Origin of the sequence: Streptomyces sp. NBC_01294, assembly GCF_035917235.1 — a bacterium.
Classification (GTDB): Bacteria; Actinomycetota; Actinomycetes; order Streptomycetales; family Streptomycetaceae; genus Streptomyces; species Streptomyces caledonius.
The window spans coordinates 6,586,016-6,699,501 of record NZ_CP108423.1 but is presented as its reverse complement, the minus strand read 5'-3'; the positions used below and the strand labels follow the sequence as shown (position 1 = coordinate 6,699,501).

Genomic DNA, 113,486 nt, shown 5'->3' with positions numbered 1-113,486 from the left:
GATGTCGACGAGGAACGGTCCGGGGTGGGACAGCATCCGGCCCACGGCGGCGACCGCCTCGTCCGGCTTCTCCACCCGCATCCCGCCGGCGCCGAGCGACCGGGCCAGCCCGGCGAAGTCGATCTCGGGGTGCGAGAGGTCGAAGGAGCCCGGGAAGCCGTGCTCCGGGATGTCCCGCTCGCGCCAGTACTGGGCGATGTTGTCGTCCAGCAGCCGGTACTTGCGGTTGTTGCAGACGACGAACTTGGCGTCGATGCCGTGCCGGGCCGCGGTCCACAGCGCCTGGTACGTGTACATGGAGCCGCCGTCGCCCGCGAAGCCGACCACGAGCCGCTCCGGCCGGGCCAGCTTGGCGCCGACCGCGCCCGGGAAGCCCACGCCCAGCGAACCGCCCCGGGTCAGGTGGTAGTCGCCGGGACGCTCCGCCGGCAGGTAGCGCGTGACCAGCGGGGAGGTGGTCAGTGCCTCGTCGAAGACGATCAGGTCCCCGCCGGTGCGCTCGGCCAGGGTCTTGAGGAAGAGGGCCATCGGCGTGCCGTCGTCCGTGGCCGACTGCGCCTCGCGGGTCCGTTCCCGGCGCCGTACGTCGAGCCGGGCGGCCGCCGCGGCCCTGCGCTGCGGGGTCAGCAGCCGGTCCAGTACGCCGGCCAGGGCGCGCAGTGCCTGCTTGGGGTCGGCGGCCAGGCCGAGGTCCACCGGGTGGTTCTTGGCGATCTCGTAGGCGTTGAGGTCGATGTGGACGACCTTCGCACCGGCCCGGAAGGGGCTCTCCAGCTCGGGGAACACCTCCGGGAAGACGTAGGTGCCGACGATCAGGACCCCGTCGGCGTCCCCGATCAGCTCCTTGCTGTGCGGGCCGAACATGTGGCCGGTCTGGCCGCGCCGCAGCGGGTGCGAGGCCGCGATGTTCACCTCGGAGGAGTCGACCTCGTACACGTCGGCGCCCAGCAGCTCGGCGACGGCGGCGAGCTCGTACTGCGCCCCGGAGAGCGCGACCCCGTCCCCGATCAGGACGACCGGCCGCTCGGCGGAGGCGAGCAGCTCGGCCGCCCGCCCCACCGAGGCGGGCGAGGGCGCCACGTCCGTGAGCGGCACCGTGGCCGGCAGGACGGGCTCGGAGTTGAGCTCGTCCAGCACGTCCATCGGCAGCGCCACGAACACGGGCCCCCGGGGCGGGGTGAGCGCGATCTTCACGGCCCGCCGGATGGTGCGGAGCACGGACCGCGGGTCGGTGACCCGGGTCGCGTACTTGGTCACCGGCTTCGCCATCGCCACCAGATCGGACGCCATCTGCGCGTCCATGGCGTCGTAGCGCACCCCGGCGTCACCGGCGACCACGACGAGCGGGGTGTGGCCGCGCAGCGACTGGTAGAGCATGCCGATGCCGTTGCCCAGACCCACCCCGGAGTGCAGCTGGAGCAGGGCCGCGCCGCCGGTCGCCCGGGCGTACCCGTCGGCGATGCCGGCGGCCACGGTCTCCTGGAGGGCGAGGATGTAGTGGAAGTCCTCCGCCGCGTCCACCGCGTCGAGGAATCCCTGTTCCACCGTCCCCGGATTTCCGAACATCACATTCAGGCCGTCGGCCTTGAACTGCTCGATCAGCCTTTCCCGTCCGGGAGTGGCTTCCATGAATTCCCCCTCAACTCTCCGATTTCTCTGCGGCCTCCGGGATTACCAGCCGTATCGGGTGAGACCGTCCTCCAGGACTTCTACGATCTTCTGCCCCGTGAGATAGGAGTCGGGGGTGGAACGTCCGGTGACGAAGGGGAAGTCGACGATCACCGAGACCGGCTTGCCGAAGTTCCCGTGGTACGCGCCGCTCGGGCCCGTCGCGTCGCGCAGGATGTACTCCAGCGGATACGGCGGCGGCCCCATGTTGAAGTCGGTACCGAGGAATCCGGTGCCGTCCTTGTAGTCGTACTCCTTGCAGTGGCCGGTCACGTGCTTGCCCCAGATGATGCTCTTGCGGTCGCTCCAGTCCCGGGCGAAGGCCAGGCAGGCGACCCCGTAGCACTCCGCGGCCACGACCTTGCCGGCCTTCTGGAAGGCCAGGATCAGGGCGTGCACGCGCTCGTTGTTGGCGAGGTCGGCGATCGGGCCGCTGCCGCCGACGATGAGGATCGCGTCGTATCCGGCGATTTCGGCGTCGAGCTTGTCCAGATCGCGGTGGTACTGCTCCAGCTTGGGCAGGTACCCCTCGTCGCTCGTGTACGGCCGCTCGGGGACCCACGCCTCGATGTCGAGCGGCGAGTCCAGCCGGCTCGACTGCTCGAACTCCCGCCCCAGCCGGGCGTTCTCCTCGGTCGTGACCGAGCGTCCCAGCGGAGGGTCGATGTAGTTCGCGTCGAGGCTCGGCGGAAGAGCGTGTGCACGCTTTCCGGTCGGCGTGGCGAATATGACCTCGTAGCCCCGCTCGTCGAACTTCGAAACGGGGCCTATCAGTTCCTCGGCCCAGTAACCGTGTTCGGAGACAATGACCAGAATCTTTCTGCTCACGTATTCCTCCAGGCGCCGCCTGTTGTCGTTGGCGTCCCCCACACTGGCCGTGCCCAAGGCCTTCGTCAAAGCGCTGGTATGCGACTTCGTGAGGTAGCGGCGCAGGTCATGGGGGCACCTCAGGAAGTCGTCCGCAGACGTCATGAAGTAGCTTCAGGACTACCTGACTTCGGCCGAATCGATGAACCATTTCACAGGGCCCGTCCTATGGTCTGGACACGCCGTGCAGCACGGGCGCGCGAGATGTGACGGGTGAACGAGCATGAGCACGAGGAGAGGGACGGGGACGATGTCGATGGACCTGTTGTGCACACACATCGATCAGATACGTCCGGTGAAGCCCACCGCCGTGGGCTGCGAGGAGTGCCTCGCCGCCGGCGACACCTGGGTGCACCTGCGGATGTGCCTCAGCTGCGGGCACGTCGGATGCTGCGACTCCTCGAAGAACCGTCACGCCACCCGGCACTACCGGACCACCGAGCACCCCATCGCGGCCTCCCACGAGCCCGGCGAGGACTGGGCCTGGTGCTACACCGACAAGCTGATGCTGGACCCGGCGTGAACGCGGCCCCGGAGAGCGCCGCCGCCCACGCCGCCCCGTCGGTGAGCGCGGCCGCGGCCGAGCGCGCGGAGAACAGGAAGCCCGTCATCCTGGCCGTCGACGACGACCCGCAGGTGCTGCGCGCCGTCCGCCGCGACCTGCGCAGCGCCTACGGCGACCGCTACCGGGTCCTCGGCGCCTCCTCGGCGGCCGACGCGCTGAAGATCCTGGACTCCCTCGACGAACGCGGCCACGACCCGGCGCTGTTCCTCGTGGACCAGCGGATGCCGGACGTGACCGGCGTGGAGTTCCTGCTGGAGGCGGTCAGCCGCTTCCCGGACGCCCGCCGCGTGCTGCTGACGGCCTACGCGGAGACCGACGCGGCCATCACCGCCATCAACCGGGTCCGGCTGGACTACTACCTGCTCAAGCCGTGGGACCCGCCGCACGAGCGGCTCTTCCCCGTCCTGGACGACCTGCTGTCGGACTGGCTGGCCACCTACCGGCCGGCGTACGACGGGATCATCGTCGCAGGCCACCTGGTCTCCCCCGGCACCCACGCCGTCCGGGACTTCTTCACCCGCAACGGCCAGCCGTTCCGCTTCCTCAACGTCGAGCGGGACCCCGAGGCGCTGACCCTGATCGCCGCCCAGCCCGACGGGGCGCTCCCCCTCGTCCGCTTCCCGGACGGTTCGGTGCTCTCGGCCCCGACCGACACCCAGCTCGCGCAGCGCCTGGGCCTGGCCACCACCGCCTCGCGCCCGCACTACGAGTGCGTCATCGTCGGCGCGGGCCCGGCGGGCCTGGCGGCGGGCGTCTACTCGGCCTCGGAGGGCCTGTCCACCCTGATGCTGGACTCCCGCGCCCCGGGCGGCCAGGCCGGCACCTCCAGCCTGATCGAGAACTACCTCGGCTTCCCCTCGGGCCTCTCGGGCGGCGACCTGACCCGCCGGGCCACCATCCAGGCCTCCCGGTTCGGCGCCGAGATCCTGCACCCGGTGGAGGTGGTCTCGCTGACCCGGGACGACCCGGCGAAGATCCTGACCCTGGCGGACGGCACGGAGATCTCCGCCGAGACGGTCCTGCTCGCCACCGGGGTCTCGTACAACCGCCTCGACGCCCCCGGCGCGGACCGCTTCGAGGGTGCCGGCCTCTACTACGGCGCGGCGACCACGGAGAGCTCGGCCTGCATCTCGCAGCACGTGTTCATCGTCGGCGGGGCCAACTCCGCGGGCCAGGCGGCGGTGCACTTCGCCAAGTACGCCGCCCGCGTGACGATCCTGGTCCGCGCGGCCTCCCTGGACGCGAGCATGTCCCGCTACCTGATCGACGAGATCGACCGCACCCCGAACATCGAGGTGCGGGTGCGCACGACCGTGGTCCGGCTGGACGGCGAGGAGCACCTCGAACGCCTCACGCTCCACGACGCGGACACGGGCGAGGACACCGAGGTCCCGGCCCGCTTCATGTTCACCTTCATCGGCGCCCGGCCGCACACCGACTGGCTCTCGGGCGTCGTCGAGCGGGACGAGTACGGCTTCGTCCTGACCGGCTCGGACCTGATCGCGAACGGCGGCGAACTCCCGGCCGAGTGGAGCCTGGAGCGCGCCCCCTACCCCCTGGAGACGAGCGTCCCCGGCGTCTTCGCGGCGGGCGACGTCCGCGCCCACTCGGTGAAGCGCGTCGCCTCGGGCGTGGGCGAGGGCGCGATGGCCGTCTCGCTGATCCACCGCTACCGCTCGATGGGCTGACAGCGAACGCGGCGTCCGATGGGGTCGTGGACCTTGCGATCAAGACGGTATCGGATGCAACGTTGATTACATGATTACAGCCGAACAGAGCGAACAGCTCCGCGCGTGGTTCGCCGAGCGCCTGCCGGTGGACATCTACGAGTCCCTCCTCTCGGTCACGGCCGACCGCGAGGAGATCACGGTCGTCGGCACCATCCCGGCGACCGAGTCCGTCAAGGACTTCCGCGAACGCACCCGCGAACAGCGCATCGAGGTGGCCCGCGAGGCCGAGTCCCTCTACCGCCGCAAGGTGGCCTGGGGCGTGCGGGTGGGTGAGGAGACGACGCTCTTCACCCACCTCGCCGTCCCCGTGATGACCCGCCTGCGCCAGTCCGAGCGCCAGGTCCTCGACACCCTGGTGGCGGGAGGCGTGGCCCGCAGCCGGGCCGACGCGCTGGCCTGGTGCGTCCGCCTCGTCGGCCGCAACACCGACACCTGGCTGGCGGAGCTGCGCGACTCCCTGGACAAGGTCCACCAGGTCCGCGCGCAGGGTCCCGACGTCTCCGGCACGACCGACTCCATGAAGTCCGATCCCGAATGACGAATGAGCCCCACGGCCGCGCGTGATCGCGTAAGGCTGGCCACGACCGACACCCAGGGAGAGGCACGCACACCATGACCACGACCGTCGAATACATCCGCTACCGGATCGCATTGGACGACCAGCCGGCCTTCGAGGACGCGTACGCCCGGGCCGCCGAGTCCCTGGCCGCTTCGCCCGAGTGCATCGACTACGAACTGGCCCGCTGCGACGAGGAGAAGGACCGCTACATCCTGCGCATCCGCTGGACCTCGATCGAGGACCACCTGGGCGGATTCCGCAAGGGCGAGCACTTCCCGGCCTTCTTCAGCGCGATCCGACCGTACGTGACGGCCATCGAGGAGATGCAGCACTACCTCGTCACGGGCGTCGTGGGCACGGGAAAGGCCGCCGGATCACGATGAGCACCACACCCACCATCTACGAGTGGATGGGCGGAGCCGAGGCGATGAACCGCCTCACCGACGCCTTCTACGCCCACGCCCTGCAGGACGAGATCCTGGCCCCGGTCTTCGCCGGGATGGACTCCGAGCACCCGCAGCACGTCGCGGTCTGGCTGTCGGAGGTCTTCGGCGGGCCCTCGGACTACACCGCCCACCACGGCGGCCACCAGCACATGGCCACCAAACACCTGGGCCGCGCGATCACCGAGAAGCAGCGCCGCCGCTGGGTGGACCTGCTGATGGACACGGCCGACGAGGTCGGCCTCCCGGCGGACCCGGAATTCCGCGGCGTGTTCGCCTACTACATCGAGTGGGGCACCCGCATGGCCCTGATCTACTCGGGCCCCAACCCGCCCCCGGTCGACGCGGCCAAGATCCCGGTCTGGTCCTGGGGCCAAACCCCACCCTGGATCCCGAAAACGACCTGACCCAACCCGGTGGGGGCAGGACCCCGTCCAGCCCCCACCACCCCACTCCGGCTCCGCCGGCCCACTCCGGCTCCGCCGGCCCAATCCAGCCCCGCCGGCGTTTGAGGCGCGGGGTCCGGGGCGGAGCCCCGAGTCCTTCAGCCCCGCCGGCCAATCCAGCCCCGCCGGCGTTTGAGGCGCGGGGTCCGGGGCGGAGCCCCGAGTCCTTCAGCCCCGCCGGCGTTTGAGGCGCGGGGTCCGGGGCGGAGCCCCGTCGGCCCGGCCTCGGCCTCCGGCCCGGGCCCGGCCTCGGCCAGCAGCACCACCAACGGCGGCTCCCCCTCCTGCCCCCGCCAGAAATCCACGGCCTCCTCCAGGATCTCGACCAGGATCTCCCACTCCCCGGGCCGAGCCCCCGCATACCCCCGCCACGAGGTCACGGCCACCAACCGCCCCCCGCCCCCGGCAACCGGCAGCCACGACAGATCCCGCAGCGCATCGGCCAGCGCGTCCCAGTTCCCCCCGACCCACTCCGGCAGCCGCAAGGCACCCCCGCACCGCCGCATCAGCCCGGCCTTGCCCCGTACGCCGTCCAGGTCCAGCCCCAGGACCGTCCAGCCCGCGGCTTCGGCGGCTTCCAGCGCGGGGGCGAGCGGCTGCGGGTCCAGGCTCATCGGAGAATCGCCTTGAAGGTCTCGTAGTGGTCGTCCGTGTAGAAGAACTCCCCACCCGCACCCGTCACGATCCGCCGGGCCCCACGATCCCGCTCCCCCGGCGTCCGAACGGTGAACTCGTGGTAGTAACCACGTTTCTGCTGCGGCAGGACCTTCTCGAAGTTCCCGAAGACGGTGCCGTCCTGCCGGTACGGATACGGCCCGCCCTTGTCGATCAGCGCGAGGACGTCCCGGGCCTGCGGCGGCAGCGCGTCGGCCCGTACGGTGGCCATCCCCTTCGCCCACGGCGGAACGGTCCCGGGGACGGCACTGGAAGCAGCACCCTGATCAGCGCCGGTACTGGCACTCGCGCTGGCACCGGTACTGGTGCTCGCGGCAGCAGGCGCGGGCTTCGGCCCGCCACAGCCCACCGCGCCGACCAGCGCGGCACAGAGGAACACGGCCCCCAGCAAACGCAGCAACGATCGGGGCACGTTCCGAAAGATCATGCACCGATCGTGCTAAATATCCGATTCGCTCGCGAATCGCCCGATGGCTTCAGAGAGCGGCCATCTTGGTGTAGGGACTCAGGATTCGCTTCTGAACCGAACCGAAGTCGACGAGAACGGCGATCCCCTCCTCGATTCCGACGACACGGCCGAGGCCGTGCTCGTCGTGAGTGACCCGGTCGCCGACGTTGAACTGCCGGATGGGCTGTTCCACGGGGGCCTTGAACGGGCTGGACGGCAAATGGCGGCGAGGTACTGCTGACTTTGTCATTGGAACCAGTATGCGCCCCGCAGGCCGCCGCGCGGTCCGCCGTTCGGATCTCAATTCCGGCACCATCCGCCCCGGCGGGGGCCTCCGCGGCCGCCGACGGCGCCCGGCCAGGCCCGATACGCCCCATCGGCCCGCATCGGCCCGCATCAGTCGTCGGGGTCGGCCCGGTCCAGCGCCGGCCGCAGCCCGGGGGCCGACTCGGTGAGCAGGTAGTCGGCGACCGCCGTGTCCGTGACCAGGCTGGTCACCAGCCCCGACCGCAGCACCGCCCCAATCGCGGAGGCCTTGCGCAGCCCGCCCGCGATCGCCACGACCTCGGGGATCCGCCGCAGCCGGTCCGCCTCGACGGTGATGCACCGCTCGCCGAGGTCACGGCCGACCCGCCGGCCCTCGGAGTCGAAGAGGTGGGCGGACATCTCGGCCGCGACGCCCAGCGAGGCGTAGTGGGCCCGCTCCTCGTCGGTCAGCATGTCGTGGACGGTCGAGATGCCCGGCTCCCACGACCCGATGGAGACGGCCGCGACCGTCACCTTGTCGAAGTACTCGAACGCACGCGCGATCCCCGTCTGGCTGCGCAGCGCCGCCGCGGTCGCCGGATCGGGCAGCAGCATCGGCGCATAGATGGGGTGGGCGTCTCCGCCCGAGACCTGGGCGGCCCGGCGCACGGCCTCGACCGAACCCCGCTCCGCGGTCCCCGCGTCGTACACACCGGTCAGCTGCACCACGGTGCACGGGGGCAGCCGGTGCAGGGAGGCGGCCATGTGGATGGTCGACCGCCCCCACGCCAGACCCAGTACGTCGCCCTCGTTGACCAGTTCGCCCAGCAGGTCGGCCGCGACCGCGCCCAGGTTCTCCGGGTCGGGGGCGTCCTCGGTGGCGTCGGCGGGCGACTCCACGACGACGGCGTGCCGGAGCCCGTAGCGGGCCCTGAGGGCGTCGGACCGCTCCGCGTCGAGCTCGGCCGGCACCCGGATCTCGATCCGTACGAGGTCGCGTTCGAGGGCGGTCTCCAGGACCCGGGCCACCTTGAAGCGGCTCACGCCGAACTCCTCGGCGATCTGGATCTTGGACTTGCCTTCGAGGTAGAAGCGGCGCGCCATGGCCGCCGCCTGCACCAGCTCCGCGGGTCCCATCCGCAGGGCTGACCGTCCCGCCGACATTGCAGACACCGCGTTCTCCTCACTGCTGTTCACACTGTCGTGTTCACACTCTCGACTCGCCGTTCATCCTGTCAGATCCGACGGCCGTTAATCAGCCTGGACAGCTCCCGTTCACCGAGCTGTTCATCAACCCTTGGCTCAGTGGTCGCAAGCCCACGGCGCCGCCGCGATGGCCGCACCCGCCTGCTCACGCAGCGTGCGGACGGCGGCGGCCGGCTCGACCGCGCCGTAGACCGCGCTGCCCGCGACGAAGACGTCGGCGCCGGCCTCGGCACAGCGTTCGATGGTCGAGGCCGAGACCCCGCCGTCGACCTGCAGCCACAGCTCCAGACCGTGCTTGGCGATCAGCTCCCGGGTACGGCGGATCTTGGGCAGCATGATGTCGAGAAAGGGCTGACCACCGAACCCCGGCTCAACCGTCATGATCAGCAGCATGTCGAGCTCGGGGAGGAGGTCCTCGTACTGCTCGATGGGCGTCGCGGGCTTGAGCGCCATCGACGCCCGCGCCCCCTTGGCCCGGATCTCCCGCGCGAGACGTACGGGCGCCGCCGCGGCCTCGGCGTGGAAGGTGACCGACCCCGCGCCGGCCTCCACGTACTGCGGGGCCCAGCGGTCCGGGTTCTCGATCATCAGATGGAGGTCCAGCGGGATGTCGGTGGCCCTGCTCAAGGACTCCACGATCGGCATTCCGAGGGTGAGGTTCGGGACGAAGTGGTTGTCCATGACGTCGACATGCAGCCAGTCGGCTCCCTCGACGGCCTTCGCCTCCTCGGCGAGTCGGGCGAAGTCGGCGGACAGGATGCTGGGATAAATCTGAGCGGACATGACCCAAGCCTGCCATGCCTGCAGCCTGTTCCGGCCACGACCCCGCAAGTCGCAGCTCACGTAGCAGTGCTTAAATGATCACGGAGAACATTTAATTTGTTCTACGAGATCGACTTCGGCGCGGTCCTGTCCATGACATCGGCTTCGCGCCGGCGCCCGGAGCGTCACCCCCGGACGGGCCGCACGGCACCCGTCCGAACCTCAGGAGCGGACACCGTTCCCTCCCGCACCGACTCCCCCTGGCGCAATCCGGACTTCCGCACCCTCTTCGGCGCCGCCACCCTCAGCCGGCTCGGCACCAACACCGTCCACGTGGCCGTCCCCCTGCTCGCCCTCACCGCCCTCACCGCCCTCACCGCGAGCCCCGCCCAGGTCGGCACCCTCGCCGCGCTCGCCACGCTCGTCTTCCTGCTGATCGGCCTGCCCGCCGGAGCCTGGGTCGATCGCCTGCGCACCCGCCGCGTCCTCATCACCCGCCGACCTCGCCCGGGCCGCGCTCTTCGCCTCTTTACCGCTCGCGCGGTGGCTCGACGCCCTCACGCTGGGGCAGCTGTACGCCGCGGTCCTACCGGGCGGCGTCGCCACCGTCTTCTCCGACGTCGGCTCCCAGAGCGTCCTGCCGCAGCTCATCGGCCGGGAGGGCTGGTGCGCGCGAACACCGCGACGGCAACCCTCATGGCCGCCGCCACCATCGCCGGCCGCGGAGCCGGCGGCACCCTGGCCCTGGGCTCGGCCACCTCGGGCCTCCTGGCGGAACCAGCCACCCTTCACACCACCCTCTGGACCGGAGCCACCCTCCTGGCCCCCACCTGGGCCGCACCTGGGCCCCGATGGCCTTCTCCCCCCTTCCGGGGCGCGGCGGGGTGAGGGGCGGGACGGCGCGATAGGCGCGAGGTGTCTCGGGGGTGGCGGGATCCGAGCAGTCGGGAGTCAGTGACGTGCATGGGGGTTTCCCGTCAGTCTCATCGTCTCTCCGTGTCGGGCCGGTCCGTCAAGGGCGCTCCTTCGTCGCGTCGCTGCGCGATGGCCTGCGGCCACCCTTGACCGGCCGTCCCGCCCCGGACATACGAAGACTGTCGGGAAGCCCCCAAAGGAACGGGCCGGTCCGAGCTTCCAAGGGCGGGGCGGCCGGAGAAGCCCTGCCCGGTCGGGGGAAGGCACCTCCCTGAGACGGGGCCCATCCCGCACACCGGCCGGGTCGGGGGAAGCGCGTCCAATCGCTACGCGCTCCTCGCCTCTCAGCGTCCGACCACCGTCCGGGGCTGGACATAAGCCGCCCACGGCCCCGGTTCACCTCACGAGATGCGTCCGACGACCGTCTTGGGCCGGCCATGAGCCGCCTCAGATCGCTACGCGCTTCTCCTGGACTGCGACCGGCGGCCCGGCCGGGGCTGATGAGGGCCGGCGAGAGGGGTGGGCGGCTGTTTCCCCGGCTATTCCGTCGTGGATCCGGGTCAGAGCACAAGCGACACCACAAACCCACTCCCAAAGCTGGGTAATCAGGGCAAATGGTCGGCGATTCGAGCGGTCCGCTCTCACTGACCCGACTCCACGACGAAATAGCCGCTGTCAGCCGCCTTTCCACCCCAGACAGCGCCGAGACGCCCTCAATGGGGCGGGACGGTCGGTCAAGGGTAGAGCGCAGCGACATCGCGAAGCGACGCGACGACGAAGGAGGAGCGCCCTTGAGGGGCCGGCCCGAACCGGAGAGACGAAGAGACTGACGGGAAACCCCCCATACACATCCCTGACCACCGCCCCAGCGGCTCCCGCCGCCCCCGAAGCCACCCCGCGCCCCGCCATATCCACCCGGTCGAGCGTCTAGCCGAGTGTCGCGTCCGTGAGGTCCTGTCCGTGGCCGTCGATGAGGTCGGGAGTCTCGAGCCCGCAGCCCTCGGCTCGTCCGTAGTACGTCGGCTCGCCGGCCTCCGCCGCCGCTCCGAGCACCTGGTCGAGCTCCCGCAGGGCCGACGCGAGCCGGGGTGCGTTGTGGGCGTGGATGACCGGCTGCGGCTCGCCCCGAAATCGCAGGGCCCCCAGACGTCGTGGTACACGGACAGTTCGGCCCAGAGGCCCGTCCGGTCGGACGCCAAGAAGGGTTCCACCAGCCGGTACTCCCTTAGCCGTTCACCGTCGGCGTCGTACCAGACGCCCGGTCCCAGCACGGTGATTCCCCCCGATCTCGGCCTGCGGATAACCGGTCGGCCGACAGGCGCGGAGCCGATCGGGCAGCGCCGGATCGTCGAGCGATCGCGTCACGAGGCTCAGGCGACTGTGCATACCGAGGCCGCCCCGGCCGGTCTGGAACCAGTCCCACTCAAGTGAGGACGGCACCAGCAAGGTGTACTTCTCCAGCACCGCACTCATGCGGCCGGCGGTCTTGAGCGCAAAATCCAGACCCGGCTCCGCCACGTCATCCAGATTCCAAACCCACGAACCGCTCTCTTTCGGCGCCCGCATCAGCTCGGCCCACGAACTTCCTTACACCTCAACGGCATTGGCATGGCAATCCCGAGTCCCTTGCACCGTCACCCCGGCGGCATCGGCTGCTCCGGCTCATCGTTGAACAGATAGCCATAAAGGGACCGGAGATACGTATCCAGGGTTTCCCTGTCAGGAAATTCGATATCAGTCAGCTGCTCATACTCGGCCGGCCCGAAAGAATCGTCCGCAATGATCCGATCGAATCCCGAGCGGATCAATTCCACATAAGAGTCACTGAAGCTCAGCAAAGTGGGCCTCAGATAACCGCTCACGTCATAGCCCTCTTCGAGGCTCAGATGCGCTCTGAAGAAATTTCTGAAATTCGCGTCCACTGAATCCTCTTCTTTGATGACGAGGGCCGGACCTACGCTCGCCATCCGGCCCGGACCGAACTCGACCGCCCGCGCCGACTAGGCGGGCGGCGCGCCGCGCAGGTGGCGCAGGAGCTGCTCCAGGGCGGTCCAGCTCTCAGCGGTCCGGCCGTCGCCGAGCGCGTAGTAGAAACCGGGCCGGACGCTCGGGCCCAGCCGCACCGGGCGTTCCTTGAGCGGCGTCCTGCTCGCCCTGTCGCGCCCCGCCTCCTGGACCTCCGTGGGGCCGAGTACGAACGCGTACGGCAGCGGCGGGTTCTCGTAGTGGGGCGGGGCGCTCAGGTCCCGGCGGGCTTCGCGCAGCTGGCACAGCATGGTCTGCAGTCCATACCGGGTCACCAGCTCGCCGGCCAGCCCCGGCAGCGCCTCCAGCGGGAGCTCCTCATCGGAGCCGTAGCCCACGGTGAGGGTGATGTCCTCCTCCACGCCCTCCGGGGTGCGGATGACGCGCAAGGTGGCGACGGCGGGCCGGTCAGCGGTGCCGACGACAACGGTCCACGTGGAGCGGGGGGCACGTTCGTACGCCAGCTCGGTCAGCTGGCGCCTCGACCACGTCAGACCGGCGGGCTCCGACGTGCCCCAGCCGGCCGGCGGGCCGCCGGTCAGCGCCTGCCAGGCGACTTCGAGCGCGCCGCCGAGGAGCAGGTCCGCCGTGGGGCGGTGCAGGGTGCGGAAGGAGACGCTGAGCTGGCGCTCGCCGGTGGGCCCGGCCTCCGCGAAGGCGTCCGCCACCGGCGTCTCGCCGTTCTCGTCCCGGGCCGGGGAAAAGGCGTCGTCCTGCCAGGTCAGTACCGCGCCGGTCAGGCCGTCGTAGTAGCCGCACCGCTCGTCCTGAACCACCCAGCGCGAGGGCATGGACTGCAGCAGCAGGCGGGTGGGCAGGGAGATGCGACAGTGCGGCGGGGTGACGATCTGCAGGGACCGGTCGCTCTCCACGGTGGCCCGCAGCACCTCGGAGAGCCAGCTCGTCATGGGGACGACCGGGCGGTCCTGGAGGACGACGGCGGCCTTGTCGGTGAGCATGTCGACGGCCGGCTGGGCTGCGGCGGGGGCCGGTACGGCGGTGATGCCGGAGACGTTGACGGGGCGGGCCGCGCCGACGGTGCCCGGGGCGTCCGGCGGCCAGACCCGGCCGCCCAGCAGCATGGTCAGCCGGGCCGCGAAGGCTCCGGCGAGCTGCTCGGCCTGCGGTACGCCCGCGGCGGCGCGGGCTTCGACCCACCAGGCGGGGCCGTCGCCCGACAGCTCTGCGCCGGGCCCCAGCAGGCGGGCCGCCTCGCCGGGCACCTGGAGCATCAGCGGCACTTCGATCGATACGAGCGGCCGGCCCTCGGCGTCACACAGTTGAACCACTGCGCCCTCACCGGCGGTCTCGACCCGCAGGTCCGGTCCGCCCGCGAGCAGGCCCGCCAGAACGCTCATCGCGTCGGGCATGCGCTCGGTGAGCGCGATCACGTCCTTGGTCATGCCGTGCTCTTTCTGGTCGTGTCACTCAGCGCTTCGCGGATCTCCGCGCGCCCTCCCGTTGCCCGCGGCCAGCAGATACCCGGAGACGAGCGGCAGGAGGAACAGGTGTCCAGGCCGGCCCGGCAGGCTCGTGACGGGGTTCGGGCGGCTGTGCGTACGGAGGCCGCCCCTGCCGGTCCGGAACGGGCCGGCTTGAGGGCCGTCGGCGAGGTCCTGGACGACGTCACCCCGGCGGCATCGGCTGCTCCGGCACACCGTTGAAGAGGTAGTCATACATTGCCTGCAGGTAGGTACGGAGAGTTTCCTCGTCAGGGAACTCGATATCCGTCATTCGCTCATATTCGACCGACCTGGCCGAGGCGTCCGCCAGGAGCTGCGCGAACCCTGAGCGAACCGCCTCGACGAACGAGTCGTTGAATCCGAGGAGCGTCGGCCTGAGATAGCCACTCGTGTCATACGCTTCCGTGTGGGAAAGATAGCCCCTCACGAAACGCTCGAATCGCTCTTCCATTCACTTCCTGTCCTACGCGCGGCGGCCCGGCGCCGAGCTGCGTGTCGGCCGGGCCGCCCTTGCCGCCCGTACGAAGCGCCCGGCGCCGCGGACGGTGCAACCTGTTCGTCGACTCAGGCCGCGAGCAGGGCCTTGGCGCGGAGGAAGATATCGTCGTCGTCCAACTGCACCGACTCCGCCTCGATGTCGGTCACGATCCGCCGCAGGACCTTCGCCCACTCGCTGACGAATTCCTTCACAGGGACCACCACATCGCCCCGCTCGGCCAGCAGCGTCTCGTAATTTCCGAGTGTGCTGTGCCAGCGCGCCCCGATCCTCAGGGCATCTCCCTCACGGACCATTCTCCATTCGGCCGAAAACGTGTCGGACCCCCAGAAGACCTCGGTCTCCGAGAACTCCAGCCGTTGGATTTCCTCAAGAAGCGGGACCAGGTCATCGAGAAGGGCGGCGAGGTCATAGCCGTACGGCAGCCGCACTGGTACCAGATTCCATACCAGAATCGCGTCCTCAGCCTCGGAGGAGTACATCTCACCGACCGCATCAGCCATGTCGGCGGCTGATTCACAATTCAGAACGGCCGGGCAGCCTGCCTGGATCGAGAAACTCATCGTCGTTCCTATCGGGTCGTCGGGTAAGCGTGTACCTTGCCGTTGGGGTACACCTTGACAAAGAGGGCATTTGGCGTCCGCGTTTTACCGTCGGGCATGTATTCGATGCAGCCATGCCCCTCGGGAAGCTTGAAGAATCCAGTCTTTCCGGGCCCCACATCAGCGGCGCGCTGCGTAGCATACGCGACGTCCGCCGGCGTCCCGAACTTCCCTTGCGGCTTGCCTTCCTTGCTTGCGCGCGCCGGCCCTTCAGTCCAGTCGATTCCATGCTTTGCACCCTTGAGCAGAGGTGCTTCCGGTTTGTATTTCTGACCGTTTACCTCAATACCACGGCCGACCAGGTCGATTTGCTTTTTCTTGCTGAGTCCATCCAGTTCGCTCTGGGTCTTCATGAAGTCGGCCTGCTGGACGTCGGTCACCGGGTGCGGATTTTCGGGAGTGCCCAGGGGGTGGTCGTTGACCGGAGTCCCGTCCCCGCCCGCGCCCTCCCCGGCACCCTCGCCCCCGCCGTCGCCCTCGTCCTTGCCGTGACCAGGTTCGCCGTCGCCCTCGTCCTTGCCGTGACCAGGTTCGCCGTCGCCCTCATCCTTGCCGTGACCAGGCTTGCCGTCGCCCTCATCCTTGCCGTGACCAGGCTTGCCGTCGCCCTCGTCCCCGCCGCGACCAGGCGCACCCTCGCCGTCGCCCCGGGGCGGCAGATCGTGGCCCGGGCCGGTGGGGGTGTGGGGGGTGCCGGAGCCCTGGCCGGGGCCCGAGCCCGGGGTCTCGTGGTGACCACCTGTCGTGTGGCCCGCGCCGTCCTGTCCGCCACCGGCGGAGGGCGGTGTGTGCGAGCCGCCGCCCGCCGGATCGTGGCCGGCGTGCGGTGCCGTGGAGCCACCGTTGTGGGAGGCGCCGGGCGGGTGGCCCGTGCTGTTTTCGACGTGGCTCGGGCCGCCCGCGCCTTCGAGGACGCGTTCCCTGGCCGGGGCGGGCTCGTGGGTGTTGGGCAGGTCGCCCCTGTGCGGCTCCCTGACGGGCTCGGTGTCGGGGACGACGTTGCCGTGCTCGTCGCGGATGGTGCCGTCGTGGCCGATGACGCGCTTGTTGCCCTGCGGGTCGGCGTACTCGTAGCCGGGCGGCGTCCTGTCGCCGGCGCCTGCGGGGGGTGCGGTGGTGTCGGCCGGGTGCGGGGAGGTTCCGCCGGGCATGTTGCGGGCCATGTCGTCCACGCCCGCTTTGCTCGCCTTCAGACCCTCCATCAGGTCGCCGACCTTGATCTTGGTGAGGTTCGCGGCCTTGCCGAGGTAGCTCATCGGGTCGACGAGCACGCCCGCCTTGCCCACCACGGTCGCGATCTCCGAGCCCACGCCCAGCTTTCCGGCCTTGCCGAGCTTGAGGAACGAACCCGCGCCGATGGTCACGATGTTGAACACCACCGTCCCGCCCGCCCGCGCCGGATCCTTGCCCCACTCGTCCCACGCGACCAGCGACTTGCCGAAGTTGCGCAGGGCCGCCTTGTTCTTCTCGCGCTCGGTGTGGTCGGCCGGGCCGAGCGTCTTGTCCATCACCCAGTCCCACGGCGTGAGGAGGTAGCCGCTGACACCCTCGAAGACGTCGCCGATGCCCGACCAGGTCTTCTTGAGGGTGTCCATGTCGAACACGTTGACCATGTTGCCGAGGCCCTTGAGGGTGCCCCAGACGCCGTCGACGAAGAAGCCCTTCAGGCCGCTGCCGACCTTGTCCTTCGTCCACTCCCACGCGGCCCGCAGGCCCGTGTACTCGCGCCCGTCGGCCGTCCCCCAAGGTGTCTCCTTGGCGTCCTTGACGTCGCTCTCCTTGAAGCCGTACATGCCGGCCTTGTGGGAGCCGTCGTCGACGACGAAGTGCGTGCCGCCCACCAGCGTGGTGATCTTGTTGGCCGCGTCGCGCTCGACGCCCTGGAACGCCACCCACGTCACGCCGACCTCACGGACAAGGCGCGCGTTCTCGTCGATCTTGCCCTGGTCCTGCTGCCAGTCCTCGTCGTCCTTGTTCTCCACGACGAACTTCTCAGCGTCGATGCGGAGTTGCTTCATCTTGTCCACCAGCGGGCGGGCGGTCGACGCGAAGCTCGTCAGCGTGCCGCTGACGGACTCCAGCTTCGTCGCGAACGCGTCCGCCTTGTCCCGCACCGGAAGCGTCGAGTCGAGCAACTCCTCCTGCTCGGGGGCGTCATAGACCGGATCCAGCGCCTGGAAGGCGTTGTGCACGTCCCTGCCCGTACCGCGGATGCTGGAGGCGGTCGTCTTGAGCGCGGCCGCGTGTGTCTCCAGGGTGTCCAGGTTGCCGGTGAAGGTCGGTATCTTCCCGACGTCGATCACTTCTTGGGGCCCTTCAGCTCTTCCGCGGTCGGAGCCTTGGAGTACTCCTCCTGCTTGTTCTTCGCCATCTGCAGGTCGCCCTTGACGTATTCCTCAGTGGCCAGGCGTGCACCGGTGATGGACTTTCCCGTCCGGACGGGAAGGAACTTCAGGTCGCTTTCCGTTCGCTGCTGAAACTCAAGCAATGCCTGGGCCACAGGGCCGAACGCGCCCTCCTTGGGCAGCTCGGTCCCGCCCAGCACCATCGTGCCCGCCCACGTCGCGGCGCCGACCACACCGTCGCTGCACGACGTGAACTCTTCCTCGAACTTGCTGCCCGCTTCGGCAGTTTTGTTCAGGACTCCTTGGACGCCGGCCGGCTTGATGTCCCACGTAGACACGTTGTCCCCCGTTCCTCACAACGCTTCTCTCGAGTGCCCCGCCGCCGGCCGACGGCGCCGCCGCCCACCCGCACAGGTGATCCATTTCTATCAACTCGGCATTGACGTATGCAAAGTGAATGAGGGTCATTCCGGCCCAGCGGCCGCCCCTGTCGCGGAGTTGTGACAAAGCGCGGAACAGCCCCTCGCCGTTTCACGACCCCGCCGACGGCGATCACGTCGGCCGGGTCGTCCACCGCGCAGGCTCTGTCGCGGTCGTCGGCGGCGGTTGGGGGTGCGGGACCGTGTTGCCCGCGGCGGGCTGGGAAGGGTTCACGGCGTCAGTCCGCCGCCGCCCACTGGCAGGGCCGCGGCAGACCGCAGATACGGGACACCCCCCGCGACGTGCATCATCGCGGGGGGTGTCGGGCCGTGCGGGGCCGAGCCGTGCGCTGCTACGCCGTGCGGCGCAGCAGGGCCAGGTACATCGCGTCCGTTCCGTGCAGGTGGGGCCACAGTTGGACGTCCGGGCCGTCGCCCAGGGCCGGTACGCCCGCCATGAACGGCCTCGCGTCGATCAGTTCCGCGGACACCGGCGACGCGCCCGCGCCGCGGCCCTTCAGGACGTCGTCCACGACGACCCGGGTCTCCGCCAGGTGCGGCGAGCAGGTCGCGTAGCCCACGACGCCGCCCACCCGCACCGCCGACAGTGCCTCGCGCAGCAGCCCGCGCTGGAGCGGTGCGAAGCCCTCCAGGTCCTCCGGGCGGCGGCGCCAGCGGGCCTCCGGGCGGCGCCGCAGCGCGCCCAGGCCGGTGCAGGGGACGTCCATCAGGACGCGGTCGAAGGAGCCGGGCAGCCACGGCGGCCGGGTGCCGTCCGCCGTGATGACCTGGTACGGGCCCGGGTTGCCCGCCAGCGCGCGCTCCACGAGCCGCGCCCGGTGCGGCTGCTTCTCCGAGGCCAGCAGGAACGCCCCGCGCTGCGCCGCGAGCGCCGCGAGCAGCGCCGCCTTGCCGCCGGGGCCCGCGCAGCCGTCGAGCCAGCGCTCGTCGCTGCCCTCGACCGGAACGGCCGCCAGGGCCATCGCCACCAGCTGGCTGCCCTCGTCCTGCACACCGGCGCGGCCCTCGCGCACCGCCTCCAGCGCGCCCGGCTCGCCGCCCTCGGACATCCGGACCGCGTACGGCGACCAGCGCCCGGGCAGCGCCGACTCCTCGCCGACCGCCTCCAGCAGCTCTTCCTTCGTGGACCGGCCCGGCCGCGCCACGAGCGTCACCTCGGGCCGCTCGTTGTCGGCCTCCAGCAGGTCCTCGATGCCCGCCCGGCCGCCGCCAAGCGCGTCCCACAGGGCGCTGACGACCCACCTGGGGTGCGAGTGGTACACCGCGAGGTGTTCCTCGGCGTCGTCCTCGTAGGGCGGCGCGACCCGCTCCAGCCAGCCGTCCAGGTCGTGCGCGGCGATCTTCCGCAGGACTGCGTTCACGAACTTGGCGCGCCCGTCCCCGAGCACCACGCGGGCCAGCTCCACGCTGGCCGAGACCGCCGCGTGCGTGGGGATGCGGGTGCCCAGCAGCTGGTGCGCGCCGAGCGAGAGCACGTCCAGCACCGGCGGGTCCACCTCGCGCAGCGGCCGGTCGATGCACGCCTTGATCACGGCGTCGTACGTGCCCTGCCTGCGCAGCGTCCCGTAGACCAGTTCCGTGGCCAGGGCCGCGTCGCGCGCCTGGAAGCTCTCGTCCTGGCGGGCCTTCTTGAGCAGCGGCGGCAGGACGAGGTTGGCGTAGGCGTCACGCTCGCCCACCGCCCGCAGCACCTCGAAGGCCAGCATCCGGACGGGGTCCTTCTGGGGCCGGCGGTGCGGCTTGGCCGGCCGGTTGCCTGCGGGCTTGCGACGGGGACGGGGCTGTTCGCTCACGTGAAAGGTGCTCCGGGTTTACGAGGTGCTGCGGTGATGAGGGAGAGGGGTGAGGAGGTGGAGAGGTGGAGGGGCCGGCGCCCCGCAGGGGCGGGCCGTGCGGGGCCGCTGTGCCCGCGCCGCCGCGAGCGGCGCGGGTGGATTCAGCCTACGTCGGCCCCGCCGAGCCGCTCGCCCGGCGCGATCCGCACCCCGCGGGCCCAGTCGGCGGCCCGCATCGGCTTCTTGCCCTGCGGCTGCACCCACAGCAGCTCCACCGCGTGCGAGCCGGTCCCGACGTGGACGTTGTTCTTGGCCGGGGCCAGCACGCCCGGCGCCAGGTCCGTACGGTCGGGCACCAGGCCCAGCGCGATCAGCTTGAGCCGCTCGCCGCGGAAGACGGTCCACGCACCCGGCGCCGGCGTGCAGCCGCGCACCACGCGGTCGGCGCGCATCGCGGGGGCGGCCCAGTCGATCCGGGCGTCCTCGACGGTGATCTTGGGCGCGAGGGAGATCCCGTCGTGGGGCTGGGCGACGGCGCGCAGGGTGCCGTCCTCGATGCCGTCCATGGTGGCGGCCAGCAGTCCGGACCCGGCGAAGGCGAGCCGGGTGAGCAGGTCGCCGCTGGTGTCGGTGGGCCGGATCTCCTCGGTGAGGATGCCGTAGACCGGGCCGGTGTCCAGGCCCTCCTCGATCTGGAAGGTGGAGGCGCCGGTGACCTGGTCCCCCGCCATGATCGACTGCTGGACGGGCGCGGCTCCGCGCCAGGCGGGGAGCAGCGAGAAGTGCAGGTTGACCCAGCCGTGCCGGGGGATGTCGAGGGCGCTCTTGGGGATCAGGGCGCCGTAGGCGACGACCGGGCAGCAGTCCGGGGCGATCTCGCGCAGCCGGGCCTGGAAGTCGGGGTCGCGGGGGCGGACGGGCTTGAGCACCTCGATGCCCGCTTCCTCGGCGCGTTCGGCGACCGGGCTGGCGACGAGCCGCCGGCCGCGGCCGGCCGGTGCGTCGGGCCGGGTGACGACGGCGGCGACCTCGTGCCGCCCGGAGGAGATCAGGGCGTCCAGGGCGGGTACGGCGACCTCGGGGGTGCCTGCGAAGACGAGCTTCACTGGGTCCTACCTCGCTATCTCGGCTGTCAGCAGCGCACCAGTCTATGGGGCGCCGGCGCAGGGGGCTGCCGGTCGCCCCACCTGCGGTGTTGAGGGGGCGTACGCACACCCGCGCGCCTCTCGCATATGCCGACACGCCCCCACAGCGTGACCTGGGCGACGGGTGGCGCGTTGGTCAAGAGAGATTGACCAAAACGGGCCGCGTGTGAACGGTGTCTGCGGCCCGATCCGCCCTTCAGCACCGGTTCGAGAGGCTTCTTCATGGCCGACCACGCCACCCACGACGCCCAAGCCCGGGCCAGCCTGCACCTCCTGGTGCGGGACATCGAGCGGGTTCGCCGGCAGGTGGATGCTCTGCGTACGCTCACCGCCCAGCTCGGCAACGTGTACCGCCCGCGCCGCTCAGGTCCCTCCACGGGCTTCGTCGTCTACGGCCGGGCGCCCGCGCCCACCGTCCGCCTCGCGCAGGAGCTGCGGGACAGCGTCGAGACGCTGGTCACCGCTGCGGTGGACTTCGACCGTTCGCTCGGTTTCTCGTGGGACGCGGTCGGCTCGGCGCTGGGTGTCACCAAGCAGGCCGTGCACCGCCGCTACGGTGCCCGCCGGGCGCAGTCCGCCGAGTCGGCGGAGCCGCTGGCCGAGGGGACGGCGACGCGGACCCTCGGGCCGCTGCCGACCGTCCCGGCCGCCCGCTCGGTGCCGCCGCAGCCGATGCGCGAGGAGGCCCAGGCCGCGGCCGCCGGGCCGCCCGGACGCAGCCTGGGCGAGGCCCCCCGCTCCCCCGCCCTCCCCGGTCCGCGCAACGGCTGACGCGCGTCCCGCCGCCGGGACGCCGACCCCCGACGGCCGGTCCCCGCTCGCCGCACCTGGATCCGCCCCCGGCGGGGCGACCGCACGGTCGCCCCGCCGGGGGCGTCGGCGTTCCGGCGTCGGTGTTCCCGCTTCGGCGTTCGGCGTTCGGCGTCAGCCGATGTCCAACGGATCGATCCGGACCCGCACCGCCTCCGCCGCAGGGACGCCCCGTGCCATGCGGGCCGCCTGCGCCGACTTCAGGGCGGCCGCCAGGGCGGCGCCGCTTCCCGGCGGGACCCGGACCAGGGCCCGCTCCCCCGGGGACGGCTCCCCGCGCCGCCCGGCGAGCGGCACCGGGCCCAGGATCTCGGCGTCGGGCGGCAGCCCGGCACCGGCCAGGAAGGCCTCGACCGCCTCGCCCCGGCCGGCCACCGCCGCCATCCGGGACACCGGTGGGAAGCCGAGCTGGGCCCGCTCCGCGAGCTCCCGTACGGCGTGGCCCACGGGGTCCCAGCGCACGAGGGCCTGCACCGGCCGCAGCGTGGGCTCGGCGACCACGACGACCTGCCCGTCCCCCCGGACCAGCGAGGCGGCCGCGATCCACCGGCGCAGCGCGTCCTCCCCGGCCCGCAGGTCGGGCCGGGTCAGCATGGCCCACCCGTCGAGCAGCAGCGCGGCCGTGTACCCCGCGCCCGCCGCCACCGGCTCGGCGCCCGGGGTGCACACCACCAGCGCCGGCCGGTCCGGCACCTCGTCCAGGACGTGGTCGCGCCCGGAGGTCCGTACGGGCACGGCCGGGAAGGCCCGTCCCAGTTCCTCCGCCGTGCGCCGCGCGCCCACCACCCGGGCCCGCAGCCGCAGCGACCCGCACTCCTCGCAGTGCCAGGACGGCTCTGCCCGCCCGCACCAGCCGCACTGCAGGTCACGCGCGTCGGGCGCCTCCAGCGGCCCCGCGCAGACCGTACAGCGGGCGGGGGTCCGGCAGCGCTCGCACGCCAGCCGGGGCACGTAGCCCCGCCGGGGCACCTGGACCAGGACGGGCCCGGTCTTCAGCCCTTCCCGTACGGTCTCCCACGCCAGGCTCGGCAGTCGTGCGGCCCGGGCCGCCTCGTCGCGGGCCAGCAGTTCGTCGCCGACGGTGCGGATCCGCGGGGCGCACTCCCGTACCGTCTCGCGGCTCGCGACCAGCGGCCGGGCCCAGCCGGACTCGACCAGCTGGGCGGCCTCCACGGTGCAGCTGGTGGACCCGGCGAGGAAGCCGCAGCCGTCGTTGACCGCGCGCAGCTCCAGTACCTCCCGGACGTGCGGGAAGGGGGCGTTGTCGTCACTGTGGCTGGAGTCCCCGTCGTCCCAGATCGCGACCAGTCCGAGGTCCCGTACGGGGGCGAACATCGCGGCCCGGGTGCCGACGACGGCACGCACCGAGCCGCGGTGCACGGCGAGCCACTGGCGGTAGCGCTTCTCGGGCCCGGATTCTGCGGTCAGCAGGGCGTGCCGTCCCTCGCCGAGGAGGGCGGTCAGCGCCGCGTCGACCCGGCCGGCGGTCCGCCCGTCGGGGAGCACGGCGAGGGCCCCGCGGCCGGAGGCCAGGGTGGCGGCCATGGCACGGGCGAGTTCGTCGGCCCAGCCGGGGCCGGGCAGCGCGGTCCACACGGCGCGCGGGGCGGCGCCGGTGGCCAGCGCGCGCAGGAAGCCGGGCCCGGCGCCGTACCGCTCCCAGCCGCCGGGCTCGGGCGCGGCGGGCGGGGGCAGCGGCTCGGGTGAGGGCTTGGCCTCGGCGCGGGCGCTCCGTGCGGGCAGGGCGAGCTGGAGCACGTCGGCGAGACTGCCGGCGTACCGGTCGGCGACGGCCCGGGCGAGCGCGAGCATGCGCGGGCTGAGCACCACTTCGGGCGAGACCACGTGGGCGAGGGCGGCGAGGGCTCCGTTGTAGTCGGACTCGGCGAGGCGCTCCACGATGAAGCCGTCGATGAGACCGCCACCTTCGCGGCGGCCGCCGTGCACCTGGTGGGATCCGGCCCCGAAGCGGACCCGGACGCGGACCCCCGGCTGCGCGGCCTCGGAGAGCTCGGCGGGCACGGCGTAGTCGAAGGTCCGGTCGAGATGGAGGACGCCCTTGTTCACCAGGACCCGGGCGACGGGCAGCTCCTCGGCCAGGGCGGCCCCCCGCCAGGTGCGCGGCTTGGCCTTGGGCGCCTTGGCCTTCGCCTCGGCGACCATCTCCCGCATCAGCGCAAGCTGCTCCGGCGGACCGTCGGGACCCTGGTCCGCGCCCCGCTGCTCTGGCTCGTTCGCGCTGCTCACACCCGCATTCTTACCAAACGCCACCGACAACGGGTCGGCCTGGAACCCGTACGGCCCGGGAACCCACGCGGTCCGAGAACCCGTGCGGCGCGGGGAACACGTACGGCCCGGGGAACACGTACGGCCCCGGACCGCGAGGGTCCGGGGCCGTACGTGTCACGTGTTGCGTCGTCAGGTCCTACAGACCGGCGGCCGCGCGCAGCGCGTCGACGCGGTCGGTGCGCTCCCAGGTGAAGTCCGGCAGCTCGCGGCCGAAGTGGCCGTAGGCGGCGGTCTGGGCGTAGATCGGGCGCAGCAGGTCAAGGTCGCGGATGATCGCGGCCGGGCGCAGGTCGAAGACCTCGCCGATCGCGTCCTCGATCTTCTGGACCTCGACCTTGGCGGTGCCGAAGGTCTCGACGAAGAGACCGACGGGCTCGGCCTTGCCGATGGCGTACGCGACCTGCACCTCGCAGCGCGAGGCGAGACCGGCGGCGACGACATTCTTGGCGACCCAGCGCATCGCGTACGCGGCGGAGCGGTCGACCTTGGACGGGTCCTTGCCGGAGAAGGCGCCGCCACCGTGGCGGGCCATGCCGCCGTAGGTGTCGATGATGATCTTGCGGCCGGTCAGGCCGGCGTCGCCCATCGGGCCGCCGATCTCGAAGCGGCCGGTCGGGTTCACCAGGAGGCGGTAGCCCTCGGTGTCGAGCTTGATGCCGTCCTCGACAAGCTGCGCCAGCACGTGCTCGACGACGAACTCACGGATGTCGGGAGCGAGCAGCGAGTCCAGGTCGATGTCCGAGGCGTGCTGCGAGGAGACCACGACGGTGTCCAGGCGCACGGCCTTGTCACCGTCGTACTCGATGGTGACCTGGGTCTTGCCGTCGGGGCGCAGGTACGGGATGGTCCCGTTCTTGCGGACCTCGGACAGCCGGCGGGAGAGCCGGTGCGCGATGTGGATCGGCAGGGGCATGAGCTCGGGGGTCTCGTCGCAGGCGTACCCGAACATCAGGCCCTGGTCGCCGGCGCCCTGCTTGTCGAGCTCGTCCTCGTCGCCCTCGACCCGCTTCTCGTAGGCGGTGTCGACACCCTGCGCGATGTCCGGGGACTGGGCGCCGATGGACACCGACACGCCACAGGAGGCACCGTCGAAGCCCTTCTTCGAGGAGTCGTAGCCGATCTCGAGGATCTTGTCCCGGACGAGCTGCGCGATCGGCGCGTAGGCCTTCGTCGTCACCTCTCCCGCGATGTGCACGAGACCCGTGGTGATGAGGGTCTCCACGGCCACGCGCGAGGTCGGGTCCTCGGTGAGGAGCGCGTCGAGGATCGTGTCGCTGATCTGGTCAGCGATCTTGTCGGGGTGGCCCTCGGTCACGGACTCCGAGGTAAACAGACGACGGGACACAACGCTCCCTGGGGTTGCAGCGGCTGCTGGCTGATCATTTGGCGGAACCACATCGGGGGCTGCGCCCGATCACGTTCCTCATGCAGTTTATCGGTCGCCACCGTTTCCGGGACCACCCGTCTCGCCTTCTGGGAGCCGTGTGACCTGCGGCACTCACATTCTGACGTACGGAGGTGACCAGGAGAAGGGAATCCGCTCAGGCGCGCCGCGACGGAAGCCGGACCGCCACCTGGTCCCAAATCACGGCCGCCAGGGCTTCCTTCGGACCATAGGGGACCTGGGTTTCCGAGCCGTCGGAGGCCAGGATGACCGCTTCGTTCTCCTCGGATCCAAAGGTCCTGGCTTCCCCGACCTCGTTCACGACGAGAAGGTCACACCTTTTGCGCGCGAGCTTGGCCCGGCCGTTGGCGAGGACGTCGTCGGTCTCGGCCGCGAATCCGACCACGACCTGTCCGTCCCGGGCCCGGTCGGCCGAGATCTCGGCGAGGACGTCCGGATTGCGCACCAGCGCCACGGGCGCGGGCTCCTGCCCGTCCTTCTTCTTGATCTTTCCACCCGCGTACTCGGCGGGCCGGAAGTCGGCCACGGCCGCGGCCATCACCACGGCGTCGGCGTCCGCGGCCGCCTTGAGCACGGCCTCCCGCAGCTGGACGGCCGTCCCCACGCGGACGACGTCCACCCCGGCCGGGTCGGCCAGCGCCGTGTTGGCCGCGACCAGGGTGACCCGGGCGCCGCGGGCCACGGCGGTGCGGGCGAGCGCGTAGCCCTGCTTGCCTGATGAGCGGTTGCCGAGGAAGCGGACCGGGTCCAGCGGCTCGCGCGTGCCGCCGGCGCTGATCACCACGTGCCGCCCGACGAGGTCCGGCTCGGCCGCCCCGCGGACCAGGACCCCCCGGCACACCTCGAAGATCTCCTGGGGGTCGGGCAGCCGCCCCTTGCCGGTGTCCTTGCCGGTGAGCCGGCCGACGGCGGGCTCGATGACGAGGGCGCCGCGCCGGCGCAGTGTGGCCACGTTCTCCTGGGTGGCGGGGTGCTCCCACATCTCGGTGTGCATGGCGGGGGCGAAGACCACCGGGCAGCGGGCGGTCAGCAGGGTGTTCGTGAGCAGGTCGTCGGCGAGCCCGTGGGCGGCCTTGGCCAGCATGTCGGCGGTGGCCGGGGCGACGACGACGAGGTCGGCGCTCTGTCCGATGCGCACGTGCGGCACCTCGTGGACGGACTCCCACACCTCGGTGGAGGCCGGATTGCCGGAGAGGGCGGCCCAGGTGGCCTCGCCGACGAAGTTCAGGGAGGCCGCGGTGGGCACCACCCGCACCTCGTGGCCGGACTCGGTCAGCAGGCGGAGCAGCTCGCACGCCTTGTAGGCGGCGATCCCGCCGCTGACCCCCAGCACGACCTTCGGCTTACCCACCATGCACTTCCCTTCGACCTGTCCGACGTGTCCGACGCGTTCGGCTCTGCCCGTCGTACCTACCCATGACACACCACAGGCCCGGCAGATGTTCTGCCGGGCCTGTGGTGAAAGGAATCTCGGTGCCTACTGGGCCGGGGCCTCGATGGCCTCGGAGGTCAGCAGACCCGCGTTGATCTCGCGCAGCGCGATCGAAAGCGGCTTCTCGTGGACGTGGGTGTCCACCAGCGGGCCGACGTACTCGAGCAGGCCCTCACCGAGCTGCGAGTAGTACGCGTTAATCTGACGCGCGCGCTTGGCCGCGTAGATCACGAGGCTGTACTTCGAGTCCGTGGCCTCGAGCAGCTCGTCGATCGGCGGGTTGATGATGCCCTCGGGCGCAGTGATGGAAGAGGACACGCTCTACCTTCCGAAGATGGGTGAAAGATGGGGCCGTCCTGGTATCGATCGATTCAAAACATCGATCAACGATCAGACAACTGCCACCAAGGCTAGCAGCTCGCGCGCAACGTCCTCGACGGAGGTGTTGACCAGGGTGGTGTCGAACTCGGACTCGGCAGCGAGTTCGATCTTGGCGGTGGCGAGCCGGCGCTCGATGACCTCGGCCGATTCGGTGCCCCGGCCGGTCAGCCGGCGGACCAGCTCGTCCCAGCTCGGGGGAGCCAGGAAGACCAGCTGGGCGTCGGGCATGGACTCGCGGACGAGTCGTGCGCCCTGGAGGTCGATCTCCAGCAGTACCGGCTCGCCGTTGTCCAGGCGTTCCAGCACCGCGCCGCGCGGTGTGCCGTAGCGGTTGCCCGCGAACTCGGCCCACTCCAGCAGCTCGCCGTTGGCGATCAGCTTGTCGAACTCGTCGTCGTTGACGAAGAAGTAGTGGACTCCGTGTCGCTCACCGGGCCGCGGCTTGCGGGTGGTGGCCGACACCGAGAGCCATACCTCGGGGTGAACCTTGCGCATATGCGCGACGACCGTGCTCTTGCCGACCCCGGAGGGGCCGGAGAGCACGGTCAGCCGCGGACGAACCTCTGCTGCCATAGAGCGATTATCCAGGTTCCCAGGACTGCCTGAGAACGCCGGGAGAACTTCAGTCGACGCCTCAGGCGCCGGTGCTGCCGAACTCGCGCTCCAGAGAGGCGATCTGGTTGGAACCGAGACCTCGGACACGCCGGGACTCGGAGATGCCGAGACGCTCCATGATCTGCTTGGCGCGCACCTTGCCCACGCCAGGCAGAGACTCCAGCAGGGCGGAGACCTTCATCTTGCCGATGACGTCGTTCTCCTGGCCCGTCTTGATGACCTCTTGGAGCGAGGCGCCGGAGTGCTTGAGTCGATTCTTCACCTCGGCCCGCTCCCGGCGAGCCGCGGCGGCCTTTTCGAGCGCGGCTGCGCGCTGTTCAGGGGTAAGGGGCGGAAGAGCCACGCCTACGTCACCTCGGATGTCGAACTGTCGGATACGGACCGGTGGGTAACCCGAGGGCACCACACCAGGCGAGCCCCCGAACAGCGACGGAATTCGTTCGCTGCTCGTTCACTCTGCTCGGAGACTAGCGGCCAACACCGCTCCAGTCAGCGAGAACGGACGAAAAGTCCTGGTCAGCCTCCACTGAACCGTACATCACGGACAAAATACCCCCGTTTTGTCCGAGGAAAGACGTTCGAGTTTCGCCAAGGAGTGCGAGACGCCGCGCCGAGAGGTGCGAACGAGACCTCGCAGGTGGCCCGCTACGCCGAGACGGCCTCGCGGATCTCGTCGGCGAACCGGCGCGCAGAGTCGCGCAGGGCCGCCACGTCCGGACCGTGCTTGAGGACGCCCCGCGAGACGTTCGGGACGACATTGCGCACGGCCTTGCCGAACACCGCCGGCAGGTCCGCCGCCGTCGCGCCCTGCGCGCCGATGCCGGGGGCCAGCAGCGGCCCGTTGATGTCCAGGTCGAAGGAGGACAGGTCGCCCAGGGTCGCGCCGACCACCGCGCCGAAGGACCCCATCGGGGAGGCGTCCGCGTTCTCCGCCGCCAGGTGCGCCAGCATGGTCGCGCCGATGGTGCGGCCGTCCTCCCGGACCGCCCGCTGGACCTCCGCGCCCTCCGGGTTCGAGGTCAGGGCGAGCACGAACAGGCCCGCGCCCGACTCCCGGGCCAGCTCCACGGCCGGCTTCAGCGAGCCGTAGCCCAGGTACGGGGAGACCGTCAGCGCGTCCGAGAACAGCGGCGAGGACGGGTCCAGGAAGGCCGAGGCGTACGCCGCCATGGTCGAGCCGATGTCGCCCCGCTTGGCGTCCATGACGACCAGGGTCCCGGCCGCCCGGGCGTCCGCGACGGTCTGCTCCAGGACGGCGACGCCCTTGGAGCCGAACCGCTCGAAGAAGGCGGCCTGCGGCTTGAAGACCGCCACCGACTCGGCGAGCGCCTCGACGACCGTGCGGGAGAAGCGCTCCAGGCCCGCGATGTCGTCCTGGAGGCCCCACTGCGCCAGCAGGGCGGCGTGCGGGTCGATGCCCACGCACAGCGGGCCGCGGGAGTCCATCGCGGCGCGCAGGCGGGTGCCGAACGGGGTCACAGTCACTGGGCGGCCTTTCGGGTCTCGGCGCCCACCGCGTCGGCGAGCGTCGCGTACGGGCTGACGGCCAGGCGCGCGGCCAGGCCCTTGTGGATGGCGCGGGCGTAGAACGGGCCCTCGTAGATGAAGGCGCTGTACCCCTGGATCAGCGTGGCACCGGCCAGGATCCGCTGCCAGGCGTCCTCGGCGTTCTCGATGCCGCCGACCCCGACCAGGACCAGCCGGTCCCCCACACGGGCGTACAGGCGGCGCAGGACCTCGAGCGAGCGCTCCTTGACGGGGGCGCCGGAGAGCCCGCCGGTCTCCTTCACGAGGTCCGGGGAGGACTTCAGGCCCAGCCCCTCCCGCGCGATGGTGGTGTTCGTCGCGATGATGCCGTCCAGGCCCAGCTCCAGCGCCAGGTCCGCGACCGCGTCGACGTCCTCGTCCGCGAGGTCGGGCGCGATCTTGACCAGCAGCGGCACCCGGCGGTCGGTGACCACCCGGTCCGCGGCCTCCCGTACGGCCGTCAGCAGCGGCCGCAGCGACTCGGTGGCCTGGAGGTTGCGCAGGCCCGGGGTGTTCGGGGAGGAGACGTTCACCACGAGGTAGTCGGCGTGGCGGGCGAGCCGCTCGGTGGAGGCGACGTAGTCCCCCACCGCCTCCTCCTCCGGCACGGCCTTCGTCTTGCCGATGTTGACGCCGACGACGGTCCGGAAAACGGCCTCGCGAGCCGCCAGGCGGGCCGCGACGGCCGCCGAGCCCTCGTTGTTGAAGCCCATCCGGTTGATCAGCGCGCGGTCCGGCACGAGCCGGAAGAGCCGCTTCTTCGGGTTGCCGGGCTGCGCCTCGGCCGTCACCGTGCCGATCTCGATGTGGTCGAAGCCGAGCATCGACATACCGTCGATGGCGACGGCGTTCTTGTCGAAGCCGGCGGCGAGCCCGAAGGGGCCGTGCATGCGCAGGCCCAGGGCCTCCGTACGCAGCTCCTTGTGGCGCGGGGCGAGCCAGGCCGCGAGGAAGGTGCGCAGCACGGGCGTGCGGGCCGCGAGGCGGATCCAGCGGAAGGCCATGTAGTGGGCCTGCTCCGGGTCCATCCGCTTGAAGACCAGGTTGAAGAAGATTTTGTACATCGTCGAGAAGATCCCTCTGCGCTCGTGAAGAGGGGGACACCCGTCGTGAAACCGGTGTCCCCCTCCCCGTGTCCGGGCTGTACGGGCTGCTTAGTCGCGGGCCGCGGTCAGGTGCTCCGCGTGCTCCTGGAGGGAGCGCACGCCCACGTCGCCGCGGTTGAGCGCGTCGATGCCCTGGACGGCGGCGGCGAGCGCCTGGACCGTGGTCAGGCACGGGACGCTGCGCGCCACGGCCGCCGTGCGGATCTCGTAGCCGTCGAGGCGGCCGCCGGTGCCGTACGGGGTGTTGACGATCAGGTCGACCTGGCCGTCGTGGATCAGCTGGACGATGGTCTTCTCGCCGTTCGGGCCCTCGCCCTCGCTGAGCTTGCGCACCACGGTGGCGTTGATGCCGTTGCGGCGCAGCACCTCGGCGGTGCCCGAGGTGGCCATCAGCTCGAAGCCGTGGGCGACCAGCTCACGCGCCGGGAAGATCATCGAGCGCTTGTCGCGGTTGGCGACGGAGATGAACGCGCGGCCCTTGGTGGGCAGCGGGCCGTAGGCGCCGGCCTGCGACTTGGCGTAGGCGGTGCCGAAGACGGCGTCGATGCCCATGACCTCGCCGGTGGAGCGCATCTCCGGGCCGAGGACGGTGTCCACGCCGCGGCCGTGGATGTCGCGGAAGCGCGACCACGGCATGACGGCCTCCTTGACGGAGATCGGCGCGTCGATCGGCAGGGTGCCGCCGTCGCCGGTCTTCGGCAGCAGGCCCTCGGCGCGCAGCTCGGCGATGGTGGTGCCGAGCGAGATGCGGGCGGCGGCCTTCGCGAGGGGGACGGCGGTCGCCTTCGAGGTGAAGGGGACGGTCCGGGAGGCGCGCGGGTTGGCCTCCAGGACGTAGAGGATGTCGCCGGCCATCGCGAACTGGATGTTGATCAGGCCGCGGACGCCGACGCCCTTGGCGATGGCCTCGGTGGAGGCGCGCAGGCGCTTGATGTCGTAGCCGCCGAGGGTGATCGGGGGCAGGGCGCAGGCCGAGTCGCCGGAGTGGATGCCGGCTTCCTCGATGTGCTCCATGACGCCGCCGAGGTAGAGCTCGTGGCCGTCGTAGAGGGCGTCGACGTCGATCTCGATCGCGTCGTCGAGGAAGCGGTCGACCAGCACGGGGCGGGTCGGGGAGATCTCGGTGGACTCGGCGATGTACGACTCGAGGCGGGTCTCGTCGTAGACGATCTCCATGCCGCGGCCGCCCAGCACGTAGGACGGGCGGACGAGGACCGGGTAGCCGATCTCGTCGGCGATGGCCTTCGCACCCGTGAAGGTGGTGGCGGTGCCGTGCTTGGGGGCCGGCAGGCCGGCCTCGGCGAGGACCTGGCCGAAGGCGCCGCGGTCCTCGGCGGCGTGGATGGCCTCGGGCGAGGTGCCGACGACGGGCACGCCGTTGTCCTTGAGCGCCTGCGCGAGACCCAGGGGGGTCTGGCCGCCGAGCTGGACGATGACACCGGCGATGGGGCCCGCCAGCGACTCCGCGTGGACGATCTCCAGCACGTCCTCGAGCGTCAGCGGCTCGAAGTACAGGCGGTCGGAGGTGTCGTAGTCGGTGGAGACGGTCTCCGGGTTGCAGTTGACCATCACGGTCTCGTAGCCGGCGTCGCTGAGCGCGAAGGAGGCGTGGACGCAGGAGTAGTCGAACTCGATGCCCTGGCCGATGCGGTTCGGGCCGGAGCCCAGGATGATCACCGCGGGCTTGGTGCGGGGCGCGACCTCGGACTCCTCGTCGTACGAGGAGTAGAAGTACGGGGTCTTCGCCGCGAACTCGGCGGCGCAGGTGTCGACCGTCTTGTAGACCGGGCGGACGCCCAGCGCGTGCCGGACCTCGCGGACGACGTCCTCGCGCAGGCCGCGGATCTCGGCGATCTGGGCGTCGGAGAAGCCGTGGCGCTTGGCCTCGGCGAGCAGCTCGGGGTAGAGCTTGTCGGCGGCGGTCAGCTCGTCCGCGATCTCCTTGATGAGGAAGAGCTGGTCGACGAACCAGGGGTCGATCTTCGTGAACTCGAAGACCTCCTCCTGGGTGGCGCCGGCGCGGATGGCCTGCATGACGGTGTTGATGCGGCCGTCGGTCGGGCGGACCGCGGTGCGCAGCAGCTCGTCCTTGTCACCGGGCTCGCCGACGAAGGTGAACTGCGAGCCCTTCTTCTCCAGGGAGCGCAGGGCCTTCTGGAGGGCCTCGGTGAAGTTGCGGCCGATGGCCATGGCCTCGCCTACCGACTTCATGGTGGTGGTGAGGGTGGCGTCGGCGAGCGGGAACTTCTCGAAGGCGAAGCGCGGGGCCTTGACGACGACATAGTCGAGGGACGGCTCGAAGGAGGCCGGGGTCTTCTCGGTGATGTCGTTGGGGACCTCGTCGAGCGTGTAGCCGATGGCCAGCTTGGCGGCGATCTTGGCGATCGGGAAGCCGGTGGCCTTCGACGCGAGCGCCGAGGAGCGCGAGACGCGCGGGTTCATCTCGATGACGATGACGCGGCCGTCGGTCGGGTCGATCGCGAACTGGATGTTGCAGCCGCCGGTGTCGACGCCGACCTCGCGGATGATCGCGATGCCGATGTCGCGCAGCCGCTGGTACTCGCGGTCGGTGAGCGTCATCGCCGGGGCGACGGTGATCGAGTCACCGGTGTGGACGCCCATGGGGTCGAAGTTCTCGATGGAGCAGACGACGACCACGTTGTCCTTGGTGTCGCGCATCAGCTCCAGCTCGTACTCCTTCCAGCCGAGGATGGACTCCTCCAGGAGCACCTCGGTGGTCGGGGAGAGCATGAGGCCCTGGCCGGCGATGCGGCGCAGCTCGTCCTCGTCGTGGGCGAAGCCGGAGCCGGCGCCGCCCATGGTGAAGGAGGGGCGCACGACGACGGGGTAGCCGCCGAGGGTGTCGACGCCCTTGATGACGTCGTCCATCGTGTGGCAGATGACCGAGCGGGCGGACTCGCCGTAGCCGATCTTGGCCTTGACGGCCTCGACGACGCCCTTGAAGAGGTCGCGGTCCTCGCCCTTGTTGATGGCCTCGACGTTGGCGCCGATGAGCTCGACGCCGTACTTCTCCAGCACACCCTGCTCGTGCATGGAGATCGCGGTGTTCAGCGCGGTCTGGCCGCCGAGGGTCGGGAGCAGCGCGTCGGGGCGCTCCTTCGCGATGATCTTCTCGACGAACTCGGGGGTGATCGGCTCGACGTACGTGGCGTCGGCGATCTCCGGGTCGGTCATGATCGTCGCGGGGTTGGAGTTGACCAGGATGACGCGCAGGCCCTCGGCCTTGAGGATGCGGCAGGCCTGGGTGCCGGAGTAGTCGAACTCGGCGGCCTGTCCGATGACGATCGGGCCGGAGCCGATGACCAGGACGGACTGGATATCGGTGCGCTTAGGCACGCTCGGCCTCCATCAGGGCGGTTTCCATCAAAGACGTGAAGCGGTCGAAGAGGTACGCGGCGTCGTGCGGGCCGGCGGCCGCCTCGGGGTGGTACTGGACGGAGAAGGCCGGCTGGTCGAGCAGCTGGAGGCCTTCGACGACCTGGTCGTTCAGGCAGACGTGGGAGACCTCGGCGCGGCCGTAGGCGGTGTCCGAGACCTTGTCGAGGGGCGCGTCGACGGCGAAGCCGTGGTTGTGCGCGGTGATCTCGACCTTGCCGGTGGTGCGGTCCTGCACCGGCTGGTTGATGCCGCGGTGGCCGTACTTCAGCTTGTAGGTGCCGAAGCCGAGCGCGCGGCCGAGGATCTGGTTGCCGAAGCAGATGCCGAAGAGCGGGGTCTTGCGCTCCAGCACGCCCTGCATGACGGCGACGGGGCCGTCGGCGGTGGCCGGGTCGCCCGGGCCGTTGGAGAAGAACACGCCGTCCGGGTTGACCGCGTACACGTCCTCGACGGTGGCGGTGGCGGGCAGCACGTGCACCTCGATGCCGCGCTCGGCCATCCGGTGCGGGGTCATGCCCTTGATGCCGAGGTCGACGGCGGCGACGGTGAAGCGCTTCTCGCCGATCGCGGGGACGACGTACGCCTCCTTGGTGGCGACCTCGGCGGAGAGGTTCGCGCCCTTCATCTGCGGCTGGGACTGGACCTTGGCCAGCAGTGCCTCGTCGCGGATGCCGACCCAGGCCTCGCCGGAGAAGATGCCGACGCGCATGGCGCCGCGCTCGCGCAGGTGGCGGGTCAGGGCGCGGGTGTCGATGCCGGAGATCCCGACGACGCCCTGCTTGACGAGCTCCTCGTCCAGCGAGCGCCGCGAGCGCCAGTTGGAGGGGACGCGGGCGGGGTCGCGGACGACGTAGCCGGCCACCCAGATGCGGGAGGACTCGGGGTCCTCGTCGTTGACGCCGGTGTTGCCCACGTGCGGGGCGGTCATCACGACGACCTGCCGGTGGTACGACGGGTCGGTGAGGGTCTCCTGGTAGCCGGTCATGCCGGTGGAGAACACGGCCTCGCCGAAGGTCTCCCCCACAGCGCCGTAGGCGCGGCCGCGGAAGATCCGACCGTCCTCCAGGACGAGTACGGCGGGAGCTTTGGCTGCTCCCCTGGTGGAGGTCGTCATCGTTCGGCGCCTTCCGTCGTGATGGATGAGTTCATGAGATTGAGGGCTTCGACCCAGGCGGCGTGTTCGGCCGCGCGGTCGGAGCGGAATCCGGAGTCGATCAGCTTGTCGCCGTGCGCCCATGTGACGACGAGCAGACCGCCCTCGGTGAGTACCTTGCCCGCGATTCCCTTGTCGAGGCGGGCGCCGCGCAGCTGCGCGGCCGGTACGAAGAAGTCGGTGGCCCCCGGTCGGACCACGTCCAGGCCCGCGTCGGTGAGCGTGAGCTCGACCCGGCTGCGGACGCCCAGACCGTGGGCGACGATCCGGTCGAGCCACTGCCCGGCGGTGGTGGAGCCGTGGTACCGGCCGGTCAGGGCCAGCCGGTGCGCGGGGAGACCGTCGGGGGCGGCGGGCAGCTCCGGCAGATCGCTCTGCAGGGCGCCGCGCCATTTCCAGCCCTGCCGCATCAGCCAGTACACGAACGCGATGAAGACGATCAGGCCGATCACCCACGCGATGCGGGCGCCGACACTGGTCACCTCCGCCGACTGTCGTTCGGCGGCCTCGGCGGCCAGTTGGATTACTGCAGGTGTCACGCCAGTTTCCCGTCCACGACCGTTGCCCGGCCCCGCAGGAAGGTATGAGTGACGCGCCCCGGCAGCTCACGGCCCTCGTAAGGCGTGTTGCGGCTGCGGGAGGCGAATTGTGCGGGGTCCACGACACCACGGTACGAGGTATCGACCAAGGTCAGGTTCGCGGGTTCACCTGCCGAGACGGGACGGCCGTGGTTCTCCAGGCTGCCGATGCGCGCGGGAGCGAAGGACATCCGTTCGGCGACGCCCGCCCAGTCGAGCAGTCCGGTCTCCACCATCGTCTGCTGGACGACGGAGAGCGCGGTCTCCAGGCCCACCATGCCCATGGCGGCGGCGGCCCACTCGCAGTCCTTGTCCTCGTGCGGGTGCGGGGCGTGGTCGGTGGCGACGATGTCGATCGTGCCGTCGGCGAGCGCCTCGCGCAGGGCCAGCACGTCGCGCTCGGTGCGCAGCGGCGGGTTGACCTTGTAGACCGCGTTGTAGGAGCGGACGAGCTCGTCGGTGAGGAGGAGGTGGTGCGGGGTGACCTCGGCGGTGACGTCGATGCCGCGGGACTTGGCCCAGCGGACGATCTCGACGGAGCCGGCGGTGGAGAGGTGGCAGATGTGGACGCGGGAGCCGACGTGCTCGGCGAGCAGGACGTCGCGGGCGATGATCGACTCCTCGGCGACGGCCGGCCAGCCGCCGAGGCCCAGCTCGGCGGAGACGACGCCCTCGTTCATCTGGGCGCCCTCGGTGAGGCGGGGCTCCTGGGCGTGCTGGGCGACGACGCCGCCGAAGGCCTTCACGTACTCCAGGGCGCGGCGCATGATCACGGCGTCGTCGACGCACTTGCCGTCGTCGGAGAAGACGGTGACGCGGGCGGCGGACTCGTGCATGGCGCCCAGCTCGGAGAGCTGCTTGCCCTCCAGACCGACGGTGACGGCGCCGATGGGCTGCACGTCGCAGTAGCCGGACTCCTTGCCCAGGCGCCAGACCTGCTCCACGACGCCGGCGGTGTCGGCGACCGGGAAGGTGTTCGCCATGGCGAACACGGCGGTGTAGCCGCCGGAGGCGGCGGCGCGGGTGCCGGTGAGGACGGTCTCGCTGTCCTCGCGGCCGGGCTCGCGCAGGTGGGTGTGCAGGTCGACGAGGCCCGGCAGGAGGACCTGGCCCTCGGCCTCGATGACGGTCGCGCCCTCGGCGGACAGGTTCCGTCCGACCTCGGCGATGGTCTCGCCGTCGATCAGGACGTCCAGCGCCTCGCCGCCGAGTACCTTCGCGCCACGGATCAGGATCTTGCTCATGGTTACTTGGTCTCCTCGGTGCGCGTGGCGGCGGGGGTGGTGGTGACGGCGGGCTCGGAGCCTCCGAGCAGCAGGTACAGGACGGCCATCCGGGTGGAGACGCCGTTGGCGACCTGCTCGACGGCCGTGCAGCGGTCGGAGTCGGCGACCTGGGCGGTGATCTCCATGCCGCGGTTCATCGGGCCCGGGTGCATCACGATGGCGTGCTCGGGCATCTTCGCCATGCGGTCGCCGTCGAGCCCGTAGCGACGGGAGTACTCGCGCTCGGTCGGGAAGAAGGCCGCGTTCATGCGTTCGCGCTGCACACGCAGCATCATCACCGCATCGGACTTCGGCAGCACGTCGTCGAGGCTGTACGAGACCTCGCACGGCCAGGACTCGACGCCGATCGGGACGAGGGTGGGCGGCGCCACGAGGGTGACCTCGGCGCCGAGGGTGTGCAGCAGGTGGACGTTGGAGCGGGCCACGCGGCTGTGCAGGATGTCGCCGACGATGGTGATCCGGCGGCCCGACAGGTCCTTGCCGAGGCCGGCGTCGCGGCCGACCAGGCGGCGGCGCATGGTGAAGGCGTCCAGCAGGGCCTGGGTGGGGTGCTCGTGGGTGCCGTCGCCCGCGTTGACGACGGCGGAGTCGATCCAGCCCGAGGTCGCGAGCCGGTAGGGGGCGCCGGAGGCGTGGTGGCGGATGACGACCGCGTCGGCGCCCATGGCCTCCAGCGTCAGCGCCGTGTCCTTCAGGGATTCGCCCTTGGAAACGGAGGAACCCTTGGCGGAGAAGTTGATGACGTCGGCGGAGAGCCGCTTGGCGGCCGCCTCGAAGGAGATCCGGGTGCGGGTCGAGTCCTCGAAGAAGAGGTTGACGACGGTGAGGCCGCGCAGGGTGGGCAGCTTCTTGATCGGCCGGTCCGCGACGCGGGCCATCTCCTCGGCGGTGTCGAGGATCAGGACGGCGTCGTCGCGCGTGAGATCGGCGGCCGAGATGAGGTGGCGCTTCATCTGGATGGCTCCGTGGGTCGTGAGGGCAGGCGGGCGGCCTGACGGGCGGAGGTGCGAGCGGGCAGGGCAGAGTGCGGCGCGGACCCCGCGGGGGCCCGTCACCCGTACGGGCTACTGCCCGGCTGCCTGGGCGGTCCGCTGGCCGAGCAGCACGGCGTCACGGCCGTCCTCCTCCTGGAGCTGGACCTTGACCGTCTCCCGCAGCGACGTGGGGAGGTTCTTGCCGACGTAGTCGGCGCGGATCGGCAGTTCGCGGTGTCCGCGGTCGACGAGGACCGCGAGCTGGACGGCGCGGGGGCGGCCGAGGTCGCCGAGGGCGTCGAGGGCGGCGCGGATCGTGCGGCCGGAGAAGAGCACGTCGTCGACGAGGACGACGAGGCGGCCGTCGAGGTCGTCGCCGGGGATCTCGGTGCGGCCGATCGCGCGGGCGGGCTTCATCCGCAGGTCGTCGCGGTACATGGTGATGTCGAGCGAACCGACCGGGATCTTGGTGCCGGTGATCTCTTCGAGCTTGGCGGCCAGCCTGCGGGCGAGGTAGACGCCGCGGGTGGGAATGCCGAGGAGCACCACGTCGTCGGCGCCCTTGGCGCGTTCGACGATCTCGTGGGCGATGCGGGTCAGGACCCGTGCGATGTCCTGCGCCTCGAGTACGGGGCGCATGGAATCGGCGTGCTGCTGAGTGTCCATGAAAAGGACCTCCTTCTCCGCCTCACGGGACGGACCTTAAAGGACGTCTGATGTACCTCTGCCAAGGTACCAGGGCGCAGCCGGTGTCTCGGCACCGGGCCGGTGCGCGGGGGCTCCCGAGGGGCTGCTGGGACCCCTCTCGAGGGGGCGATGGAGACCATTCGGCTTGACTCATCCAAGTAACGCTGCGTAACCTCACAGTGAGTTACCAGCCGCGCGGCGGAGCCGCATGAAGGTATGTAGTCGCAGTGTTCATGTAGTCACAGCGTCACAGCGTCCGGGAGCGTTATGTCCAGCGAATACGCCAAACAGCTCGGGGCCAAGCTCCGCGCCATCCGCACCCAGCAGGGCCTTTCCCTCCACGGTGTCGAGGAGAAGTCCCAGGGCCGTTGGAAGGCCGTGGTGGTCGGTTCCTACGAGCGCGGGGACCGCGCCGTGACCGTCCAGCGCCTTGCCGAGCTGGCGGACTTCTACGGGGTGCCGGTGCAGGAACTGCTGCCGGGCACGACTCCCGGCGGGGCTGCCGAGCCGCCGCCGAAGCTGCGTCTCGACCTGGAGCGCCTGGCGGGCGTCCCGGCCGAGAAGGCCGGCCCGCTGCAGCGATACGCGGCGACGATCCAGAGCCAGCGCGGCGACTACAACGGCAAGGTGCTGTCGATCCGCCAGGACGACCTGCGCACCCTGGCCGTCATCTACGACCAGTCCCCCTCGGTCCTGACCGAGCAGCTGATCAGCTGGGGCGTGCTGGACGCGGATGCCCGTCGCGCCGTGGCGCACGAGGACATCTGAGTCTCACGCTCCAGACCAGCAGAAACGTTTACCGGTGGGCGCCGGGCCCTTGCGGGGGTCCGGCGCCCACCGGTTTTTTCGTCTCCGCGGCTCCTGCGGGATCCGCGGGAGCCGCACGACAGTCCCCGCACGGCTCACCACCCGCCCCATACGGAAGGGCCCGCAACGCGTACGCTGCGGGCCCTTCCGTATGGCGGTGCCGGTGGTGAGCCGTGCGGTCAGCTCTCGCTGCGCCGCAGGCTCGGCTTCAGGTCCTTGAAGCGGGCCAGCAGCCCGTTCACGAACGAGGGCGACTCGTCCGTCGAGAACTCCTTGGCCAGCTGGACGGCCTCGTCGATGGCCACGGCGTCCGGGGTGTCGTCCACCCAGATCAGCTCGTAGGCGCCGAGCCGCACGATGTTCCGGTCGGCGACCGGCATGCGGTCGAGCTCCCAGTCCACGGCGTAGGTGACGATCAGGTCGTCGATGCGGTTCACCTTGTCGGCGTACCCCTCGACGAGATCCATCGTGAAGGCGCTGACCGGCGGCTGCCGGTCGTCCGACCGCGCGTGGCGGATCCAGTCCGCGAGGACCTCGCGAACGGGCACGTCACGCTGGTCGGCCTCGAAAAGGATCTGAAAAGCGCGCTTGCGCGCATTGCTCCGAGCAGCCACGGGTTAGTTGCTCTTCCGGCCGAGGTAGTCGCTGGTGCGGGTGTCGACCTTGACCGTCTCGCCGGTGGTGACGAAGAGCGGGACCTGGATCTCGTAGCCGGTCTCCAGGGTGGCGGGCTTGGTGCCACCGGTGGAGCGGTCGCCCTGGACGCCCGGGTCGGTGTGCTCGATCTTGAGCTCGACCGCGGCCGGGAGCTCGACGTAGAGCACCTCGCCCTCGTGCTGGGCGACGGAGGCGGTGAAGCCCTCGATCAGGAAGTTGGCGGCGTCGCCGACAGCCTTCTTGTCCACCATCAGCTGGTCGAAGGTGGACATGTCCATGAAGACGAAGTATTCGCCGTCCATGTAGGAGAACTGCATGTCACGGCGGTCGATGGTGGCCGTCTCGACCTTCGTGCCGGCGTTGAACGTCTTGTCGACGACCTTGCCGGACATCACGCTCTTCAGCTTGGTGCGCACGAAGGCCGGGCCCTTGCCGGGCTTGACGTGCTGGAACTCGACGACGGACCAGAGCTGGCCCCCGTCGAGCTTCAGCACCATGCCGTTCTTGAGGTCGTTCGTGGAAGCCACGGTTGCGGAATCTCCTGCACTGGAAGACCACGGGTGCGCGCACAGTCCGACGGAGCGGACTAGAGCGCGAGCAGCTCCTTGGTCGTAATGGTGAGTAGCTCGGGACCGCCGTCCGCCTCGGGGCGCACGACGAGCGTGTCATCGATCCGGACACCTCCCCGGCCCGGGAGGTGAACCCCCGGTTCGACGGTGACCGGCACGCAAGCGTCCAGTTTACCCATTGCCGTAGGTGCAAGCTGCGGGTCCTCGTCGATTTCGAGGCCGACGCCGTGTCCCATCGACGGAGCGAGGGCTTCCGCGTGGCCCGCGGAGTCCAGGACGGAACGTGCCGCGTGGTCCACGTCCCGGTACGCGGCGCCGGGCACCAGCGCCTCGCGCCCGGCCCGCTGGGCCGTGAAGACCAGGTCGTACAGCTCGATCTGCCAGTCGGCGGGGCTGGTGCCGATCACGAAGGTGCGGCCGATCTCGCACCGGTAGCCGCGGTAGTTGGCGCCCATGCAGACCGAGAGGAAGTCGCCCTCCTCCACCCTGCGGTCGGAGGGCCGGTGCCGGGAGCGTCCGGAGTGCGGGCCCGTGCCCACGGAGGTCGGGAAGGCGGGGCCGTCCGCCCCGTGGTCGACCAGCCGCCGCTCCAGCTCCAGGGCGAGGTGCCGTTCGGTGCGGCCGACGAGGATCGACTCCAGCAGCTCGCCCAGGGCCTGGTCGGCGATCTCGGCGGCGATCCGCAGGCAGGCGATCTCCTCCTCGTCCTTGACGAGGCGCTGCTGCTCCACGGCGGTCCCCAGGTCGGCGAGGTGCAGCTTGGGCGCCACGGAGCGCAGGGCCCGGTGCCGGCCGACGGTGAGGTGGTGTTCCTCGACGGCGAGCGAGTCGGCCCGTACAGAGGCGGCCATGTCGGCGGCCGCGACGGCCGGGTCCCCGCCGGGACCCCCGAGGACGGAGACCCTCAGGCGCTCGTCGAGGCGCCCCTCGTCGGCCTCGCCGGTGGGCACGCCGGCGCAGAAGAGCAGGTCCTCGCTGGGCCCGACGAGCAGCACGGCGCCGAGCGGGGACGCCCCGGTGAGGTAGCGGACGTTCGCCGGACGCGTGATCAGTGCGGCGGAGTTCCCCGCAGCAGCGCATCGGTCGCGAAGCAGGCCCCGGCGGGCGGCGTACACGTCTGACATGTTTTCGAGCGTACGAGCGCCGGACGGATCCGGCCCGGCGAGCGCGTCCGGTCGGGCGGCCCGCGCCGCGCGCGTCGCCGGGCACGGGTGCGCGGCGCACCGTACGGGGTCGGGGGCGGCGCCCCGCCGCGGCGCCGCTGCCGCACGGCCACGCGGGCCCGGCTACCAGCTCTGCGGTGTCGCCATCGCGCGCGCCAGGACCTCGTCGAGGGCGCGGGCGGTGCCCTCGACGTCGAGGTGGGAGTTGTCGATGATCGGCAGGCCGGAGCCGTACCAGCCGGCCATCCGGCCGTGGATCCGCGCGACCTCCTCGTCGGAGAGGCGGCGGTTGCCGGAGCGGGCCGCGTTCCGCTCCAGGACGATCTCCAGACCGGGCAGGAGCACCACCGGCAGCAGCGTGGGGCCGACGTGCCGCTTCCAGCCGCCCAGGCCCACCACGGGCCGGTCGGGGAAGACGGCGTCGTCCAGGATGCAGGAGATCCCGTTCGCGAGGTAGTTGCGGGCGGCGAAACCGCAGGTGCGGCGGGCGAGCCGGTACTGGGCCTCGGAGTGCTCGTTCCAGCCCGCCTGCGGGTCCGCGAAGCCGGAGCAGACCCACTCGCGGACGTCGTCCAGGCTGATGTGGGCGGTAGCCACCGGCCGGCTGCTCGCCCAGTGCCGGGCGACGGTGGTCTTCCCGGCGCCGGCCGGGCCGATCAGCAGCACGGCGAGGACGGCCCCACCGGTCCCCGCCACCGCGGGCGGCAGCGGGATGTGCCCGGTGGCCTCCGGTACCGGCGGCGCCACCTGCGGAGGCGGGGGCTGGTGCGGGGGCTGGTGCTGCGGCTGGTGCTGCGGCTGGTGGGGGGACTGCGGCGGGGGCGAACCCGGCCAGCCCTGCGCCGGGGGTATCGGCGGCTGCGGCGGCGCCGCCGGGTGCGGTCCCGGCTGTCCCCAGCCCGCGCCCCCCACTCCTTGCTGCATCCGCTGCCACTCCGTCTCGTTCCGGCCACTGATGCGAGAACGTTATATGACCGCAGGGGTCGGACCGTCCACCAGCACTGCCAGGCAGAGTGTCAGCCGGCGATCTCGTCCGCCAGTGCGCGCAGCGCCAGCCGGTACGAACCGATACCGAAGCCCGCCACCGTCCCGGTCGCCACCGCGGCGATGACGGAGGTGTGCCGGAACTCCTCGCGGGCGTACGGGTTCGAGATGTGCACCTCGATCAGCGGCGCCGTGCGCTGCGCGGCCGCGTCCCGCATTCCGTACGAGTAGTGCGTGAAGGCCCCCGGGTTGATGACCACGGGGATCTTCCCGTCCGCCGCCTCGTGCAGCCACCGGATCAGCTCGCCCTCGTCGTTGGTCTCGCGGACCTCGACGTCGAAGCCGAGCTCCTCGCCCAGCGCGCGGCAGCTCTCCACGAGTCCCGCGTACGAGGTGGCACCGTACACGTCGGGCTCGCGCGAGCCGAGCCGGCCCAGGTTCGGGCCGTTCAGCACGAGTACGGGGCGGCTCACGCCGACACCTCGCCGTAGGCGGCGATCAGGTGGGCCGGGTCGGGACCCTCCAGGACGGTCGGCTTGCCCAGCCCGTCGAGGACGATGAACCGCAGCAGGTTGCCACGGGACTTCTTGTCGACCTGCATGGTCTGCAGCAGCTTGGGCCACTGGTCGCCGCGGTAGGTCAGCGGCAGCCCGACCGAGGCGAGCACCGCCTTGTGCCGGTCGGCCGTCGCGTCGTCCAGCCGGCCCGCGAGGCGGCCGAGTTCGGCCGCGAAGACCATGCCGACCGACACGGCCGCGCCGTGCCGCCACTTGTAGCGCTCGTTCTTCTCGATGGCGTGCGCGAGGGTGTGGCCGTAGTTCAGGATCTCGCGGAGTCCGGACTCCTTGAGGTCGCTGGAGACGACGTCGGCCTTGACCTGGATGGAGCGCACGATCAGCTCGGCGGTGTGCGGGCCGGCGGGCGTACGGGCCGCCTGCGGGTCCGCCTCGATCAGGTCGAGGATCACCGGGTCGGCGATGAATCCGGCCTTGATGATCTCGGCGAGGCCGCTGACGTAGTCGTTGACCGGCAGCGAGTCCAGCGCCGCCAGGTCGCAGAGCACACCGGCCGGCGGGTGGAAGGCGCCGACGAGGTTCTTGCCCTCGGCGGTGTTGATGCCGGTCTTGCCGCCGACGGCCGCGTCCACCATCGCGAGGACGGTGGTCGGTACGGCGACCCAGCGCACCCCGCGCAGCCAGCTCGCCGCCACGAACCCCGCGAGGTCGGTGGTGGCTCCGCCGCCGACGCCGACGATGACGTCGGTGCGGGTGAAGCCGGACTGGCCGAGGGCCTTCCAGCAGTAGGCGGCGACCTCGATGGTCTTGGCCTCTTCGGCGTTCGGCACCTGGATGGCGATCGCCTCGTAGCCCTGCTCGGCCAGGTCGTCGCGCAGCGCCTCACCGGTCGAGGCCAGCGCCTCGGGGTGGATCACGGCGACCCGCTGGGCCTTCGTACCGATCAGGGAGCCGAGCTCGCCGAGCAGCTGCTGCCCGACCAGCACGTCGTACGCGTCGTGTCCGGCGCTCGCGCCGACCTGGATCCGCGTCACCTGGTCTGTCATACGTCCTTCAACTCCAGAGCGTCGAGGACCGCCTGGGCGACCTCTTCGGGGGTGCGGTCGTCGGTGGCCACCACGACGCGCGCGACTTCGGTGTACAGGGGGCGCCGGGCGTCCATCAGCTCGCGCCACTGGCGGCGCGGGTTGACGGCGAGCAGCGGGCGCGCGGCGCCGAGGCCCACGCGCCGTACGGCTTCCTCGACGTCCATCGACAGGTAGGCGACGGGCAGGCCGGTCAGCAGCCCGCGGGTGCCCTCGTCGAGGACGGCGCCGCCGCCGAGGGCAAGGACTCCGGTGTGCTCGGCGACGGCGGCGGCGACCGCCTGCCGCTCCAGGGCGCGGAAGTACGGCTCGCCCTCGTCGACGAAGAGGTCGGAGATCTCCCGGCCCTCGGCCGCGACGATGTCGGCGTCCGTGTCCCGGTAGGGGACGCCGAGCCGCTCGGCGAGCAGCGCCCCCACCGTGGACTTGCCGGACCCCATGGGGCCGACGAGGACGACGACCGGTCCGTTCGGTCCGCCCGTCACCGGATCTGCAGGTTGTCGAGGTAGGCCTGGACGTTGCGGCGGGTCTCGGGGACCGAGTCGCCGCCGAACTTCTCGACGACGGCGTCGGCCAGCACGAGGGCCACCATGGCCTCGGCGACGATGCCGGCGGCCGGCACGGCGCACACGTCGGAGCGCTGGTGGTGGGCCACCGTCGCCTCACCGGTCGCCACGTCGACGGTCGCGAGGGCGCGCGGGACGGTCGCGATGGGCTTCATCGCGGCCCGTACGCGCAGCAGTTCGCCGGTGGTCAGGCCGCCCTCGGTGCCGCCGGAGCGGCCGGAGGTGCGCCGGAGGCCCTCGGGGGTGGAGACGATCTCGTCGTGCGCCTTGGAGCCGGGCACGCGGGCGAGCTCGAAGCCGTCGCCGACCTCGACTCCCTTGATGGCCTGGATGCCCATGAGGGCGGCGGCGAGGCGGGCGTCGAGCCGGCGGTCCCAGTGGACGTGCGAGCCGAGGCCGACCGGGACGCCGTACGCCAGCACCTCGACGACGCCGCCGAGGGTGTCGCCGTCCTTGTGGGCCTGGTCGATCTCCGCGACCATCGCCTTGCTCGCGTCGGCGTCGAGGCAGCGCACCGGGTCGGCGTCGAGCTTCTCCACGTCGGCCGGGGTCGGGTAGACGCCGTACGGGGCCTTGGCCGCGGCCAGTTCCACCACGTGCGAGACGATCTCGATGCCCGCGACCTCCTTGATGAAGGAGCGGGCGATCGCGCCGAGCGCGACGCGGGCGGCGGTCTCCCGGGCGCTGGCGCGCTCCAGGATCGGCCGGGCCTCGTCGAAGCCGTACTTCTGCATGCCCGCGAGGTCGGCGTGGCCGGGTCGCGGACGGGTCAACGGCGCGTTGCGGCCGGTGTCCTTGAGCAGCGAGGGGTCGACCGGGTCGGCCGACATGACGGTCTCCCACTTGGGCCACTCGCTGTTGCCGACCATGACGGCCACGGGGGAACCCAGCGACAGGCCGTGCCGGACGCCGCCCAGGAAGGTGATCTCGTCCTGCTCGAACTTCATCCGGGCACCGCGGCCATAGCCGAGCCGGCGCCGGGCCAGGTGGTCGGCCACCAGCTCGGTCGTGACCGGGACGCCGGCGGGAAGGCCCTCCAGCGTCGCCACCAGTGCCGGTCCGTGCGACTCCCCGGCGGTCAGCCAACGCAACCTGCTCAACGATGCTCCTCATGCTCGCGCCTGGTACAGCGAAGGCGCGATCGGGTGCGCGGCCCGGACCCGCCTCACCCAGATCCTCCCATGTCCGGACCGGTATACCGCCCTCCGGTCCAACTGTCGGACGGCCGGGCACCGATCACCGCCGTGACGTGTGGGCGAGCGGGCCCGCCCGGGGAAGGCGTCACGCGGCGCGGCCGCGCCGGACGGAGCCCTGTCGCTCGCCTTGCCGGTACCGGTCGCTCAGCCGGACTTCGAGGCCAGTGAGAGCTCTCCTGCGGCCCTCATGGCCGCCAGGGGACCCGGGGTGTGTCCGGTCATCCGTTCGACCTGCAGGACGGCCTGGTGGACGAGCAGGTCGAGGCCGCCGACGAGCTGCCCGCCCCGCTGCGACCAGGCGGCCGCCAGGGCGGTCGGCCACGGGTCGTAGAGGACGTCGAAGAGGGTGCCCGGGGCGTCGGGTACGGCAGCGGCCAGTGCGTCGGTGGCTCCGGCCGGGGTGGTGGCGATCACCAGCGGCGCGGCCAGTGCCTCGGCCGCCTCGGACCAGTCGGCCGTGCGGACGCTGACGCCGAGCCGCTCGCCCCACTGCCGCATCTCGTCGGCGCGGGCGCGCGAGCGGACGTACGCCGTGACCTCGCCGGTGCAGATCCGCGAGAGCGCGGCGAGCGCCGAGGAGGCGGTGGCCCCGGCGCCGAGGATGGCGGCCGAGGGCACCTTCTCGACGCCGCGCTCGTGGAGCGCGGCGACGATGCCCGGGATGTCGGTGTTGTCCCCGAGGCGGCGGCCGTCCTGCGTGAGCACGACCGTGTTGACCGCCTCGACGGAGGCGGCCGTGTCGCTGATCTCGTCGAGCAGCGGGATGATCGCCCGCTTGAGCGGCATGGTCAGCGACAGCCCGGCCCACTCGGGGCCGAGGCCGGCGACGAACCCCGGGAGCGCGGCCTCGTCGATCTCGAAGCGGTCGTACGACCAGTCGTCGAGGCCGAGCTCCTGGTAGGCGGCACGGTGCAGCACCGGTGAGAGGGAGTGCTCGATGGGCGAACCCAGCACCGCGGCCCGTATCCGTGACATGTCCTGCTACCCGCCGTTCTTCTGCTTCTGCCGCTCCTGGAACTCCGCGGCCAGCTTCTGGTGCTCTTCGTAGGTCTGGGTGAAGGTCGTCTTGTTGCCGTCGACCGACACGAAGAACATCCAACCGCCGTCGTCCGGGTCGAGCGTAGCGGTCAGGGCGTCGGCTCCGGGGTTGCCGATCGGGCCGGGCGGCAGTCCCTTGACGAAGTGCGTGTTGTAGGGGTGGTTGAACGCCCGCGCTTCCTTGATGGAGAAGTTGATCTCGCTCTGACCCTTGATGTAGTTGTACGTCGAGTCGAACTCGAGCATCTGGTTGGTGACGTCGTTGGTCTTCTTCAGGCGGTTGTAGACGACCTCGGACATCTTCCGGAAGTCGTCGTGGTCCTTGCCCTCGGCGTTGACGAGGCTGGCGACCGTGATCACCTGGAGCGGGTTCTCCAGGCCCAGCTCCTTGGCCTTGCCCTCGACGCCCAGCTCCGCGTACTTGTCGCTGGCGTTCTTGACCATCTGCTTGAGCAGGGACTCGGGCGTGCTGTCCTTGCCGAGGTCGTAGCGCGTCGGGTACAGGAAGCCCTCGAGCGGGTCGATGAGCTTCTGGTTGTTGCCGGCCCAGGCCGGCAGCCCGAGGTTCTTGGCCTCGCGCAGGGCGATGTCCTTGGTGGTCCCGTCCGGCTTGCCGAGCTTCTTGTCGATCGCCTCGTACACCTTGACGTTGCGCATGCCCTCGGTGACGGTGATGACGTTCAGCTTGGTGGGGTCGATCATCAGCGCGACGGCGGCCGCGGCCGACATCTTCTTGTTCATCGGGTAGAGACCCGGCTGGATCAGCTTGCCCTTGGGGTTGGCGGTCGCGGCGTCGACGAAGGCCTGGGCGCTGGCGACGACGCCGGCCTCCTTGAGGATCCGGCCCATCTGTCCCAGGCCCGCGTCCTTGGGGATCTCCACGTCGACCAGCTCGTCCGTGCCCTCGCCCGCGAAGTCCTCGGCAGCGCCGAACCTCGCCTTGAGGTAGCTGTATCCGTAGTAGCCGCCACCGCCGACCACGCCGATGATGACCACGGCGGCGATCAGGCAGGCCATGCCGCTGCGCTTCTTGGGCTTGCCGCCCTTCGCGCCGCGGCCACCGCGGCGACCGTCGTCACCGTCGTCGTCGCCGTCGTCGGCGAAGAAGCCGCTCTCGGCCTCCTCCTCGGCCTCCTCGGCCTCTTCGACCGGTTCCGGCTCCAGGTGGCGCCGGCCCGGAGGCTGCGGCGGAGGGTAGGCCTCGGGCGTGGTGTAGAGGTCCGGGGCCTCACCGGGGTAGCCGGCGACGGCCTGCTGCGCGTACGGGTCGGCGCCCATGTAGGGGTCGGCCTGCACGGCGGCCACGTACTGGCCCTGGCCGGTGTCCCAGCCCTGGTTGTCGTACACCGGCTGCTGGGGCTGGGCCTGGGGCTGCGCCTGGGGCTGCGCCTGCTGCGGGGCATAGGCCTGCTGCTGGGGGGCGTACGCCTGCTGCTGCGGGGCGTAGGCCTCCTGCTGCGCGGCGTACTGCTGGTCGGGGTACTGCTGCTGCTGGTACTGCTGCTGATACTGCTGCTGCTCGTACTGCTGCTGCTCGTACTCCGGGTACTGCTGGTACTGCTGTGGGTACTGCTGCTGGTGCTGAGGCTCCTGCGGATACTCCTGCTGCGGGGCACCGCCGTAGGGCGCCTGGCCCTGCTGGGTCTGGTGCCCGGTCCACCCCTGGTCCCCGTACAGGGGGTCCTCGGGGTGCCACGGTTCGGGGCCACGGCCCCGGCCATACTCAGTCATCGGTCCCCTAGAGCCGCGAGACGGAGGCCACGGACTCCGTCGTCCGTGGCACCCGGTTCCGCCTCATTGACGGTGGGCGACGGCTGTTCGAATGCCGTCTCATCGCGCGGAACGTTACCGTATCGCGATCAGACAACCACTTCGACGCACTCGCCGGGCGGATTACCTGATACCCGTTCGGTCTCAAGAGCGTTCTGAAGGATGACCACAGCGGCCGCCTGGTCGATGACCGACCGGCCCTTCTTCGCGTTCCTGCCGGAGGCCCGCAGACCCTGGGCGGCGGTGACCGTGGTCATCCGCTCGTCCACCAGACGGACCGTCACCGGCTTGATGCCCTTCGCGAGTTCGTTCGCGAAGGCGCGCACCTTGACCGCGGCCGGCCCCTCCCGCCCGCTGAGCGAGCGGGGGAGGCCGACCACGACTTCGAGGGGCTCGTACTCCTCGACGAGCTGCCGCAGCCGCCGGTGGGCGAAGGGGATGTCCCGGCCCGGAACGGTTTCCACCGGTGTGGCGAGCACCCCGTCGGGGTCGCACGAGGCGACCCCGATCCGGGCGTCCCCGACGTCGATGGCGAGCCGGCGGCCACGGCGCAGAGTCATCGTCAGGCCGTCTCGACGACGAGGCGCTCGACGGCGCTGATGGCCTCCGGGATGGCGGCCGGGTTCTGGCCACCGCCCTGGGCGACGTCAGGCTTGCCGCCACCGCCGCCGCCGAGGGTCTTGGCAGCCGTACGGACCAGGTCACCGGCCTTGAGGCCGCGCTCGCGGGCCGCCTCGTTGGTCGCGATGACGGTCAGCGGGCGGTCGTTCGCCACGGTGAACAGGGCGACGACCGTCGGCCGGTCGCCGGGGATCCGGACGCGGACGTCGAGGACCAGCTTGCGCAGGTCGTCGGCGCCGATGCCGTCCGCCACCTGGCCGATGACCAGGGCGACGCCGTGGATGTCCTGGGCGTTGGCGGCGAGGCCGGCGGCGGCCTGCAGGACCTTCTCCGCGCGGAACTTCTCGATCTCCTTCTCGGCGTCCTTCAGCTTGCCGAGCATGGAGGCGATCTTCTCCGGCAGCTCCTCCGGACGGCCCTTGACCAGCTCCTGGAGCTGGGCGACGACCGTGTGCTCCTTGGCGAGGAAGTTGTACGCGTCCACGCCCACCAGGGCCTCGACGCGGCGCACGCCGGAGCCGATGGAGGACTCGCCGAGCAGCTTCACCAGGCCCAGCTGGGAGGTGTTGCCGACGTGCGTGCCGCCGCACAGCTCCTTGGAGAAGTCGCCGATGGTGACGACGCGCACGCGCTCGCCGTACTTCTCGCCGAACTCGGCGATGGCGCCCTGCTTCTTGGCCTCGTCGATGCTCATGATCTCGGCGGTGACGTCGAGTTCGCGCGAGAGCACGTCGTTGATCTTCTGCTCGACGTCGGTGAGGACCGAGCCGGGGACGGCGTTCGGCGAACCGAAGTCGAAGCGGAAGCGGCCGGGGCTGTTCTCCGAACCGGCCTGGGCGGCGGTCGGGCCGAGGGCGTCGCGCAGCGCCTGGTGGGTCAGGTGGGTGGCCGAGTGGGCGCGGGCGATGGCCCGGCGGCGCTTGATGTCGATGGCGGCGTACGCGGAGGCGCCCACCGTCACCTCGCCGACCTGGACGGAGCCCTTGTGCACGGAGACACCGGGGACGGGCTGCTGGACGTCGCGGACCTCGATGACGGCGCCCGTGTCGAGCTTGATGCGGCCCTGGTCGGCGAGCTGGCCGCCGCCCTCGGCGTAGAAGGGGGTGCGGTCGAGGACGACCTCGACCTCGTCGCCCTCGGAGGCGGCGGGCGCGGAGACGCCGTTGACCAGCAGGCCGACGATGGTGGACTCGCCCTGGGTGGTGGCGTAGCCGGTGAACTCGGTGGCGCCGGAGCCGTCGGCGATCTCCCGGTAGGCGGACATGTCCGCGTGGCCGGTCTTCTTGGCCTTGGCGTCGGCCTTGGCGCGGTCGCGCTGCTCCTGCATCAGGCGGCGGAAGCCGCGCTCGTCCACGGCGAGGCCCTGCTCTGCGGCCATCTCCAGGGTGAGGTCGATCGGGAAGCCCCAGGTGTCGTGGAGCAGGAACGCCTTGTCGCCGGAGAGGACCGTGCCGCCGGCGGCCTTGGTCTCGCTCACGGCGGTGTCGAGGATGTTGGTGCCGCCCTTGACGGCCTTGAGGAAGGCGGCCTCCTCGGCGAGCGCGACGGTCTCGATGCGCTTGCGGTCGGTGAGGAGCTCCGGGTACTGCTGCCCCATCGTGTTGATCACGACGTCGACCAGGTCCTGGACGACCGGGCCGGTGGCGCCCATGAGGCGCATGTTGCGGATGGCGCGGCGCATGATGCGGCGCAGCACGTAGCCGCGGCCCTCGTTGCCGGGGGTGACGCCGTCGCCGATGAGCATGACGGAGGTGCGGATGTGGTCGGCGACCACGCGCATCGAGACGTCGGTGCCCTGGGCGGCGCCGTACTGCACGCCCGTCAGCTCGGTGGCCTTGTCCATGACCACGCGCAGGGTGTCGGTCTCGTACATGTTCTGCACGCCCTGCAGGATCATCGCGAGGCGTTCGAGGCCGAGGCCGGTGTCGATGTTCTTCGACGGCAGGTCGCCGAGGATCGGGAAGTCTTCCTTCCCGTCGCCGGCGCCGCGCTCGTACTGCATGAAGACCAGGTTCCAGATCTCCACGTAGCGCTCGTCGTTGACGGCCGGGCCGCCCTCGACGCCGAACTCCGGGCCGCGGTCGTAGTTGATCTCGGAGCACGGGCCGCAGGGGCCGGGGACGCCCATGGACCAGAAGTTGTCCTTCTTGCCCAGGCGCTGGATGCGCTCGGCGGGGACGCCGATCTTCTCGCGCCAGATCTGCTCGGCCTCGTCGTCGTCGAGGTAGACGGTGATCCAGAGCTTCTCCGGCTCCAGGCCGTAGCCGCCGTCCGCCACGGAGCTGGTGAGCAGCTCCCAGGCGTACTTGATGGCGCCTTCCTTGAAGTAGTCGCCGAAGGAGAAGTTGCCGCACATCTGGAAGAACGTGCCGTGGCGGGTGGTCTTGCCGACCTCTTCGATGTCCGGCGTACGGACGCACTTCTGCACGCTGGTGGCCCGGGGGGCCGGGGGCTTGGTCTCGCCGAGGAAGTACGGCTTGAAGGGCACCATGCCCGCGTTGACCAGCAGCAGAGTCGGGTCGTCCGCGATGAGCGACGCCGAAGGGACAACGGCGTGACCGCGCTCCTCGAAGAAGCTCAGCCAGCGGCGGCGAATCTCAGCCGACTCCATCAGTGGTCCTCATTCCGGTCGTACGAAAACTTGGGTCGTTGGGTGGTCTTGTCGTTCTCGATGGCCCGCAGCCGCCGCGGCCCGGGAAGGGCGGTGACGTTGTCGGGCCGGTCGGGGTTCTGGTGGAGCCCCAGTGCATCGTTCAGCTCGTCCTCGCGCTGCGTCATTCCCGCTTTGACGTCGAGGGCGAAGTCCTTGAGGCGGTGCCCCGCCTCCACGGCCTTGTCGGCCGCCTGGGCTGCGAGACTTTCCGGGGTCAGCTTCTTGAGCTGCCGGTTGACCTTGGTGGTGGCCCACACGCCGGCGGCTGCGCCTGCGGTGAACCAGAAGGCTCGGCGGAACATCGGCGGTCTCAGCCCTTCTGCTTCCGGCGCCGGGCCGCCGGCACCGTACGGCCGACGATCACGCTACGTCGGGATGTGTTCGGCGGCATGCCGTTCGGCGCCGCGGCCTCCCCCTTGCCCAGCGCCTTGCGGACGCCGTAGCCGAAGGCCGCGACCTTCACCAGCGGCCCTCCGAAGGCGGTGGCCACGGTGGAGGACAGGGCGGAGGCGTTGGAGGTGACCTCCTGGACGTCGCTCGCGATCGCGTCGACCCGGTCGAGCTGGGTGCGCGCGGAGCGGACGGTGGTGGAGGCGTCGGCCAGCAGCGGGACGGCCTGATCGGTCACGTCGGCCACCAGCTTGGTGGCCGCCTTGAGCACCTGGGCCAGCCTCACCAGCGCCACGGCGAGGAAGGAGATCAGAATGGCCCAGAAGACGGCCACGATGATCCCGGCCACCTCTACACCGGACACGTCACACCGCTCTCTGTCCGAGCCTGGAACACCGGCTCACTGATTCCTGTAAATGGCCCTCCGACCCTATCGCGCCGGAGATCCCGGGCCGTACCGGATTCCCGGTGCGACAGGCAGCGCCTTGAACGCGGTGCATCCGGAGCAGTACTCTCCGTGTCCCATGCGACACAGACCCCTTCGAGACGCCTGGGGCAATCTTCCCTCGGAGCTGGGCCGGTTCATCGGGCGGGGTGCCGAACTCGCCCGGCTGGGCGGGCTCCTGGAGTCCTCGCGGCTGGTGACGGTGACCGGCGTGGGCGGAGTGGGCAAGTCCCGGCTGGTCCTCGCGGCCGCCCGGGCCGCCGCCGAAGGGGCACAGGGTGCGCAGGAACGCCATTGCGACGGGGTGTGGCTGGCCGAGCTGGCCGCCGTACGGGATCCGGCGCTGCTGGAGCTGACCCTCTCCGAGGCGCTCGGGCTGACCGACCACACGACCCGGCCGCACCGGACCGTCCTGGCCGAGCACCTGGCCGGGCGGCGGCTGCTGCTGGTCCTGGACGGCTTCGAGCAGCTGGTCGGCGAGACCGCCGAGCTGGTGCGGGAGCTGCTGCGCCGCTCCCCCGGCCTGCGGGTGCTCGCGGCGGGCCGGCGCCCGCTGGCCGTGGAGGGCGAGCTGACCCTCCCGCTGGCCCCGCCCGGCCCGGAGGACGCGCTGGCCCTGCTGGCGGCGCGGGCGTCCGCGGCCGACCCGGACTTCGCCGTGACGGCGGCGAACCGGGCCGCGCTGGTCGAGGTGTGCGCCCGCCTCGACGGGATCCCGCTCGCCCTGGAGCTGGCGGCGGCGCGGCTGCGGACGCTGTCCCCCGCGCAGGTGCTGGCCCGGCTGGAGGACCGCTTCGCGCTGCTGACGGGCGGCGCGCGCGGGGGCCTGCCCCGGCACCGGGCGCTGCGTACGGCCATCGGGTGGAGCCACGAGCTGTGCACGCCCGCGGAGCGGCTGCTGTGGGCGCGGCTGACGGTGTTCGCGGGGCAGTTCGACCTCGACGCCGTCGAATACGTGTGCGCGGGTCCGGATCTGCCGGTGGAGGACGTGCTGGACCTGGTCGGGGAGCTCCTCGACCAGTCCCTGCTGGTCCGGGAGGAGACGGCCGCCGGCGTGCGCTTCCGGATGCTGGAGACCGTACGGGTCTACGGCGCGGGCTGGCTGGAGTCGCTGGGCGACGCCGAGCGGCTGCGGCGGCGCCACCGGGACTGGTACGTGGGGCTGGCGACCTGGTGCGAGCTGGACTGGTTCAGCCCGCGCCAGCAGGAGGTGGCCGCGCTGGTCGAGACGGAGCTGGCGAACCTCCGGCACGCCCTGGAGTGCTGCCTGGACGAGCCGGACGAGGTGCACCTGGCCCAGTACCTGGCGGGCACCCTGTGGTTCTACTGGGCGGGCTGCGGGCGCCTGACCGAGGGGCGGCACTGGCTGGACCGGAGTCTGGAGCACACGGGCCGCGCGGTGACGGAGTACGAGAGCTCGCGGCTGAAGGCCCTGTGGGTGCTCGGGTACGTGGCGACCCTGCAGGGCGACGCGGCGGCCTCGATGAGCGCCCTGTACGAGTGCCGGGACGCGGCGGCGCGGAGCGGGAACCCGGTGGCGGCGGCCTACGCGGCGCACCGGCTGGGCTGTCTGTCCCTGGTCTCGGACGACATGGCGCGGGGCCGGGAGCTGCTGGGCGCGGCGCTGGAGCAGTACCGGGCGGCCGGGGAGCTGAACAGCAACGTGCTGATGTGCCAGGTGGAACTGGGGATGGCACTGGCCTTCCAGGGCGACCTGCCGGGCGCGCTGGCGCTGTGCCGGGAGGTCCGGGAGATCTGTGAGGAGCGCGGGGAGCGCTGGACGAAGGCGTACGCCCTGTACGTCCTCGCGTACGCCGCCCTGGACGCGGGGGGCGCGGAGGAGGCCCGGCTCCTGCTGACCGAGTGCGTGGTGATCAACCACGCCTTCCACGATCTGGTCGGGCTGGTGCTCGCCCTGGAGCTGCTCGCGCTGGTCACGGTCACGGAGGGCGATCCGGCGGAGGCCGCGCTGCTGCAGGGCGCGGCGGAGCCGATGTGGGGCGGGGTGGGGCTGCGGCTGTTCGGCTCGGGGTACTTCAACGCCCCGCGGCTGATGTGCCGGGAGCGGGCGGGCAAGCTGCTGGGGGCCGAGCGCTACGCGGCGTACGCGGCCGAGGGGCGGCAGCTGAGCCGCGAGGCCCTGGTCGGGCGCGCCCTGCGCAGCCCCGAGGAGCGGGGCGGGGGCGCGGTTCCGGCGCCCCGGCCGGCGGGGCGGGGCGGTCCGCGCGGGTCCCGGGTGTCGCGCCGCGCGGCGGCGGACCAGCCGTAGCCCCGCGGCCCGGCGCCGCGGGCGGCCTCCGTAGCCCCTCGGCCACGCAGCCCCTCGGCCCGGAAACGCGAAACCCGCCGCCCCCCGGAGGGGACGGCGGGCTTCGACCAGCCTGTGAGGGCTACGCCTGCATCAGCGGGCGTAGTACTCGACGACGAGCTGCTCGTCGCAGATGACCGGGATTTCCTTGCGGTTCGGGTCGCGGTCCAGGCGGAAGGCCAGGGCCTTCAGGTTGACCTGCAGGTAGCGCGGGGTCTCGCCCTCGCCTGCGTAGCCACCCTCGCGGGCAACCTGGAACGGAACCTTCTCGCGGCTGCGCTCGCGCACGGTGATGACGTCGTCCGGGCGGACACGGAACGACGGCTTGTCGACCTTGTCGCCGTTGACCTCGATGTGGCCGTGAACGACCATCTGGCGGGCCTGGTAGATGGTGCGGGCGATGCCCGAACGCAGAACCAGGGCGTCGAGACGACGCTCGAGCTCGACGACAAGCGCCTCGCCCGTCTTGCCTTCGGCCTTCTTGGCGCGGTCGTACGCGCGGGCCATCTGACGCTCAGAGATGTCGTACTGAGCGCGCAGACGCTGCTTCTCCAGCAGACGAACCTTGTAGTCCGAGTTCTGCTTGCGGCCACGGCCGTGCTCGCCCGGCGGGTAGGGGCGGGCCTCGAAGTACTTGACGGCCTTCGGGGTCAGCGCAATGCCGAGGGCACGCGACTTCTTGACCTTGGGTCGCTTCTGGTTCACGTGGAACCTACCTCCATGTAAGTTAGGTGAGGCTTACCTTAGCGAGGAGGACGTAATGTCTCGACCACATGGGATCCCCCTGCCCAGTGCGCGTCGAAGTTCAGATTCCAACGAAACGGAATCTGCTTTCGACGACGATAAGCAAGGTCAGCCGCGTCCCAGGGAAGGCGTTCGGCAGCTCACCGGAGCCGAACGCGTACGAACCCTCGTAGAGTCCAACGCCTCAGTATCCCTCACTCTGATCGGTGCTCGTGACAGTCACGATTCCGAAGAGTTCGGGACAGGGATGCCGGCCGCACGGACCGTCACCCCGGACGGGGACGTGATTCTCCTTGTTTCCGGGGAATCCACGGCTGCCAGGGCAGCCGCTCACGCCCAAGACGACGACCTCACCGCCGTGATCGAGATCACGGATGTGGCGCCGGTGTCCGTCCCACATCGTATCCGAGGCCGCGCCTGGCTGGCTGGGTGGCTGACGCCGGTGCGCGGGGACGACCGCGCGGCCTGCGCGGCGCTGCTCGCGGAGCGGCACCCGGTGGGTGAGCTGCTGGGCATGAGCGAGTCCCTCGACGCCCCGTACACCGGCCGCCCGGCCTGGATGATGCTCCGCCTGGAGGTCGGCGAGATCTCGGTCGACGACCTGTGGGGCGCCGAGCACGTGGACCCGGACGACCTGGCCGCCGCGGAGCCGGACCCGATCGTCGCGCACGAGACCGAGCTGCTCCAGCACCTGCACTCCGCCCACCGCGACCGGATCGGCGAGCTGTGCGGCCTGCTCGGCGCACGCGAGGCACAGGGCATGACCGCCGTGCCGCTCTCCCTGGACCGCCTGGGCCTGCGCGTGCGCTTCGCCGGCGGCGCCGCCGGCTCCTTCGACGCCCGCTTCGACTTCCCGGAGCCGGTGGCGGACATCTGCGGCCTGCGCCGGGCGATGCACACCCTGTTCTCGGCGGCCTCTCACTGAGGGCAGGCGGCCGGCATCTCCTGCAGGGCGAGCTTCTCGGGCGGCGTCACGGACAACCGGTACCTGGCCTTGATGCCGGTGTTGCGGCGCGCGTACTCGCACCGGTACGCACGCCGCGGCGGCTGCCACTTGTCGGCGGTCCTGCTGCCCTTGTCCTGATTGGTCTGCTTGTCCACGGCGAGCAGGACGTCGAGGTCGTTGGCGTACTCCAGCCTGCGCTGTGCGGGCACCACCGCCTGTGGGGCGGTGTCGTGGTGACACCCGCCGAGCGGGAGCACTGCCGCCACGGCGATGAGCGGAGCACGGCATCCCCTGGCCGGAGCCTGGCCATTTCAGCCCCGCCGGCGTTTGAGGCGCGGGGGGGGCGGGGCGGGGCAGAGCCCCCGCAACGGCGCCGCAGGTCAGGACGGCCCGGCACCCCGCAGCCGTTCGCGGACCTTTTCCACCACGTCCGCGTAGCGCGCCTCCGCTCCGTACCGCGTCGGCTCGTAGTACCGCTTCCCGTGGATCTCGTCCGGCGCGTACTGCTGCGCCGCGATCCCGCCCGGCACGTCGTGCGGGTACACGTACCCCTGCGCGTGCCCCAGCTTCGCCGCGCCCTTGTAGTGCCCGTCCCGCAGGTGCGGCGGGACCGAGCCCGCCAGTCCGGCCCGTACGTCGGCCAGCGCCGCGCCGATCGCGGTCGTGGCGGTGTTCGACTTCGGGGCCAGCGCCAGGGCGATCGTCGCGTGCGAGAGGGTCAGCGCGGCCTCCGGGAAGCCGATCATCGCCACCGCCTGGGCCGCGGCCACCGCGATGGGCAGCGCCGTCGGGTCCGCCAGGCCGATGTCCTCGCTCGCCGAGATCATCAGACGGCGCGCGATGAACCGGGGGTCCTCCCCCGCCTCGATCATCCGCGCCAGGTAGTGCAGCGCGGCGTCCACGTCCGAGCCGCGGATCGACTTGATCAGGGCGCTCGCCACGTCGTAGTGCTGGTCGCCGTCCCGGTCGTACTTCACCGCCGCCCGGTCGACCGCCTCCTCGACCGTCTGGAGGCTGATCTCGTCCTCGCCCTTGGCGATGGCCGATCCGGCCCCCGCCTCCAGCGCGGTCAGCGCCCGGCGGGCGTCGCCGCCGGCGATCCGCAGCAGGTGCGCCTCCGCGTCCGCCGGGAGGGACACGGCCCCGCCCAGTCCCCGCTCCTCGGTGAGCGCGCGCCGCATCAGCGCGCTCAGGTCCTCGTCCGTCAGCGGTTCGAGCGTCAGCAGCAGCGAGCGCGAGAGCAGCGGGGAGATGATCGAGAAGTACGGGTTCTCGGTGGTGGCCGCGATGAGCGTCACCCAGCGGTTCTCCACGGCCGGGAGCAGCGAGTCCTGCTGCGCCTTGCTGAAGCGGTGGATCTCGTCGAGGAAGAGGACGGTCTCCTTGCCGTAGCCACCGGCCGCGCGCCGCGCGCCCTCGATGACGGCCCGGACCTCCTTGACGCCCGCCGTGATGGCGGAGAGCTCCACGAAACGCTTCTGCGTGGCCTGGCTGACCACGTACGCCAGGGTGGTCTTTCCGATGCCCGGCGGGCCCCACAGGATCACCGACGAGGCACCGGCCGGGCCTCCCGCCCCTTCCCCGACCAGCCGCCGCAGCGGTGATCCGGGCTTCAGCAAGTGCTGCTGGCCGACGACCTCGTCCAGGGTGCGCGGGCGCATCCGGACGGCGAGCGGAGAGGTCGAGGGATCCTTCTCCTGGCGGTCTTCGGCAGCGGCGGTGAACAGGTCTGGTTCCACACCGGAAGCCTATGCGAGGCCACCGACACTGCCGCCGCGCCCGGTCAGGAGGTCCAGAAGTCCCACCAGCGCGTGAGGATCAGCATGCCGATGATCCCGACGTGCAGCACCGGCAGGACCCAGGTGAACTCGTCGAGGAAGGCCTTCAGCCAGCCCGGAGCCGGCAGCAGGCCCTCGCGGACGTTGTGCGCGGTGACGTACCAGAACATGAAGATCGTGGCGACCCAGGCCAGGCAGCACCACAGGCACAGCGAGTTGATGTTGTACAGCGACTGGTACATGAGCCAGGCGCAGAACACCACGCCGAACAGGGTGCCCGCGTTCAGCGTCAGCCAGTACCAGCGGCGGAACGAGGCCCCGGCCAGCAGGCTCATGCCGACGCAGATCACGATCCCGTAGGCGACGAGTCCGAGCATCGGGTTCGGGAAGCCGAAGGCCGACGCCTGGTCGCTCGTCATGATGTTGCCGCAGGACACGATCGGGTTGAGGCTGCAGGCCGGCTTGAAGTCCGGGTCCTCCAGCAGCTTGAACTTGTCGAGGGTGATCACCCAGGCGGCGAGCAGACCGGCGGCCCCCGTGATCACCAGCAGGAGAGCCAGGGCCCGGCTTCCCCCGACGGTCCTGCCCCGGGCGGTGTCCGCGTCAGCGCTTCGTGTCGTCATACCGCCCGCTCCACATCTGCAAGGTGATCAAGCACGGGCCATTGTGCCGCATGAGCCTGTGAACGGACGGGGCCGGGGAGAAGTCCCCGGCCCCGTCCTGTGTGCTCCGTACCGCTGCCGTCAGGCGAGGCGGGCCCGGACCGTGGCGACCAGGTCGGCGACGGGCACGGCCGTCTGCTCGCCGGACTCCATGTCCTTCAGCTGGACGACGCCCTCGGCGAGGTCGCGCTCGCCCGCGACCACGGCGAAGCGCGCGCCGGACCGGTTCGCGTCCTTCATCGAGCCCTTGAGGCCCTTGCCGCCGTACGAGAAGTCAGCCGCGATCCCCGCCTTGCGGAGCTCGGTGACCTTCCCGAACAGCACGCGCCGGGCCTCGTCGCCCAGGGCCACCGCGAACACCGACGTGGCCGCCGGAAGCTCCAGTTCGACGCCCTCGGCCTCCAGCGCCAGCACCGTACGGTCCACGCCGAGCGCCCAGCCCACCGACGGCAGCGCCGGTCCGCCGATCATCTCGGACAGGCCGTCGTAGCGGCCGCCGCCGCCCACCGCCGACTGCGAGCCCAGACCGTCGTGGACGAACTCGAAAGTGGTGCGGGTGTAGTAGTCGAGCCCGCGCACCAGCTTCTCGTCGTCCTCGAAGGCGACCCCGGCCGCCGTGATCAGCGCCCGCACCTCCTCGTGGTACGCCTTGCACGCGTCGCACAGGTAGTCGCGCAGCAGCGGCGCGCCGACCAGCTGCTTCTGCACCTCGGACCGCTTGTCGTCGAGGACCCGGAGCGGGTTGATCTCGGCACGGCGCACGGTCTCCGCGTCGAGGTCCAGCCCGCCCAGGAAGGACTGCAGCGCCTCCCGGTACACCGGGCGGCACTCCTTGTCGCCCAGCGAGTTCAGCAGGATCCGGAAGTTGCGCAGGCCCAGCGAGCGGTACGCCTGGTCGGCAAGGATGATCAGCTCGGCGTCCAGCGCCGGGTCCTCGGCGCCGATCGCCTCGGCACCGACCTGCGAGAAGTGGCGGTAGCGGCCCGCCTGCGGCTTCTCGTAGCGGTAGTACGAGCCCGAGTACCAGAGCTTGACCGGCAGGTTGCCCTTCTTGTGCAGGCTCGCCTCCAGCGCCGCGCGCAGCACGGAGGCCGTCCCCTCGGGGCGCAGGGCCAGCTGGTCGCCGCCCTTGGTCTCGAAGGCGTACATCTCCTTGGAGACGATGTCGGTGGACTCGCCCACGCCTCGGGCGAAGAGGCCCACGTCCTCAAAGCCGGGCGTCTCGATGTAGCCGTAGCCGGAATTCCGGAGCGGGGCCGCGATGGCCTCGCGTACCGCCAGGTACTTCACGGAGACCGGCGGGATCAGGTCGTACGTGCCCTTGGGGGCCTGAAAAGTAGCCACGAAACTCTCGTCACATTCCTCGTCGTGGAGCGGCCGTCGGGTCCGCTGCGTGCCCATGGCGGCCTGCGGCCACTTCCCGCAAGTACGGGTTGGTCGCGCGCTCACGGCCGATGGTGGTCTGGGGACCGTGGCCGGACAGCACCACGGTCGAGTCGTCGAGCGGCAGGCACACGCGGGCCAGCGACTCGAGCATCTCGGCGTGGGAGCCGCCGGGCAGGTCGGTGCGTCCGATGGAGCCGGCGAAGAGCAGATCGCCCGAGAAGAAGACCGGCGGGATGTCGGCCAGCTCGGGCATCCTGAAGGTCACCGACCCCTTGGTATGCCCCGGCGCATGCGCCACGGAGAAGTCCATTCCGGCCAACTTCAGGCCGGCGCCGTCGGTCAGCTCGCGGACGTCGTCGGGCTCCCCCACGGTCAGCTCGCCCATGAGGGGCATCCCGATGGAGCGGCCGAGGGCCTTCTCCGGGTCGCTCATCATGTAGCGGTCCTCGGGGTGGATCCAGGCCGGTACGTCGTGTGCTCCGCACACCGGGACCACCGAGGCCACATGATCGATGTGGCCATGGGTCAGCACGACCGCGACGGGCTTGAGCCGATGCTTCTTCAGCGTCTCCTCGACACCCTGGGCGGCCTGGTGGCCCGGGTCGATGATGACGCACTCCTCGCCGGCGGCGGGGGCGACCACGTAACAGTTGGTGCCCCAAGCCCCAGCGGGGAACCCGGCAATCAGCACGTTCGTCCTCAATCGTCGTCCGGCGGGAGGCTGCAGGTCGGAATCTGCTGCTCAGAGCCTACCGGCGCCGCTCATTACACAGCGAACCCATATACGGTACGGCCTATCCCAGCCCGGACAGCAGTATCAGACACGTACAAGGAGACGACCCGGTGGTCACGAGCGATCAGCGACGACGACAGCTCGCCAGGGAGAAGTACGAGCGCCAGCAGGCGCGCCGGGCCGAGGCCCGGAAGAAGGCGCGCCAGCGTGCGGCGGTGATCGGCGCGGCGGTGGCCGTGGTGGTCGCGACGCTGGTCGGCCTGATCGTGGGTGGTGTCTTCGACAAGGACAAGAAGGACCAGGCGGCGGACCCGGCGGCGACCCCGTCGGCCTCGGCCTCGGCGCCCGAGCCCAAGCAGTCCCCCTCGCCGGAGATGAAGATCGACCAGAAGGCGAAGTACACCTTCGCGCTGAAGACCAGCGCGGGTGACGTCAACTTCACGATGGACGCGGCGAAGACCCCGCAGACCGTGAACTCCTTCAAGTCGCTCGCCGACAAGGGGTACTTCGACAACACGAAGTGCCACCGTCTGACGGCCGGCGGGATCTTCGTGCTCCAGTGCGGCGACCCCGAGGGCACCGGCAGGGGCGGCCCGGGCTACAACATCCCGGACGAGAACCTGGACGCGCTCGGCAAGCCGAACGACCAGGGCCAGGTGATCTACCCGGCGGGCACGGTCGCGATGGCCAACACGGGTCAGCCCGGCTCGGGCGGCAGCCAGTTCTTCCTGGTCTACAAGGACAGCCCGCTGGCGCCGTCGTACACCCCGTTCGGCAAGATCGACGCGGCCGGCCTGAAGGTCCTGGAGGAGATCGCCAAGGCCGGTACGGTCGACGGCGGCCAGGACGGCGCGCCGAAGACCGAGGTCAAGATCGAGAAGGGCACCGTCACCCAGAACTGACGGGATGCGGCAGCCCCGGGCCTTGCCGGCCCGCCGCCCGTACGTCGATATTCCGTCGTGCGGGATGCGGACAGCCGGCCCGGCGGTCGCCTATGTTGGCGTTGTGCAGGGCGGGCGCTGCCCGCCCCAGGAAACTGTGGACGATGCCCAGGGGGTGAACCCCTCGCAGGCATCAGGTGGAGGAGGCGCTGTGAGCAGCGACCCGTGGGGCCGAGTCGACGAGACGGGCACCGTGTACGTGCGTACTTCCGAGGGCGAGCAGGTCGTCGGTTCGTGGCAGGCGGGCACCCCTGAGGAGGCCCTGGCCTATTTCGAGCGCAAGTACGAGGGCCTGGTGGTCGAGATCGGCCTCCTCGAAAAGCGGGTGCGGACCACTGATCTGTCCGCCAAGGACGCCCAGACGGCGATCGACCACCTGCGCACGCAGGTCGACGAGCACCATGCCGTGGGTGACCTGGACGCCCTGCGCGTGCGGCTGGACAAGCTGGTCACGACCGTGGAGTCGCGGCGCGAGGAGCGCAAGGCCCAGAAGGCCAAGCAGACGGACGAGGCCCGTGCGGCCAAGGACGCGCTGGTCGTCGAGGCCGAGCAGCTCGCGCAGAGCGACCAGTGGCGCAGTGCCGGCGAGCGGCTGCGCGCCCTGGTGGACATCTGGAAGGGTCTGCCGCGCCTGGACCGCAAGTCGGACGACGAGCTGTGGCACCGGTTCTCGCACGCCCGTTCCGCCTTCTCCAAGCGCCGCAAGGCGCACTTCGCCTCGCTGGACGCCCAGCGCGAGGATGCCCGCAAGGTCAAGGAGAGGCTGGTCGCGGAGGCCGAGTCGCTGTCGAAGTCGACCGACTGGGGTCCGACGGCCGCCCGCTACCGCGAGCTGATGGCGGACTGGAAGGCGGCGGGCCGGGCGCAGCGCGAGTCCGAGGACGACCTGTGGAACCGTTTCCGGGGTGCGCAGGACGTGTTCTTCGCGGCCCGCAGCGAGGTCTTCGCCGAGCGTGACGCCGAACAGACGGAGAACCTGAAGCTCAAGGAAGAGCTGGCCGACGAGGCCGAGAAGCTCGTCCCGATCACCGACCTGAAGGCGGCCCGTGCCGCGTTCCGCTCCCTCAACGAGCGCTGGGAGGCCATCGGCCACGTGCCGCGCGACGCCCGGCCGAAGGTCGAGGGCCGCATGCACACGGTCGAGCGGGCGATCCAGGAGGCCGAGGAGGGCGAGTGGCGCCGGACGAACCCGGAGGCGCGGGCGCGTGCGGCCGGTCTGACGGGTCAGCTCCAGGCGGCGGTCGACAAGCTGCGTGAGCAGATCGACGCGGCGCGCGCCGCGGGCAACAACGCGAAGGCCGACAAGCTGGCCCGGGAGCTGGAGGGCCGCCAGGCCCTGCTGGACCAGGCGCTGAAGGGCCTGGAGGAGTTCGGCGGCTGAGGCCGGGCCGAACACCGGCGTGCGGGCGGGCCCCACCGGGATACCGGTGGGGCCCGCCCCTTTGCGTGTCACGGAAGGGCCCGGCTGCCGTCCTGGAGCAGGTCCAGGGCGTGCTCCAGGACCTCGCAGGCCTGGATGTGGTTGCCGGACTCCTGGAGCAGCGCGGCCAGCCGCCGGCACACCTGGACGGCCTCGGGCCCGTAGAACCGGTGGACCTGCTGGAACGCCTGCTCCAGCACCTCCACGGCCTCGTGGGGCCGTCCGGTCTCCTCCAGCATGTCGGCGAGTTCCAGCTGGGCGGCGAGCAGGTCGCCCTCCCCGTCGGGCGCCCGTTCCTGGAGCGCAAGGCGCAGCACGGGCAGCGCGTCGCGGGTGCGGCCCACGGCGCGCAGCGTGCGGGCGAGGCCGAGCCCGGCCACGACCATGGCGGCGCGGACGTCGGCGGCGAGGACGGGACCGGCCGGGGCGCCGCGCAGGGCGCGCGCCCGGTTGCGTACGAGCCGCAGGCGGCCCATGGCCATCTCGTGGGCGTGCTGCGGCAGCGGACGGTTCTTGGCGCGCAGCCGGGCCTCCATGGTGCGGCAGAGCGTCTCCAGGTCGATCAGCTCGGGTCCGTCGGGGATCCCGTCGCGCAGGATCGTGAGCAGTTCCCCGGTGAAGGCGGTGTGCCGCTCGCCGTCGGGGGCCAGCGCCACCCGGTCGCGCGGGGAGGCGGTGAGGACGTACGCGCCCTCGACGGCGGCCTGTGCGGCGAGCGCGTCCTGGTCGCCCGCGAGGGTGGAGGCGGCCCGGCCGCTGAAGCAGCAGTCGAGGACGACCACCTTGCGGCGGGCGGCGGAGTCGCGCAGGGCGGACCGCAGGTGCTGGTAGGCGACGGCGGTGTAGCCGACGTGCTCGCGGGAGCCCTGGAGGGCGAGGTAGAGGTCGGCGGTGGCCGCGTCCCGCATCCCGTGCCCGGCGTAGTAGACCAGGAGCGTGTCGGTGGCCTCCTCCCCCGCGCGGTTGACCGGGTCGAGGAGTTCGGCGGGGTGCTGCGGGTCGAGTACGAGGGTGCAGTGCTGCTCGGGCAGTCCCCAGACGGTGGCGTCGCACAGTTCGGCGGCGAGGTCCTTCACGTTGGCCTCGACGGCCGGGAGCGCTGCGAGGTGCCGGTAGCCGGCGCTGCCGATGAGGACCGCCCGCGAGGCCGCCGGGTCAGGCAGTCCCGTCATCGGCCCCGTCTCCGTCCCCGCGTGCGCCCCCGTCCCCGCTTCCGTCTCCGTCCCGGCGTGCTTCCCCGTCCCCGCCGGCGTCCCCGCCTGCGTTCTCCAGCACCGCGACGATGCGCTGCAGGGCCTCGGGGTCCCCGGCCTCGCCCCCGGTGAGCGTGACCTCGTACGGGCCCCGGCGCACGGTGAGGGCGGGAGCCCGGCCGTGGCGCGACGCCTGCCACTGGAGCACCGAGAAGACCAGCGATCCGGTGGCCAGGCCGGATCCGACGGTCAGCTGGAGCAGGTCGAAGCCGGGGGATCCCATGGCGGTGCCGCCGGCCGCCGCGATCGCCGCACTGCTCCGGATCCGCCCGCGTGCCTCGCGGCGCAGTGTCTCGTCCTCGCGCAGCCAGAGCAGCAGTGACCGCAGTTCGGTCTCCGGCCCCTGCCCCGCGCTGTACGGATCCACCCGTAAGTCGTACTCACGCATCCGGCGTGTCCCTCCCCTGTCCGTGGTGTGCGCTGACCCGCGCGAACAGTTCCAGCGCCTTCTTGGCCTCCCCCATCCGGGCCAGGCACACAGCCTGCCAGTACTGGCAGGCGAGCGTGGTCGGATGGGCCGGGCCCAGCGTCTCCTCGCAGAACGGGGTGACGCCGGCGAGCAGTCGTGCGGCTTCCTGGAGCTCGCCCCGCAGCACCAGGCCGACCGCCTCGCGCTGGCGGGACAGGGCGGTGCTCACGGTCATCCGGCTGTGCACCAGCTTGCGGGTGACCTCGCTCAGCGTGACCGGACCGGGGTGGTGTCCCTGGGGCAGTGCCCGGGGCTCCTCGTCCGGGGCCGGCGGGGGGCTCCCCCAGGGCCGTGCGTCCGGCAGCGGCCGCACGGGGGCGTCCGTGACGTCGACCTCGTACCAGTCGTACTCGGGCGCCTCCGGCGGTGGCGCGGGCTCGGGCGCCCCGTGCAGCAGGTGCCGGGTGATGAGCTGTCCGACGATTTCCTTGCCGCCGGCCGCCCAGCGCCGCAGCAGCGCCGCGGCCGTGCCCGCGTCCTTCGGCCGGTCGCGGAAGTCCCGGGCGCACAGCGCGTCCACCGTGGCGATCAGCCCGTCCGGGAGGTGGGGCACACCCCGGCTGCCGAGCGACGGGATTCCCCTGGCGGCCCGCAGGACGAGATCGCCGAACTCCTCGGGATCGCTTTCGAACGGGGGCCGGCCGGTGAGCATGAAGTGCATGCAGGCCCCGACCCCGTAGAGGTCGGTGGCCTCCACCGGAGTCAGTCCTTCGATCCGTTCCGGCGCCATGTACTGCGGAGTGCCGATGAGCCGGTCGTCGCCCCTGGTACTGCGCGGCTGCTCGGTCACCACGGCCAGCCCGAAGTCGTACAGGATCACGTGGCCCGTACGGCTCACCCGGATGTTGCCCGGCTTCACGTCGCGGTGCAGCACCCCGCTCTTGTGCGCGGAGTCCAGCGCGTCGAGGGTCTCGGCGGCGATCCAGCAGGCTGCGGGGACGGACAGCGCGCCGCCGGCGCCGAGGACCGAGAGGTCGGCCCCGTCGAGCATCTCCATCACCAGGTACGGCGTGCCGCTGAGGGTGTCGAACCCGGAGTCGTGGATGCCCACCACGCCCCGGTGGCGGATCCGGGCCAGCGCGATGGCCTCGGCCACGAACCTGCGCTGCATCTCGTGCGGAAGGCTCGCGCCGACGGCCGACAGCACCTTCACCGCCACCCGGCGCCGCAGCCGGGTGTCCTCCGCCTCGAACACCACGCCCATGCCGCCCCGCCCGAGGACGTCGATCGGGCGGTAGCGGCGGGCGAGCCCCGCGGGGAAGACGTCGTTGCCGGCCACGTGATCCCCCCGGGTGGCGTCGCAGAACGGCTGTCAGGCCGTGGTCACGGCCTCCTTGCAGACGTCACACGGTAGACGTCGTAGACGCCCTCCACACCCCGAACGGCCTTCAGGACGTGGCCCAGGTGCTTGGGGTCGCCCATCTCGAAGGTGAACCGGGAGGTGGCCACCCGGTCGCGGGAGGTCTGGACGGCCGCCGAGAGGATGTTGACGTGCTGGTCCGACAGGACGCGGGTGACGTCCGACAGCAGCCGGGACCGGTCCAGCGCCTCGACCTGGATGGCGACGAGGAAGACCGAGGACTGGGTGGGCGCCCACTCGACCTCCAGCATCCGCTCGGGCTGCTGGGAGAGCGAGTCGACGTTGACGCAGTCCGCGCGGTGAACCGATACGCCACTGCCCCGCGTGACGAACCCGATGATCGGGTCGCCCGGCACCGGGGTGCAGCAGCGGGCCAGCTTGACCCACACGTCGTCGACGCCCTTGACGACGACACCCGGGTCGGCGTTGCTGCGCCGCTTGCTGCGGGCGCGCGCGGGCGGGATCGACTCCTCGATGTCCTCGTTGGCCGCCTCCTCGCCGCCGAGGGCCGACACCAGCTTCTGTACGACGCCCTGCGCGGCCACGTGGCCCTCGCCGATCGCCGCGTACAGGGAGGAGATGTCGGGGTAGCGCATCTCGTGCGCGAGGGTGACGAGCGAGTCGCCGGTCAGGATGCGCTGGATCGGCAGGTTCTGCTTGCGCATGGCCCGCGCGAGGGCGTCCTTGCCGTGCTCGATGGCCTCGTCGCGGCGCTCCTTGGAGAACCAGGCGCGGATCTTGTTGCGGGCGCGCGGGGACTTGACGAAGCCCAGCCAGTCGCGGGACGGGCCCGCGCCCTCGGCCTTGGAGGTGAAGACCTCGACCAGGTCGCCGTTGTCGAGCGTGGACTCCAGCGGGACCAGACGGCCGTTGACCCTGGCCCCTATCGTCCGGTGGCCGACCTCGGTGTGGACCGCGTACGCGAAGTCCACGGGGGTGGCACCGGCGGGCAGCGCGATGACGTCGCCCTTGGGGGTGAAGACGAAGACCTCGTTGCGGGAGAGGTCGAAGCGCAGCGAGTCGAGGAACTCGCCCGGGTCCTCGGTCTCCTTCTGCCAGTCCAGCAGCTGGCGCAGCCAGGCCATGTCGTTGACCGTGTCCTGGCCGGCGCTGCCCTTGGCGGCCTGCGGGACGTCGGTGCGGACCTTGGAGGTGCCGGCGACGGTCTGCTGCTTGTACTTCCAGTGCGCGGCGATGCCGTACTCGGCGCGGCGGTGCATGTCGAAGGTGCGGATCTGCAGCTCGACGGGCTTGCCGCTGGGTCCGATGACCGTCGTGTGGAGCGACTGGTACATGTTGAACTTGGGCATCGCGATGTAGTCCTTGAACCGGCCCGGGACCGGGTTCCAGCGCGCGTGCACCGTGCCGAGGGCCGCGTAGCAGTCCCGGACGGTGTCGACGAGGACGCGGATGCCCACCAGGTCGTAGATCTCCGCGAAGTCGCGGCCTCGGACGATCATCTTCTGGTAGACGCTGTAGTAGTGCTTCGGGCGGCCCGTCACCGTGGCCTTGATCCGGGCGGCTCTGAGGTCGACCATCACCTCGTCGGTGACGACGGCGAGGTACTCGTCGCGCTTGGGCGCCCGCTCGGCGACCAGGCGCACGATCTCGTCGTACATCTTCGGGTAGAGGATCGCGAAGGAGAGGTCCTCGAGTTCCCACTTGATCGTGTTCATGCCCAGCCGGTGCGCCAGCGGGGCATAGATCTCGATCGTCTCGCGGGCCTTCTTCTCCTGCTTCTCCCGCTTGAGGTAGCGCATGGTGCGCATGTTGTGCAGCCGGTCGGCGAGCTTGATGACGAGGACGCGCGGGTCCTTGGCCATCGCGACGACCATCTTGCGGACGGTCTCGGCCTGGGCGGCCTCGCCGAACTTCACCCGGTCCAGCTTGGTGACGCCGTCGACCAGCAGGGCCACGGCGTCGCCGAAGTCGCGGCGCAGGTCTTCGAGGCCGTACTCGGTGTCCTCGACCGTGTCGTGCAGCAGGCCGGCCATCAGGGTGGCCGGGTCCATGCCGAGCTCGGCGAGGATGGTGGTGACCGCGAGCGGGTGCGTGATGTACGGGTCGCCGCTCTTGCGCTTCTGGCCGCGGTGCCAGCGCTCGGCGACCTGGTAGGCCTGTTCCAGCTGGCGCAGCGTCGCCGTCTCGATCTTCGGGTCGTTGCTGCGGACTATACGGAGCAGGGGTTCCAGAACCGGGTTGTACGGGTTCGAGCGCTGGACGCCCAGCCGGGCGAGCCGGGCACGCACCCGGTTGGAGGACCCGGCCGACTTCGCCGGCGCGGGCTTGACCGGCGGGGCCGGCGGGGGCGTCGCGGCGGCCGCCTTGGCCTGCTCGGCCTGCGGGTCGGGCTGCGCGGCGGAGATTGGCTGGACCTCGTCTGGCAAGAGCGCTCCTCAGCGGATCCGGTACCCGTGTCCGGTCCGGACAACCCATCGTAGCGAGGGTTCGGCCACCCCGTTCCCCGAGCCTCCGCCTCGAGCCGGGTTCCAGCCCCGCCGGCGTTTGAGGCGCGGGGGTCCGGGGCGGAGCCCCGTTCTTTCCAGCCCCGCCGGCGCTTGAGGCGCGGGGGTCCGGGGGCTGGTCCCCGGCAGCGGCGCCCGACACGGAAGCGGCGGGCACCCGGGACTTCCCGGATACCCGCCGCTTCGGCACAGCAGGGGTCAGACCACGATCAGCGCGTCCAGCGGAGCCCCGTCCAGAGCCGGGCCCAGCTTCGCCCGGCCGGGGAGGAACGACAGTTCCATCAGGACCGCCACACCGGCGACCTCCGCCCCCGCCCGCCGGATCAGCGAGAGCGAGGCCTCGGCGGTACCACCGGTGGCCAGCACGTCGTCGATGACCATGACCCGGTCACCGGCCGACAGATCCTCCGCGTGGACCTCGATCTCCGCCGTGCCGTACTCCAGCTCGTACGACTGCGCGAGCGTCGCGCCCGGCAGCTTCCCGGCCTTGCGCACCGGCACGAAGCCGATCCCGGCCTGGACGGCCACCGGAGCCGCGAGGATGAATCCCCGCGCCTCCAGCCCGACGATCTTCGTCGCGCCGTACCGCCCGGCCAGCTCCACCAGCGTGTCCGTCAGGGCGGCGAACGCCCTGGGGTCCGCCAGCAGCGGGGTGATGTCCTTGAACATCACGCCCGGCTTCGGGTAGTCCGGCACGTCCTTGATCCGGCTGAGCAGCAGGGCCCGTACGTCCTCGGACAGCGGCGCGGTCAACGCCGCCGCCCCGACCGGCCCTGCCCCGCGACCTGGGGCTCGTCCTCGCCCTCGTAGCCCTCGTCCGGGGACTCGCCCCGGGCGGCCGCGGCCGCCCGCTTCGCGAGCACCCGCTTCTTGAGGGCCTTCATCGCCGGCTCGCGCTCCTTGAGGTCCACGACCAGCGGGGTCGCGATGAAGATCGAGGAGTACGCACCGGCCGCGAGGCCGACGAACAGCGACAGCGAGATGTCGTTCAGCATGCCGGCGCCCAGGAAGCCGCCGCCGATGAACAGCAGGGCCGCGACCGGCAGCAGCGCCACGACCGTGGTGTTGATCGAACGGACCAGGGTGCCGTTGATGCTGCGGTTGGCGACCTCGCTGTACGTCCAGCGGGTCTGCTTCGTGATGTCCTTCGAGCCCTCCTTGAGACCGTCGAAGACGACGACGGTGTCGTAGAGGGAGTAACCGAGGATCGTCAGCAGACCGATGACCGTGCCCGGCGTGACCTCGAAGCCGACGAGTGCGTACACACCCACGGTGATCGTGAGGTCGTGGATCAGGGCGATCAGCGCCGCGACCGCCATGCGCCACTCGAAGGCGATGGCGAGGTAGATCACCACGAGGACCATGAAGATGCCGAGGCCGGTCCAGGCCTTGTTCGCGATCTGGGAGCCCCAGCTGGGACCGACCAGGTCGGCGTTGATGTCGGCCTCGGTGACCTTGAGGTCGGTGGCGAGGACCTTCTTGACGTCGGTCGCGGCGGCGGTGTCCAGACCGGAGATCTGGATGCGCAGGCCGCCGGTGCCGAGCTGCTGGACGATCGCGTCGTGGCCGGAGGCCTCTTCCGCGAACTCCCGCGCCTTGGCCTCGGCGACGGCCGTCTTCGGGGTGGTGAAGACCGCACCGCCCTTGAACTCGATGCCCATGTTGAGGCCTTGGACGGCCAGGGCGACGATCGCCGTGATGGTGATCAGGATGGAAACGCCGTACCAGAGGAAGCGCTTTCCGACGAAGTCGTATCCGACCTCACCGCGGTACAGCTTGGCGCCGAGATCTCCCAGCTTCGACATCTCTCACGCCTCCTTTACGTCGACGGGGGCGGGGACGGCACCGGTACGGCGGCCCCGGCGCAGCGGGGGCTTGACACCCAGCCGCTTCGGGTCCAGCCCGGACCACGGGTGACCGCCGGCGAAGAACTTCGTACGCGCCAGCAGCGTCATGATCGGCTTGGTGAAGAGGAACACCACGACCACGTCGAGCAGGGTCGTCAGACCCAGTGTGAACGCGAAGCCCTGCACCTTGCCGACCGTGACGATGAACAGCACCGCGGCGGCCAGGAACGACACGAAGTCGGAGACCAGGATCGTGCGGCGGGCGCGCGGCCAGGCACGCTCGACGGCCGGACGCAGGGTGCGGCCCTCGCGGATCTCGTCCCGGATGCGTTCGAAGTACACGATGAACGAGTCCGCCGTGATGCCGATCGCGACGATCGCACCGCAGACGGCAGGCAGGTTCAGCGCGAAGCCGATGCCCTTCCCGAGCAGCGACATGATCGTGTAGGTCAGGATCGCGGAGACCAGGAGGCTCAGGATGGCGACGAACGCCAGGCCGCGGTAGTACACCAGCAGGTAGATCACCACGAGCAGCAGACCGATGGCACCGGCGATCAGGCCGGCCCGCAGCTGCTCACCGCCGAGCGCGGCGGTGACGGTGGTGACGCTGTCCTCGCTGAAGGAGAGCGGCAGGGCGCCGTAGGAGAGGATGTTGCCCAGGTCCTGCGCGGACTGCTGGGTGAAGCCGCCGGAGATCTGGGCGCTGCCGCCCGTGATCGCTCCGCTGACCGACGGGTCGGAGATGACGTCGCCGTCGAGCACGATGGCGAACTGGTTCTGCGGGGACTGCTTGGCCGCGAGCTCGCCGGTGACCTTGGCGAAGGCGTCGGAGCCGCGGTCGTTGAAGTCCATCGTGACGATCCAGGCGCCCGCCTGGGTGTCGATGATGCCCTTGGCGGTCTTGACGTCCTTGCCCTCGACCGCGGCCGGGCCGAGCAGCCACTTGCCCCACGCGTCGCCGCGCTGGCCACAGGCCAGGGTCGGCTCCTGGGGCTTGGTGTTCTTGACGGCGGCGCGCTGCTTCTCGTCCGTGCAGTCGAGCGCGGCGAACTTGGCCTGCAGGTCCGCGGCGGCCGGGTCGGCCGCGGGGGCCTCGGGGGTGGCGGACGGCGACGGAGCCTTGGTGTCGTCTGCCTTCTTCGACTCGCTCGCCGAGGGCGAGGGAGTGGGGGCGTTCGGGGCCTTGAGGGCCTCGCTGAGCGCACGGCCCTGGGAAGTGGCGCTGGACGACGGGGTGGCGGACGGACTGGCCTTGTTGCCGTCCTCGGCCTTGGGGGCACCGGAGCCGCTCGCGGAGGGGCTCGGGCTCGGGCTGCCCTCGGGGGCGACGGGGGTGCCGTCCGCGAACGCGATGACCGGGCGGAAGTAGAGCTGGGCGGTGGTGCCGACCTGCTCGCGCGCCTGCTGCTCGTTCGTCCCCTTGGGGATGTTCACGATGATGTGGTCGCGGCCCTGGGTCTGGACCTCGGCCTCCGACACGCCGAGACCGTTGACGCGGCGGTCGATGATGCCGACCGCCGTGTTCATGTTGGTCTCGTTGACGGCGCTCTCTTTGCCGGGCTCGCTCTTCGCCTTGAGCGTGATGCTCGTACCGCCGGCGAGGTCGATGCCCAGCCGGGGAGTCGTCTGCTTGGAGAGGAACATCCCCGCGGTGAGCGCCACCATCGCGATCAGGATGATTGCCAGGGCACGCCCCGGCCTCCCCTGAGCCCCCGTGGGCCGCCGGCCCTTCTTCGGTGCTGCCACCTTGTCGTTTCTCCCTGTCCAACCGCCCCGCGCCGGGTCAGCGCGCGGACGGCCAAGAAATGTGTGGTGGGGACCCCTGCCCCCCGCAGAAGTGTCACTGACGGGGATCGCGAAGGCAGCCGGTCCGGCGCCTGCACGATCCCCGGTCGCGCGCTACTTCGCGCCGGCCTCGCCGTCGGTCTTGCCGTCCTTGGGCTCGTCGTCGCCCTTGGGCTCGTCCTTCTTGCCCAGGTCGAGCTTGGGAGCCTCGTCCTCGTCCTTGGTGAGGTCCGCCTTCGGAGCCTCGGTGAGGGAGGAGGCGTCGTCCGGGACGACCGGCGTGTCGGTCGTCACGTCGTCGCTGATGCCGTGGACGATGCGGTTGTACTCCGCGTCCTCGAGAACGGCGCCGATGGCGTTCTTCGCGAAGATCGCGTGGACGCCGGGAGACACCTCGAGGGTGACCGTGTCGTCACCGATCTCCTTCACCGTGGCGTACATGCCGCCGATGGTGCGGACCCCGGTGCCGGGCGTCATCTGGTCGCGCATCTGCGCTGCAGCCTGCTGCTTCTTCTTCGCGGAGCGGGTCATCAGGAACATCGCCCCGATGAGCACGATGAACGGGAGGAGTGTCACGAGATTCACGGGACGGAGATCCTTCGCACGACCGCACGCGGACGGCGGCCTTTTCTACGGGGGTGGGCATGCCGACCTGAAGGGTCGGCATCGGCGGAGTCTAGGCGAGTCCGCACCGATGGAACAACGCCCAGCATGGCACCGCGGTTCCTGAGGGGGCGAACCTCCGCGCCGTCAGGCCCCGAACAGGCCCTGTTGTCCGCTTGATCCACTTCCGGTGTGCTGCGGCGGGACGAGTCCCAGGTGAGCCCATGCGGCGGGCGTCGCGACCCGTCCCCGGGGGGTGCGCGCGAGCAGGCCCTCGCGCACCAGGAACGGCTCCGCGACCTCCTCCACGGTCTCCCGCTCCTCGCCGACCGCCACGGCGAGGGTGGACAGCCCGACGGGCCCGCCGCCGAAGAGCTTCAGCAGGGCCTCCAGGACGGCCCGGTCCAGCCGGTCCAGGCCGCGCGCGTCCACCTCGTACACCTGGAGGGCGGTACCGGCCACCTCGCGGTTGATCACACCGTCCGCCCGGACCTGGGCGTAGTCGCGCACGCGGCGCAGCAGGCGGTTGGCGATGCGCGGGGTGCCGCGGGAGCGGCCGGCGATCTCGGCGGCGCCGGCGGTGTCGATCTCCACGTCGAGGAGGCGGGCGGAGCGGTGGATCACGCGCTCCAGCTCCTCGGGGGCGTAGAACTCCATGTGCCCGGTGAAGCCGAAGCGGTCGCGGAGGGGAGGAGGCAGCAGACCGGCGCGGGTGGTCGCCCCGACCAGGGTGAAGGGCGGCAGCTCCAGCGGGATCGCGGTGGCGCCGGGGCCCTTGCCGACGATCACGTCGACCCGGAAGTCCTCCATGGCCATGTACAGCATCTCCTCGGCGGGCCGGGACATGCGGTGGATCTCGTCGAGGAAGAGGACCTCGCCCTCCTGGAGGGAGGAGAGGATGGCGGCGAGGTCGCCGGCGTGCTGGATGGCGGGGCCGGAGGTGATGCGGATGGGCGCGCCCATCTCGGCCGCGATGATCATGGAGAGGGTGGTCTTGCCGAGGCCGGGCGCGCCGGAGAGCAGGACGTGGTCGGCGGTGGCGCCGCGCTGGCGGGCCGCCTTGAGGACGAGGTCCAGCTGCTGGCGGACCTTCTCCTGGCCGACGAACTCCCCGAGGTCCTTGGGGCGCAGGGCCGCCTCGACGGCGGTGTCCTCGCCGTCGGCCGCGGCGGCGACGATGCGGGCCTCGTCCTCGGCGGTGGTGTCGTCGTCGTCCCAGTTCACGGTGTCAGTCTGCCTTCTCGGTTCGTACGGTGGTCTACCGGGTGCGGACCGTTCCCCGCGGGGCTTTCCCCCACCCCGCCCTTTCGCCGTTTCCCGGGCTCTGCCCGGACCCGCGCCTCAAACGCCGGCGAGGCTGCATTTCCAGCCCCGCCGGACCAAATCCAGCCCCGCCGGCGATTGAGGCGCGGGGGCCGGGGTCAGCGGGCCCGGTTCAGGGACTGGAGGGCGGCGCGCAGGAGCTGCGGAACCGGGGCCGAACCGCCGGCGGCAATCGCGGCCTCGGCCTGCGGCGTCACCGCCGAGACGGCCTCCTCGGCCTCCCGGGACGCATAGCCGAGCCCGATCAGCGCCGCGGCGAGCTGCTCGGTCCACGGCGCGGGCCCCGCCGCCGCGCGCTGCGCCCCCACCAGGCCACTGGAACCCAGCGGGGCCCCCAGCTTGTCCTTGAGCTCCAGGAGGAGCTTCTGCGCGCCCTTCTTGCCGATGCCCGGCACGGCCATCAGCGCCTTCTCGTCCCCGGTGGACACCGCCAGCCGCAGCGCGTCAGGGCTGTGCACCCCGAGCATCGCCTGCGCCAGCCGCGGCCCGACCCCGCTCGCGGTCTGCAGGAGCTCGAAGACCTGGCGCTCGTCGTCGTCCGCGAAGCCGTACAGCGTGAGCGAGTCCTCCCGTACGACCAGGGAGGTGGCCAGCCGGGCCTGCTCCCCCGTCCGCAGGCCGGCGATGGTGTTCGGCGTGCACTGCACGGCCATGCCCACTCCCCCGACCTCGATCACGGCGAGGGTGGGGGCGAGCGCGGCCACCGGGCCGCTGACGAAGGCGATCATCGGGTACGGCCTTTCGAGCCAGAGGCGTGGAGGGCGACCGCCTGCTGCAGGCGGTTCTGGGCGGGGGCCCGCCAGATGTGGCAGATGGCGAGGGCGAGGGCGTCGGCGGCGTCGGCGGGCTTGGGCGGTTCGGCCAGCCGCAGCAGCCGGGTGACCATGGCGCCGACCTGAGCCTTGTCGGCGCGGCCACTGCCGGTGACCGCGGCCTTGACCTCGCTGGGGGTGTGCAGGGCGACCGGTATCCCCCGTCGTGCGGCGCAGAGCATCGCGACGGCGCTCGCCTGGGCGGTGCCCATCACGGTGCTGACGTTGTGCTGGCTGAAGACCCGCTCCACGGCGACGACTTCGGGCCGGTGCGTGTCGAGCCACTCCTCGATGCCCTGCTCGATGGCGACGAGCCGGTCGCCCAACTCCGCGTCCGCGGGCGTCCGTACGACCCCCACCCCGAGCATGGTCAGGGGACGGCCGGCGACACCCTCGACGACGCCGACACCGCATCGCGTCAGTCCCGGGTCCACACCGAGTACGCGCACTCACCCACCCCTGCCTCTCGATCTCCTGTCCGGTGCAGGCTATCCGGCGCCACTGACAACGCGACGGGCCGACAGGGTGTGTCCCTGTCGGCCCGTCGAAATCGGTGCCCGGCTCAGGCGTCGACCTTCTCCATGACCTCGTCCGAGACGTCGAAGTTGGCGAAGACGTTCTGCACGTCGTCGCTGTCCTCCAGCGCGTCGATCAGCTTGAAGATCTTGCGCGCGCCCTCTTCGTCCAGCTCGACCTGCATGGTCGGCAGGAAGTTGGAGTCGGCCGAGTCGTAGTCGATGCCGGCCTGCTGGAGCGCGGTGCGGACCGCGACCATGTCGGTGGCCTCGCTGATGATCTCGAAGCTCTCGCCGAGGTCGTTGACCTCTTCGGCACCGGCGTCGAGCACCGTCTCCAGGACGTCGTCCTCGGAGAGCTCGCCCTTGGGCAGGAGCACGACACCCTTGCGGTTGAACAGGTACGAGACCGAGCCCGGGTCGGCCATCGAACCGCCGTTGCGGGTCATGGCGACCCGCACGTCGGACGCGGCACGGTTGCGGTTGTCGGTGAGGCACTCGATGAGCACCGCGACACCGTTCGGACCGTAGCCCTCGTACATGATCGTCTCGTAGTCGGCGCCGCCGGCCTCGAGGCCGCCGCCGCGCTTGACCGCGGAGTCGATGTTCTTGTTCGGGACCGAGCTCTTCTTGGCCTTCTGGATGGCGTCGAAGAGCGTCGGGTTGCCGTCGATGTCCGCGCCGCCCATACGGGCCGCGACCTCGATGTTCTTGATCAGCTTCGCGAAGAGCTTGCCGCGCTTGGCGTCAACCACGGCCTTCTTGTGCTTCGTCGTAGCCCATTTAGAGTGGCCGGACATCTGCCTGTCTCCTTCGCGTCACCAACAATGTTCGCCTCAGATCCTACCGGGACCCCGTCACAGCCCTGCGCGCACCATGTCGACGAAGTACGCGTGGACTCGGTCGTCGCCGGTCAGTTCGGGGTGGAACGAGGTGGCGAGGACGTTGCCCTGGCGCACGGCGACCGTGTGGCCGTCGTACGTGGCGAGCACCTCGACGGCGCCGCCGACGGACTCGACCCACGGGGCGCGGATGAAGACGCCCTCGACCGGGCCGTCCGCTATGCCCGCAAAGTCGATCTTCGCCTCGAAGGACTCGTTCTGGCGGCCGAAGGCGTTGCGGCGGACGATCATGTCGATGCCGCCCAGGGTCTCCTGGTCCTCGCGGCCGTCCAGGAGCTTGTCCGCCAGCATGATCATGCCGGCGCAGGTGCCGTACACGGGCATGCCGGCCGCCACGCGCTCGCGCAGCGGCTCCAGCATGCCGAAGAGCACGGCGAGCTTCGACATGGTGGTGGACTCGCCGCCGGGGATCACCAGGGCGTCGACCTCGGCGAGCTCCTCGGGACGCCGGACCGGCCTGGCCACGGCGTCCGCCGCGGCCAGGGCGATCAGGTGCTCCCGTACGTCGCCCTGGAGAGCCAGGACACCGATCACGGGTGTGTTCGTCATGAGGTGATTACCAGCCGCGGTTGGCGTAGCGCTCGGCCTCGGGGAGGGTGTCGCAGTTGATGCCGACCATGGCCTCGCCCAGGTTGCGGGACGCGTCCGCGATGATCTTCGGGTCGTCGTAGAAGGTGGTGGCCTTCACGATGGCGGCGGCGCGCTTGGCCGGGTCGCCCGACTTGAAGATGCCGGAGCCGACGAAGACACCCTCGGCGCCGAGCTGGCGCATCAGGGCGGCGTCGGCCGGGGTGGCGACGCCACCGGCGGAGAACAGCACGACGGGGAGCTTGCCGAGCTCGGCAACTTCCTTGACGAGCTCGTACGGGGCGCGCAGCTCCTTGGCGGCGGCGTACAGCTCGTTGTTGTCGTAGCCGCGCAGGCGGGCGATCTCGTTCTTGATCTGGCGCAGGTGACGGACGGCCTCGACGACGTTGCCGGTGCCGGCCTCGCCCTTCGAGCGGATCATGGCCGCGCCCTCGGCGATGCGGCGCAGGGCCTCGCCCAGGTTGGTGGCGCCACAGACGAAGGGGGTGGTGAACGCCCACTTGTCGGAGTGGTTGACCTCGTCGGCCGGGGTCAGGACCTCGGACTCGTCGATGTAGTCGACGCCGAGGGACTGCAGGACCTGGGCCTCGACGAAGTGGCCGATGCGGGACTTGGCCATGACCGGGATCGAGACGGCCTCGATGATCTCTTCGATCATGTTGGGGTCGGACATGCGCGCCACGCCGCCGTCCTTGCGGATGTCCGCGGGGACCCGCTCCAGGGCCATGACGGCCACGGCGCCGGCGTCCTCGGCGATCTTCGCCTGCTCGGCGTTGACCACATCCATGATCACGCCGCCCTTGAGCTGCTCGGCCATGCCGCGCTTGACGCGCGAGGTGCCGATGGCCGACTCAGCGGACTGGGGGGTGGTGGGAAGCGTGCTCACGGATTGACCTCACTCGAAAGGAAGACGGGTACCACAGGTCGTACGGGTACTACGCGTACTACTCCGCCGAGGAAACCCCACCGGACCAGTCCACTACAAGGGCCAATGTGGAGCCTGTGGCTCCCTCTTTTGTCCCTCGCGGCCCTAGGTGGGCCGATCGGCAAGATCCACCGGGGGCTCGTCGTCCATTTCGAAGGCCAGCGGGAAGGGTGCGTGGCCCGCCAGCCGGAACCAGCGGACCTTGCGGTGCCTGCGCAGCGCGCGGGCGGCCCGTACGGCGTCGTTGTGGAACCGGCGCGCCATGGGCACCCGGCGGACGGCAGCCGCCAGCTCCTCCGTGGCCTCCGCCCCGCCGGGAGCGGCCTTGAGCACCTCGACCTGGTCGACGTCGGCGAAGACGGCCCGCAGCGCCTGGCTGAGCTCGCTCTCGGCGACCTCGCGGTGCTCCTCCTCGGCCTGCCGGGCGGCGTGCGCGGCCTCGTACAGCACCAGGGAGGAGGCCGGGTCGAGCACCCCGGAGGTGGCCACCTCCACCACGACGGAGGCCCGGCGCACGAGCTGCGCGTCGAGCGCGGCCCGCGCGGCGTCCATCCGCGAGTGCAGCCGGTCCAGCCGGCCGGCGGTCCAGCTGAGGTAGACCCCGACCACGGCGAGCGCCACGGCGATCCAGACAAGGTTTTCGATCACGCTGCGCGACCTTACCGCTCCGCGAGCCCCCGGCTCCCACCGGGCTCGCCCCGCCGCCACCGGCACCCATAGGCTCGTGATCAACACCGTTCGGGGGGAACCATGCGGCTCACGCGCCACCGCGGCAGACCAAAGGCCCTGGCACTGCCGGCCACGGCCATCGCCCTCGTGGCCATGGCCACCGCCGGCTTCCTGTGGGACTCGGGCGGCCTCGTCCTGGTCGCCCGGATCAACGACTACGTCGCCCTGCTGGGGTGGCTCATCCTGATCGCGCTGACCGGGGCGGTACTGCTGGGGGTGACGAGGCCCGTGCTGCGCCTCGTTCTATGCGCCCTGCTCCTCGGCCCCGGCATCCCGATCATGCTCTTCGTCACCCTCCTCGCGTCGATCGGCACGACCGAGGAGACGAAGAACGAGGCGGCCCCGGGCCGCAGCGACCGGCGGCTGGTCGTGGTGGAGGGCTCGTCCTTCGCCGACCCGCTCTGGTCCGTCTACGTCCACGAGGGGACCTGGCCCCTGGAGCGCCGCCGGCTCGTCGGCTTCTTCGACGGCGACTTCGTCGCACTGAGCGAGGCCGTCTGGACGGCCCCCGACCGGATCCGCATGACCACCGGGGAGGGCGAGGTCCACGAGGTGACCATCGCCCCCGGCGGCCGGCCCGACCGGGCCGCCATCCCCCGGTGACGACCGGTCAGGAGGACGTGGTGTCCTTCGAGAAGCCCAGGCGGGTGCGGAGCGGGACGCGTTCGTCGGTGGCCACCGCCGCCGCGCCGTCCGTCACCGTCTCGTAGACGGCCAGGATGTCCGCGCCAACCGTGGACCAGTCGAAGCGGCGCACGTGCGCCGAGCCGCGGGCGCTGAGCTTCGCCCGGCGGTCCGGGTCGCGCAGGAGGGTGATCGCCGCCGTCGCGAGGGCGTCGGGGTCCTCGTTCGCGAAGAGGTCGCCCGCCCCGCCCTGGTCCAGGACCTGCGCGAAGGCGTCCAGGTCGGAGGCGAGGACCGCCGCGCCCGCCGACAGGGCCTCGACGAGGATGATGCCGAAGCTCTCGCCGCCCGTGTTCGGGGCCACGTACACGTCGACGCTGCGCAGCAGCCGTGCCTTGTCCTCGTCCGAGACCATGCCGAGGAACTCGACCCGCGCGCGGAGCTCCGCGGGCAGCGACGCCACCGCCTCCTCCTCGTCGCCCCGGCCCGCGACCAGCAGCCGGACGTCCGGGCAGGCCTCCACGATCTTGGGGAAGGCCGCCATCAGGACCGGCAGGCCCTTGCGCGGCTCGTCGATGCGGCCGATGAAGCCGAGGGTCTGCCCGCCCCACTCCGCCTTGGGCTCGGCCGAGGCGAAGAAGTCGACGTCCACGCCGTTCGGGATCACCACCGCGTCCCCGCCGAGGTGCTCCACCAGCGTGCGCCGGGCGTACTCGCTCACCGCGATCCGGGCGCTGATCTTCTCCAGCGCCGGCTGCAGGATCGGGTACGCGGCGATCATCGCCCGGGACCGCGGGTTCGAGGTGTGGAAGGTGGCCACGATCGGCCCCTGCGCCGCCCAGCAGGACAGCAGCCCCAGCGAGGGCGAGGCCGGCTCGTGGATGTGGATCACGTCGAAGGTGCCGTCGTGCAGCCAGCGCCGCACCCGGGCGGCGGAGAGGAAGCCGAAGTTGAGGCGGGCCACCGAGCCGTTGTAGGGCACCGGCACCGCCCGTCCCGCCGAGATCACGTAGGGCGGCAGCGGGGTCTCGTCGTCCGCCGGAGCCAGGACCGACACCTCGTGGCCGAGCCGGATCAGGTGCTCCGCCAGATCACGGATGTGGAACTGGACGCCACCCGGCACGTCCCACGAGTACGGGCACACGATGCCGATCTTCACTAGGCGCGCTCCTCCAGGTCGTCCAGCCACAGTCGCTGCAGCATGTGCCAGTCCTCCGGGTGCTCGGCGATCCCCCAGGCGAAGGCGTCCGCCAGCGCCTGTGTCATGACGGTGGTCTTCTCGGTCCGCGTCCCGGTCTTCGGCACGTCCACCTCGGGGTGGATCCGGCCGTACAACTTCGGCGTGTCCCCGTAGTGCAGGGTCGCCGGCAGCAGCACCGCGCCCGTCTGCTGGGCCAGCAGAGCCGGCCCTGCCGGCATGCGCGCGGTGGAGCCGAAGAAGTCCACCTCGACCCCGGAGGCGGACAGGTCCCGGTCCGCGACCAGGCAGACCATGCCGCCGGAGCGGAGCCGGCGCGCGAGGGTGCCGAAGGCGGCGCCGCCGCTGTGCGGCAGGACCTCCATGCCGAGGCTCTCCCGGTAGGCCACGAAGCGGTCGTAGAGGGTCTCGGGCTTGAGCCGCTCGGCGACCGTGGTGAACGGGGCGTCCATGTGGCCGATGGCCCAGGCCCCGGCGAGATCCCAGTTGGCCAGGTGCGGCAGCGCGACAATGACCCCGCGTCCGGAGTCGAGGGCCTCGCGCAGCAGGTGCTCGTCCTTGAACTCGACGTCCGTGCTGAACCGCCGCGGGTCCATGGTGGGCAGCCGGAAGGACTCCATCCAGTACCGCATGTACGAGCGCATGCCGGCCTTGGACAGCTCGCGCAGCCGCTCCGGACCGGCCTCGGGCACCACCCGGGCCAGGTTCGACTCCAGCCGCAGCACGCTCTTGCCGCGCCGCTTCCAGGCGAAGTCGGCGATCCGCCGGCCCAGGGCCACCGCGGCCGGTTCGGGCAGCTTCTTGACGCCGGCCCAGCCGAGCCCGTAGAGCCCGTCGACCAGCTTGTCCTGTGCGGCGCCCATCAGGCCGCGCCTCCTTCGGCGGCCGCGGCCGCGGCGTCGGCCTCCGCCGACTCCCGGCGCACGGTCACCACGCGCTGGATCAGCGTGACGAGCGAGCCCACGGCGACGATCCACAGCGCGATCGGCAGCAGCACCCCGATCCAGGACGGCACGCCGAAGATCTGCAGGCCGGACAGGCCGGCCGCGACCAGCGAGATCACCAGCCGCTCGGCCCGCTCGATGAGCCCGTTGACGGCGACCGGCAGCCCGATCGACTCGCCGCGGGCCTTGGTGTAGGAGACCACCTGGCCGCTGGCCAGGCAGAAGATCGCCACCGCGCACAGCGCGTTGTCGTTGCCGGAGCCCGCGTACCAGAGCGCGAGACCGCCGAAGATCGCCGCGTCCGCCACCCGGTCGAGGGTGGAGTCGAGGAACGCTCCCCACCGGCTGGAGATCCCGGCCTGGCGGGCCATGTTCCCGTCCACCAGGTCGGAGAAGACGAAGAGCGTGATGGTGATCGTGCCCCAGAAGAACTCTCCCCGGGGGAAGAAGAACAGCGCTCCGGCCACCACTCCGGCCGTGCCGATCAGGGTGACCGCGTCCGGGCTCACCCCCCGCCGGAGCAGAAAAGCGGCGAATGGCGTGAGAACACGCGTGAAGAATGCACGCGCGTACTTGTTCAGCATGGCCTTCCCGGAGGGTCGCTGGGCCGCACGGCCACCACGGCCACCGGCTGGCCCATCGTAGCCAGCACGCCGCCGCCCCCACGCCGCGCACCCACCGGTTCGTGCCGCGTAAGACGTACTTCACGCCACGGACCGCCTCCGGAGCGCCCCGGGTACACCCCGGGTACGCCTCCGGTACGACGTATGGACGCGGTGTGACACCAGTGCAAAGCTCGAAGAACCCCGGTTTCCTCCGCCGGGGAGTCCGCCGGGCATCAGCCCGGGCATGCGGATCGAAGACCGATCAAGGAACCGATCAAGGAACCCACCCTCCTCACCGTCACCACCGGGAGGCACGATCATCATGGGAGCCACATCACACCAAGCCGGAGCCGCCGGCAGGGCACCGACGGCCGACCGCCCCTCCGCCATCCGGAATGTCGTGCTGGTCGGCCACAGCGGATCCGGCAAGACCACGCTGGTCGAAGCGCTCGCCCTGACAGCGGGAGCGGTCAACCGGGCCGGCCGGGTCGAGGACGGCGCCACCGTCTCCGACTACGACGAGATCGAGCACCGCCGACAGCGTTCCGTCCAGCTGTCCCTCGTCCCCGTCGAATGGGGCGGGATAAAGATCAACATCTTGGACACCCCCGGATACGCCGACTTCGTCGGGGAACTCAGGGCCGGTCTGCGCGCCGCGGACGCGGCCCTTTTCGTCGTCTCGGCCTCGGACGGGGTCGACGGGGCCACCCGCATGGTCTGGGACGAGTGCGAGGCCGTCGGCATGCCCCGCGCCATCGTCGTGACCCACCTGGAGGCCGCCCGCTCCGACTACGCGCAGATGACCACCGTCTGCGGCGAGATCTTCGGCGCGGACGACCCCGACGCGGTCGTCCCGCTCTACCTGCCCCTGCACGGCCCCGCCGGTCCCGACGGGCACGCCCCGGTCACCGGCCTGCTCGGCCTGCTCTCCCAGCGCGTCTACGCGTACTCCTCCGGCGAGCGCGTGGAGCGCGACCCGGACCCCGCCGAGCTCTCCCTCATCACGGACGCGCGCGCCCGCCTCATCGAGGGGATCATCGCCGAGAGCGAGGACGAGAGCCTCATGGACCGCTACCTCGGCGGCGAGGACATCGACATCAAGACCCTCGTCGACGACCTGGAGCGGGCCGTCGCGCGCGGCACCTTCCACCCCGTCCTGATGGCCGCTCCCGCCGCCGACGGCGCCCGCCAGGGCCTCGGCACCGTGGAGCTCCTCGAACTGATCACCGGCGGCTTCCCCACCCCCCTGGAACGCGCCGCCGTCACCGTCACCCGCCCCGACGGCACCGCCCGGCCCGCCGCCACCTGCGATCCCGACGGCCCGCTCGTCGCCGAGGTCGTCAAGACCTCCTCCGACCCCTACGTCGGCCGCGTCTCCCTCGTGCGCGTCTTCTCCGGCACCCTGAAACCCGACGAGACCGTCCACGTCAGCGGGCACGGCCTCGCCGACCGCGGACACGAGGACCACGACGTCGACGAGCGGATCGGCACCCTCAGCTCCCCCTTCGGCAAACAGCAGCGCGTCCTCACCCGGTGCATCGCCGGGGACCTCGCCTGCGTGGCCAAACTCACCCGCGCCGAGACCGGCGACACCCTCTCCGCCAAGGACGACCCGCTCCTGATGGAGCCCTGGACCATGCCCGACCCGCTGCTCCCCCTCGCCATCGAGGCCCACAGCAAGGCCGACGAGGACAAGCTCTCCCAGGGCCTGGCCCGGCTCGTCGCCGAGGACCCCACCATGCGGCTGGAGCAGAACCCGCACACGCACCAGGTCGTCCTGTGGTGCCTCGGCGAGGCCCATCAGGACGTCGCCCTGGAGCGGCTGCGCACCCGCTTCGGGGTCCAGGTCGACCCCGTCCCGCACCGGGTGAGCCTGCGCGAGACCTTCGGCGCCAAGGCCGCCGGGCGCGGCCGGCACGTCAAGCAGTCCGGCGGCCACGGCCAGTTCGCCATCTGCGAGATCGAGGTGGAGCCACTCCCGCCGGGCAGCGGCATCGAGTTCGTCGACAAGGTCGTCGGCGGCTCGGTGCCCCGCCAGTTCATCCCGTCCGTGGAGAAGGGCGTACGCACCCAGGCCGCCCGCGGGGTCGCGGCCGGCTATCCGCTCGTCGACGTGCGCATCACCCTCCTCGACGGCAAGGCGCACTCGGTGGACTCCTCCGACGCGGCCTTCCAGACCGCCGGCGCCCTCGCCCTGCGCGAAGCCGCCGCCGAGGCCCGCATCGACCTGCTCGAACCGGTCGCCGAACTCGCCGTCCTGATCCCCGACGAGTACGTCGGCCCCGTCATGAGCGACCTCGCGGGCCGTCGCGGCCGCGTCGTGGGCACCGACCAGGCCGGCCCCGGGCGCACCCGGGTCCGCGCCGAGATCCCCGAGATCGAGATCGGCCGCTACGCCGTCGAGCTGCGCTCCGTGTCGCACGGCACCGGCCGCTTCGCCCGGGCCTATGCCCGGCACGAGCCGATGCCGCCCCAGATCGCGGAAAAGGTGCGTGAACAGGCCGAGAAGGGAAGCTAGTTGACATAGGACCGGGGAGGCCGCCCACCCAACCAGCTTGCGGTGGGCGGCATTTCCCTGTCCCATGACCACGGGGCGAGATCCGCCGATAGGCTCATCGGCGCACCAAAAGAGCACGAACGCACAGCGATGGGGGCAGCGGTGGCGGACGACGGATTCGACTTCAGGCCCGGAGCGCAGATTCCGCTGCAGGGCGGCGGGGGGCAGACGGCGGCGACCAACGCCCTCGCCTCGGCCGCGTACCGCGACGGCGGCAAGGACACGAAGCTGGACGCCATACTCGGCGCGAACAGCGAGAACCACCCGGCCACGGTCAAGCTCCCGAAGCTCTCCCTCTTCGAGCCGAGCCTCGGCGAGGCCTTCTGCCGGGCCGTCGAGGCCCGCACCCTGGGCCCGGGCCGCAAGGCGCTCATCCAGTCCTTCGGCGCCGATCCGCAGACCGTGGTCGAGCACTGCCTGGCCGCCTCCCACATCCGCAAGGACCGCGACCGCAGGCTCCGGCTGATCATGCTGGTCTGCGGCCTGCTGTTCCTGCCCGGTCTGCTGCTGTGGCTGGGCCTCTTCCAGCTCCGCAAGAGCCTGTCCTCCAGTGGCGGCAAGCACAGCTCGTGGCTGGGCACCGTGCTCCTGGTCGGCGTCGGCATCGTGGTGGCCGTCCTGATGTTCCGGCTGCCGCTCACCGGCTTCCTCGGCCTCTACACCCGCGGCATGATCATCGCCCCGGTCCTGGGCTGGCTGCTCGCCCGCCGGACCTGCGAGGCCACCGCCCGGGACCTGCGCGCCCGCTGGGACGGGCTGCTGTCCGGCGACGGGGTCGGCGCCAAGATCCCCGAGGCCGTGCCCGGCAACCCCGACGAGAAGGCGCGCGAGGACCTGCGCCACCAGCTCGCCAAGCTCACCGCGGAGGACCGCAGCAACCAGGTCTTCTACGCGGGCCCCAAGGGCATCCTCGGCATGGGCACCCGCTGGGGCAGCTGGCAGATGGCCGAGGAGCTCGCCCCCAAGAGCGAGGGCATGGAGATCCACCCCTTCCGCAGCTGGGACGTGGTCCGCGCGATCGACGCCCAGCTCCGCAAGCTGGAGCGGGGCCCCCTGCACACCGGCGGCTTCCCGCCGGCCGCGATCCAGCACTGGATCGTCACCCCGGTCGGCGAGGGCGCCGGCGAGGTGGCCCGCCCCACCGGCGAGAACGTCGACGCCTTCCTCATCAAGCCGCACGAGATCACCCGGATCTGCAACGAGCAGCAGTTCAACGCCGGCAACCGGCACTACCTGGGGATCCAGTACCCGCTCTGGGACGGCCAGCTGGTCATCAACATGCTGGTCACCGTCACCGTGCTCTACAAGACCCTGCGCGTCGACGTCACCGCGCACGCCCTGGGCCCCGTGCACGGCCTGTTCACCACCAAGTCCAAGGCCCCGGTGGTGGAGGTGCCCAAGAGCATCCGCTTCTGGGAGACCGTGGAGCGCCCGCTGCCCCTGGTGGACACCCAGGAGGTGGTCCGCCTGGCCGTGCGGGCCCCGCTGACCTGGTACCCGCCGGTCCTCGACTTCTTCGGCGGCAAGCTGGTCCTGCCCGAGCCCTTCGGACTGCGGCACGTCTGGGCGAGCTCGATGTGGCGCCACCGCTTCATGGCGGACGACGCCCTGCGCACGGTGGCCCCGGTCCTGCGGTCGATCCACGCGGCGACCTTCAAGGTGCTGGAGGAGAACGGCGTCGACACGGACCGCTTCACCAACCGCTCGTCGATCATGAGCGGCCTCATCCAGGAACCGTCGCCGCGCAAGGCCGACGTCTACGACGCGTAGGTAGGCTGGAGGCGCGGGGAAGGTCATCCGCACGATCGGGAGGAGCGGCCGTGACCGAGCGCAAACCGCCTGGCGTCAGCTTCGAGTCCTTCGTCGACCGGCAGATCCGACAGGCCACCGAGCGCGGCGACTTCGAGAGCCTGCCCGGCTACGGCAAGCCGCTGGCCTCGCTCGACGCGCCCTACGACGAGCTGTGGTGGATCAAGGGCAAGATGCACCGCGAGGGCTTCGCCGTCCTGCCTCCGGCGCTCGCGCTGCGCAAGGAGGCGGAGGACGCGCGGGAGGCCGCCCTCGCGGCCCGCTCCGAGCGCCAGGTGCGGGACATCCTCACGACGGTCAACGAGAAGATCCGCGCGGCCCTGCGCCGCCCCCCGCCGGGGCCGCCGCTGGGCCTGACCGAGTTCGACGTCGACGCCGTACTGGCGGCGTGGCGCGCGGCGCGCACGGACTGATCAGTCGACGGGCCAGGCGTCGGAGAGCATCTGGCGCGTGTCCGCCAGGAGTTGGGGCAGCACCTTGGTGTGGCCGACGACCGGCATGAAGTTCGTGTCCCCGCCCCAGCGGGGCACGATGTGCTGGTGCAGGTGCGCGGCGATGCCGGCCCCGGCGGCCGCGCCCTGGTTCATGCCGATGTTGAAGCCGTGCGCCCCCGACGCCTTGCGCAGCGCGACCATCGCCCGCTTGGTGAGGTCGGCGAGCTCGGCCGTCTCCGGGGAGTCCAGCTCGGTGTAGTCGGCGACGTGCCGGTACGGGACGACCATCAGGTGGCCACCGTTGTACGGGTAGAGGTTCAGCACGGCGTAGACGTGCCGGCCCCGGGCCACGACCAGGCCGTCCTGGTCGGACATCTCCGGAATCCCGCAGAAGGGACAGCCGTCCCCGGCCTCCGGGCCGGTCGGCTTGTTCTCCCCCTGGATGTAGGCCATCCGGTGGGGCGTCCACAGACGCTGGAACGCGTCCTGCGTGCCCACACCGATCTGCTGCTCCGGCTCAGTCGTCATGGCGGCAAGCATATGACCTTGCCTTCACGGACGAGGAAGGCCCCCGGAAAGTGATCACTTCCCGGGGGCCCTCGTCGTACGGACCGGGCCTGGATCAGACCTGGACGCGGTCCGCGACGACCTTGGCCAGCTTGGCCAGCGCCTCCTCCTTGGCGATGCCGTTCTCCTGCGAACCGTCGCGGTAGCGGAAGGAGACCGTGCCCGCGGCCATGTCCTCGTCACCGACGATGATCATGAACGGGACCTTGAGCTTCTGGTGGTTGCGGATCTTCTTCTGCATGCGGTCGGAGGAGGCGTCCACCTCGACCCGCAGGCCCTGCTTCTTCGCCGCCGCGGCGAACTCCTGCAGGTACTCGACGTGCCCGTCGCCGATCGGGATGCCGACGGCCTGGACCGGGGCCAGCCACGGCGGCATGGCGCCCGCGTAGTGCTCCAGCAGCACGGCGAAGAACCGCTCGATCGAGCCGAACAGCGCACGGTGGATCATGACCGGGCGCTGGCGCGAGCCGTCCGGGGCGGTGTACTCGAGGTTGAAGCGCTCCGGCAGGTTGAAGTCGAGCTGGACGGTCGACATCTGCCAGGTCCGGCCGATGGCGTCGCGCGCCTGCACGGAGATCTTCGGGCCGTAGAAGGCCGCGCCGCCCGGGTCGGGGGTCAGCGGGAGGCCCTGCTTCTCGGCGACCTGCTGGAGGACGGCGGTGGCCTCCTCCCAGACCTCGTCCGAGCCGACGAACTTCTCCGGGTCCTTGGTGGACAGCTCCAGGTAGAAGTCGGTCAGACCGTAGTCGCGCAGCAGGTTCAGCACGAAGGTGAGCGTGCGGTCGAGCTCCTCCGCCATCTGCTCGCGGGTGCAGTAGATGTGCGCGTCGTCCTGGGTGAAGCCACGGGCGCGGGTCAGGCCGTGCACGACGCCCGACTTCTCGTACCGGTACACGGTGCCGAACTCGAACAGGCGCAGCGGCAGTTCGCGGTAGGAGCGGCCGCGCGCGTCGAAGATCAGGTTGTGCATCGGGCAGTTCATGGGCTTGAGGTAGTAGTCGGTACCACCGTCGAGCTGCATGGGGGGGTACATGCCCTCCGCGTACCAGTCCAGGTGGCCGCTCTTCTCGAAGAGGGCGCCCTTGGTGGCGTGCGGGGAGTAGACGAACTCGTAGCCCTCCTCCTCGTGCCGGCGGCGCGAGTAGTCCTCCATCGTCCGGCGGATGATGCCGCCGCGGGGGTGGAAGACGGCGAGGCCGGAGCCGATCTCGTCCGGGATGGAGAAGAGGTCCAGCTCGCTGCCGAGCTTGCGGTGGTCGCGCTTCTCGGCCTCGGCGAGGAAGTCGAGGTGGGCCTTCAGCTCCTCCTTCGACGGCCACGCGGTGCCGTAGATGCGCTGGAGCATCGGGTTCTTCTCGCTGCCGCGCCAGTAGGCGGCCGCGTTGCGCATGAGCTTGAAGGCCGGGATGTTGCGGGTGGTGGGCAGGTGGGGGCCTCGGCAGAGGTCCTTCCAGCACAGCTCGCCGGTCTTCGCGTCCAGGTTGTCGTAGATGGTCAGCTCGCCGCCGCCCACCTCGACGTTCGCGCCGTCGTCGGTGGACGCGGAGCCCTTGATGCCGATGAGCTCCAGCTTGTACGGCTCGTCGGCGAGCTCCTCGCGGGCCGCCTCGTCGGTGACCACGCGGCGGGAGAAGCGCTGGCCGCGCTTCTGGATCTCCTGCATCTTCTTCTCGATGGTCTTCAGATCATCGGGGGTGAAGGGCCGGGCCACGTCGAAGTCGTAGTAGAAGCCGTCGCGGACCGGCGGGCCGATGCCCAGCTTGGCCTCGGGGAAGAGCTCCTGCACGGCCTGCGCCATGACGTGCGCGGTCGAGTGGCGCAGGATGTTGAGGCCGTCCTCGGAGGAGATCTCCACCGGCTCGACGGTCTCGCCGTCCTGTACCGCGTAGCCGAGGTCCTTCAGCTCACCGGCGATGCGGGCGGCGACGATGGTGCGCTCGCCGGCGAAGAGCTCCGCCGCCGTAGTGCCCGTGGCCACCACGCGCTCGTCCCGCTCGGAATCGCGTTGGATGATCACACGGACGTCTGACACCGGTCTCTCCTGACTCAGGGGATGCGCGAGCGAACACTGCGCGCCTGAATCGTACCGAGCGGAGTGGCTGAGCCGCTAAACGGTTACTGCCGGGCCGGCCCGGTCGACCCCCCACGGTCCCCCGGCCGACCTGCGCCGGCCGCAGGTTGCGGGCCCGGGCCCCCGGACCGGAGGCGCGCGGGCCGCGGCCCATCGCGGGGCCGCACGAGCCGCACCGCGGCGCGGGGGTGCGTCAGAAGACAGGCCCCGCGCGGGCCGGCCGGCGCAGACGGGGCGCGGGGCGGGGCCCGGCGTGGACGTGCGTGAGGAGACCGGCCTGGCGCCGGTCGACCGACGCAGGTGGGTCGTGGGACGGGGCCCACGTGGGGGTGCGTCAGAACTCGGGCCCGGCGCCGGCTGGCCGACGCAGACGGATCGCGGGGCGGGGCCCAGCGCGGACGTGCGTCAGAAGACGGGCCCGGCGCCAGTCGGCCGACGCAGACGGGTCGTGGGACGGGGCCCACGTGGGGGTGCGTCAAGAGACGGGCCCGGCGCTGGCCGGCCGACGCAGACGGGTCGTGGGGCGGGGCCCCTCCGGGGTGTCTCCTCGGCTCGCGAACCCTGAGCCCGACCGGCCCGCTGGTCGGCGGTGGGTTCGCTCGACCTGCGGGGACACCCCGGAGTGTCCCCACCCCACCCCGAAGCCCCGGCCCCCGCTTCGCCGTCGGTAGCCTGGGCCGTATGCCGAGCCCGCAGATCCGCCCGCTGGACCTGGCCGATGACGCCACCGCTGCCGCCGTGCACCGAGTCGGAAGGGCCGCGTACGCCGTCGAGGCGGAGTTGATCGGCTTCGACGGCATCCCGGCGCTGGGCGAGAGCCTGGCTCGGATGCGGGCGCAGGACCTGAACTGGGTCGGCGCCGTCTCCGAGGACGGGGAGCTCGCCGGTTTCCTCGCCTGGGAGGAGGAGGCCGACGGCGGCGCCTGCATCGACCGGCTGTGCGTGGCCCCGGCCTGGTTCCGCCGCGGCGTCGCCTCCCTGCTGCTGCGCCACGCGCTGACCGAGCTCTTCCCCGGTCGCCGCGTCGAGGTCACCACGGGCGCCGCCAACACCCCCGCGGTGACCCTCTACGAACGCCTCGGCTTCACCCGCGGCCCGGACTTCTCCCCCGCCCCGGGCCTGACCATGGCGTCGTTCACCTCCGTCTGAGGCAGCGCCCTACCAGCACCTCCGCCCTCCCCGCCCTGCTGGACGCCCTTCCCACCCCGCCGGACTCCCATCCAGCCCCGCCGGACTCCCCATCCAGCCCCGCCGGACACCCACCCAGCCCTGCTGGACGCCCACCCAGCCCCACCGAACGCCCACCCAGCCCCGTCGGCCACACCCAGCCCCGCCGGCGTTTGAGGCGATCTTTCAGCCTCGCCGGCGTTTGAGGCGGTCTTTCAAGCCTCGCCGGCGTTTGAGGCGCGGGGGTCCGGGGGCGGCGCCCCCGGCAGCGGCGCCGCGGCCTCATTCGTCGGCCGGCAGCACGTCCTCGGGGTCGAACGCGTCGTCCAGCGCCTTCATCAACCGATCCCGCTCGACCTCGTCCATCGGCACCGGCGTCACATCCACCGCATCCGTCAGCCGACGGAACCCGCCCCGCCGCTGCAGCCGCCCGCTGATCCGGATCGGCAGGCCCACCAGGTGCGCGTGGCCCGCCACCCGGTACGCCTCCTCGTCGAGCGCCGCCCGGATGTACGGGACCTCCGCCCCGGCGAGGACCCGCAGCCGGACCGTGCCCCCGCCCCCCGGGGCCGAGCGCCGCATCCGGACCACCGCCCCCGCGACGCGGACCTGCACGGCCGGCTCGTCCCGGGTGTAGCGCGCCGCCGCGTCCCGCAGCACGGGCAGGTCGCCCGGCGAGAACTCCACCGGCTCCGGCCGGGCCGCGCACCCCGCCGGGACCCCCGCCGCCGGCGCCCAGGCCAGCGCGATCCGGGCCCCCTCCGAGCCCCGGACCAGTGCGATCAGCGCCTCCGCGAGCTCCCGGCTGACCCCGGCCTGCACGGCGGCGTCGAAGGCCTCCATGCCGCCGGTGGCCCGCTGGTAGTCCACGGCCTCGCGGGCGGCGTGCAGCGCGTGGTGCAGCCGGGTCGTGACGCCCCGCCCGCCGTCCACAGGAACGTACGCGGTCAGCCGCCGGCCGCCCGGATGCGGCCCCACCAGGACTCCGTCCAGGGCCCGTTCTGCCTGTGCCCGGTGCCGGGACCCGTAGTACCCGGCCTTCGCCCGCGCGGCCAGGGCTCCGGCCAGCAGCAGCTGCCGGGCGGCCGAGCGCAGCTGTTCCTGCACCGTCCACGCGGCCTCGCCCTGGAGTCCGTACGCCCCCGGCGGGATCTCCCGGTCCCAGCGGATCTCGTCGCTGGGCACGCTCAGCCCGTAGAGCACCTCCCGCGCGGACGGCAGCGCGCTGCGCGAGAGCGCGGTGAGCGCCTCTTCGAGCAGGTCGGCGCAGTCGGGGAAGGTCCGGCTCTCGGGGACGAGCAGGCTGGTGCCCTCGCGGGCCGTCGGGTGGGTGGCGGGCGGGGTCCAGCGCCCGTAGCGTCCGGCGGCCCCGCCCCGGCGCAGCCAGCCGTGGCGGTGCAGCAGCGCACCGAGCACGGCGGGGTCGACCTGCGCGGGGTCGGGTGCGGCGGGGTGCGCGGAGTCCGCGAATCCGCCGTACTCCGGGGACGGCAGCGGTTCGAGGTTCGGCGAATGCCAGTGCATCAGGGTGTCCCTCCCGACCCGACCCGGGTCATGATCTCGCACAGCGCCCGGTCGTCGAAGATCCGTGTGGTCGGGATCCGAACGGTGGTCCGGCGCCGGCCGGTGACAGGGTGTCCGGCGAGATTGGTCCAGTAGCAGCAGTGCCGCAGGTCGAGCCGGTCGTGCCCGGCGGCGAGCCACTGGTCGCGGTCCCGCGGGACGAGCATCACGACGAGGATCTTGTGGACGGCGACCGGGGTGCGGGCCAGTTTCACCAGGTGCTCGTTGTCGAGGGTGAAGGCGAAGGTGGGCCCGGGCGGCCGCGGCGGTATCTGGTAAGTCGCCTTCAGCTGCACCTTGATGGTGACCTCGTCGTCGACGACGTGCTCGGGGGCGCCGTGGCTGACGTGCCAGTCGATGCCGTTGTCCGGGAAGGGCTGGGACAGCGAGCAGCCGGCCGCGGCGGCGACGGCGTGCAGGTATCCCACCTGAAGGGTTTCCATGCAGGCGGTGGTGGCGAGTGTGCCGCGCAGCGGTCCGCTCCGCGCGTCGTCCGGCGTACCGGTCCGCGGATCGATCTGCCCCGCCAGCACCCCGCCCTGTTCGGGCTGCGCGAGCGCCATGGCCGGCTCCCCATGCCTTCCGGCTCTGCCGTCGGTGGTGGGTGGGGTGACGACCGGTCATGTGTACGGCCCCCCAAGGATGTTGTCTCCGCACCCGGGTCCCCGCAAACGGCGTACGGGGCAAACAGCCCGGGTATCACCGATTCGGGCAGGGGCGGCACGTTCCGAGGCGGCGGTGCCCGGATGCGCCCCATCTGCCGACCGGGGACGAGGAGTTCGCCATGACACGCTGGTACGAGGGCCCGCTGGCCGCATTCGACACGGAGACCACAGGGGTGGACGTCGAGCAGGACCGGATCGTGTCCGCCGCGCTCGTCGTCCAGGAGTGCGCGGGCGGCCGGGTCCGCACCACGCGCTGGCTGGTCAATCCCGGCATTCCGGTCCCCCCGGGTGCCACGGAAGTGCACGGACTGACCGACGAGCACCTGCAGCGCCACGGGCGCTGGCCGGCGCCGGTGGTGGAGGAGATAGCCCGTTCGCTCGGGGAGCAGCAGGTGGCGGGACGGCCGGTGGTGGTGATGAACGCGCCGTTCGACCTGACGCTGCTGGACCGGGAGTTGCGCCGGCACCGGGCGTCTTCGCTGTCACGGTACCTGGAGAACCGGCCGCTGACGGTGCTGGACCCGCGGGTGCTGGACAAGCACCTGGACCGGTACCGCAAGGGCCGTCGGACGCTGACGGACCTGTGCGCGCACTACGGGATAGAGCTGGAGGGCGCGCACGACGCGGCGGCGGACGCGCTGGCCTCGCTGGAGCTCGTGCGGGCGGTGGGGCGGCGGTTCGCGGCCCGCCTGGAGCGGCTGTCGCCGGCCGAGCTGCACACGCTGCAGGCCGTGTGGCACGCGGCGCAGGCGCGCGGCCTGCAGGCGTGGTTCGCGCGGCAGGGGACGCCGGAGGCGGTGGATCCGCACTGGCCGCTGCGGCCGGACCTGTCGACGGCCGCGTAGAACGGACCCCGGGGGGCGGGCCGTCGGCTCTCGGCGAGACCCCCGGACATGCGGAAGGCCGGTCCGTCATCGACGGACCGGCCTGTCCCGGTGGGCGATACTGGGATCGAACCAGTGACCCCTTCGGTGTGAACGAAGTGCTCTCCCGCTGAGCTAATCGCCCGGGAACGCACTGAACAATACAGAAGGCTCGGGGCTGGTTCAAACCGCTTCCCCCGCGGCGGCCGGCCGGGCCGCGCACCCCGTACCTACTCAGGGCACATCTGAGTACGCACACCCATGTCCTGACTGCGTGACCGCCGCCACACTCCGCATATGAACACCCCTCTGCCGCCGGCCGAAGAGCTGGCGCTCATCGACCGCGAGCTGACCCAACTCGATGCCCGCCGGCTGTATTTGCTGGGCCGCCGGGACTGGCTGCTGCGCCTGCTGCACCAGCCGGGCCCCGCTCCGGCTCACTGGGGGCCCGCCGCGCCCGCCACTCCCACCAAGGACGCCACCGCCCCGAGCGCGCAGAACGTGCTGCTCACCCTGGGCGCCGTGCTGCTGGGGGTCGCCGCGCTCGCGTTCACTCTGGTCAGCTGGGGGTCCCTGGGGATCGCCGGCCGCTCGGTGGTGCTGGCCGCGGTGACGGCGGCGGCGCTCGGCGCACCGGCGCTGCTGCTGCGCCGCGGGCTGCGGTCGACGGCGGAGTCGGTCGCCGCGGTGGGACTGCTGCTGACGGTGCTGGACGCGTACGCGCTGTACGCGGTCGGCATGCCGGACTCCGACGGCACCGCCTACGCGGCGGGCGCGGCCGCGGTGCTGGCGGCGGTGTGGGCCGGGTACGGCTCGGTCCTGCGCACGCTGCGGATCCCGCTGCCGGCGGCCGTGCTGGCGGCCCAGCTCCCGCTGCCGCTGGCGGCGCTGGCCTGGCAGCCGGGTCCGTCGGCGCTCGGCTGGGCGCTGCTGGCGACGGCGGCGCTGGACGCGGCGCTCGCCCTGCGGGCCCGGGCGGCGGCGGTCCCGGCGGCCGTGCTGGGCACGGCGGCGCTGCTGATCGGGGTGGCGCAGTCCGGGTCGGCTGCTTCGGCGGCGCAGGCCGTGGCTCCGGCGGCGCTGCTGCTGGCGGGCGCGGCCCTGGGTACGGCGGTGGCCTGGCGTGAGCCTCGCGCATGGGCCGCCGCGCTGGCGGGCGGTCTGGCGGCGGTGGTGGCCCTGGGCGGTGTGGCCCGGCACGGCCTGACCCCCGCGTGGGCAGTGGTGGCGCACCTGCTGGTCGCACTGCCGCTGCTGGCGGCCGTACGGGTCCAGGCGCTCCCGGCGGCGGTGCGGCGCGGGCTCGCCCGGGCCGGGGCGCTGGCGGCGGCCCTGGCGGCGCTGGTGGCGGGTGTGGCGGCGGCCGCGACCCTGCCGGCCCGGCTCCTGGTGCTGGAGGAGGTCTGGGCGTCGACCACTCCGGCGCGGGAGTCCGGCGGGCCGGGGGCCGCGGTCGCGGTGGCCCTGCTGATCTCGGCGGGGGCGGCCTGGTGGCTGTCGCGGGTACTGGCGCGGCCGGAGCCCGCGGTGGTGGCGGTGGTCCTGGCCTGGGCGGGGCTGTTCACGGCCCCGGTGCTGCTCGGGTTCCCGGTGGCGGCCGAGTTCGCCGCGCAGCTCGCGGTGACGGGCGCGGCGGGTGTCCTCGCACTGCGCTCGCCGGTGCGGGGGGCCGGGATCGCGGCGGCCGTGTGCGCGCTGGTGGGCGCCGCGAACGTGTCCGTGGGCGCGCTGGACGGCCGGGCGGCGACCTTCGCGGTCTGGGGCCTGCTGGGCGCGGCCTGTGCGGCGGGAGCGGCGTACGGGCCCGCTCCGCACCCGGTCCGCGCCGGGGCGGCCGTGTGCGCCGTCGGGTACGCCACGGGCGTGCTGGTGGCGGTGGGGGCCGTGACGGACCTGGCGGTGGTCTGGTGGGCGCTGCCGGTGCTCGCGGTCCCGGCCCTGGTGGCGGCGCTCGGGCCGCGGCTGGGCGGGGTACGGCTGCCCGTCGAGATCGCGGCGGCGGTCTCGGGCGCCCTGGCGGTGGCCCTGTCGGCCGGGCGGGCCGGGACCCTGGCGCTGGTCCTGGCGCTGGCCGGGGTGGTCTGCGCGGGGGCCGCGGTGCGGCCGGAGCGGCGCGTGCTGGGCTGGGCGGCGGGGGCGCTGTTCGCGGCGGCGACCTGGGTGCGGCTGGCCGAGGCCGGGGTCACGGCGCCGGAGGCCTACACGCTGCCGGTCACGGTGCCGGCGCTCGTGGTGGGCTTCCTGCGCCGCCGCAGGGACCCGCAGGCCTCGTCCTGGACGGCGTACGGCCCGGGCCTGGCGGCGACCCTGCTGCCGAGCCTGGTGGCGGCCTGGGGGGACCCGGGCTGGACGCGTCCGCTGCTGCTGGGCGCGGCCGCGCTGGCGGTGACCCTGGCGGGCGCCCACCGGCGGCTGCAGGCCCCGCTGCTGCTGGGCGGCGCGGTTCTGGCGGCGGTGGCGCTGCACGAGCTGGCCCCGTACGTGGTGCAGGTGGCGGGGGCGCTGCCGCGCTGGGTGCCGCCGGCCCTGGCGGGCCTGCTGCTGCTGATGGTCGGGGCGACGTACGAGAAGCGGCTGCGCGACGCCCGCCGGCTGCGGGAGGCGATCGGCCGGCTCCGGTGAAACGCCAGAGGCCCGGAGACTGTGAAAGTCTCCGGGCCTCTGGTCCGGGTGGGCGATACTGGGTTCGAACCAGTGACCCCTTCGGTGTGAACGAAGTGCTCTCCCACTGAGCTAATCGCCCGGACGCACCGCAAACATTACCGCATGTCAGCGGTGCTCTTTGACCATCACTGGTCCTTGAGGTCCCAGGGCAGGATGAGCCCGTACTTCCACAGGTAGAAGCCGATCAGCGCGCCCGCGATGACGAGGCCGACGGTGGTCAGGATGATGTTGCGGCGGCGGACCTTCGGGTCGAGCGCCTTCTGCGCCGCCTCGGTGACCTTGCGCTTGGTCCAGTGCAGCACGAGGTGGGCCCAGGCGAACTCGGTGGCCCAGATCGCCAGGCCCGCGAAGATCGCCACCCAGCCGGGGCCGGGCAGGACGAGCATGGCCACACCGGCGGCGATCACCGCGAGACCGACGACGAAGACGCCGACCTGCCAGCTGAGGTGCAGGCTCTTGCGGGCCTTGATGAAGGCCGGCGCCTTCGAGACGTGCGGCGTCTGCGCCGCTGCGTCCGCGGCGGATTCGTCAGCGGCGGACTCGTTGGTTCCGCGGTCACTCCCCGTATTCATGGAGTCGAATCTACCCGAGCCCGAAGCACACGTGAATGACGGTTTGGATCCGCCGTCCGAGGGACCCAGAGGTCCGCAAAACGGTCAGAGGGGTTTACAACGGCACCGTAGGTGGCATGTCGATTTCGCCGACGTGCGAATCCCCGAGCGCACACTGAGCGAAAGGCCCTGGCGCTTATGAACACCACGGTCAGCTGCGAGCTGCACCTGCGCCTCGTTGTGTCGAGCGAGTCCTCACTGCCTGTTCCCGCGGGCCTGCGGTATGACACGGCCGACCCCTACGCCGTGCACGCCACCTTCCACACCGGCGCCGAGGAGACGGTCGAATGGGTATTCGCCCGCGACCTCCTCGCGGAGGGCCTCCACCGGCCCACCGGTACCGGCGACGTCCGCGTCTGGCCGTCCCGCAGCCACGGTCAGGGCGTCGTCTGCATCGCCCTGAGCTCACCGGAGGGAGAAGCACTGCTCGAAGCACCCGCCCGAGCACTCGAGTCGTTCCTCAAGCGGACGGACGCCGCGGTCCCACCCGGGACCGAACACCGGCACTTCGACCTCGACAAGGAGCTCTCCCACATCCTGGCCGAAAGCTGAGCCAGGCCTCCAGCCGCTCGACACCGTCCGACTCGGGGCGACGGTGCGGGTCGGACAACCACATACGGCAGTGCCGGCGCTGTTCCCGCGGAAGCCACCCGCGCGGACGGCGCCGGTGTGCATTTCGCGGGACCCGCTATTGTCGGGCGGCAGCGGCGGCACCGTCCGTCGTCGCAGGCCCGGCCCTTGAGGGAGACCCCGTGCAGATCCCACACGACACCCGTCGCGCGCTCGACGTCGTCGTCGCGCTGGTGAACACCGCGGCCGAGGCCGACCAGCCCGACGGGCTCTCTGACATCGGCGCCCTGCGCGCTTTCGTCCAGGAGTACTCGATCAGCGACGTCGGCGAGCTCAGCGCCCGCGACCTGGCCGGCGTGCGGACCGTGCGCAGCAAGTTCGCCCAGGTCTTCGCCTCGCCGCACCCCCGTGCCGCGTCCGTGCTGATCAACGAGCTGGTGGCGACCGCGGGCACCACCCCGCAGCTGACCGACCACGACGGCTACGACTGGCACGTGCACTACTTCGCCCCGGGCGCGTCGGTGGGCGACCACCTGGCGGCCGACGGCGGCATGGCGCTCGCCTTCATCGTGGTCTCCGGCGAACAGGAGCGGCTGCGCCGCTGCGAGGCCCCGGACTGCCGGCGCGCCTTCGTGGACCTGTCCCGCAACCGCTCGCGGCGCTACTGCGACAGCCGGACCTGCGGGAACCGGCTGCACGTGGCGGCGTACCGGGCGCGGCGCAAGGAGGCCGACGCGGGGCCCTCAGAGCATGAAGAGGTCGTGCACGGCAGCGAGCAGCAGCAGGATGCCGATCACCGCTAGGAAGATCATCAGGGGCGGCTGGGAGAGCGCGAAGAGACAGCCTCGCGGCTCCTCGGCGACGGGAGCGGGTACCGGCACGGGCACGGGCACCGAGGGGTCACTCTGCGATGTCTCGAACATGTCGGGGCGATGATGGCGCAGCGGGCCAGGGCCCGGCGTCCAACACGCCAACATCCGCGCGGTAGTTCGCCCGATCTCGTGACCGAGTGCCCGGACCGGGCCCCCGGCGTCAGATGCCGTGCTTCTTGAGGATGGCCTCGATGTCGGAGAAGTCGTCCGCGGGCGCTGCGGCCGGCGGCTTCCGGCGCGCGGAGGGCTGGGGCTGCGCACCGGCTGCGGCGGCGCCGAGGGACGGTGCGGAGGCGGCCGGGGCGACGGCCTCCGGGGCCGCTCCCCCCTTGACCTTCTTCGCGGGCTTCCCGGACGCGCCGAGGCTGCGGCGTTCGACGGCGCGGGTGGTCATGAAGAGCAGCCAGGCCAGTGCCAGCAGCCCGAAGCCGATCCAGACGGTCGGCTTGAAGGCGATCCCGGACACCCATTCCACCAGGCCCGTCATCACGAGGGCGACCGGCACCAGCGCGTACGCGGTGATCCGCGCGGCGGCCAGGAACCGCTTGCGGTAGGCGGTCAGCGCGGCGATGCCCAGGCCGGCCGCGGACACCGCGGCGCAAAGGGTCTCGGCAAGCATGCGGTCCTCCGGACTCTCGGCGGCAGGTCGATCTGTCCCTGTCCATCCTGCACCGCACGCCGCCGTACGGGCCAGGTCACGAGCCTCCCCCGGGCGGATCTCCGGGACATCTCGGGGTCGCGCCTCATCCCTGAGGTCAGGTCGGCGGGGTGGGCGGAGGCTGGGAGACTGTGCACATGACCGATTCCGTGATCCTCGACGTCTGGTGCGAACTGCAGTGCCAGGACTGCCGCAGCGCCCTGGACGACCTGCGTGCCCTGCGCGCCCGCTACGGCGACCGGCTGGACATCCGGCTGCGCCACTTCCCCCTGGAGAAGCACAAGCACTCCTTCGCCGCGGCGCAGGCCGCCGAGGAGGCCGCCGAGCAGGGGCAGGGCTGGCCCTACGCGGAGGCCGTGCTGACGCGCGCCGGGGAGCTGGACGAGCGCGGCGAGGCGGTGCTGCTGGACGTGGCGCGCGAGCTGGGTCTCGACGCCGAGGAGTTCGACACGGCCCTGATCGACGGGCGGCACATCCTGATCGTCGACGCCGACCACGCCGAGGGCAAGGCGATCGGCGTGACCGGCACCCCGACGTACGTGATCGACGGCCAGCGCCTCGACGGCGGCAAGAGCCAGGACGGTCTGCGCGCCCGCATCGAGGAGATCGCCGACCGGCTGCTCGCCTCCTGAGGCCCTGAGGCCCTGAGGCCCCCGGGCGGGCGACGGGCCGCAAGACGCGCCCTAGAGGAGTTCCTTGACGGCGTTCACCGTGGTGTCCCGGTACCCCAGCGACTCGTAGAGCCGCCGGGCCGGTGTGTTGCCCTCGACCACGTGCAGGCCCAGGTGGCGGGCGCCGGCGGCCAGTGCGGCGTGCTCGGCCAGCAGCATGAGGGTGCGGCCGTGCCCCCGGCCGCGGTGCTCGGGCGCGACCTGGACGTCGTACACGTACGGGATGCGGCCGAGGCCGGGCAGGTCGCGCTCGCCGACCCAGACGCTGCCCACAACCCCGCCCTGCGGCGTCTCCACGACGTGGAAGGCGGCGCCGGGGGTGTCCCGGCCGGCCGGGAGCATCACGGCATGTTCGGCGCGGGACGCGGCCACGCCCTGCTCGGCGGTCATGCCCGGGGCGACGAGACGGCGGCCGTACTCCACGACGGCCGGCTCCAGCCAGGCGTCGAACTCGGCCCCGGTCATGGGGCGCCCGGTGCTGCCCGCCGGGAGCGCGGGCGGTTCGGCCGGCAGTTCCTTGACCATGATCCGGCCGGTCACCCGGTAGCCGAGGGCGGTGGCCATCCGCAGCGCCGGCTCCGCGTCGGCGGGGACCGACACGGCGACGCCGGTGCAGCGCCAGGAGCGCAGCACCTCCTCGGCTGCTAGCGCGGCGACCGTGCCGCGTCCGCGGCGGCGGTCGGGTTCGTCGATCCACAGGTCCCGGATCACGCCCATCGCCGGCTGGGCGGCGGACCGGGTGGCCAGGTCGAGGGTGCCGACGTGCCGACTGTTCACCCGGACCTCGTAGGCCCGGGAGCGGGTGCCGTCGTCGTGCTGCTGGAGCGGCTGCGCGGGCCGCAGGGTGGTGGTCATCACTTGGAGTTCTACCGGTCCTGCGGCCCCGCGTCACCGGTGTTCACGGATCGAGGTCCGCTCCGGCCTTCGCGTCGAAGATCCGCATGACCTCGGCCGTGACCGGTCCGGGGGCGGTCCCCAGCTCGCGGTCGTCGACCCGTACGACCGCCTGGGCGTCGCGCAGCGAGGAGGTCACGAAGATCTCCTCGGCCTGCCGCAGCACCTCGAAGGGCAGGTCGGTCTCCTTGGCGCCGGCCCAGTCGACGACGAGGGCCCGGGTGATGCCGGCCAGGCAGCCGGAGGCCAGGGGCGGGGTGTGCAGTTCCCCGTCGAGCACGACGAAGACGTTGGAGCCGGTGCCCTCGCAGAGCAGGCCGACGGTGTTGGCGAGGAGCGCCTCGGAGGCCCCGGCCCGGTGCGCGGCGGCGAGGGCGACCACGTTCTCGGCGTACGAGGTGGTCTTCAGGCCGGCCACGGCCGAGCGCTCGTTGCGGACCCAGGGCACCGTGACGACGGCGGTGGTGTCCGGGCGGCGGGCGGACTCCGCGACGGCGGCGATCAGGGTGGTGCCGGCGTCCCCGCGGTCGGAGCCGAGCGGGGAGACGCCTCCGGTGTAGGTGATGCGCAGCCGCCCGTGCTCCAGCGGGTTGGCCCCCAGGACGGCGGCGCAGGCCGTGCGCACCTCGTCGAGGTCGGGGTCCGGGAGGCCGAGGCCCCGGGCCGAGCGGGTCAGCCGCTCCAGGTGGCGGGTGAGCGCGAAGGCCCGGCCGCCCTCCGCCTTCAGCGTCTCGAAGACGCCGTCGCCCACGGTCAGTCCGTGGTCGAAGACGGACACCTTCGCGGCGTCCACGTTCCGCAGCGCTCCGTCGAGCCAGATCCTCATCGTGCCGTCCTTCCCATCGTCCCGTCCGCCCCCTGGGCGCGGGTCATCTCGTGGCCTGATGCCACCCGCAGCAGGCGGGCGGCCTTCAGCTCGGTCTCCGCCCACTCCCGGTCCGGATCGGAGCCCCATGTGATGCCTGCGCCGGTGCCGAAGAGCAGGCGCGGGCCGCCGGGGGTCTCGCGGTCGATCCAGAAGGTGCGGATGCCGACGGCGAGCTCGGCGGTGCCCCGGTCGGCGTCGACCCAGCCGATGCCCCCGCAGTATGGGCCGCGCGGGGCGGTCTCCAGGGCCTCGATGATCCGCAGGGCGGAGGTCTTGGGCGCTCCGGTGACGGATCCGGGCGGGAAGGTCGCGGCGAGCAGCTCGGGCCAGCCGGCGCCGTCGGCGAGCTCGCCGCTCACGGTGGAGACGAGGTGGACGAGCCCCGGGTGCTCCTCGACGGCGCACAGTTCGGGGACGCCGACGGAGCCCGTCGCGCAGACCCGGCCGAGGTCGTTGCGCACGAGGTCCACGATCATCACGTTCTCGGCGTGGTCCTTGGGGAGCAGGTCGTCGACGGTGCGGCCGGTCCCCTTGATGGGGCCGGACTCGACGTGGCGGCCGGACCGGCGCAGGTACAGCTCGGGGGAGGCGGTGGCGATCTCGACGCCGTGCGCGGCGAGGCGAATCGTTCCTGCGAAGGGCGCGGGGTTGCCGCGCGCGAGGAGCGCCGTGAGCGCGTCGACGTCGGCGCTGTCGGGGTGGGGCAGCGGCGCGGACATCACGCGGCAGAGGTTGGCCTGGTAGACCTCACCGCGCGCGATGTGCTCGCGGATGCGGCGTACGCCCTCGACGTACGCGGCACGGTCGAGCGAGGAGGTCCACGCGTCGGCGTCGGGTCCGCGCCAGGCACCGGGGACGGGCGCGGGGACGGGATCGGGGCGCACGTCCCCGAAGCGGGCGCAGACGAGCCGCCCCTCGAAGTCGGCGGCCACCGCCCAGAAGCCGGTGGAGTCGAGGGCGGCGGGATCACTGGTGACGTCTCGGAGGTCGGTCGCGAGCAGGCCGCCGAAGCGGGCCAAGGGGGGCAGGTCGTGCACGGCTGCGAGTCTATGACCGGTGACGCGGCGGCGCCGGTGGGGTGACCGCCGGGTGACCCGTGGTGAACGAGTGGCAGCACGCTGCGGAAACGCGTTTTTGAGCTGGCCCGGGAATCCGCTAGAGTTCAACTCGTCGCCAGGGAGCGAAGGGGGAGAACCCCGGAGTGAACACGGTGACCTGCGGACGTAGCTCAGTTGGTAGAGCACCACCTTGCCAAGGTGGATGTCGCGAGTTCGAGTCTCGTCGTCCGCTCGAAGTGGGGGATCTTCCCGAGAACCCCTGCAGCTCCATGGTGGAGTGGCCGAGAGGCGAGGCAACGGCCTGCAAAGCCGTCTACACGGGTTCAAATCCCGTCTCCACCTCCAAGGACGATTAGCTCAGCGGGAGAGCGCTTCCCTGACACGGAAGAGGTCACTGGTTCAATCCCAGTATCGTCCACTGATCCGCAAGGATCCCCGCGCGATTAGCTCAGCGGGAGAGCGCTTCCCTGACACGGAAGAGGTCACTGGTTCAATCCCAGTATCGCGCACGCAGCACCTCGCAGTACCGCACCACCTGTTTGACCTGCGGCTTTCGAGCCGTGGAGCCCGCGCGATTAGCTCAGCGGGAGAGCGCTTCCCTGACACGGAAGAGGTCACTGGTTCAATCCCAGTATCGCGCACCGCCCGAAAGCCCCGGCCGTTTCCACGGCCGGGGCTTTCGCGTTCCCCGCGCAGGGGATGGGAGTGCGCGGGAAGCGGGAAGCGGAAAGCGGGAAGCGGGACATGAAAAAGGGTGCTGCCCGTCCGACTCCCCAGTCGTACGGGCAGCACCCTTCACCTGCCGTCCGTCCGTCGCGCCCCCGTCCCCACGGGGTTCGACAGGCCGATGTCCCGGCCCGGGCCGCTCTCCCGGACCCGGGGCGCCGCTCAGCGCCCCAGCATCACGCCCACGGACGACGCCTGTGCCACCAGCTGATCGAAACCTCCGAAGAGGAAGAGCAGCACGGCGGCCAGGGGGAGCACCATGGCCGCGGCCACCAGTGGGTGGCGGGTGCCGGACTCATGGCCGTTGAACGCGAATGCCTTGCGTCCCTGCCGTGCGATGTCCGCCATGGTCCTCTCCCTGTCGTTTGGCAGCGGCGGGCTTATGACCTCGGGGGACGAGTGCGCCACCCGCCGCTTGTCTTCAACACTAGGCGGGCGGACGTTCCGTGGCCTCATGCCTTCGTACCCATTGCCGGGCCTCCAGGAGGATGACGGGGCCTCCCCCGTGTACTCCCCTGGGTGGAGGCCGCTCCCCCGCTGTCGGGGTCTTCCCGGAGGGGATGACCGGAGGGTAGTGACTTCGCTCACTTCCGTCACTCCCTGTTGATGCGTGTCCGTCCACCGGGCGCCGGGAAGATCGACTCGGGCGCGGGCGGCGTACGGACGCACCTCGGCGGGGCCGGCCCCGCCCGGAAGCTTCAATCCCCTTGGCGGAAGGGCCGATTGGACGTGCGGACCATCTTCGCCGCTTCCGCTCGGGAAATGGCTGAGACTCCCTCAAGTGTGCTGTGCCGCACTGACAATCGAATCCCCCGGCGAGGGCGCGGCCTCTGAGCACGCATGCCGGATGGTCCGTAAGCTGTGGCGAGTCAACAGGACGACCGGTCAGCGGGGTGGACATGGCGATGATGCGGCTCCGGCGCGAGGACCCGCGTGTCGTCGGCTCGTTCAGACTGCACCGGCGGCTCGGCGCCGGCGGCATGGGCGTGGTCTACCTGGGATCGGACCGGCGCGGGCAGCGCGTCGCGCTCAAGGTCATCCGGCCGGATCTGGCCGAGGACCAGGAGTTCCGCTCACGGTTCGCCCGCGAGGTGTCCGCCGCCCGGCGGATCCGGGGCGGGTGCACGGCGCGCCTGGTGGCCGCGGACCTGGAGGCCGAGCGGCCGTGGTTCGCCACCCAGTACGTGCCCGGCCCCTCGCTGCACGACAAGGTGGCCGAGGAAGGCCCCCTGACGGCCGCGCAGATCGCCGCCGTCGGCGCCGCGCTCTCCGAGGGACTGGTCGCCGTGCACGAGGCGGGGGTCGTCCACCGCGACCTCAAGCCCTCGAACATTCTTCTGTCCCCCAAGGGCCCGCGGATCATCGACTTCGGGATCGCCTGGGCCACCGGGGCGAGCACCCTCACCCATGTGGGTACGGCCGTCGGCTCCCCCGGCTTCCTCGCGCCCGAACAGGTGCGCGGCGCCGCCGTCACCCCGGCCACGGACGTCTTCGCCCTCGGCGCCACCCTGGCCTACGCGGCGACCGCCGACTCGCCCTTCGGGCACGGCAGTTCCGAGGTCATGCTGTACCGCGTGGTGCACGAGGAGCCGCATCTGCAGGGCGTCCCGGACGCGCTGGCGCCCCTGGTACGGGCCTGCCTGGCCAAGGACCCCGAGGAGCGGCCCAGCACGCTCCAGCTGTCGATGCGGCTCAAGGAGATCGCGGCCCGCGAGGCACAGGGGCTCGCGGACGGTCGCCCGCCGGCGCAGCGGGCCCGGACCGAGCGGCCGACCGGACGGCTCCCCGAGGGGCCCGGCCGGGCCGGCGGCGCCGACGAGTACCCGGAGCAGCGCACGGAGCGCCGTACGGGCGGCAACACCGTGCCCCGGGCCCAGGGCGGGGCCCCGAGCGGACCGCACTCGCGGCCCTCGTCCTCCCGCAACCCGCGGCAACCCGGCGGACCGTCCTCCCGGCCGACCGCGGGACGTACGGGCGGCCGTCCGGCGCCCAGGACGACGGGGACGGGGCGGCGCCCTTCGCGGCCGGATCCCAAGCTGATGCGGCAGCGGCTGATCGTGTTCGTCGTGGTGACGCTGATCGTGGCCCTGGGGATCGCGGCGGCCCAGAAGCTGTGAGGCCTCCGGGCCGCCGGCCACCGGGTGCGGGGTTCCCCGCTGCGGGGCTGCCCGCCTGTAAGGCTGCGGGCTACGCGGTCGTCGCGCGGCCCTGCGCCACCGCGTAGAAGGCCACCGCGGCCGCCGCGCCCACGTTGAGCGAGTCCACGCCGTGCGCCATCGGGATCCGCACCCACTCGTCGGCGGCGACCAGCGCCTGCGTGGACAGACCGTCGCCCTCGGCGCCGAGCATCAGCGCGACCCGTTCCAGGGACTGCGGCGCGGCCACGTCGATCGGCGAGGCCTTCTCGTGCGGGGTGAGGGCGAGCAGCTTGAAGCCCGCCTCGCGCACCGAGTCCAGGCTCTTGGGCCAGGCCTCCAGACGGGCGTAGGGGACGGAGAACACCGCGCCCATGGAGACCTTCACCGAGCGGCGGTAGAGCGGGTCCGCGCAGTCGGGCGACAGCAGCACCGCGTCCATGCCGAGGGCGGCGGCGCTGCGGAAGATGGCCCCGATGTTGGTGTGGTCGTTGACCGCTTCCATGACGGCCACGCGGCGGGTCGTGGCGAGGAGCTCCTCGGCCGTGGGCAGCGGCTTGCGCTGCATGGAGGCGAGGGCTCCGCGGTGCACGTGGTAGCCGGTGACGCGTTCGGCGAGCTCCGGGGTGACGGCGTAGACCGGGGCCGGGAGTTCGTCGATGACGTCGCGCATGACGTCGACCCACTTGGACGAGAGGAGCATCGAGCGCATCTCGTACCCGGCGTCCTTGGCGCGTCTGATGACCTTCTCGCCCTCGGCGATGAAGAGACCTTCCGCGGGCTCGCGCCGGCGCCGCAGTTCGACGTCGGTCAGGCCCGTGTAGTCGCGCAGGCGCGGGTCGTCGGGGTCCTCGACGGTGATGAGATCAGCCACAGGGTGATACTGCCTTGTCCTGGGTGTGGTGCCAACGGCCTGTCAGGCGCTGGTGGTGGGGAGGCTCGGGGTGCCGACGCGCACGACCTCGCCGATGACGATGACGGCCGGCGGGCGGACCGCCTCGGCCCGGACCCTCTCGCCGACGGTGGCGAGGGTGGCGTCCACGCGGCGCTGGGTGGCGGTGGTGCCCTCCTGGACGACCGCGACCGGGGTGTCCGCGGAGCGGCCGTGGCGGACGAGCGCCTCGGCGATCAGGCCGATCTTGTCCACGCCCATCAGGATCACCAGGGTGCCGGTGAGCTTGGCGAGGGAGGCCCAGTCCACGAGGGAACGCGGGTCGTCGGGACCGACGTGGCCGCTGACCACGGTGAACTCGTGGGCCACGCCGCGGTGGGTGACCGGGATGCCGACGGCGCCGGGCACCGAGATGGAGCTGGAGATGCCGGGGACGACGGTGCAGGGGATGCCGGCCTCGGCGAGGGCCTGGAGCTCCTCCATGCCGCGGCCGAAGACGTACGGGTCCCCGCCCTTGAGCCGGACCACGGCCTTGCCGGCCTTGGCGTGCTCGATCAGCGCGTTGTTGATGGCCTCCTGGGCCATGAACCGGCCGTACGGGATCTTCGCGGCGTCGATGACCTCGACGTGCGGGGGGAGCTCGTCGAGCAGGTCACGCGGGCCGAGCCGGTCGGCGATCACGACATCGGCCTCGGCGAGGAGGCGGCGGCCGCGCACGGTGATGAGGTCGGGGTCGCCGGGCCCGCCGCCGACGAGGGAGACGCCGGGGGTGGACTTGTGGCGGTGGGCGGGGGCGGCGAGGCTGCCGTCCCGCAGGCCCTCGACGATGGCGTCGCGGACGGCGGCGGAGCGGCGCGGGTCGTTGCCCGTCAGCACGGCGACGGTGACGCCCTCGATGCGGCCGGTCGCGGGGGTCCAGGCGGTGGCGGCGGAGGCGTCGTCGGCGCGCACGCACCACACGCGCTCGCGCTCGGCCTCGGCGGAGGCCTGCTCGTTGGCCTCGCGGTTCTGGGTGGCGATCAGCGCGTACCAGGCTCCGGCGAGGTCGCCGTCCTGGTAGCGGCGGCGCTCCCAGCGGATCTCGCCGGTCTCGGCCATGGCGTCCACGGAGGGCGTGGCGGAGGGCGAGACGAGCAGGACGTCGGCGCCGGCCGCGATGAGCGCGGGGAGACGGCGCTGGGCGACCTGGCCACCGCCGATGACGACGACGCGGCGGCCGGCGAGTCGGAGACCGACGGGGTACGCGGGGAATTCGGCCATTGCGGTGCGGCTCCTGGTGCGGCGGTCGTTCTGTCTTGCCGCTGCGGCTTTGGAGCGGCGGGGTGCTGACGTGCGGATTCCTGGTGCGGGTCCACCATACGGCGCGGGCCGGTCCGTAGCGCGGACGGGGCTGCGGCCGGCCCCGGGCCCGCGCGCCCCACGCGCCGGCGGGGCTGGGTTGCCCGGGGGTGCCCCTCACCGAACGGGGCTCCGCCCCGGACGCCGCGCCTCAAACGCCGGCGGGGCTGATTCGGCCCCGCGGCCGGTCCGGTCCCGCGGCCGGTCCGGTCCCGCGGCTACTTTTCCGTGACGCCTGCCGAGTCGAACGTGGCGACCTCGTGCATCGCGCGGGCTGCGCACTGGACCAGGGGGAGGGACAGGAGGGCGCCCGTGCCCTCGCCGAGGCGGAGGTCCAGGTCGACCAGGGGGCGCAGGCCGAGCTTGTTGAGGGCCGCCACGTGGCCCGGCTCCGCGCTGCGGTGGCCCGCGATGCAGGCCGACAGGGACTCGGGGGCGATGGCGCGGGCCACCAGGGCGGCGGCTCCGGCGCTGACGCCGTCCAGGATCACGGGGGTGCGCAGGGAGGCTCCGCCCAGGAGGAGGCCCACGATCGCCGCGTGCTCCAGGCCGCCGATCGCGGCGAGGACGCCGATCGGGTCGGCCGGGTCGGGCTGGTGGAGGTCCAGGGCGCGGCGGACGACCTCGACCTTACGGGCGTGCGTCTCGTCGTTGATGCCCGTGCCGCGGCCGGTGACCTCGGAGGGGTCGACCCCGGTGAAGACCGAGATGAGGGCCGCGGAGACCGTGGTGTTCGCGATGCCCATCTCGCCCGTGAGCAGGGCCTTGTTGCCCGCCGCCACCAGGTCGCGGGCCGTTTCGATGCCTACCTCGATGGCCGCGATCGCTTCCTCGCGGGTCATCGCGGGGCCGACGGAGAGGTCGGCGGTGCCCGGGCGGATCTTGCGGGGCAGCAGGCCGGGGGTGGCGGGCAGGTCGCCCGCGACGCCCACGTCGATCACGCAGACCTCGGCGCCCACCTGGTTGGCGAACGCGTTGCAGACCGCGCCGCCGCCCAGGAAGTTGGCGACCATCTGCGTGGTCACCTCCTGGGGCCAGGGGGTGACGCCCTGGGCGTGGACCCCGTGGTCGCCCGCGAAGATCGCGACCGCCGCGGGCTCCGGGATCGGCGGCGGGCAGACCCGGGAGAGGCCGCTGAGCTGGGCGGAGATGATTTCGAGCATGCCCAGGGCCCCGGCGGGCTTGGTCATGCGCTTCTGCCGCTCCCACGCCTCGCCGAGCGCCTTCGCGTCGAGCGGGCGGATGCTGGCGACCGTCTCCGAGAGCAGGTCGTGCGGCTCCTCGCCGGGCAGCGCGCGGCGGCCGTAGGTCTCCTCGTGGACCACCCAGGAGAGCGGGCGGCGCTGCGACCAGCCGGCCTGCGCCAGCTCGGGCTCCTCCGGGAACTCGTCCACGTATCCGACGCACAGGTACGCGACGACCTCCAGGTGCTCCGGCAGGCCGAGCTCGCGGACCATCTCGCGCTCGTCGAAGAAGCTTACCCAGCCGACGCCGAGGCCTTCGGCTCGGGCGGCGAGCCAGAGGTTCTCGACGGCGAGGGCCGAGGAGTACGGGGCCATCTGCGGCTGGGTGTGCCGGCCGAGGGTGTGGCGGCCGCCGCGGGTGGGGTCGGCGGTGACGACGATGTTCACCGGTGTGTCGAGGATGGCCTCGATCTTGAGTTCCTTGAACTGCTTCGCCCGGCCCTTGGGCAGCGACTTCGCGTAGGCCTCGCGCTGGCGCTGGGCGAGCTCGTGCATCGTCCGGCGGGTCTCGGCGGAGCGGATGACGACGAAGTCCCAGGGCTGGGAGTGGCCGACGCTGGGCGCGGTGTGGGCCGCCTCCAGGACGCGGAGCAGCACCTCGTGCGGGATCGGGTCGGTGCGGAAGCCCTTGCGGATGTCACGGCGCTCGCGCATGACGCGCAGGACGGCCTCGCGCTCGGCGTCGTCGTAGCCGGGGGCCGGCTCGCCCGCGGACTGCTCGGCCGGGACGACGGCCTCGGGCTCGGGCTCGGATGCGGGCTGCGCCTCGATCGGCTCCGGCTGGTCCGACTCGGCCGCGACGGGCTCGACCGGCTCGGGGGCCTCGACGGGGGCGACCGCGACGGGCTGCGGCTCGACCGGGGCGGGCGCGGCTTCGGCCGGCACCGGCTGGACCGGCTCGACCTGCTCGACCTGCTCGACCTGCTCGACCTGCTCGACCGCGACGGGCTCGGCAGCGGGCTCGGCGGGCTCTTCCGGCGCGATCGCCACGGGCTCCGCCAGGACCGGCTCGGCCACCACGGGCTCGACCGGCTCGGGGGCCTCGACGGGGGCGACCGCGACGGGCTGCAGCGGGGCGGCCACCGGCTCGACCAGAGCGGGCGCCACCTCGGCCGGCACCGGCTGGACCGGCTCGACCTGCTCGACCTGCTCGACCTGCTCGACCGCGACGGGCTCGGCAACGGGCTCAGCGGGCTCTTCCGGCGCGACCGCCACGGGCTCCGCCAGGACCGGCTCGGCCACCACGGGCTCGACCGGCTCGGGGGCCTCGACGGGGGCGACCGCGACGGGCTGCGGCTCGGCCGGAACGGTCTCGGGCTGCGGAGCCTGAGCCACCGTTTCTGCGGGCACCGGCAGCGGCTCCGGCTCCACGGCGGCGGCCTGTACGGGCTCGGGGGCCTGGGCGGCCTCCGTCACCGGCTCCGGCGCGGCGACCGGCTCCGGCATCCACGGGGCCCCGGCCTGCGGCGGGATCTCGGCCAGCTGCGGCACGGGGACCTGGGCGGCCTCCGCGCGCGGGATGTCGAGGTACTCGGGGCCCGTGGTCGGGGGCCCCGACAGGCGCACCGGGGCAGCAGCCGGAGTGCTCAGCGCGGCCACGACCGGGGCGGCCGGAGCGGGCGCCGCGGCCGGGCCGCGGTCGGCGAGGGAGCGTACGACTCCGCCGGTGGCGTCGGGCACGGGCGGACCCATGTGCAGCGGGCGGCGGGACGGGACGGCGGGGGCGACCGGTGCGGCGGGGGCCGCGGGCGGCGGGACGACGAGTCCGCCGAGGTCCAGCGCACCGGAATCGCGGCCGCCCGCCTCGTGCGCGCCCGCGCTGTAGGAGCCGTCGGGGAACGGAGGCTGGGCGAAGTCGGGGTAACCGGCGGGCTCGGTGTACGCCACCGGAGCCTCGGAGTACGCGGACTCGGTGTACAGCTGCGGCTCGGGGAACTGGGGGTCGACGGGGAAGGCGGGGGCCTGCGGGACGACCTGCGGGTCGCTCCACGCGCCCTGGCCGCTCGGCATCAGCAGGAGTTCCTCGTCCTCCGGCTCGGCCGGGTTGTCCATGAGGTTCTGGTAGGCGTACCCGGGAATCGGGGCCGGGATCTGGACCGGAGCGGGGATGCCCTGCTGATCCACCATGCCCGCGTTGTCCGGGAGACCCTCGCCCGGGACCTGGCCGGTGTCAGTCATGCTTACCCCTCGCCCATCGGTGTTGCCTCTTCGATCGCCCGGACGCCCACGAGGCCGCCGAGCGGAGTTGCCGTGCGGGGTTGCGGTGCGACGAGTTCGTCTCGCACGCGCCTGCACGACAACCAGTAAGCATTGTCGCGCCCGTTAGCCATCGTGTCGGCCAGAACCGCCACGGTCCTCTGTGGACTGCGCCACGTCGCGCGTCCGGGTGGTGTCGCGATGCCCGAATCGTCGGGGCAGTACGACGATCGGCCAGCCTACCCCGGCCCTCGTCTCAGCGGGTCACAGGGCGCTGCGCCGACAGCAGGAACACCACGGAACGGTCCTGTTCAGCCCAGGTGCGGGGGTCCAGGGCGACGGACTGGAGCAGGGCGCACTCGAGGGCGTACCCGTGTTCGGTGAGTACCCGCCCGATGGCCTCCGCGTCGTCGCGGGTGGAGGCGTGGCTGACGATCCGTTCGGGGCGGCGGTCGGCGACGGCCGCGACCACTTCGGCGCCGCCTCCGCCGACCCGGACGACGTCGGGTTCGGGCAGGTTCTCCAGGACGTGCGGGGCGCGGCCGGCGACGACCTGGAGCTGCACTCCGCGCTTGCGCGCGGCGGCAGTTACGCGTTCGCAGGCGTGCGGGTCGGCGTCCACCGCGATGACGGCGGCGCCGAGGACGGCGGCGTCGACGGCCACGCCGCCGGATCCGGCGCCGATGTCCCAGACGAGGTCGCCGGTGCGCGGGCCGAGCCGCGCGAGTTGTGCCGCGCGGAGCTGCGCCGACTCCCCTTCGCCGGCGTCGGGCCGGGGCCGCGCCCAGCCGCGCTCGCCCGACTGGGCGGCGCTCTGGCCGAGCAGCCAGCCGGTGTCGGCGGTCGGTGCCTGTCCCCCGCCGCCGATGACGATGACGACGTTGGGGTCGCGCCAGCTGTGGTCGGCGGCCTTGTCGGAGGTGAGGACGCTCACCTGCTCCCGGTCGGTGCCGAGTTCCTCGCAGACGACGAAGGTGCGGTGGACTCCGTCGAGGAGCAGGGCGAGTTCGGCGGGGCCGGCGCCGGGCGAGGTGAGGACGGCGACCTTGGCGTGGGCGCGGCAGACGTTGACGGCGCGGCGCAGGGTGCGGGGGTGGGCGACGACGACCTGGGCGTCGTCCCAGGGCATGCCGGCGCGGGCGAAGGCGGCGGCCACGGCGGAGACGGCCGGGACGACCTCGACCTCCAGGCCGTGCTCGGGGGCGCGCAGGGTGCGTACGACGCCGAAGAAGCCGGGGTCGCCGTCGGCGAAGACCACCGCGGTGCCGCGGTGGCCGGCGATGCGGCGGGCGGCGAGGCCGAGGCTGCCGAGGCGGATGCGTTCGGCGGTGGGCGGGACTTCGGGGAGCGCGAGGTGGTGGGCGGCGCCGGCCACCAGGGTGGCGGCCGAGAGCGCTGACCGGGCGGCCGCGGTCAGGGGCGAACCGTCCCAGCCGATCACCGTGACCCGGTCGGCCATCGTCGTCAGTCTCCTGGTGTGGGGGGCGAAGTCTCGTCGAGGGGGTCGGGCACGGTGAGACTACCTGGTCATCGGTTCAGCTCCAGTCGGCGCCGACGGCGTAGCCGTTCGCGTCGGCCCGCTGCCCGAAGGCGGAGCTGCCGGCGT

The 113,486-nt window shown here is 71.8% G+C and carries 108 protein-coding genes and 7 tRNA genes (2 of these 115 running past the window's edge); 28 read left to right on the top strand and 87 right to left on the bottom strand.

Annotated features, from left to right (window positions below; translation table 11 throughout):
• On the bottom strand, positions 1-1,629 hold the 5' portion of the coding sequence (locus OG534_RS30310) for a thiamine pyrophosphate-binding protein (RefSeq protein WP_326592258.1). The gene continues 9 nt to the left of window position 1, outside the view; only the first 1,629 of its 1,638 coding nucleotides appear in the window; the start codon lies at positions 1,627-1,629; its stop codon lies off the left edge, out of view.
• A gap of 42 nt (positions 1,630-1,671) precedes the next feature.
• Positions 1,672-2,496: a type 1 glutamine amidotransferase domain-containing protein gene (locus OG534_RS30305; RefSeq protein WP_326592257.1), complete on the bottom strand. Its 825-nt coding sequence runs from the start codon at positions 2,494-2,496 to the stop codon at positions 1,672-1,674.
• A 262-nt stretch (positions 2,497-2,758) separates the two neighbouring features.
• On the opposite strand from OG534_RS30305, the gene OG534_RS30300 reads away from it, so the two are divergent.
• The 5 genes from OG534_RS30300 to OG534_RS30280 all read left to right on the top strand — a co-directional run bounded on the left by OG534_RS30300 (position 2,759) and on the right by OG534_RS30280 (position 6,239).
• Entirely contained in the window at positions 2,759-3,058 is a 300-nt protein-coding gene (locus tag OG534_RS30300; RefSeq protein WP_385160132.1) for a UBP-type zinc finger domain-containing protein, read from the top strand.
• On the top strand, positions 3,055-4,788 hold the full coding sequence (locus OG534_RS30295) for an FAD-dependent oxidoreductase (RefSeq protein WP_326592256.1): 1,734 nt from the start codon (positions 3,055-3,057) through the stop codon (positions 4,786-4,788). Before OG534_RS30300 ends, OG534_RS30295 begins: the two co-directional genes overlap by 4 nt.
• Before the next feature lie 70 nt (positions 4,789-4,858).
• Positions 4,859-5,368 (top strand): hypothetical protein, encoded by a 510-nt coding sequence (locus OG534_RS30290; RefSeq protein WP_326592255.1) that lies wholly within the window; start codon positions 4,859-4,861, stop codon positions 5,366-5,368.
• A 74-nt stretch (positions 5,369-5,442) separates the two neighbouring features.
• Complete coding sequence (locus OG534_RS30285; protein ID WP_326592253.1) at positions 5,443-5,772, top strand: putative quinol monooxygenase; 330 nt, start codon at positions 5,443-5,445, stop codon at positions 5,770-5,772.
• Positions 5,769-6,239 carry a group II truncated hemoglobin gene (locus OG534_RS30280; RefSeq protein WP_326592251.1) on the top strand — a complete coding sequence of 157 codons (471 nt, stop codon included), beginning with the start codon at positions 5,769-5,771 and terminating at the stop codon, positions 6,237-6,239. Before OG534_RS30285 ends, OG534_RS30280 begins: the two co-directional genes overlap by 4 nt.
• A 137-nt stretch (positions 6,240-6,376) precedes the next feature.
• Here OG534_RS30280 and OG534_RS30275 read toward each other — a convergent pair whose 3' ends face one another.
• The 5 genes from OG534_RS30275 to rpe form a co-directional block, all read right to left on the bottom strand.
• The gene (locus tag OG534_RS30275; protein ID WP_326592249.1) at positions 6,377-6,892 is read right to left on the bottom strand and encodes a barstar family protein; all 516 of its coding nucleotides are present in this window, start codon (positions 6,890-6,892) and stop codon (positions 6,377-6,379) included.
• Positions 6,889-7,380, bottom strand: a complete 492-nt coding sequence (locus OG534_RS30270; protein WP_326592247.1) for a ribonuclease domain-containing protein — start codon at positions 7,378-7,380, stop codon at positions 6,889-6,891. The genes OG534_RS30275 and OG534_RS30270 overlap by 4 nt, the downstream gene beginning before the upstream one ends.
• A 49-nt stretch (positions 7,381-7,429) precedes the next feature.
• Positions 7,430-7,651, bottom strand: a complete 222-nt coding sequence (locus OG534_RS30265; protein WP_030012151.1) for a CarD family transcriptional regulator — start codon at positions 7,649-7,651, stop codon at positions 7,430-7,432.
• Between the two features lie 146 nt (positions 7,652-7,797).
• The gene (locus OG534_RS30260; RefSeq protein WP_030234040.1) at positions 7,798-8,811 is read right to left on the bottom strand and encodes a sugar-binding domain-containing protein; all 1,014 of its coding nucleotides are present in this window, start codon (positions 8,809-8,811) and stop codon (positions 7,798-7,800) included.
• A 138-nt stretch (positions 8,812-8,949) separates the two neighbouring features.
• Positions 8,950-9,636, bottom strand: a complete 687-nt coding sequence (gene rpe, locus OG534_RS30255) for a ribulose-phosphate 3-epimerase (RefSeq protein ID WP_326592243.1) — start codon at positions 9,634-9,636, stop codon at positions 8,950-8,952.
• Between the two features lie 96 nt (positions 9,637-9,732).
• On the opposite strand from rpe, the gene OG534_RS30250 reads away from it, so the two are divergent.
• Entirely contained in the window at positions 9,733-10,503 is a 771-nt protein-coding gene (locus OG534_RS30250) for an MFS transporter (protein ID WP_326592242.1), read from the top strand.
• A gap of 954 nt (positions 10,504-11,457) precedes the next feature.
• On the opposite strand, the gene OG534_RS30245 is transcribed toward OG534_RS30250, so the two are convergent.
• The 10 genes from OG534_RS30245 to fmt form a co-directional block, all read right to left on the bottom strand.
• Positions 11,458-11,583 carry a hypothetical protein gene (locus OG534_RS30245; protein ID WP_326592241.1) on the bottom strand — a complete coding sequence of 42 codons (126 nt, stop codon included), beginning with the start codon at positions 11,581-11,583 and terminating at the stop codon, positions 11,458-11,460.
• 180 nt (positions 11,584-11,763) lie between these two features.
• Complete coding sequence (locus OG534_RS30240) at positions 11,764-12,048, bottom strand: hypothetical protein (protein ID WP_326592239.1); 285 nt, start codon at positions 12,046-12,048, stop codon at positions 11,764-11,766.
• A gap of 116 nt (positions 12,049-12,164) precedes the next feature.
• Positions 12,165-12,452: a hypothetical protein gene (locus OG534_RS30235; protein ID WP_326592238.1), complete on the bottom strand. Its 288-nt coding sequence runs from the start codon at positions 12,450-12,452 to the stop codon at positions 12,165-12,167.
• 78 nt (positions 12,453-12,530) lie between these two features.
• On the bottom strand, positions 12,531-13,958 hold the full coding sequence (locus OG534_RS30230; RefSeq protein WP_326592237.1) for a DUF6177 family protein: 1,428 nt from the start codon (positions 13,956-13,958) through the stop codon (positions 12,531-12,533).
• Between the two features lie 223 nt (positions 13,959-14,181).
• Complete coding sequence (locus OG534_RS30225) at positions 14,182-14,469, bottom strand: hypothetical protein (RefSeq protein WP_326592236.1); 288 nt, start codon at positions 14,467-14,469, stop codon at positions 14,182-14,184.
• A gap of 113 nt (positions 14,470-14,582) precedes the next feature.
• Positions 14,583-15,077 carry a hypothetical protein gene (locus OG534_RS30220; protein WP_326592235.1) on the bottom strand — a complete coding sequence of 165 codons (495 nt, stop codon included), beginning with the start codon at positions 15,075-15,077 and terminating at the stop codon, positions 14,583-14,585.
• Positions 15,078-15,085: 8 nt separating this feature from the next.
• Positions 15,086-17,419 (bottom strand): hypothetical protein, encoded by a 2,334-nt coding sequence (locus OG534_RS30215; RefSeq protein ID WP_326592233.1) that lies wholly within the window; start codon positions 17,417-17,419, stop codon positions 15,086-15,088.
• A complete protein-coding gene (locus tag OG534_RS30210) occupies positions 17,416-17,799 on the bottom strand; it encodes a DUF6507 family protein (protein WP_326592232.1) in 384 nt (127 codons plus the stop codon). Before OG534_RS30210 ends, OG534_RS30215 begins: the two co-directional genes overlap by 4 nt.
• Before the next feature lie 434 nt (positions 17,800-18,233).
• Positions 18,234-19,694, bottom strand: a complete 1,461-nt coding sequence (locus OG534_RS30205) for an RsmB/NOP family class I SAM-dependent RNA methyltransferase (RefSeq protein ID WP_326592230.1) — start codon at positions 19,692-19,694, stop codon at positions 18,234-18,236.
• Between the two features lie 143 nt (positions 19,695-19,837).
• Positions 19,838-20,782 (bottom strand): methionyl-tRNA formyltransferase, encoded by a 945-nt coding sequence (fmt, locus tag OG534_RS30200; RefSeq protein WP_326592228.1) that lies wholly within the window; start codon positions 20,780-20,782, stop codon positions 19,838-19,840.
• 261 nt (positions 20,783-21,043) lie between these two features.
• Here fmt and OG534_RS30195 point away from each other — a divergent pair, with 261 nt between their 5' ends.
• Positions 21,044-21,592, top strand: a complete 549-nt coding sequence (locus OG534_RS30195) for a hypothetical protein (protein WP_326592227.1) — start codon at positions 21,044-21,046, stop codon at positions 21,590-21,592.
• Positions 21,593-21,745: 153 nt separating this feature from the next.
• Here the strand turns inward: OG534_RS30195 and OG534_RS30190 are convergent, their stop codons facing one another.
• The 14 genes from OG534_RS30190 to pyrR all read right to left on the bottom strand — a co-directional run bounded on the left by OG534_RS30190 (position 21,746) and on the right by pyrR (position 38,442).
• A complete protein-coding gene (locus OG534_RS30190) occupies positions 21,746-23,878 on the bottom strand; it encodes a primosomal protein N' (RefSeq protein WP_326592226.1) in 2,133 nt (710 codons plus the stop codon).
• A 178-nt stretch (positions 23,879-24,056) separates the two neighbouring features.
• The gene (metK, locus tag OG534_RS30185) at positions 24,057-25,265 is read right to left on the bottom strand and encodes a methionine adenosyltransferase (RefSeq protein ID WP_030965755.1); all 1,209 of its coding nucleotides are present in this window, start codon (positions 25,263-25,265) and stop codon (positions 24,057-24,059) included.
• 196 nt (positions 25,266-25,461) lie between these two features.
• On the bottom strand, positions 25,462-26,676 hold the full coding sequence (gene coaBC / locus OG534_RS30180; RefSeq protein ID WP_442807254.1) for a bifunctional phosphopantothenoylcysteine decarboxylase/phosphopantothenate--cysteine ligase CoaBC: 1,215 nt from the start codon (positions 26,674-26,676) through the stop codon (positions 25,462-25,464).
• Positions 26,677-26,802: 126 nt separating this feature from the next.
• Positions 26,803-27,075: a DNA-directed RNA polymerase subunit omega gene (rpoZ, locus tag OG534_RS30175; protein WP_004948662.1), complete on the bottom strand. Its 273-nt coding sequence runs from the start codon at positions 27,073-27,075 to the stop codon at positions 26,803-26,805.
• Between the two features lie 72 nt (positions 27,076-27,147).
• Positions 27,148-27,711 carry a guanylate kinase gene (gene gmk / locus OG534_RS30170; RefSeq protein ID WP_326592219.1) on the bottom strand — a complete coding sequence of 188 codons (564 nt, stop codon included), beginning with the start codon at positions 27,709-27,711 and terminating at the stop codon, positions 27,148-27,150.
• Between the two features lie 61 nt (positions 27,712-27,772).
• Positions 27,773-28,096: an integration host factor gene (locus tag OG534_RS30165; RefSeq protein WP_030008746.1), complete on the bottom strand. Its 324-nt coding sequence runs from the start codon at positions 28,094-28,096 to the stop codon at positions 27,773-27,775.
• A gap of 302 nt (positions 28,097-28,398) precedes the next feature.
• Positions 28,399-29,232 (bottom strand): orotidine-5'-phosphate decarboxylase, encoded by an 834-nt coding sequence (pyrF, locus tag OG534_RS30160; RefSeq protein WP_326593942.1) that lies wholly within the window; start codon positions 29,230-29,232, stop codon positions 28,399-28,401.
• A 2-nt stretch (positions 29,233-29,234) separates the two neighbouring features.
• A complete protein-coding gene (locus tag OG534_RS30155) occupies positions 29,235-30,344 on the bottom strand; it encodes a quinone-dependent dihydroorotate dehydrogenase (RefSeq protein ID WP_326592216.1) in 1,110 nt (369 codons plus the stop codon).
• 90 nt (positions 30,345-30,434) lie between these two features.
• Positions 30,435-33,743 carry a carbamoyl-phosphate synthase large subunit gene (carB, locus tag OG534_RS30150; protein ID WP_326592215.1) on the bottom strand — a complete coding sequence of 1,103 codons (3,309 nt, stop codon included), beginning with the start codon at positions 33,741-33,743 and terminating at the stop codon, positions 30,435-30,437.
• Entirely contained in the window at positions 33,736-34,899 is a 1,164-nt protein-coding gene (carA, locus tag OG534_RS30145) for a glutamine-hydrolyzing carbamoyl-phosphate synthase small subunit (RefSeq protein ID WP_326592213.1), read from the bottom strand. The genes carB and carA overlap by 8 nt, the downstream gene beginning before the upstream one ends.
• Positions 34,896-35,477: a PH-like domain-containing protein gene (locus tag OG534_RS30140; RefSeq protein ID WP_326592211.1), complete on the bottom strand. Its 582-nt coding sequence runs from the start codon at positions 35,475-35,477 to the stop codon at positions 34,896-34,898. The genes carA and OG534_RS30140 overlap by 4 nt, the downstream gene beginning before the upstream one ends.
• Positions 35,474-36,760 (bottom strand): dihydroorotase, encoded by a 1,287-nt coding sequence (locus OG534_RS30135; RefSeq protein ID WP_326592210.1) that lies wholly within the window; start codon positions 36,758-36,760, stop codon positions 35,474-35,476. The genes OG534_RS30140 and OG534_RS30135 overlap by 4 nt, the downstream gene beginning before the upstream one ends.
• 2 nt (positions 36,761-36,762) lie before the next feature.
• Positions 36,763-37,755, bottom strand: coding sequence for an aspartate carbamoyltransferase catalytic subunit (locus tag OG534_RS30130; RefSeq protein ID WP_326592208.1), 993 nt, complete (start codon positions 37,753-37,755; stop codon positions 36,763-36,765).
• Between the two features lie 111 nt (positions 37,756-37,866).
• Positions 37,867-38,442, bottom strand: a complete 576-nt coding sequence (pyrR, locus tag OG534_RS30125; protein WP_326592206.1) for a bifunctional pyr operon transcriptional regulator/uracil phosphoribosyltransferase PyrR — start codon at positions 38,440-38,442, stop codon at positions 37,867-37,869.
• A 288-nt stretch (positions 38,443-38,730) separates the two neighbouring features.
• Here pyrR and bldD point away from each other — a divergent pair, with 288 nt between their 5' ends.
• Positions 38,731-39,231, top strand: a complete 501-nt coding sequence (bldD, locus tag OG534_RS30120) for a transcriptional regulator BldD (protein ID WP_007263032.1) — start codon at positions 38,731-38,733, stop codon at positions 39,229-39,231.
• Between the two features lie 218 nt (positions 39,232-39,449).
• Here the strand turns inward: bldD and nusB are convergent, their stop codons facing one another.
• The 14 genes from nusB to OG534_RS30050 all read right to left on the bottom strand — a co-directional run bounded on the left by nusB (position 39,450) and on the right by OG534_RS30050 (position 52,841).
• Positions 39,450-39,884 carry a transcription antitermination factor NusB gene (nusB, locus tag OG534_RS30115; RefSeq protein WP_326592200.1) on the bottom strand — a complete coding sequence of 145 codons (435 nt, stop codon included), beginning with the start codon at positions 39,882-39,884 and terminating at the stop codon, positions 39,450-39,452.
• A gap of 3 nt (positions 39,885-39,887) precedes the next feature.
• Positions 39,888-40,454 carry an elongation factor P gene (gene efp, locus OG534_RS30110; protein ID WP_189972641.1) on the bottom strand — a complete coding sequence of 189 codons (567 nt, stop codon included), beginning with the start codon at positions 40,452-40,454 and terminating at the stop codon, positions 39,888-39,890.
• Between the two features lie 59 nt (positions 40,455-40,513).
• On the bottom strand, positions 40,514-41,620 hold the full coding sequence (locus OG534_RS30105; protein WP_326592198.1) for an aminopeptidase P family protein: 1,107 nt from the start codon (positions 41,618-41,620) through the stop codon (positions 40,514-40,516).
• 162 nt (positions 41,621-41,782) lie between these two features.
• Positions 41,783-42,583, bottom strand: a complete 801-nt coding sequence (locus OG534_RS30100; RefSeq protein ID WP_326592196.1) for an AAA family ATPase — start codon at positions 42,581-42,583, stop codon at positions 41,783-41,785.
• Positions 42,584-42,675: 92 nt separating this feature from the next.
• On the bottom strand, positions 42,676-43,116 hold the full coding sequence (gene aroQ, locus OG534_RS30095; protein WP_326592195.1) for a type II 3-dehydroquinate dehydratase: 441 nt from the start codon (positions 43,114-43,116) through the stop codon (positions 42,676-42,678).
• Positions 43,113-44,204, bottom strand: coding sequence for a 3-dehydroquinate synthase (gene aroB / locus OG534_RS30090; protein WP_326592193.1), 1,092 nt, complete (start codon positions 44,202-44,204; stop codon positions 43,113-43,115). The genes aroQ and aroB overlap by 4 nt, the downstream gene beginning before the upstream one ends.
• Positions 44,201-44,683, bottom strand: coding sequence for a shikimate kinase (locus OG534_RS30085; RefSeq protein WP_374778223.1), 483 nt, complete (start codon positions 44,681-44,683; stop codon positions 44,201-44,203). The genes aroB and OG534_RS30085 overlap by 4 nt, the downstream gene beginning before the upstream one ends.
• A gap of 41 nt (positions 44,684-44,724) precedes the next feature.
• Entirely contained in the window at positions 44,725-45,909 is a 1,185-nt protein-coding gene (gene aroC, locus OG534_RS30080) for a chorismate synthase (protein WP_326592191.1), read from the bottom strand.
• A 240-nt stretch (positions 45,910-46,149) separates the two neighbouring features.
• On the bottom strand, positions 46,150-46,980 hold the full coding sequence (locus OG534_RS30075; protein WP_326592190.1) for a shikimate dehydrogenase: 831 nt from the start codon (positions 46,978-46,980) through the stop codon (positions 46,150-46,152).
• Between the two features lie 6 nt (positions 46,981-46,986).
• On the bottom strand, positions 46,987-48,774 hold the full coding sequence (gene mltG / locus OG534_RS30070) for an endolytic transglycosylase MltG (RefSeq protein WP_326592188.1): 1,788 nt from the start codon (positions 48,772-48,774) through the stop codon (positions 46,987-46,989).
• 128 nt (positions 48,775-48,902) lie between these two features.
• A complete protein-coding gene (ruvX, locus tag OG534_RS30065) occupies positions 48,903-49,373 on the bottom strand; it encodes a Holliday junction resolvase RuvX (protein ID WP_215018880.1) in 471 nt (156 codons plus the stop codon).
• Positions 49,374-49,375: 2 nt separating this feature from the next.
• A complete protein-coding gene (alaS, locus tag OG534_RS30060; RefSeq protein ID WP_326592185.1) occupies positions 49,376-52,045 on the bottom strand; it encodes an alanine--tRNA ligase in 2,670 nt (889 codons plus the stop codon).
• Positions 52,045-52,389, bottom strand: coding sequence for a DUF6167 family protein (locus OG534_RS30055; RefSeq protein WP_326592183.1), 345 nt, complete (start codon positions 52,387-52,389; stop codon positions 52,045-52,047). The genes alaS and OG534_RS30055 overlap by 1 nt, the downstream gene beginning before the upstream one ends.
• Before the next feature lie 8 nt (positions 52,390-52,397).
• Positions 52,398-52,841, bottom strand: coding sequence for a DUF948 domain-containing protein (locus tag OG534_RS30050; protein WP_326592182.1), 444 nt, complete (start codon positions 52,839-52,841; stop codon positions 52,398-52,400).
• A gap of 160 nt (positions 52,842-53,001) precedes the next feature.
• Here OG534_RS30050 and OG534_RS30045 point away from each other — a divergent pair, with 160 nt between their 5' ends.
• Positions 53,002-55,191, top strand: a complete 2,190-nt coding sequence (locus tag OG534_RS30045) for an ATP-binding protein (RefSeq protein WP_326592181.1) — start codon at positions 53,002-53,004, stop codon at positions 55,189-55,191.
• Positions 55,192-55,323: 132 nt separating this feature from the next.
• Here the strand turns inward: OG534_RS30045 and rpsD are convergent, their stop codons facing one another.
• Positions 55,324-55,935, bottom strand: a complete 612-nt coding sequence (gene rpsD / locus OG534_RS30040) for a 30S ribosomal protein S4 (protein ID WP_008740451.1) — start codon at positions 55,933-55,935, stop codon at positions 55,324-55,326.
• A 55-nt stretch (positions 55,936-55,990) separates the two neighbouring features.
• On the opposite strand from rpsD, the gene OG534_RS30035 reads away from it, so the two are divergent.
• Complete coding sequence (locus OG534_RS30035) at positions 55,991-56,899, top strand: DUF2470 domain-containing protein (protein WP_442807167.1); 909 nt, start codon at positions 55,991-55,993, stop codon at positions 56,897-56,899.
• Here the strand turns inward: OG534_RS30035 and OG534_RS30030 are convergent.
• The 5 genes from OG534_RS30030 to OG534_RS30010 all read right to left on the bottom strand — a co-directional run bounded on the left by OG534_RS30030 (position 56,893) and on the right by OG534_RS30010 (position 61,437).
• Positions 56,893-57,186, bottom strand: a complete 294-nt coding sequence (locus OG534_RS30030; protein ID WP_326592179.1) for a hypothetical protein — start codon at positions 57,184-57,186, stop codon at positions 56,893-56,895. The genes OG534_RS30035 and OG534_RS30030 overlap by 7 nt on opposite strands.
• Positions 57,187-57,300: 114 nt before the next feature.
• Positions 57,301-58,659, bottom strand: a complete 1,359-nt coding sequence (locus OG534_RS30025) for a replication-associated recombination protein A (RefSeq protein ID WP_326592178.1) — start codon at positions 58,657-58,659, stop codon at positions 57,301-57,303.
• Positions 58,660-58,703: 44 nt separating this feature from the next.
• Entirely contained in the window at positions 58,704-59,321 is a 618-nt protein-coding gene (locus tag OG534_RS30020; RefSeq protein ID WP_326592177.1) for a vitamin K epoxide reductase family protein, read from the bottom strand.
• A gap of 120 nt (positions 59,322-59,441) precedes the next feature.
• On the bottom strand, positions 59,442-60,704 hold the full coding sequence (gene hisS, locus OG534_RS30015) for a histidine--tRNA ligase (protein ID WP_326592176.1): 1,263 nt from the start codon (positions 60,702-60,704) through the stop codon (positions 59,442-59,444).
• Positions 60,705-60,714: 10 nt separating this feature from the next.
• On the bottom strand, positions 60,715-61,437 hold the full coding sequence (locus OG534_RS30010; RefSeq protein WP_326592174.1) for an MBL fold metallo-hydrolase: 723 nt from the start codon (positions 61,435-61,437) through the stop codon (positions 60,715-60,717).
• 152 nt (positions 61,438-61,589) lie between these two features.
• On the opposite strand from OG534_RS30010, the gene OG534_RS30005 reads away from it, so the two are divergent.
• The gene (locus OG534_RS30005; RefSeq protein ID WP_326592173.1) at positions 61,590-62,381 is read left to right on the top strand and encodes a peptidylprolyl isomerase; all 792 of its coding nucleotides are present in this window, start codon (positions 61,590-61,592) and stop codon (positions 62,379-62,381) included.
• 190 nt (positions 62,382-62,571) lie between these two features.
• Entirely contained in the window at positions 62,572-63,801 is a 1,230-nt protein-coding gene (locus tag OG534_RS30000; RefSeq protein ID WP_326592172.1) for a DUF349 domain-containing protein, read from the top strand.
• Between the two features lie 68 nt (positions 63,802-63,869).
• Here the strand turns inward: OG534_RS30000 and OG534_RS29995 are convergent, their stop codons facing one another.
• From OG534_RS29995 to OG534_RS29925, 15 genes are all read right to left on the bottom strand, one after another.
• Entirely contained in the window at positions 63,870-65,012 is a 1,143-nt protein-coding gene (locus OG534_RS29995) for a caspase, EACC1-associated type (RefSeq protein ID WP_326592171.1), read from the bottom strand.
• Positions 64,996-65,481: an effector-associated constant component EACC1 gene (locus OG534_RS29990; RefSeq protein ID WP_326592170.1), complete on the bottom strand. Its 486-nt coding sequence runs from the start codon at positions 65,479-65,481 to the stop codon at positions 64,996-64,998. The genes OG534_RS29995 and OG534_RS29990 overlap by 17 nt, the downstream gene beginning before the upstream one ends.
• Complete coding sequence (locus tag OG534_RS29985; protein ID WP_326592169.1) at positions 65,474-66,841, bottom strand: serine/threonine-protein kinase; 1,368 nt, start codon at positions 66,839-66,841, stop codon at positions 65,474-65,476. Before OG534_RS29985 ends, OG534_RS29990 begins: the two co-directional genes overlap by 8 nt.
• A gap of 44 nt (positions 66,842-66,885) precedes the next feature.
• Positions 66,886-69,309, bottom strand: a complete 2,424-nt coding sequence (locus OG534_RS29980; RefSeq protein WP_326592168.1) for a RelA/SpoT family protein — start codon at positions 69,307-69,309, stop codon at positions 66,886-66,888.
• Between the two features lie 276 nt (positions 69,310-69,585).
• Positions 69,586-70,140: an adenine phosphoribosyltransferase gene (locus OG534_RS29975; protein WP_326592167.1), complete on the bottom strand. Its 555-nt coding sequence runs from the start codon at positions 70,138-70,140 to the stop codon at positions 69,586-69,588.
• The gene (gene secF, locus OG534_RS29970) at positions 70,137-71,192 is read right to left on the bottom strand and encodes a protein translocase subunit SecF (protein ID WP_326592166.1); all 1,056 of its coding nucleotides are present in this window, start codon (positions 71,190-71,192) and stop codon (positions 70,137-70,139) included. Before secF ends, OG534_RS29975 begins: the two co-directional genes overlap by 4 nt.
• A gap of 3 nt (positions 71,193-71,195) precedes the next feature.
• A complete protein-coding gene (gene secD / locus OG534_RS29965) occupies positions 71,196-72,980 on the bottom strand; it encodes a protein translocase subunit SecD (RefSeq protein WP_326592165.1) in 1,785 nt (594 codons plus the stop codon).
• Between the two features lie 153 nt (positions 72,981-73,133).
• Positions 73,134-73,604, bottom strand: a complete 471-nt coding sequence (yajC, locus tag OG534_RS29960; RefSeq protein WP_326592164.1) for a preprotein translocase subunit YajC — start codon at positions 73,602-73,604, stop codon at positions 73,134-73,136.
• Positions 73,605-73,769: 165 nt separating this feature from the next.
• Positions 73,770-74,846 carry a Holliday junction branch migration DNA helicase RuvB gene (gene ruvB / locus OG534_RS29955; RefSeq protein WP_326592163.1) on the bottom strand — a complete coding sequence of 359 codons (1,077 nt, stop codon included), beginning with the start codon at positions 74,844-74,846 and terminating at the stop codon, positions 73,770-73,772.
• A 197-nt stretch (positions 74,847-75,043) separates the two neighbouring features.
• Positions 75,044-75,673: a Holliday junction branch migration protein RuvA gene (gene ruvA, locus OG534_RS29950; protein WP_326592162.1), complete on the bottom strand. Its 630-nt coding sequence runs from the start codon at positions 75,671-75,673 to the stop codon at positions 75,044-75,046.
• On the bottom strand, positions 75,670-76,206 hold the full coding sequence (gene ruvC, locus OG534_RS29945; RefSeq protein ID WP_326592161.1) for a crossover junction endodeoxyribonuclease RuvC: 537 nt from the start codon (positions 76,204-76,206) through the stop codon (positions 75,670-75,672). The genes ruvA and ruvC overlap by 4 nt, the downstream gene beginning before the upstream one ends.
• Positions 76,207-76,319: 113 nt before the next feature.
• The gene (locus OG534_RS29940) at positions 76,320-77,072 is read right to left on the bottom strand and encodes a YebC/PmpR family DNA-binding transcriptional regulator (protein ID WP_031143614.1); all 753 of its coding nucleotides are present in this window, start codon (positions 77,070-77,072) and stop codon (positions 76,320-76,322) included.
• 57 nt (positions 77,073-77,129) lie between these two features.
• Positions 77,130-77,723: a pyridoxal 5'-phosphate synthase glutaminase subunit PdxT gene (gene pdxT, locus OG534_RS29935; protein ID WP_326592160.1), complete on the bottom strand. Its 594-nt coding sequence runs from the start codon at positions 77,721-77,723 to the stop codon at positions 77,130-77,132.
• A gap of 7 nt (positions 77,724-77,730) precedes the next feature.
• Complete coding sequence (pdxS, locus tag OG534_RS29930) at positions 77,731-78,648, bottom strand: pyridoxal 5'-phosphate synthase lyase subunit PdxS (protein WP_326592159.1); 918 nt, start codon at positions 78,646-78,648, stop codon at positions 77,731-77,733.
• Between the two features lie 144 nt (positions 78,649-78,792).
• Positions 78,793-79,335: a hypothetical protein gene (locus OG534_RS29925; protein WP_326592158.1), complete on the bottom strand. Its 543-nt coding sequence runs from the start codon at positions 79,333-79,335 to the stop codon at positions 78,793-78,795.
• 102 nt (positions 79,336-79,437) lie between these two features.
• Here OG534_RS29925 and OG534_RS29920 point away from each other — a divergent pair, with 102 nt between their 5' ends.
• Complete coding sequence (locus tag OG534_RS29920; RefSeq protein ID WP_326592157.1) at positions 79,438-80,019, top strand: hypothetical protein; 582 nt, start codon at positions 79,438-79,440, stop codon at positions 80,017-80,019.
• Between the two features lie 7 nt (positions 80,020-80,026).
• Here the strand turns inward: OG534_RS29920 and OG534_RS29915 are convergent, their stop codons facing one another.
• Genes OG534_RS29915 through pgsA form a run of 3 tightly spaced genes read right to left on the bottom strand, consistent with a single transcriptional unit; the run spans position 80,027 to position 82,766 of the window.
• Positions 80,027-81,199 carry a glycosyltransferase family 4 protein gene (locus OG534_RS29915; protein WP_326592156.1) on the bottom strand — a complete coding sequence of 391 codons (1,173 nt, stop codon included), beginning with the start codon at positions 81,197-81,199 and terminating at the stop codon, positions 80,027-80,029.
• On the bottom strand, positions 81,199-82,101 hold the full coding sequence (locus OG534_RS29910; RefSeq protein WP_326592155.1) for a phosphatidylinositol mannoside acyltransferase: 903 nt from the start codon (positions 82,099-82,101) through the stop codon (positions 81,199-81,201). The genes OG534_RS29915 and OG534_RS29910 overlap by 1 nt, the downstream gene beginning before the upstream one ends.
• Positions 82,101-82,766 (bottom strand): phosphatidylinositol phosphate synthase, encoded by a 666-nt coding sequence (gene pgsA / locus OG534_RS29905; RefSeq protein ID WP_326592154.1) that lies wholly within the window; start codon positions 82,764-82,766, stop codon positions 82,101-82,103. Before pgsA ends, OG534_RS29910 begins: the two co-directional genes overlap by 1 nt.
• Positions 82,767-83,109: 343 nt before the next feature.
• Between pgsA and OG534_RS29900 the strand changes: the two genes are divergently transcribed.
• The 3 genes from OG534_RS29900 (at position 83,110) to OG534_RS29890 (ending at position 87,566) form a co-directional block, all read left to right on the top strand.
• Positions 83,110-85,305: an elongation factor G-like protein EF-G2 gene (locus OG534_RS29900; protein WP_326592153.1), complete on the top strand. Its 2,196-nt coding sequence runs from the start codon at positions 83,110-83,112 to the stop codon at positions 85,303-85,305.
• Between the two features lie 141 nt (positions 85,306-85,446).
• Entirely contained in the window at positions 85,447-87,114 is a 1,668-nt protein-coding gene (locus OG534_RS29895) for a hypothetical protein (protein ID WP_326592151.1), read from the top strand.
• Between the two features lie 50 nt (positions 87,115-87,164).
• Positions 87,165-87,566, top strand: coding sequence for a J-domain-containing protein (locus OG534_RS29890; RefSeq protein WP_326592150.1), 402 nt, complete (start codon positions 87,165-87,167; stop codon positions 87,564-87,566).
• Here the strand turns inward: OG534_RS29890 and OG534_RS29885 are convergent, their stop codons facing one another.
• Together OG534_RS29885 and thrS are read right to left on the bottom strand one after the other, a co-directional pair.
• Positions 87,567-88,127, bottom strand: a complete 561-nt coding sequence (locus tag OG534_RS29885; RefSeq protein WP_326592149.1) for an HIT family protein — start codon at positions 88,125-88,127, stop codon at positions 87,567-87,569.
• An 82-nt stretch (positions 88,128-88,209) separates the two neighbouring features.
• Positions 88,210-90,186 carry a threonine--tRNA ligase gene (thrS, locus tag OG534_RS29880; RefSeq protein WP_326592148.1) on the bottom strand — a complete coding sequence of 659 codons (1,977 nt, stop codon included), beginning with the start codon at positions 90,184-90,186 and terminating at the stop codon, positions 88,210-88,212.
• Between the two features lie 720 nt (positions 90,187-90,906).
• Here thrS and OG534_RS29875 point away from each other — a divergent pair.
• Positions 90,907-91,374 carry a GNAT family N-acetyltransferase gene (locus tag OG534_RS29875; RefSeq protein WP_326592147.1) on the top strand — a complete coding sequence of 156 codons (468 nt, stop codon included), beginning with the start codon at positions 90,907-90,909 and terminating at the stop codon, positions 91,372-91,374.
• Between the two features lie 300 nt (positions 91,375-91,674).
• Here the strand turns inward: OG534_RS29875 and OG534_RS29870 are convergent, their stop codons facing one another.
• On the bottom strand, positions 91,675-92,916 hold the full coding sequence (locus tag OG534_RS29870; protein ID WP_326592146.1) for a hypothetical protein: 1,242 nt from the start codon (positions 92,914-92,916) through the stop codon (positions 91,675-91,677).
• Positions 92,916-93,518 (bottom strand): DUF4365 domain-containing protein, encoded by a 603-nt coding sequence (locus tag OG534_RS29865; protein ID WP_326592145.1) that lies wholly within the window; start codon positions 93,516-93,518, stop codon positions 92,916-92,918. The genes OG534_RS29870 and OG534_RS29865 overlap by 1 nt, the downstream gene beginning before the upstream one ends.
• A gap of 221 nt (positions 93,519-93,739) precedes the next feature.
• Between OG534_RS29865 and OG534_RS29860 the strand changes: the two genes are divergently transcribed.
• Positions 93,740-94,465: a 3'-5' exonuclease gene (locus OG534_RS29860; RefSeq protein WP_326592144.1), complete on the top strand. Its 726-nt coding sequence runs from the start codon at positions 93,740-93,742 to the stop codon at positions 94,463-94,465.
• 91 nt (positions 94,466-94,556) lie between these two features.
• On the opposite strand, the gene OG534_RS29855 is transcribed toward OG534_RS29860, so the two are convergent.
• A tRNA-Val gene (locus OG534_RS29855) sits at positions 94,557-94,628 on the bottom strand.
• Positions 94,629-94,780: 152 nt separating this feature from the next.
• Between OG534_RS29855 and OG534_RS29850 the strand changes: the two genes are divergently transcribed.
• The gene (locus OG534_RS29850; protein WP_326592142.1) at positions 94,781-97,105 is read left to right on the top strand and encodes an SCO7613 C-terminal domain-containing membrane protein; all 2,325 of its coding nucleotides are present in this window, start codon (positions 94,781-94,783) and stop codon (positions 97,103-97,105) included.
• Between the two features lie 49 nt (positions 97,106-97,154).
• On the opposite strand, the gene OG534_RS29845 is transcribed toward OG534_RS29850, so the two are convergent.
• A tRNA-Val gene (locus OG534_RS29845) sits at positions 97,155-97,226 on the bottom strand.
• 46 nt (positions 97,227-97,272) lie between these two features.
• Positions 97,273-97,719 (bottom strand): TIGR02611 family protein, encoded by a 447-nt coding sequence (locus OG534_RS29840; RefSeq protein WP_326592141.1) that lies wholly within the window; start codon positions 97,717-97,719, stop codon positions 97,273-97,275.
• Positions 97,720-97,896: 177 nt separating this feature from the next.
• Between OG534_RS29840 and OG534_RS29835 the strand changes: the two genes are divergently transcribed.
• Positions 97,897-98,310, top strand: coding sequence for an SsgA family sporulation/cell division regulator (locus OG534_RS29835; protein WP_030011909.1), 414 nt, complete (start codon positions 97,897-97,899; stop codon positions 98,308-98,310).
• Positions 98,311-98,510: 200 nt separating this feature from the next.
• The gene (locus OG534_RS29830) at positions 98,511-99,131 is read left to right on the top strand and encodes a CGNR zinc finger domain-containing protein (RefSeq protein WP_326592127.1); all 621 of its coding nucleotides are present in this window, start codon (positions 98,511-98,513) and stop codon (positions 99,129-99,131) included.
• Here OG534_RS29830 and OG534_RS29825 read toward each other — a convergent pair.
• Entirely contained in the window at positions 99,072-99,251 is a 180-nt protein-coding gene (locus OG534_RS29825; RefSeq protein WP_326592126.1) for a hypothetical protein, read from the bottom strand. The two genes, OG534_RS29830 and OG534_RS29825, sit on opposite strands and share 60 nt — an antisense overlap.
• Before the next feature lie 109 nt (positions 99,252-99,360).
• Positions 99,361-99,819: a hypothetical protein gene (locus OG534_RS29820; RefSeq protein WP_326592124.1), complete on the bottom strand. Its 459-nt coding sequence runs from the start codon at positions 99,817-99,819 to the stop codon at positions 99,361-99,363.
• Between the two features lie 176 nt (positions 99,820-99,995).
• Here OG534_RS29820 and OG534_RS29815 point away from each other — a divergent pair, with 176 nt between their 5' ends.
• Complete coding sequence (locus OG534_RS29815; protein WP_326592123.1) at positions 99,996-100,490, top strand: DsbA family protein; 495 nt, start codon at positions 99,996-99,998, stop codon at positions 100,488-100,490.
• Between the two features lie 51 nt (positions 100,491-100,541).
• On the opposite strand, the gene OG534_RS29810 is transcribed toward OG534_RS29815, so the two are convergent.
• The 3 genes from OG534_RS29810 to OG534_RS29800 are packed head-to-tail and all read right to left on the bottom strand — an operon-like array spanning position 100,542 to position 103,328.
• On the bottom strand, positions 100,542-101,384 hold the full coding sequence (locus OG534_RS29810; RefSeq protein WP_326592122.1) for a GNAT family N-acetyltransferase: 843 nt from the start codon (positions 101,382-101,384) through the stop codon (positions 100,542-100,544).
• A 43-nt stretch (positions 101,385-101,427) separates the two neighbouring features.
• The gene (locus OG534_RS29805) at positions 101,428-102,249 is read right to left on the bottom strand and encodes an aminotransferase class IV (RefSeq protein ID WP_326592120.1); all 822 of its coding nucleotides are present in this window, start codon (positions 102,247-102,249) and stop codon (positions 101,428-101,430) included.
• Entirely contained in the window at positions 102,246-103,328 is a 1,083-nt protein-coding gene (locus tag OG534_RS29800) for a chorismate-binding protein (protein WP_326592119.1), read from the bottom strand. Before OG534_RS29800 ends, OG534_RS29805 begins: the two co-directional genes overlap by 4 nt.
• A 180-nt stretch (positions 103,329-103,508) precedes the next feature.
• Between OG534_RS29800 and OG534_RS29795 the strand changes: the two genes are divergently transcribed.
• The 5 genes from OG534_RS29795 to OG534_RS29775 all read left to right on the top strand — a co-directional run bounded on the left by OG534_RS29795 (position 103,509) and on the right by OG534_RS29775 (position 103,990).
• A tRNA-Gly gene (locus OG534_RS29795) sits at positions 103,509-103,581 on the top strand.
• A 39-nt stretch (positions 103,582-103,620) separates the two neighbouring features.
• Positions 103,621-103,694, top strand: a tRNA-Cys gene (locus tag OG534_RS29790).
• Between the two features lies 1 nt (position 103,695).
• Positions 103,696-103,767: transfer RNA gene (locus OG534_RS29785), tRNA-Val, on the top strand.
• Positions 103,768-103,786: 19 nt separating this feature from the next.
• Positions 103,787-103,858 (top strand) — tRNA-Val (locus OG534_RS29780).
• Between the two features lie 60 nt (positions 103,859-103,918).
• Positions 103,919-103,990, top strand: a tRNA-Val gene (locus OG534_RS29775).
• A gap of 247 nt (positions 103,991-104,237) precedes the next feature.
• Here the strand turns inward: OG534_RS29775 and OG534_RS29770 are convergent.
• Entirely contained in the window at positions 104,238-104,423 is a 186-nt protein-coding gene (locus OG534_RS29770) for a hypothetical protein (protein WP_326592117.1), read from the bottom strand.
• 551 nt (positions 104,424-104,974) lie between these two features.
• Between OG534_RS29770 and OG534_RS29765 the strand changes: the two genes are divergently transcribed.
• A complete protein-coding gene (locus OG534_RS29765; RefSeq protein ID WP_326592115.1) occupies positions 104,975-106,192 on the top strand; it encodes a serine/threonine-protein kinase in 1,218 nt (405 codons plus the stop codon).
• 70 nt (positions 106,193-106,262) lie between these two features.
• Here the strand turns inward: OG534_RS29765 and OG534_RS29760 are convergent, their stop codons facing one another.
• From OG534_RS29760 to OG534_RS29740, 5 genes are all read right to left on the bottom strand, one after another.
• Positions 106,263-107,084 (bottom strand): TrmH family RNA methyltransferase, encoded by an 822-nt coding sequence (locus OG534_RS29760; RefSeq protein ID WP_326592113.1) that lies wholly within the window; start codon positions 107,082-107,084, stop codon positions 106,263-106,265.
• 42 nt (positions 107,085-107,126) lie between these two features.
• Positions 107,127-108,362 carry a uroporphyrinogen-III C-methyltransferase gene (gene cobA, locus OG534_RS29755; RefSeq protein WP_326592112.1) on the bottom strand — a complete coding sequence of 412 codons (1,236 nt, stop codon included), beginning with the start codon at positions 108,360-108,362 and terminating at the stop codon, positions 107,127-107,129.
• A 296-nt stretch (positions 108,363-108,658) separates the two neighbouring features.
• Positions 108,659-111,862 carry a nicotinate-nucleotide--dimethylbenzimidazole phosphoribosyltransferase gene (gene cobT / locus OG534_RS29750; protein WP_326592111.1) on the bottom strand — a complete coding sequence of 1,068 codons (3,204 nt, stop codon included), beginning with the start codon at positions 111,860-111,862 and terminating at the stop codon, positions 108,659-108,661.
• 274 nt (positions 111,863-112,136) lie between these two features.
• On the bottom strand, positions 112,137-113,339 hold the full coding sequence (cbiE, locus tag OG534_RS29745) for a precorrin-6y C5,15-methyltransferase (decarboxylating) subunit CbiE (protein WP_326592109.1): 1,203 nt from the start codon (positions 113,337-113,339) through the stop codon (positions 112,137-112,139).
• A 76-nt stretch (positions 113,340-113,415) separates the two neighbouring features.
• Positions 113,416-113,486: the final stretch of a GNAT family N-acetyltransferase gene (locus OG534_RS29740; RefSeq protein WP_326592108.1), read on the bottom strand. 619 nt of this gene lie beyond the right edge of the window; the window shows 71 of its 690 coding nt (coding positions 620-690); the start codon falls outside the window, past its right edge; its stop codon occupies positions 113,416-113,418.

Coding starts and splice junctions, on each gene's coding strand:
- OG534_RS30300 (WP_385160132.1), top strand. CDS start 2,759: ATGAGCACGAGGAGAGGGACGGGGACGATGTCGATGGACCTGTTGTGC.
- OG534_RS30290 (WP_326592255.1), top strand. CDS start 4,859: ATGATTACAGCCGAACAGAGCGAACAGCTCCGCGCGTGGTTCGCCGAG.
- OG534_RS30285 (WP_326592253.1), top strand. CDS start 5,443: ATGACCACGACCGTCGAATACATCCGCTACCGGATCGCATTGGACGAC.
- OG534_RS30280 (WP_326592251.1), top strand. CDS start 5,769: ATGAGCACCACACCCACCATCTACGAGTGGATGGGCGGAGCCGAGGCG.
- OG534_RS30275 (WP_326592249.1), bottom strand. CDS start 6,892: ATGAGCCTGGACCCGCAGCCGCTCGCCCCCGCGCTGGAAGCCGCCGAA.
- OG534_RS30270 (WP_326592247.1), bottom strand. CDS start 7,380: ATGATCTTTCGGAACGTGCCCCGATCGTTGCTGCGTTTGCTGGGGGCC.
- OG534_RS30265 (WP_030012151.1), bottom strand. CDS start 7,651: ATGACAAAGTCAGCAGTACCTCGCCGCCATTTGCCGTCCAGCCCGTTC.
- OG534_RS30260 (WP_030234040.1), bottom strand. CDS start 8,811: ATGTCGGCGGGACGGTCAGCCCTGCGGATGGGACCCGCGGAGCTGGTG.
- rpe (WP_326592243.1), bottom strand. CDS start 9,636: ATGTCCGCTCAGATTTATCCCAGCATCCTGTCCGCCGACTTCGCCCGA.
- OG534_RS30230 (WP_326592237.1), bottom strand. CDS start 13,958: ATGACCAAGGACGTGATCGCGCTCACCGAGCGCATGCCCGACGCGATG.
- OG534_RS30225 (WP_326592236.1), bottom strand. CDS start 14,469: ATGGAAGAGCGATTCGAGCGTTTCGTGAGGGGCTATCTTTCCCACACG.
- OG534_RS30220 (WP_326592235.1), bottom strand. CDS start 15,077: ATGAGTTTCTCGATCCAGGCAGGCTGCCCGGCCGTTCTGAATTGTGAA.
- OG534_RS30195 (WP_326592227.1), top strand. CDS start 21,044: ATGGCCGACCACGCCACCCACGACGCCCAAGCCCGGGCCAGCCTGCAC.
- gmk (WP_326592219.1), bottom strand. CDS start 27,711: ATGGCAGCAGAGGTTCGTCCGCGGCTGACCGTGCTCTCCGGCCCCTCC.
- OG534_RS30155 (WP_326592216.1), bottom strand. CDS start 30,344: ATGTACAAAATCTTCTTCAACCTGGTCTTCAAGCGGATGGACCCGGAG.
- carA (WP_326592213.1), bottom strand. CDS start 34,899: ATGACGACCTCCACCAGGGGAGCAGCCAAAGCTCCCGCCGTACTCGTC.
- OG534_RS30135 (WP_326592210.1), bottom strand. CDS start 36,760: ATGAGCAAGATCCTGATCCGTGGCGCGAAGGTACTCGGCGGCGAGGCG.
- OG534_RS30130 (WP_326592208.1), bottom strand. CDS start 37,755: ATGAAGCGCCACCTCATCTCGGCCGCCGATCTCACGCGCGACGACGCC.
- pyrR (WP_326592206.1), bottom strand. CDS start 38,442: ATGGACACTCAGCAGCACGCCGATTCCATGCGCCCCGTACTCGAGGCG.
- bldD (WP_007263032.1), top strand. CDS start 38,731: ATGTCCAGCGAATACGCCAAACAGCTCGGGGCCAAGCTCCGCGCCATC.
- OG534_RS30105 (WP_326592198.1), bottom strand. CDS start 41,620: ATGTCAGACGTGTACGCCGCCCGCCGGGGCCTGCTTCGCGACCGATGC.
- OG534_RS30100 (WP_326592196.1), bottom strand. CDS start 42,583: ATGCAGCAAGGAGTGGGGGGCGCGGGCTGGGGACAGCCGGGACCGCAC.
- aroB (WP_326592193.1), bottom strand. CDS start 44,204: ATGACAGACCAGGTGACGCGGATCCAGGTCGGCGCGAGCGCCGGACAC.
- OG534_RS30085 (WP_374778223.1), bottom strand. CDS start 44,683: ATGGGGTCCGGCAAGTCCACGGTGGGGGCGCTGCTCGCCGAGCGGCTC.
- OG534_RS30075 (WP_326592190.1), bottom strand. CDS start 46,980: ATGTCACGGATACGGGCCGCGGTGCTGGGTTCGCCCATCGAGCACTCC.
- mltG (WP_326592188.1), bottom strand. CDS start 48,774: ATGACTGAGTATGGCCGGGGCCGTGGCCCCGAACCGTGGCACCCCGAG.
- ruvX (WP_215018880.1), bottom strand. CDS start 49,373: ATGACTCTGCGCCGTGGCCGCCGGCTCGCCATCGACGTCGGGGACGCC.
- alaS (WP_326592185.1), bottom strand. CDS start 52,045: ATGGAGTCGGCTGAGATTCGCCGCCGCTGGCTGAGCTTCTTCGAGGAG.
- OG534_RS30055 (WP_326592183.1), bottom strand. CDS start 52,389: ATGTTCCGCCGAGCCTTCTGGTTCACCGCAGGCGCAGCCGCCGGCGTG.
- OG534_RS30045 (WP_326592181.1), top strand. CDS start 53,002: ATGCGACACAGACCCCTTCGAGACGCCTGGGGCAATCTTCCCTCGGAG.
- OG534_RS30035 (WP_442807167.1), top strand. CDS start 55,991: ATGTCTCGACCACATGGGATCCCCCTGCCCAGTGCGCGTCGAAGTTCA.
- OG534_RS30020 (WP_326592177.1), bottom strand. CDS start 59,321: ATGACGACACGAAGCGCTGACGCGGACACCGCCCGGGGCAGGACCGTC.
- OG534_RS29995 (WP_326592171.1), bottom strand. CDS start 65,012: ATGACGGGACTGCCTGACCCGGCGGCCTCGCGGGCGGTCCTCATCGGC.
- OG534_RS29990 (WP_326592170.1), bottom strand. CDS start 65,481: ATGCGTGAGTACGACTTACGGGTGGATCCGTACAGCGCGGGGCAGGGG.
- secF (WP_326592166.1), bottom strand. CDS start 71,192: ATGTCGAAGCTGGGAGATCTCGGCGCCAAGCTGTACCGCGGTGAGGTC.
- ruvA (WP_326592162.1), bottom strand. CDS start 75,673: ATGATCGCCTTCGTCAGCGGCCCGGTGGCCGCGCTCGCCCCCACCCTC.
- OG534_RS29940 (WP_031143614.1), bottom strand. CDS start 77,072: ATGTCCGGCCACTCTAAATGGGCTACGACGAAGCACAAGAAGGCCGTG.
- pdxT (WP_326592160.1), bottom strand. CDS start 77,723: ATGACGAACACACCCGTGATCGGTGTCCTGGCTCTCCAGGGCGACGTA.
- OG534_RS29920 (WP_326592157.1), top strand. CDS start 79,438: ATGCGGCTCACGCGCCACCGCGGCAGACCAAAGGCCCTGGCACTGCCG.
- OG534_RS29910 (WP_326592155.1), bottom strand. CDS start 82,101: ATGGGCGCCGCACAGGACAAGCTGGTCGACGGGCTCTACGGGCTCGGC.
- pgsA (WP_326592154.1), bottom strand. CDS start 82,766: ATGCTGAACAAGTACGCGCGTGCATTCTTCACGCGTGTTCTCACGCCA.
- OG534_RS29900 (WP_326592153.1), top strand. CDS start 83,110: ATGGGAGCCACATCACACCAAGCCGGAGCCGCCGGCAGGGCACCGACG.
- OG534_RS29885 (WP_326592149.1), bottom strand. CDS start 88,127: ATGCTTGCCGCCATGACGACTGAGCCGGAGCAGCAGATCGGTGTGGGC.
- OG534_RS29875 (WP_326592147.1), top strand. CDS start 90,907: ATGCCGAGCCCGCAGATCCGCCCGCTGGACCTGGCCGATGACGCCACC.
- OG534_RS29870 (WP_326592146.1), bottom strand. CDS start 92,916: ATGCACTGGCATTCGCCGAACCTCGAACCGCTGCCGTCCCCGGAGTAC.
- OG534_RS29865 (WP_326592145.1), bottom strand. CDS start 93,518: ATGGCGCTCGCGCAGCCCGAACAGGGCGGGGTGCTGGCGGGGCAGATC.
- OG534_RS29860 (WP_326592144.1), top strand. CDS start 93,740: ATGACACGCTGGTACGAGGGCCCGCTGGCCGCATTCGACACGGAGACC.
- OG534_RS29850 (WP_326592142.1), top strand. CDS start 94,781: ATGAACACCCCTCTGCCGCCGGCCGAAGAGCTGGCGCTCATCGACCGC.
- OG534_RS29840 (WP_326592141.1), bottom strand. CDS start 97,719: ATGAATACGGGGAGTGACCGCGGAACCAACGAGTCCGCCGCTGACGAA.
- OG534_RS29835 (WP_030011909.1), top strand. CDS start 97,897: ATGAACACCACGGTCAGCTGCGAGCTGCACCTGCGCCTCGTTGTGTCG.
- OG534_RS29825 (WP_326592126.1), bottom strand. CDS start 99,251: ATGTTCGAGACATCGCAGAGTGACCCCTCGGTGCCCGTGCCCGTGCCG.
- OG534_RS29820 (WP_326592124.1), bottom strand. CDS start 99,819: ATGCTTGCCGAGACCCTTTGCGCCGCGGTGTCCGCGGCCGGCCTGGGC.
- OG534_RS29815 (WP_326592123.1), top strand. CDS start 99,996: ATGACCGATTCCGTGATCCTCGACGTCTGGTGCGAACTGCAGTGCCAG.
- OG534_RS29810 (WP_326592122.1), bottom strand. CDS start 101,384: ATGACCACCACCCTGCGGCCCGCGCAGCCGCTCCAGCAGCACGACGAC.
- OG534_RS29805 (WP_326592120.1), bottom strand. CDS start 102,249: ATGAGGATCTGGCTCGACGGAGCGCTGCGGAACGTGGACGCCGCGAAG.
- OG534_RS29770 (WP_326592117.1), bottom strand. CDS start 104,423: ATGGCGGACATCGCACGGCAGGGACGCAAGGCATTCGCGTTCAACGGC.
- OG534_RS29765 (WP_326592115.1), top strand. CDS start 104,975: ATGGCGATGATGCGGCTCCGGCGCGAGGACCCGCGTGTCGTCGGCTCG.
- cobA (WP_326592112.1), bottom strand. CDS start 108,362: ATGGCCGAATTCCCCGCGTACCCCGTCGGTCTCCGACTCGCCGGCCGC.
- cobT (WP_326592111.1), bottom strand. CDS start 111,862: ATGACTGACACCGGCCAGGTCCCGGGCGAGGGTCTCCCGGACAACGCG.
- cbiE (WP_326592109.1), bottom strand. CDS start 113,339: ATGGCCGACCGGGTCACGGTGATCGGCTGGGACGGTTCGCCCCTGACC.